The sequence below is a fragment of the Undibacterium sp. Ji22W genome (assembly GCF_049340305.1).
In the GTDB taxonomy this organism is placed as follows: domain Bacteria; phylum Pseudomonadota; class Gammaproteobacteria; order Burkholderiales; family Burkholderiaceae_D; genus Undibacterium.
This window is the reverse complement of the sequence record NZ_JBMPOU010000001.1, coordinates 1,210,962-1,326,304: the sequence shown is the minus strand read 5'-3', so window position 1 is coordinate 1,326,304 and position 115,343 is coordinate 1,210,962. Positions and strand designations below refer to the sequence as shown.

Here is a 115,343-nt window from a genome sequence, read left to right as displayed (position 1 = left end):
GCATTTGATGACAATCTGGAAGTTCTGAACAAATCAGATAGCGATGCTGGCGATTGGGGTCGTGCCGCCACACAAGATCTAATTCGCTCTAAAATCAAAATTAAGTCTTTAAATTTTATGCGCGGCCGTACTTTCGTGAACAAATTCTTAATCATTGATGAGGCGCAGAATCTCACGCCAAAACAGGTGAAAACTTTGGTCACGCGAGCGGGTCCCGGCACCAAAATTATTTGCCTTGGCAATATTGCGCAGATCGATACGCCATATTTAACCGAGGGATCAAGCGGTTTGACTTATGTAGTGGATCGATTTAAAGGTTGGGCGCATAGCGGGCATGTAACGCTTGCACGAGGAGAACGCTCTCGCCTTGCGGATCATGCCAGCGAGATACTTTGACTTTGGATCTTCAATGCAGATAGTTTAATTGGGATTAAACAACAAAAAAGCGCGAATCAAACTAGATTTGCGCTTTTTTTTTTGCAAAAGAGTTTGTGTGTGGAAATATTCTTTACAATTGGCTGGCTGAAAAGGAAGATATCCTACGTATATTGTTTTGTTTGCAGTCTTATCGTGCCACGCTCAAAATGCAAGTCATGTTTATAAACTGAAAACGCCGTTCCGCATCGCACAAATTAGACATAGCATGAATAATACGAGTTCAGATGACACACTTTTTTTCGTCGAGGATGATACAGACTCTATCCTGGCAGAGGTTGTTGGCGATCAGAATTCTTGGAATATACTTATTATCGATGATGATCCTGACGTGCATTCGGCAACAATGTTTGCGTTGCAAGGATTGAAAATCCAACACCGCAACCTCCATTTCTTGCATGCCTATACAACGGCTGAAGCACGGCAGATCCTGATTCATCAAGACGATATAGCGGTGATCTTGCTCGATGTTGTCATGGAAAAAGACGATACAGGCTTACAGTTAGTTTCCTATATCCGTGAAACCTTAGGGCTTTGTGACGTGCGTATCATTCTTCGTACTGGCCAAGCCGGTTATGCGCCCGAAATGGATGCCATTCGTGATTTTGATATCAACGACTACAAGAGTAAAACCGAACTGACGCAGGCAAAACTTTTTACCGCGGTTACGTCGGCAATTCGCTCATATGATCAAATAAAAGTCATTTCATCGAGCAAAGTTGGACTTGAACTCATCATCGGTGCAAGTGGTTTATTGATGACCACGAGCAATCTGAATGAGTTTGCCAAATTATTGCTTGATTATATTTTTGAACTACTGGGAAACGCACCAAATGCTTTTATTTGTACGGCCAACTTTACGACTATTCCAAATTCAAGCAATATTGATTTCGCACCGGGATTACGAGTCATTGCCAGTACCGGGCATTACGCAGATTGGTTAGAAAAGCCTTTCGCTTTGGTTGCGCATAAGTTGGAACAACAATTGGTCCAAAAGGCGCAATTTGAGCAACGCCATCTTTTTGATGACGAACAGACTGTTTTTTATCTGAGTAATCTCGCAGGTGCAACTCTCGCCATTTATTTGGATATTGGTTTAATTAACGAACCAAATAAGATACGAGTATTAAAATTATTTTGCAGCAATGCATCCGTTTGTTTGGACAACGTGATGCTGAATTCAAAAATGCATAATCTTGCGTTTTATGACCCTTTGACTGGCCTCGCGAACCGTCTGCAGTTACTTCAAAATTTACAGCAAACGATTCACTCCCGGCAGCGTAGTGAAAGTGTTTTGGCATTGATTGATATCGACCATTTTGCTGAAACAAATGATGCATTAGGTCACCAATTTGGGGATTTTCTGTTGCGTGCCGTTGGGATGCGCTTGAGCAATCATTTTGGTGATAATTGTAAAATAGCAAGAATTGGAAACGATATTTTCGCCCTATTAGGTCACGAAGTCATCGTGACCCCAAATCTGATTCTGAACTTATTTTCCCAAGCTTTTATTGTTGAGCAACAACAGGTACAACTATCAGCAACATTAGGATTGGTTAAATTTGCTGATTACGAACTCAGTAGCGCTGATGCACTGAAGGATGCGAACATTGCCTTGAAGCGAGCAAAGACGCATCATCGCTCCAGCTATAGTTATTTCACCCGCGAAATGGGTGTGGAAATCCGTGAACGTGTTCGTATGATGCATGCATTGCGTTGTGCTTTTGAAGGTAACCGTTTGTTTGTAGTATTTCAGCCACAAATCGATATGCGAACTGGTAAGCCCATTGGAACTGAGGCTTTGATTCGATGGCAAACTGAAGATGGAAATTTGATACCGCCTGATATCTTTATCCCCATCGCAGAATATTCTGGCTTGATTATTGGTATTGGTGATTGGGTGTTACGAACAGCATGTTTTGAGCTGAATCAGATACACGCTCTGGGGTTTCATGATTTTCGTATGTCGGTGAATGTGTCTCAAGCCCAATTTAGTCACCCCTTATTCTTACAGAGCGTTGCAGACGCGTTGACCGTATCTAGCGCTCCAGCCGCTTGCCTTGAACTTGAAATTACCGAATCGATGGCAATGACCGATCCTGAATTTTTGATTTCTAGCTTGGCAAAAATTCGTGCCATGGGGGTAAAAATATCCATTGATGATTTTGGAACGGGATTTTCATCATTAAGTCATCTGCAAAAACTCCATGTCGATAAATTAAAAATCGATCGCGCTTTTGTCAATGAAATTACGACTAGTACAAATGATGGCAGTATTGCGAATATGATTGTTCAGCTAAGTCAAAGCTTACAACTAGAAGTCATTGCAGAAGGAGTAGAGCGTCAAGAACAGGCAGATAATTTAATGTCGTTTGGATGCTTTCAAGCACAAGGCTATTTGTATTCTAAGCCGCTCAATAAGCTGGATCTACACGCCTGGCTTCAGACCTATCGATAGTCTATGCCAATGCCAGCAAAGTCTAATCTTCTAGCCCTTGAAAACACACACACAGCATATTTTCGATAATCGAATCTGTGTCCATTTTGCTAAAGCGTTGCAAATACTCGACTGCCGGGTCACAGCTGCGAGCATAATAGCTAAACAAAATTACATCCGAACTAAGTTTCCTACTTAAGTCCCCGTCCTTCTGTGCTGCAATCACTAGTTTTTCTAATTGAGAATTTAGCTTTATTACTCGCCCTACATACTTAAGATTACGCATCAGCATTTCACGTACGGCATTGCTAGTTGAAGGTAAGAAAGGCAGCCCACCATCTAAGCGCACACGCAATGCCCATTCTAGCAAGGCAGATAACTTTTCTTTGGCGCTGTAGCTTTCTGGGAATGCAGCTAATTGATCACTAGCGCCGTCGAGCAGTCGTATCATCGCCGCGCCAACAAGTTCTTCTTTGGATCTAAAGTGCTTATACAAACTGGGTTTGGAAATGCCAATCAGGTTTGCTACATCATCCATTGTCATTAAATCAAAACCCTTGGTGGCAAGGATGCTTGTGGTGGCGTCAAGAATGGCATCTTCGCGCAAGCGAAATGCTTGATCTTTAAATTTTAGTTTACTAAATATACTCATAAGTATTAATATCTACCAATCGGTAGCGTTTTTATCGGATTAGTATTAATCTTAGCACTGAAGTAGTTCACTCACAATATTTTCTGCAATATTGGAGAGAATTGACCCAACGATTTCAATTCACCTTTTCACTTAGTGGGGACATTTATTGGTCCCCTGAGTGGACTCATAAGATAGGACCGGCATGACCCAAAGATCTCAAAAAATAGCAATTATCGGTGCAGGCATTTCTGGCTTGGCCAGTGCCTATTTTTTGCAGAAACATCACCAGGTGAGCTTGTTTGAAGCGAATAACTATCTGGGTGGTCATACCAATACTGTTGATATTCAGATAGAGCAAAAAAAACTCAGTGTTGATACTGGCTTCTTAGTCTTTAATGAAAAAACGTATCCCAATTTGATTGCTCTTTTCGCTGAACTTGGCGTGGATAGCTACGCAACAGATATGTCGTTCGGTGTCTCGCTCAATGATGGCCAATTGGAATGGGCTGGAACTAATCTAGACACTGTCTTTGCACAGCGAAAAAATATGCTGTCGCCGGGATTTCTGCGCATGTTGTCAGAAATTTTGCGCTTCAATCGCGATGCAGAATCGAATCTACGTTTGTGTATGCAGTCCGGTATTAGCCTTGGTCAACTATTGAAAACACAAAAATACAATGCCAGATTTGCCAACCATTACCTGATTCCCATGGCGGCTGCAATCTGGTCAAGTTCCCCTAAAGATATCTTAGAATTCCCTGCGAGTACCTTTTTACGTTTTTGTCTCAATCACGCACTACTGCAAGTAAACGACAGACCGCAATGGCGCACAGTCAAAAATGGCGCACGCAGCTATGTGCAAAAAATCGCAGCAACACTAAAAGATATACGTCTAAATAGTCCAGTAAGTGCTGTCAGCAGAACTGCGACCGGGGTTCAAATCGAGAGCCCATGTGGTGTAGAACAATTTGATGCTGTCATTTTCGCGACTCATGCACCAGACACTTTACGCATGTTGAAAGATCCCACTGCAGAAGAAGCAGCGCTCTTATCTAAAGTTCGCTATCAAGCGAACACAGCCTATTTACACACCGATATCAGCTTGTTGCCGCGCTCCAAGAAGGTCTGGAGCGCTTGGAACTATCTGGGTGCCAATAGCAATGCTCAAGATGACGCGCATGCTGTCTGTGTAAGTTATCTATTAAATCAATTACAAAGGCTCGATACCGAGACACCAGTGATCGTCACACTCAATCCTTGGCGCGCACCTGCCGCAGATAAGGTGCTAGGACGCTTTAAATACGATCATCCTGTATTTGATCAGCCGGCGATCGAGAGTCAACGCACTTTGGTGTCTTTGCAGGGCAAACGGTCGACTTGGTTTGCTGGTGCCTGGTCAGGATATGGCTTTCATGAGGATGGCTTGAAATCGGCTTTGCGTGTCGTGAGCGACTTCCAACTTTGCCCCGAGTGGGCGATCTTAGATCAAGGCTAAAGCACATGCAATCGAGCATCTTGCAGGCGTTTGTAATGCATCACAGGCTTCGTCCGCGCAAGCATAAATTTGTGTATCCGGTTTTTATGCTGCGTCTAGATATTGCGGAACTGTGCGCGCCTTCGTCACCGTTATCTAGTGCTATGTTAGGAATCAATCGGTGGCGACCTTTGTCTATCTATTTTAAAGATTACGGTCCGCGTGATGGAACAAATTTAGAGGTTTGGATACGTGGATTATTGCGATCGCAGAACGTCGGCGATAAACCGATAGACGACATTGAACGCATTGAGTTACTCAGCTTTCCTCGTGTGTTTGGCTACGCATTTAATCCCATCAGTCTCTGGTATTGCTACGACGGTGATTCCGAATTGAAGGTGATTGTGGCAGAGGTGAATAACACTTTTGGTGAGCACCACTTTTATTTATTGAAGCCCACCGATGGTGAAGCAATTACATCTAAAACACGTCTGATCTGCGAGAAAAAAATGCACGTATCGCCGTTCTGTGAAATTAAAGGACATTACCAATTTAAATTCACAGAAACCAGTAAGAAATCGGTCGCGCATATCGACTACCACGACGACGATGGTTTGCTCTTGCAAACAGCAATTGCGGGCAAACGTCATGCATTCAATATTGCTGCTTTGTTGAAATGTCTATGTAAACAACCGTTTCTGACATTGGGAGTTTTCGCGCGGATTCATTGGCATGCACTACTGCTGTGGCTAAAGCGAGTGCCATTTTATCGTCAAAGTCACATCACCTCGAAACAAATCAGCACCAATATACCCATTGAACAGGAGCGGCTAAAGTGAGTTTTATTCCAAACACATCCAACGCGATGAGCGCTGAAAGCAATGCCAGTAACGCAGCGCCTATGCCTGCGTCAGCCAGTTTGTTTGTACGCATGCTTTCAAAGATTAAGCACGGGAATCTCCATCTTGTAACGCCTTCTGGAGAGGTTTTGAAATTTGGTGATCAACAACTCGCGCAATCTGTCATTCTGCAGATCCATGACTGGCAAGCATGCCGAAAAATTTTGCAAGGTGGGGATATTGGTTTTGCCGAGAGCTTAGAAGCAGGTTGGATTAGCACCAGCGACTTAACTGCCCTTTTACGCCTCGCAATTCAAAATGACAGTGCTTTAGATAAGGCGATTTTTGGTGGCAAATTGATGGGGCTCTGGTACAAACTAAAGCATGTTTTACGCCCAAATACACGCAAAGGAAGTCGCAAGAATATTCATGCGCACTATGACATTGGCAATGCTTTCTACCAGTTGTGGTTGGATCCGAGCTGGACTTATTCAAGTGCAGTTTTTTATGGTGATTATCAGATCAGCCTGCAAGAGGCGCAGTACAGAAAATACCAACGCATTATTGATGTACTTGGATTGAAAGGCGGTGATCGCGTTCTAGAAATTGGCTGTGGCTGGGGTGGCTTCGCCGAACACGCATCTGCACTTGGCATTCATGTTCATGGAGTGACGATCTCCCCTTCTCAATTAGAAATCGCACAGCAGAGGATTAAGCAAACTAAGCGTGAACATTTGGTGCAGTTAGAGCTGTGCGATTATCGCGATCTCACAGGATCTTACGATGCCATTGTGTCGATAGAAATGTTTGAGGCCGTGGGTGAGGAATATTGGCCTGTCTATTTTGAGACTGTGAATCAGCGTTTGAAAGCTGGCGGCAAAGCACTGATACAGACGATTACCATTGATGACGCTCGGTTTGAACGCTATCGCAGCGGAACTGATTTTATTCAGCAATACATCTTCCCTGGTGGGATGTTGCCCAGTCCACCCCGTTTTGTCCAACTGGCGCAGAAGCATGGTTTGATGACCCGCGACGAATATGCTTTCGGAAAAGATTACGCAGAAACCTTACGGCGTTGGAACCACGATTTTGAAAACAACATCGATGGTGTTCAAAGCATGGGTTTTGGAACGGCTTTTCAACGAATCTGGCAATTGTATTTCTCTTACTGCGAAGCAGGATTCGATGAAGGTCGCACAGACGTGTATCAATTCTTGCTGCAGAAAGGTTCTTGATGCGCCCTCATCCACTTCCGTTACGCCTCTGGTGCCTACTGTGGCTCGCGCTCTCGATGCTGTTTAGTAATGGCGTTTATGCTGAGACTTGGCGTCAACACTTACCGCAGGCAAAAATGCTAGGCGGTGGTGAATTTCGTTGGTGGGGGTTTTCTATTTACACGGCAAAACTCTGGCAACAAACGCCCAATAAAGATGGTGGCCTGGATCAAGCTGCCACTTACGCTTTAGAGATCACTTACAGCAAATCGATCAGCCGCGAGCGTTTTGTTGATTCTAGTATTGAAGAAATAATACGACTGCATGGAAATAAATATAACGCTGAGAAGTTAGACACGTGGCGTCAGTACATGGAAAAAGCCTTCATTGATGTCAAGTCTGGTGATCAACTAATTGGTGTTTTTTTACCTGGATTAGGCTGTCGATTTTATAGCCAGCAAAAGCTCTTAGCTGAAATTCCTGACGAAGCCTTCGCTAGTGCATTTTTCTCTATTTGGTTGGATCCGCGCACGAAGGATACTAATTTACGCCAGCAATTGCTCGGACCAAAAAGATCTTCGATGGCATCTGCTGGCCCATCAACGTGAGAACCGCATCCTTAATTTTCTATGGTTTGTTGGGTCTTCCATTGGCGATGGCGGCATTGCCCGTGTATGTGCAGATTCCTAATTACTATACGGCCCAGCTTGGCTTGCCATTGGCGAGTACTGGTTTGGTGCTCTTTTTTGCACGCCTATTCGATACCGTACAAGATCCGTTTATTGGACAGCTGATCGACAAATTCGGATGTAATAACCGCGCATGGTTGTCTATATCTGCATTCTTACTGTGTTGCTCATTTGCCGGACTTTGGTTGCCGCCAGACATTGTCCGCAGTTCGACTAGCTATTTGCTGATTTGGTTAGGTGTGATGCTCAGTCTAGCGTACACGGCGCACAGCATGCTCAACATCGCGTACCTCTCGTGGGGTTCAACTCTTGAAAATCAGAGCAAGCAATACGACGCAACTTTACATCAACTGCTCGGGGCTTCCGCGTGGCGCGAAGGGTTCGGCTTGTTTGGTGTCATCCTTGCCAGCATTGTACCGAGTTGGATTATCTTACATGAAAAGACAACCGCTTCATCGCAATTGATTCAGTATACGGTGCTATTTTCAGTGTTGATTGGTATCGGCGTTTGCGCATTGATGTTTGGTGCAATCAAGCCTTTGCGAGTCACAACCCATGCCGTTCTAGCTCTACGTCTATTGCTCCGTAATGCGCAGTTTAATCAGTTATTGCGCATCTATTTTTTCAATTCTTTATCAGTTGCGATTCCCGCTAGTCTAATTCTGTTTTTTATTAACGACCGAATACAAGCGCCAGAAAAAACGGCGATTTTTCTTGCCTCTTATTTTGTTGCGGGGGCGTGTGGGTTGCCACTCTGGATTAAGCTAGCGAAGCATCAAGGAGCGCATAAATCTTGGCAGCTCGGGATGTTAATCTCTGTACTCAGTTTTGTGGGTGCCAGTGTGCTCGAAGCCGGAAATGTGGATGCTTTTTTACTAGTCTGCATTGCATCAGGTTTTGCACTTGGTGCTGATCTCGCCCTACCACCGGTATTGTTAACACTCGTAGTTGAAGACAAACAAAGCATGGGTGCCTATTTTGGGTTGTGGTCCTTGATTGGTAAATTCACTCTCGCATTGGCGGGACTTAGTCTAAGCCTATTAGCGCTGCTTCATTATCAACCGAATCAACTAAATCAAGCTGGTGGCTTGAGAGCTTTAACTTTTACTTATGCTGTACTTCCTTGTGCTTTTAAATTGATTGCTCTCTCCCTACTCAGAAATTTCTCCAAGAGGTTTTCATCATGATGAAAAGAATATTATTGGCACTCAATTTGGTGCTTTGTACAGCGCTATTAAGTTCATGTGCAATTACCGATGTTAATTATTATAAGGATGTAAAGCCAGCGCTCGATTTAGAAAAATTCTTTCTCGGTACAACGGATGCCTGGGGTATGTTTCAACAACGTAGCGGCGCGGTTATTAAGCGCTTTCATGTCGTGATTGAAACCAAAAAAATAGGCGATGAATTAATGCTCGACGAACGCTTTGTTTATGACGATGGTAGCAAGCAACAGCGTGTCTGGCATTTGCGAAAAAATGCGGATGGTCGTTGGTCGGGCAAGGCGGATGATGTCAAAGGCGAGGCAATTGGCGAAGCTGCTGGAAATGCCTTCAAATGGCAATATAGTCTGTTGCTACCAGTCGATGGTGACACCTATGTGATGCAAATGGACGACTGGATGTATTTGATCGACGAAAACACCATGGTGAATCGTGCCAAGATGCGTAAGTTCGGATTTGAAGTGGGTGAAGTGACTTTATTCTTCCGTCGGAGAACATGATGAATCTCCCCTTCTTCCGCCCGCTCAATCGACCGATAACAAATTGGAGAGATCAAACGATTTGGATTATTGGCGCATCAAGTGGTATAGGTGCTGCGCTAGCACAAGCCTTATTGCAACAAGGAGCGCAAGTTATTTTATCGGCGCGTCGTCTGGAGCAATTACAACAAGTCGCTGCGGATCATCCTCACGCGGACATCGTTCCGTTTGATGTCACCGATCAAAACGCATGGCACCATGCGAGTCAACAGCTACAAACACGCCACCCAAGTATTGATTTGGTGATTTTTTGCGCGGCGAAATATCAACCTGAACGTAGTTGGGAAGTGGATGCAAACGATGCCGCCGCCACTCTCAAGATTAATGTGGAAAGTGTCTATCACGGCTTACAAGCCGTCCTTCCGCAAATGCTCAAGCGCGGTAGTGGTGGACTCGCAATATTGGCTAGCGTTGCCGGTTATGTCGGTTTGCCCAACGCCAGCGTGTATGGGCCAAGCAAAGCCGCGTTGATCAATTTGAGTGAATTACTTTACAGTGATTTGCATCAGAAAAATATTAATGTTTATTTGGTCAATCCTGGCTTTGTACGCACCGAACTCACGGATAAAAACGACTTTGAGATGCCCGCGTTGCAAACGCCAGAACAAGCAGCCGAAGCCATTCTGCAGGGCATTACACACGGTGATTTCGAAATCCACTTTCCGAAACGATTTACTTTAGGGGTAAAGTTATTGCAAATGATGCCTTATCGATGGCGCTTCGCTTTAATTCGCCGCTTCGTAGTCGCATAAGCGACTTTTTATAAGTCATTAAGTTACTTTATAAATCATTAAGTTGCATGAGGATTCACTTAAGATGCCCACACAACAAGTTCAAGATATCATGGATTGGTACGCTACACTCAGTCCCGCCTCGCTCAGCAGCATTGCACGTTTCTACACGGATGAAGCGAAATTCAGAGATCCGTTTAACGAAGTTAGCGGAGTCGCGGCGATCCGCACTATTTTTGAACACATGTTCGTGACGACACAAGAGCCCCGCTTCATCTTTGATGAAGTGATAGAACAAGATCAAAAAGCGTTCCTCACTTGGGAATTTCATTTTGGCTTGCGTGGTAAAAATTATGTCGTCAAAGGTGGTTCTATGCTGACTTTTAACGCTCAAGGATTGATCACCGACCACCGTGATTATTGGGACGCGGCTGAAGAGTTGTGGGAAAAATTACCGATGATTGGTGGTTTCATTGGATGGTTGCGGCGACGGTTTAAAGTATCGACCTAGAGATACATAATGAGCATCCATATCAGCGCCCTGAAAATTTCAATCAGGGCGTTTTTTATTGTTCTATTTTCCGGTTTAGCTCAATTGCTACTTCCAATCCCCTCGCAATTCCTTCACTTGTTGCTGCAAGCGCTCCGGTGAAATTTTATCTGGATCTTGTGGTTCACCGACGACTAATTCCAAACGAGAAAACGGTCCACGGCGGAATGAGCGATGAAAGGGGTTTCCTTTATCACGGGACAGCAGGCTACCCCACAGTCCACGTAATGCCATAGGGATCACCGGTACTGGAGTACGTTCGACGATTTTCATTACCCCACCTTTAAATTCGTTGATCTCCCCATCGCGAGTCAATTTCCCTTCAGGGAAAATACAAACTAAATCCCCTTCATGCAGTGCCTGTGCAATATCGACGAAAGACTTCTCCATCAACCAAGGATTATCTTTAGCGGATGCAATCGGAATCGCCTTTGCAGTACGGAAAATCCAAGACAAAAAAGGGATTTTAAAAATTCCGTGATCCATCACAAAACGAATTGGACGCGGACTATACGCCATAATAACAATCGCATCCATGTAGCTGACATGATTACATACCAATACAGCAGCGCCCTCTTCCGGAATTTTGTCGACATTGATTCCTTTCACGCGATGCACCGTGTGTATCAATATCCACGCCACAAAACGCATCAAGAATTCTGGCACTACACTGAAAATATAGATCGCAACAAGCGCATTCAAAATCGCTGTTGCCATAAAAATTTGTGGAATCGTAAATCCTTGCTTCAACATCAGCATCGCTGCCAAAGCCGCTACGACCATGAATAAGGCATTCATGATATTCATGCCGGCAATTGTGCGCGATAGATGTTTAGGATCACAACGGGTTTGGATCAGGGCGAACAACGGCACGATATACAGGCCACCAAAAATACCGATCATAAAAATATCAAACAAGATTTTGTAACTGCCGACCTGATCGATAAAAGTCATTGCGGTCACTGCTGCTGTGTTGGTGTACATTAAACTCGACAAATACAAATCAAAACCGAAGATCGACAAACCGATTGCGCCGAATGGAACCAAGCCAATTTCTACTTTGTGTCCCGACAATCGTTCGCACAGCAAAGAACCTGCGCCGATACCAAAAGAAAAAATCGTCAATAAAAAGACGAAGACACTATGATCACCGTGCAGATAGTCTTTGGCGTAGAGTGGAAATTGTGCGAGCAAGATCGCGCCATAAAACCAGAACCAAGAGTTAGCTAATAAAGACAAAAATACTGGGCGATTTTTTTTACTAAAACTAAGATTACGTACAGTTTCGGTAGCGGGATTCCAATTGATTTTTAATTCGGGTACGGGCGCAGGTGAGACAGGAATACGTAAACTAAACACCCAACCTAACACCGCGATTAAAATACATCCGCCAGCGACCAGTTGAACGCCCCAGGGCTTGTGCACGACCAACATCGCACCCAATATTTCTCCTAAAAGAATACCGACGAAGGTGCCCATTTCAATCACACCATTTCCACCCACCAATTCATCCGCATGTAAATGTTGTGGCAGATATGCGTATTTCACCGGACCGAATAAAGTGGAGTGGATCCCCATCCCCGCAACTGCAGCGACCAATACCCAGATGTTATGTGTCATCCAACCAAAAGCAGCGATTACCATGATGCCGATTTCAAGTAACTTCACGTAGCGTGCTACTTTTCCTTTCTCAAACTTGTCAGCAAGCTGTCCGGATGTTGCGGAGAATAAGACGAAGGGCAAAATGAATAAACCTGGAATCAGATTGTTCAACAAACCAACATTCATCGTGGTCCAAGTTAAGGCATCGTAAGTCAGTACCGTGAGCAAAGCAGTTTTGAAAACATTGTCATTAAATGCCCCAAAAAATTGCGTCCAGAAAAATGGCGCAAAGCGGCGTTCTTTTAATAGGGTGAACTGGCTGTGTTGGCTCATGTCAGGAAAGGCTCGCGAGAGCGACAATTAACAAAAAAGCCAATTCTAAAGTAATTGGCTTTGGAATTGGCTTATTTTTTGAACGGAGAATATTCAGCAACAAAATGAATATTCCTTGGAAGATAGTTACAGCGTTTTATTCATGTGCACGTGCTCAATGCCCGCTTCCATAAACAGATCACCTTCGCGATGAAAGCCTTCGCGCTGATAAAACGGTTCAGCCGAAATTTGCGCATTCAGCTGTACGGCTTGCATACCACGACTCTTCGCCTGTGCCATCAATTGACGCAGGATCTCTGCGCCGACACCACAGTTGCGCGCTGTACTTAAGACTGCCATGCGGCCTATGTGCCCGTCTGGCAGCAAGCGCCCCGTGCCTATTGCTTTACCCTGTGCGTCGTACGCCACTGCATGGAGGCACTGAACATCCATCGCATCCCATTCGAGTGCAGCGGGAATTTTTTGTTCTTCAACGAATACAGCGGTACGTACAGCTTGCGCATCAGCCTGCAATTCTGACCATTCACCGAGTTTTACTTGTAAATTCGTGTTCATTTTTTTCTTTCTGATGTCATTCAATATTTATTCAGGAATCAGTCGCACTAATTGTTTACCGAGGTTTTTGCCTTTGAGCAGACCGATAAACGCATCAGGTGCCGCGGCTAAATTTGACGCAATACTTTCTCTGAATTTTAATTTTCCTTGGGCGACTAGCACGCCCAATTCCTTCAGGCCCTGCGGCCACAAATCCAAATGTTCGGAAATGATAAAGCCGCGTAAAGTCACACGCATACTGAGTAAAATCCGCGCATTGTGGATCGCCATGTCACCACCGTCATAGCCCGCGATCATGCCACACAAGGCAATGCGTGCAAACGGATTCACGCGTGACAGGCATGCATCAAAGCTAGTGCCACCGACGTTCTCGAAGATCGCATCGATGCCATTCGGGGTCGCCGCTGCGAGCCGCTCTGCCAAGTTTCCCGCTTTATAGTCGATACATGCATCAAAACCCAATTCATCTACGACATATGCACATTTCTCAGCGCCGCCAGCGATACCAACTGCACGGCAGCCGCGCAATTTCGCAAGTTGCCCAACGACACTACCAACCGCTCCACTTGCAGCAGAGACGACGATAGTCTCGCCCTCTTTCGCTTGCATGATTTGAGTCAAGCCAAACCAAGCAGTCATTCCTGGAATACCCACCGCGCCGAGGTAAGCAGATAGAGGAATATGTGTTGTATCTAGTTTGCGCAATAAGCTCCCATCCGACACACCCATCTCCGCCCAGCCCATCATACCGATGACCTTGTCGCCGATCTGAAATTGTGGATTCTTGCTGGCGACAATTTCCCCCACGGTGCCGCCTATCATGGTTTCGTCCAAAGTTTGCGGCGCAGCGTAGTTTTTCACATCATCCATGCGTACACGCATGTAAGGATCGAGTGAGAGAAAATGATTGCGGATGAGAACTTGGCCTTCAGTAATCGTTGGTACTGGCACAGTCTCTAAGCGAAAGTTTAAGGGACTCACTTCGCCTTGTGGGCGTGAGGCTAGAACGATGCGTTGAAAATGATCGGACATATTAAATTTCTCCTTTGATTTACGCCCTTCTCACGCAATTGGGAAAAGGGTTGGGTATAAGGTCGATTCAGATCGAATAAAAATATTAGTTCAGCTATTGTCGGGCGGATGCAACTCGCGATGACGATAAGTTGTTCACGGATGTACTACGTTCTGGCGGCGCGGGTTGCACCCGCCCTACGAAACAACAAAATAAATTCAGATTTAATCACTACCACCCATCTTCACCAAACCAGCTTTTGATTTCAGACTACGCAAATACTTATACGTCCCCATCGCCTTTGCCACTAATTTGTCGCCACTCCAGATTTCTCCATCGCAAAAACACATGGTGGTCGATTGATGAAAAGCGACACTGCGTGCTTCAAGACGCCCGCCCACAATGCCGCCAGGCTGCAGGAAGGTAGTTTTCATCTCTACGGTGACTACGCCTTTTTGATCGTCATGTAAAGAACGTCCAGCCATTGCCATCACGACGTCAAGCAAAGTCATTAAGACCCCGCCATGCGTGATTTGCCAGCTGTTCATGTGGTGGTGGTGCAGATCCAAAGACAAATTCGCTTTGCCCTCTTTCATCTGACCTGAAACGATACCGATATAATCGAGGAAGGGGTTTTCAATTTGAGAAATTTCACTAGAATTTTTGGTCGAAGCAGACATCTTTTTAATCATCAAAATAAATTAGCAAACGCAAAAACGCGTTTATAAAACTTCAAACAGTCCAGCAGCACCCTGCCCTCCGCCGATGCACATGGTGACAACGACATATTTCACGCCTCGGCGTTTGCCCTCCAACAGCGCATGTCCCGTTAATCGGGCGCCAGAAACACCGTAAGGATGTCCGACTGCAATCGCACCACCATTCACGTTTAGACGATCCATCGGGATGCCTAACTTATCGGCGCAAAACAAAACCTGTACTGCGAAAGCTTCGTTGAGTTCCCATAGTCCGATATCTTCTACACGTAAGCCAGCGCGCTTGAGTAATTTGGGAATCGCAAACACGGGACCGATGCCCATCTCATCAGGTTCACAACCTGCGACGGCAAAGCCACGAAACACGCCCAATGGTCGCAATCCTTTGCGCTCGGCGACTTGGGCATTCATGACGATGGTCATTGCGGCACCATCTGAAAACTGACTGGCATTACCTGCAGTAATGACACCATCGGGCAAAGCTGTTTTGATTTGAGATACCGCTTCCAATGTTGTCCCAGCCCGTATGCCTTCATCCGCTGAAATCGTCACCTCGCGCAAATGATGTTCACCCGTTTCCTTATCGGTCACGCGCATGGTCGTCGTCACGGGAATGATTTCCGCATCAAATAAACCGGCAGCTGAGGCGGCGCTCGCACGTTGCTGACTGCGCACACCATATTCGTCCTGCCGTTCGCGTGAAATCTGGTAGCGCTTAGCAACAATCTCAGCAGTTTCTAGCATAGGAATATACACTTGTGGCTTATGTTGCTGTAGCCACGGGTCGCTAAGCATGTGCTTATTCATCTCGTTTTGCACACAAGAGATAGATTCGACGCCTCCAGCTGCAACAATATCTAGTTCGCCAGACATCACGCGTTGCGCCGCCAAAGCGATGGATTGCAATCCCGACGAACAATAACGATTGATCGTAACACCAGGAACTGTCACCGGGCAGCCCGCACGTAAGGCAATTTGGCGAGCGATATTACGACCATTCGCGCCTTCTGGAAATGCGCAGCCAACCATCACGTCTTCGATTTCGGCGGGATCTAGCTGAGCTCTGCTCATTACCGCTGCGAGTGTTGGCCCGGCCATGCTCGCTCCGTGCGTCATATTAAACGCACCTTTCCATGACTTTGCTAATCCGGTACGCGCTGTCGCGACGATCACTGCGTCTGTCATTTTGTCTCCGTTTTTTGAATTGATTAGTATTCTGCTGTGAGTCTTACTTGCACGTCTGTGACCGTTAGGCGTGCTGTTGAACCTTGCATCAAACTCGCTTTATCATCGCAGTGACCGAATGGAAGTCCCGTAATAATCGGTGTCCCGATAGTCGCGCGTAAAAATTTCAACATCGCTGCAAAATCATAACCATTGTCTTGCGGAGCTAAACGATAAGCAGAAAAATTTCCTAATACGATAGCCTTTTGTTTCACTAGCACGCCAGCCATGTGAAGTTGCAATAACATACGTTCGACACGATAAGGATGCTCTGCGATATCTTCAGCAAACAAGATGCCGCCTTCGATGTGGGGGAAGTACTCAGTACCGAGCAGATGACAAATCATGGCCAGATTCCCGCCCCACAACGTGCCTTCAAGGTCAAGTTCAACGCTTTGATCCGTTTCAAATTCGAGATGAGTTTTGCGCTCGCGTACAGCCTGCTCAAATTGGTCCTGGGTAAATGGACGCAATTCATCCCGGGTGAAGTCGTTACACAGCATAGGGCCACACAAACTCGCGGCACTCGTTTTCGCTAACATCGCCAATTGCAAAGCATTGAAGTCACTATAACCAATCAGCCATTTACCGCTGCTTGCAATCTTCTGCAAATTGATATCTGGCAATATGCGTGACATGCCATAACTACCGCGTAAAGCCATCACGATATCAACTTCAGGATGGTCAATGGCGGCGTGAAGCTGGGTTAAGCGCTCTTGATCAGTCGCACCAAATCGTTCGAAACGATCCGTATGTTGGTAGTAATTGATGACCTTGAAGCCAGCGTTTCTGAGCGCCTGCAAGCCGGCTTCAAGATCGGTATCATCTAAAGCAGCACCGCTGGGAGCAACGACGGCGATGCAAGGATGTTCGGGAAGTGTTTTGGGAAAAGAAATGGGCATCGCTAATGACTCATATTCTGTAATCAGCGATTGATATTGCGTATCACTCGCCGGGGTTGCCTGATTGGATACGCGATTCTACCGCGGCACGGCGGCGCTCAGCAAAAAAAACCTTAAGCAGCTGCACGCATTCATCGGCTAAGACGCCCGAGATCACTTCGGCATGATGATTTAATTTTTCTTCTTTGAATAAATCGACGATAGAGCCACATGCGCCAGTCTTGAAATCATGGGCTCCGAAAATAATGCGGGTGAAGCGTGCATGCATGAGTGCGCCAGAGCACATCACGCAAGGTTCGAGTGTGACATATAGTTCACAGCCAGGAAGACGATAATTGCCGAGCACTGCGGCTGCCGCGCGCATGGCTACGACTTCGGCGTGTGCGGTAGGATCGTGTGTGCCTATCGGTTGATTAAAACCACGTGCAATGACTTGACCGTCTTTGACCACGACAGCACCTACTGGAACTTCACCCGTTTGCCATGCGAGATGAGCTTGTGCGATGGCTTCGCGCATGAAAAACTCATCTGGATTTGTAGATATCACTGCCGAGCCGGACACAATCGACATGCCTTACTTAACCGTCAATCTCCGCCCAGCAATTAGGCGTTTCATATAAAGTGATTTTGGTCAAAGACAAATGACGACCATAACGATCGTGATACACATCTTTCAACATATCAAACGCAATCTTCGCCAGATTTTCGACCGTCGGCACGCGATCGATCACCACTGTTTTGTGCCCCGGCATGCTTTCTAAGAATTGACGCACGACAGTATCTTTTTCATAGACGATAAATGCGTGATCCCAGAGATCGACTAAATGTTTGTTGGCGAGTGCTTTGATATCGCCAAAATCCATGATCATGCCATTATCAGATTCACCGTCTTTTTCGACGACATCACCAGTCAAGGTAATCAGCAAGGTATAGCGATGCCCATGCAAATTGCGGCATTGGCTATTGTGATCGGGAATCCGATGTCCGGTATCGAATTCAACTTTTCTGGTAATAGTTAACATGTATTGCCTGTGAACATAAGGTCGGACAGAATGTCAAAATAACGCCCTGCCGATAACTAATAAAATTAATTTAAGGAATTTGCAGCAATTTATGTGTCTGCAAGCTCAATTTCCATTTCGGATGCGCTTTGCAATAATCGATGGCTTTATGCAGATTATCTTGCAATAAGAGACCATCCATCGCTTGAAGATAATGGTGGACAAAATCCAATGCTTCATAGGCCTTTAAGTCTTGTCCCAATTGCGGAATCACGACCTTCAACTCATCACCTTTGCGCACCACGAGTTGTGAACCCATTTTAGGACTGACGCAAATCCAATCCACACCATTCGGCACTTCTATCGTCCCATTGGTTTCAATCGCAATTTCAAAACCTACGTCATGCATCGCATCGATTAAAGCTTCGTCTAGTTGCAGCAAAGGTTCGCCGCCAGTGAAGACCACAAACTTACTCGCCTCGTGCGTCTCAGGCCATAAAGTATTGATGCGCGCAGCAACTGCCTGAGGTGTCTTAAACTTGCCTCCGCCTTCACCATCAGTACCAACGAAATCTGTATCGCAAAATTGGCAAACCGCCGTGCTACGATCTTCCTCGCGCCCTGTCCACAAATTGCAACCAGCAAAGCGACAAAACACAGCAGGTCGCCCAGCATGCGTGCCCTCGCCCTGCAAAGTGTAAAAAATTTCTTTAATACTGTAGCTCAAAATCTTGATCCTATTGGAGAAATTGGCGTGCCGAAAAACCGTTTAAGCGAGATGCAGTGCTAGGCGCGAAACGCAGCAATATGTCGATATTGCGAGGCTTCGCAACGACGCAATGCGCTCGCTTATGCGGTTTAGCGGTGCGACAAATTTATTCCCACTCGATTGTCGCGGGCGGTTTTCCGGAAATATCGTACACCACACGATTAATTCCACGCACTTCATTAATAATGCGATTAGACACTTTACCCAACAACTCGTGCGGCAAGTGCGCCCAGTGCGCAGTCATGAAATCTTGCGTTTGAACCGCGCGCAAGGCGACAACATATTCATAAGTACGTCCATCGCCCATCACACCAACCGATTTAACTGGCAAAAATACTGCAAACGCCTGACTAGTGGCGTCATACCAAGTTTGTGGTTTTTCAGCATTTGGATCAACGTAAGTATTGCGTAATTCTTCAATGAAAATGGCATCGGCACGGCGCAATAAATCGGCGAAATCTTTTCTCACTTCACCCAAGATACGCACACCCAAACCTGGCCCTGGGAAAGGATGACGATACACCATGTTATGTGGCAAACCTAAAGCCACACCAAGCTTGCGCACCTCATCTTTAAACAATTCACGCAATGGCTCTAATAATTTCAGATTCAGCGTATCAGGCAAACCACCAACATTGTGATGACTCTTAATTGTGTGTGAACCTTTTTTGCCCTTACCAGCACTTTCGATCACGTCGGGATAAATCGTGCCTTGTGCCAGCCACTTTGCATTCCCGAGTTTACTAGATTCAACTTGGAAAACTTCCACAAATTCACGACCGATAATTTTACGTTTGGCTTCTGGATCAGTGACGCCTGACAAATGTCCCATGAACTGTGCGGTAGCATCAACGTGGATGACTTTGACCCCTAGATTCTCAGCAAACATTTCCATGACCATCTTGCCTTCATCTAGGCGCAACAGACCATGATCAACAAACACGCAGGTCAATTTATCGCCAATCGCACGATGGATCAATGCCGCAGCAACGCTGCTATCAACGCCGCCAGACAAACCGAGAATAACCTCATCGTCGCCAACTTGCTCACGAATCGAAGCAACCGCCTCGGAAATATAATCTGGCATATTCCAGTCAGATTTACAGCCGCAAATATCATGCACAAAGCGACCAATAATCGCTTCGCCTTGAATCGTATGAGTCACCTCAGGATGGAATTGCACCGCATAGAAACGTCGGTCTTCATCGGCCATTGCCGCGACTGGACAATTGTCGGTCGATGCCATTAATTTGAAGCCTGCAGGCATTTCATTAACTTTATCACCGTGACTCATCCAGACCTTGAGCATGCCATGGCCTTCAGGTGTCACGAAATCGTTGATACCTTCTAATAACTTAGTGTGACTACGAGCGCGCACTTCGGCGTAACCAAATTCACGCACCTTGCCATTTTCTACTTTGCCACCAAGCTGTTCCGCCATCGTTTGCATACCATAGCAAATACCTAGCACTGGTACGCCGGCGTCATACACAGCGAGAGGTGCGCGTGGCGTGTCGCCCTCAGTCACGCTACTTGGCCCTCCCGATAAAATAATTCCGGCAGCACCATAGTTGCGGATGAATTCATCGCTCACATCATAAGGAAACACTTCGGAAAATACTCCCGCATCACGAACACGACGGGCGATTAATTGAGTGACTTGAGAGCCAAAATCAAGGATAAGAATTTTTGAGTGCATAATTCAAAGGAAATCATCAAAGGGAAATATCAAGCTGTTCTGCTTCTGCCTGAACGATACTATTGCTATCTAATCTTTTAGCGGCAAGCAAAGCTTTCTCCGCATTTTTGACTAGTGTTTCTGGGCTTACATTGGGAAAAATACTAGTTGAGGAAATTCCCATACTAATTTCAATTTCCAGATCTTCATCTTCGACCAATTCCGGCCGAGAAACTACGGCTAAACGGATCCGCTCCGCGACGGCTGCCGCGACTAAATTTGAGGCACCGGGTAAGACTATCAGGAAAGCATCGCTTTCAAAGCGTCCGAGTGCATCGAATGGACGTATGCATGAACGCATGCGACTAGCAATCTTCAGGAGAAAGGCATCACCTACGCTAGTGCCAAACTTATCTTTCAAATTTTGGTATTGATTGATACTAATGTAGAGCAAAGACAGTGGTTTCTCTGCCTTTTGACAACGCTCAAGTTCCAAACCCAAAGATCGTGTTATCGCAGCACTATTCCACATACCCAATACCGGATCTAACAAAGCATCGCGTTTCAAATTCCGGACTTGCTTTACCAGCTCAGCATATTGCACTTTTAAAGCGCTCATCAATAATTCGCGCTCGACCATAACAGCTAAATCCGCGAACAATAAGCGTGATTCGTCGTCAAATTCATGTTCGACGTAGTCGATTAAATAGATGCAGCCAACACAGTGATCTTTGGTATCAAAAATCGGATGTTGCGCACAAAATACTAATTGTGGTTGCCCCTTTACAGAGGGGTGATTCGCGTATTCTTCCTCAAAATTGAGGTTATTGAAAACGCGAATTTCATCACAAAATCCCAGGATTTCGCAAAATGCCGCCTCAATCGCTGCCATCGATTCACCACGATCGAAGCGTTCACGCAAGTTACCAAAGCTGACGATGCAATTCGCTACACCAAACAAGTGAATGCCGAGACGTTCAAATCTTGCAAGTTTTGCTTCGAACCGTTCGAAATTAGCTCGAGAGGAATTCGAGCTATCTGAAAATAAATCCAATCGACTAGCACTTTCCACTAGTGTCGCCATTGCTTGCTCCGTATCTAAAACACTTCGTCAAACATCTCTAAGTTAGGCGATGCTTATTCTGCGCGGTAGTTTGGAGCTTCTTTCGTGATTTGGACATCATGCACATGTGACTCGCGCATTCCCGCAGACGTAATTTCCACGAATTCGGCTTTGTCATGCAAATCTTGTATCGAAGCGCATCCGCAGTAACCCATGGAAGAGCGCACGCCGCCAACCATTTGATATAGGATTGCCAACACGCTCCCCTTATAAGGAACACGCCCCTCGATACCTTCCGGAACCAACTTGTCCGCATTATTCGCGGCGTCTTGGAAGTAACGATCAGCAGAGCCATCGGCCATCGCCCCCAAACTACCCATACCGCGATAGGATTTATAGCTACGGCCTTGGAATAAGATAACCTCGCCTGGAGCTTCTTCTGTGCCCGCGAACATACTGCCCATCATAACAGTCGATGCACCAGCAGCCAAAGCTTTGGATACATCGCCAGAAAAACGAATCCCACCGTCTGCGATACATGGCACACCGGTACCACGCAAAGCTTCCGCCACATTCGCGATCGCCGTAATTTGCGGAACACCTACGCCAGCGACGATACGCGTCGTGCAAATAGAGCCTGGGCCAATTCCAACCTTTACCGCATCCGCACCATGCTCTACTAAAGCTAACGCAGCTGCCGCTGTAGCGATGTTGCCGCCAATGACTTCGATGTGGGGATAGTTTGTTTTCACCCAGCGCACGCGATCTAATACACCTTTGGAATGGCCATGGGCGGTATCGACAACGATAACATCAACGCCTGCTTTCGCAAGCAAATCGATACGTTCATCGTTATCAGCACCCACACCAACAGCAGCACCTACGCGCAATTTACCTAAATTATCTTTAGATGCGAACGGATGTTCAGTAGATTTTTGAATGTCTTTTACAGTAATCAGGCCACGTAGTTCAAATGCTTCATCGACTACCAATACGCGTTCTAAACGATGTTTATTCATCAAACGCTTGGCTTCGCTTAAGTCAGCCCCCTCTGTGACATAGACAAGTTTTTCGCGCGGTGTCATTTTGGCGCGTACTTCGGCGTCTAACTCTTGCTCAAAGCGCAAATCACGGTTAGTAATAATACCAACGACAGTTTTTCCTTCAACGACTGGAAAGCCGCTGATACCATGCAATTGGGCTAAAGCGATGACATCACGAATGGTCGTGGTAGGTGCAATCGTAATCGGGTCACGCAATACACCTGATTCAAAGCGCTTGACTTTGGCAACTTCACGCGCTTGCTCTTTTGGCGTCAGATTTTTGTGAATAATACCGATACCACCCTCTTGGGCCATAGCAATAGCAAGACGTGCTTCAGTCACGGTATCCATTGCAGCAGATACCAAAGGTATATTGAGTTTGATGTTACGAGTCAAATTCGTCGCAAGACAAGTGTCTTTTGGGAGAATGTTTGAGAAAGCTGGGACGAGCAACACATCATCGAAAGTGAGTGCTTTTTGAAGAAGACGCATAGTATTTCCTATAGGCGCAAAAGTAAATTATACAGAAAACTTGCCGATCCGTCTCGTTCCGTGTAAAACTCCCTTTAAATTATGAAGAAAGTTGCAGTAACTGAATAGAAATCGAGTGAATCATGTACAAACATCACAAATTAAATCGTAAATTATTGCTCACTAGTTTGATTGCAGCGCTATTGTCGAGCAACGTCGCACTTGCCCAGTACATTTGGTTGAATGAAAAAGGTGTTAAGCAATATTCTGATACACCACCGCCTAGATCTGTTCCCCGCGATAAAATCATTAAAACACCCTTTGGGAATCCTCGTGGTCAAGACAAAAATGCTGCGCAATCGAACGATGCGAACAAGAGCACTGAAGGAAAGCTAGAAAAACCGGTGACTACGGCGAGCAAAAATGAAGACTTCAACAAACGAAAAATAGCGCGCGAAGAAGCTGACAAAAAAGCCGATTCAGAACGCCAGAATGCTGAAAATAAAACAAAAAACTGTGAGCGAGCGAAGTCGTATAAACAATCATTGGATGAAGGCTTGCTGATTATGACCAGGGATAAAAATGGGGAGCGCTCGCCAATTGATGAAGCGCAGCGCTCCAAAGAAATGGCCGATGTTAAAAAGATTTTATCTGAGTGCAATTAATAGAACGTGTAAGACTAATTTTTTATTTTTAGGCCTACATTTTCCCTGACTTGTGCTCGCGTTTCGCTCGATGGCGCCGAGCACTCATCGGATCCGCGATGAGTGCTCGGCATAACTCTATGCGATCACCATCTTGCAATAAGTGTGTGCCACTTTTCTTTTTGCCAAAAATCGCCCACACACTTCCCATATTCAAAAGGAATTGAACTTCTGATAGTTGTGTTGATGCCAAATACTGAAGAGCATCTTCAATTGTGGATTGATGATTCACTTGCAATTTAAATAAAGTTGGTGCGATGTTGGGCAATGTGTAACAGAACTCTACAATAATTTTTGTTTGCGCCTGACTATTGTCCATAAACCACCTCTGCACGTTCGCAAAATGCATCGACAAAGCTATTCGTAATTTTGCTAAATACTGGCCCGATTAAATGCTCAAGTAATTTACTGGAAAATTCATAACGTAAATCAAATTCGATTTTGCAAGCATCACTACGCAACGCAGTAAAAGTCCAATGCCCATGTAATTGCTTAAAGGGACCATCGACCAAGTGCATTTCCATAGTGTGCGGCGGAGAATTCACATTTTCCGTTGTGAAACTTTGCTTAATTCCATGATAATTGATAGATAATGTCGCCTTTAAGTGGTGATCAGTTCTCTCAGCGACACTAACGCCACCGCACCAAGGCAAAAAAAGAGGATAGTCTTCAACTTTTTCTACAAGTGCAAACATTTGTTCTGCGCTATAGGATACAAGTACGTTTTTTTTGACGACTGCCATTATCTCAAGTCATTTGGTATGATCACAGACCGAATTTTAACTGAAACAAGGCTCTTCACGGAGATTAAGCGCAAAATTGCCCTTCTTCATGAATGAAGTTCTTACTGACTAAATAAAAAAGCATGAGCATCGCAGATAATAAAAAAGCATTTCACGATTTTTTCATTGAAGAACAATACGAAGCAGGGATCGTGCTGCAAGGTTGGGAAGTTAAAGCAATACGCGCGGGCCGCGTGCAACTAAAGGAAGCCTACGTCATTATCAAGAATGGCGAGATCTACTTATTTGGCGCGCATATTGGCGCACTACCGACAGCATCGACACATATTCACCCAGATTCGGTTCGTACGCGAAAATTATTACTGAATGCCGATGAAATTAAGAAATTAATCGGTAAGGTGGAACGCTCTGGCTACACCATGGTTCCACTCAACATGCATTATTTGAACGGGCGAGTGAAATGTCAGATTGGCTTAGCAAAAGGTAAGAAACAACACGACAAACGTGAGACTGAAAAAGAACGTGATTGGCAGCGTGAACAGCAAAAAATCATGAAACAGCATCGTAGATAACTTCTTTAGTGACGCCACGTTCGAGGATTTAGGTTATGGATTTATTGATAAAGAAAAAGACAAGTTGACACTTACCAAAGAAGTACTCAGGATAAGTGAACTTAGTTTTTCTCTTGCCGACGCAAGTAGATATCTTGCCTGGCTTCCCGAATTTGACGTCGTAACGCGATTCTTTCCTCCGGACTTAATCGATTAAACTTGGCGTTTGCTTTTTCTTCTTTGTTACTAACAGGCATCGACGAAGACGAATCCTTACGTGACGCAGCCTCCTGCTCATTTCCCGCTCCGGTCTGGTTGTCGGCTTGACGTTCTAGCCGACGATTCATGCGAAATTCCTGAAATTGAAATCGACGTTTATCTAAATTTTGACGTGCATCAGAATTTTGCTGATGTTGCGCAAAGGCATCAACACTTATACCAAGTATTGATGAAAATGCCAGTAGGCAAAATGCGCACTTCAAGTGATTCACAACTATCCTTCCACATGGTTCAAGATGAACACTTTAATTATTGAAAATTTCAACGAATGACAAGCTGCAAAAAAATCACAACTCTAGGCAAAATTTAATTTGTAGCGTATTCATAGTGTAAATGACTACTAATCTATTTGATAGGAATATTCTGTAAGCACTGTAACAGTTTGTAATCTTCAATAACAGTAAAAGAACGCACATCAATTTGGCAGTAAGATGAGACTTTTTTCAATGGCGGATAGCGGGAGAAACGATGATTGAAACTAAGGCCAAGATTTTAGTATTGGATGATGACTTACGTTTACGTGATCTGTTGCGTCGCTACTTAAGTGAGCAGGGTTTTCAGGTCGTCGTGGCAGAAAACGCACAAGCGATGAATAAATTGTGGATCCGTGAACGTTACGATTTGTTAGTACTTGATTTGATGTTGCCTGGTGAAGATGGTTTATCTATTTGTCGTCGACTACGCGGTGGTGGCGATCTAACGCCGATTATTATGTTGACCGCAAAAGGCGAAGAAGTCGATAGGATTATTGGCTTGGAAATGGGGGCAGATGATTACCTTCCGAAACCATTCAATCCACGTGAGTTGGTGGCAAGAATCCATGCAGTTTTAAGAAGACGTATTCCTGAAGAAGCACCGGGCGCACCTGCAGAGCATGGTCAGGTCTTTCAATTTGGCGAATTTACCTTGGATTTATCTACGCGACACTTGAAGAAAAAAGGAGAGCACATCAACTTGACCACTGGTGAATTCTCAGTCCTTAAAGTATTCGCGCGCCATGCCCGCCACCCGCTCTCACGTGAGAAACTCATGGAGTTGGCGCGAGGACGTGAATATGAAGTGTTTGATCGCAGTTTAGATGTGCAAATTTCTCGCCTGCGGAAATTAATCGAAGTGGATCCGACTAATCCACAATACATACAAACCGTTTGGGGATTGGGTTATGTATTCATTCCCGATGGACAAACTAACTAGGCATTGATTCATTCAACGGACACTGCACCAACCAAATTTCAAACGAGACAATTCAGCTATTTTTGAGTATTGATGGGACTAATGTATAACTATTTACGACGTTTGGCATGGATCCAAAGCGGCCTATTTTGGCGTACTTTTTTCCTTTTGGCGTTATTGGTTACTGCGAGTATGACGATATGGTTCGTCAGTATTAAATTATTAGATCGAAAGCCGCGTGCACAGCAGCTTTCGAATCAAATTGTCTCCATTGTTACTATTACTAGTGCGGCTTTGACGCATTCTGCTGAAGAGCGTCGTAAAGAATTACTGATTGACTTGGCGCGCAATGAAGGTATTCGAATTTATCTCTTAGAAGAGACGGATCAAATCGACGCATTAACGGAAAATCCTATGCTGACTGAACTAAGGCGATTGGTTCAATTAAAACTAGGGAAAGAAACACGATTTGCTAAGAGCGTGAATGGCGAAGAAGGCTTTTGGGTTAGCTTCAAAATTGACGATGATTTTTTTTGGTTACGTCTTGAACAAGACCGATTACAGACCGAAATCGGTTGGCAAATAGCAAGTTGGGCTGCCACTAGTTTGGTGTTGGCATTGATCGCCGCCGCCTTAATTTCAAGGCGTATTAATGCTCCGTTGTCAGACTTAAGCGCTGCTGCTCGCCAATTGGCAAGGGGAAATCATCCTGAGCCTCTACAGGAAACAGGGCCAAGAGAAATTCGTGAAACGAATAGTAGTTTTAATCAAATGGTAAATGATCTTGCTCGTATAGAATCAGATCGCACCGTCATTCTCGCTGGTATTTCACATGACTTAAGAACGCCGCTAACTCGCCTGCAATTAGAATTGGAGATGGCACATCTGGATCAGCATACCAAGGAATCAATGCAAACTGATCTACATCAAATGGATAGCATTATTCAACAATTTCTTGATTACGCGAAACCGCTACATGAATCCACTTTCAGTAGCTTTAACCTGAGCATATTGATGGAACATTTACTGTTCGACCTCGGGCGCGATCAAAGCACTGTCATCGAAGCGCAGATCACACCCAACGTTTATGTCACAGGAATAGAGATTGAGATTAAACGTATGTTGAGTAATATCATCCAAAACGCCTTGCGTTATGGACGCAATCAAGAAACGCAACAACTAAGCTTACAAATTGAATGCTTCTCCCTTACGTCCGATGTTCAATCAGGGGCATCAATACGATTCCGCGACTTTGGTCCGGGGATTACTGAATCTGAAATTCCACGACTATTACGTCCATTCACACGCGGTGATGTAGCACGTAGCCAGGCAAATGGTTCGGGGCTAGGTTTGGCGATTGTCGACCGTATTGTGAAGCGTCATGGTGGCAGTATTCATATTCACAATCACGAGTCTGGTGGCTTAGAAATTCATATCGAACTCAGATAACTTCATCATTTGTTCGCACATAAAAGAAGCCGCAAAATGCCTGATTTAAAGGCTTGCGGCTTGTTTTTTTTGGTTTAAAAATACTGAGAAATGACCAGATAAATCTTGGTGTCAAATGCTAGTTTCCTAGCCTCGGTCCTATTCCATGCACTGTCAATTTTTGCTTTCCAATTGATAAGTCATGCGCATGACATCTTTTGTATTGGTGACTTGTTGGACTGCAGCTACTTTGTGAGGAGTCGCTTTTTTTGCGGCTATGCCAGCGCTAGAAATATTGCTTGCTTGCGCTTGCAACATGCCCCAGCTTGCGGCACCAACCATGCCTATACTCATCAACACACTAAATAAAACAGGTGATCGCAACGAACGGTTTTTCTTAGTGATCGCCAATGAATCAAGCGCGACCGGTACTGGTGAGGCTTGCAAAACCTCTTTAGCACGATCACACCATAATTGGTGATGACCTTGCTCTAGCGTCAAACGATCTAACAATTGTTTAGTCAATTCTTCTGCTGCACGTTTTTCCGCTTCGATCTGCTGTTGTAAAGCGATAGAATTTTCCTTTTGAATTTCTTTATGCATTTTCACTTCGTGTTGCAATTTTGCTGTGAGCGCCGCTGATTTTTCCAACAAGGCTTGTTCTTCAGCGCACTTAGCATTAGCCAAAGCCAAGGCATTTTGTTCTTGCTGTAAACGTTCTTGCATCAAAGTTTGTGCTTGCTGTTCTCGTGCCAATCGTTCTGCATTCATTTGGCGTAAAGTCTGTGCCTCAACAATTTGTTCTGCCAATAAAGCAGCAATATGTTTTTCTACTTCTACATTGCCGTTTTCCATTTGAGCTAACTGCTCTTGCTGCATACGGTTTTGTTGATTTGTAATGGATTGCACTTCATCTTGATCGGCTTTTGCATTAAGCGCAAATGTTAATGCTAACTCTGTTTCAAATTTTTGCTGTTCAATCAATGCCGCCTGACGTTCTGCTTCTAAACGCGCTTGAGCTTGCATCAAAGCTTGATGTTCTATTTGAGCCCGGCGTTGGGATTCGACTAAAATGAGAGTCTCTGCCTCTAGCTTCATTTCAATATCCAGCAAAGTGGATTGATGTAAGGCTGCCAATTCTTGCTCGACTAATACTTGTTCTTGTGCCTTAGTTACCGCAGCAGTTTCGAATTCCAGACGAGACATCTGTTCCTGCTGTAAGCTCAATAATTGGTTAGCATTCACTTGTGCTGTTGCGGTCAATTCATATTCTAGTTGGGTTTGCTGCTCAGCTAAAACACGGGCCTCGTTTTCTGCGGCCAAACGATTTTGAATCGCGATTCTAGCTTCCTGTTCAGCCATCACGCGGCGTTCACATTCTTGCAAGTAGGCCTGCTCTACCGCAATGCGTTTTTGCGTTTCATCGGCAAGGTATTTTTCGGCGATCGTTTTTTGTTCCAGTATTTGCAATTCCTGGGTCTCGAACTTGACCCTGTTATCTTCAAACTGCTGCAATTCTTGTGCTTGTGCTAAACGTGCTTCAACTAGATTGAGTGCAGTTTTCTGTGCCGCAGTGTGTTCACGTGAACTGAGTAATAAAGCGTTTTCTGTAGCAAATTTAGCTTGCGTAATTTGGCTTGCCAGTTCTTCATCCTCTGCACGTTGACGTTCAGTTTCTGCCAGCATCGACTCAATACGCAATCTTTCATTCAGTGCGAACATAGCACGTTGTTCATCTTCAATTTTTTGTTGAATCTCCGCATTAAGTTGCGTTTCGATGCGTGCGGTTTCTTCCGCGATCGTAATCGAGTTGATCAGAGATTGATTTTTTTGCTCTAAAGACGAGCTTGCTTGCAGACGTGCACAAGCTTCTTTCTCGGCTAGTGCCAAATAATTCGCTTCTTCAAGCATGAGTTTTTCAAGTTCTATACGAGCTTGTTCGTCTTGTTTTTGGCGTTGTATTGCCAGGCGCATTTTCTCTTCCTCAGTCGCCTGTAATTTGGCCGCTTCGTCGATCGCATTTTTCTCTGCGGTTTGCGAGAAAGCTAATGCACTCAACGCTTCTTTTTCCTTCGCTATGCGTTCTTCATGCAATCGATGTAAATTTAATTCTTGCTCCACGCGTTCTTGCATGAAACTTGCGAAGAGATTTTGTGCATCGGCATTTGCGGCAAGTGCTTCATGTAAAGCTAGCTCTTTACTCAAGGCAAATTCAGCATCTCGCTTTGCTTGTTTTGTTGATGCTTCGTTGATGGCGGCATTACGCAATGCTTCTTGCTGAAGAATTTGTTGCTCACTCAGAGTTTGCAGTGCCATTTGTTCCAATGCCAATTTTTCATTGGTCGTTGACAGTAATACCTGGTCAGCGGCACAACGTTCTTGCGCTACTTTTTCTAACTGTGCAATGCGTTGTTTCTTTTGAATCAGCACTTGACGTGCATGATCTTGTAAATCAGCATAGGCACTCGCTTTTGCATGTAATTCTTGTTCTTCATGCAGTTTTTCTTGTTCTAAGCGTTTCGCTTCGCATTCAATCCGGGCACGCTCCTCAGCTAATTGCGCATTTTGTTTTTCCAATAGCAATTTTTCTTTCGTATCCGCTGCACTCACCCTTTCTTTCTCTAGGCGTTGTTGCTGCAATTGTGCTTCTTGCTGAGCTGCTTCTTTTTGTTGTTGTTCTAGTACGGTAATTTCTTCTAATGTTTTCAAGGCTGTCTGCTGCGCTTGCAACTTTGTTTTTTCAATTTCTGTCAGTTCGTATGCGCGTTTAGTACGTAACTCTGTGGCTTCCTTAATTTGATGCTCAAGATGAATTTTTTCTTGATTTTGTGCGAGTAGCTGTTCTTCGGCATGCGCTTTTTCTTCCGCAATCTGACGCATTTTTTGCTCAGATTCGAGGCGTTCTTGATTTAAACGAATTTCATTTTGTTCGGCCGCCGCTTTTGCTGAAATTTCTGCGATCAATACTTTCTCAATGGCTTTTTTCTCTTCAATCAACGCCAATTTGTGCAATTCTTCTTGCTCGCGTTGGCGCATTAATTTAGTTAATTCGACCGCCTCAGTTGCTTTGGACTTGGCTACTGTCGCGGTTTGTCGTTGTAACTCAGCATGCTCAGTCATTTTCTGTAAACGCAGTTGCTCAGCTTGCAGCAATTGCTGACGCGCAAGCTTAGATTCCTTTTCTTTTTCCTGGCGTGCGAACAACATCTGCGCATGTTCACGGTCTGCTTTTGCACGCGCTAATACTTGCTCAGCGGCTTGACGTTCTGCTTCTAATTTTTCTTGATTCGCTAACGCTGCATTGCGTTCAGCTTCTAAACGCAATTGTTCAGCTTTAGTCATTTCGATGACCTGACGCGCCTTCAATAGTGTCAGTGCGGCGGTCTTGCATTGCAACTCTGCCTGCACTTGCGCTTGTTCTATGGCTCGACGTTCGGCCTCAGTACTTGCTTCTAAGGCTTGTTGCTGTTGACGTTCCAACGCTTCTTTTTGCGCTGCTAATGCGATAGCTTCTTCTTCGGCCTTTAAGCGTGCCACGGCAGCTTGCTCTGCATCTTTCTCGCTAGCGAGTTTTTCTTGTGACGCTAACAGGAGCTTTTCCGCTGATTCAGCTCGGCGTTTTTCCAGCATTAATTTCTCTTGAATCAATTCAAGTGCTTGGCATTCAGCGTCTACACGCGCTTGCTGGGTTTCCAACAATGCTTGTGTGTCTTGGTTCTTTTGAATCGCCATCATCGCCAATTGCTGACCCAATTTGACATTTTCAACAGTGTTTTCCAGCGCAATTTTTTCAGCCACAACTTTCGTTTCTTGCGCAATACGAATTGCCTGTTGGGCTTGATGTTGCATGGTCAACACTTCCACCTGAGTCTCTTCAACTTTCGCGATTGTCTCTGCCTCTTCAGTCGCTTTTTTCTCAACTAAAACTTTGGCTTGAATAGCGTTTGCCGCACGTTGTTCTGCTTCAGCGCGCAGTTTTTCTGCTTTGGCTAATTCAATGACACTTTTCGCCTTGGAGTTCGCTGCTTGGTTGGCGCGCTTGAGATATTCGGTTTGCATCGCGATCGCGGCGAGCGCTTTCTGCTCTGCGTCGGCTTTTTCTTTTGCTAACTGTACTGCTTCGCGTTCCAATGTCGATTTTTCTTTTGCATATTTTTCAGCGCGCTCTTCTTCTTCGCGGCGCTGTCTGGCCATTTGGGTGGCTTCCAATTCTGCTTGGCGACGACGTTTTGCCTCTTCGTTAGCTTGCTCTTCCGCTTCTAATCGTGCACGTGCGTTGGCATCCGCATATTGTTCGGTTTCAACCCGCATGAGGGCTTTTGATTGCAGTTCTTTTTCTGCCTCAATCCGTGATTCGGTCGCATAGCGAATTTTTTCTTCTGCTTCACTGCGGGCTAATGCAGCTTCTGCCGCTATTTTTTCGGCTTGCTCGCGACGGTTTGCTGCTGCCAACAAGGCTTCTTCGGCTTGTAAACGGAGTTGAATCGCGTCTGCAGCTCGCTTTTCTGAATCAACGCGGGCTTGCGCAATTGCTTCGTACTCGCGCTCTAAGACGGCACGTCCGCGCGCTTCCTCACGGGCTCTGATTTCTAGTGGAGTACGGCTTAAAGAAACTTCCAAGGCAATCGCTTCAGCCTGATCTCGTTCACGATTAATTTGTTGCGATTCGTTGCGGACCCTGGCCAGACATTCAGCATTTAAACGAGCCTCGCGGTCTTGGCGTTCACGTTCCCTCGCTTGCTCAGCGATGCGAGCATCGACTCTGGCACGCTCTATGGCCTCTTGTTTCGCAGCATAAGATGCTGCGGCACGCTCAGCCGCCCATTGTTTAGCATTTTCTGACTCAACGGCGAGTTGTTCCGCATCTACTCTCGCTTTGAAATTAAGTTGAGTATCAATTTTGATTTGTTCAATCACCAAGTTTTTCGCGTCTTGTTCATTCTTGAAACGCAATCCAGCCTGAAATTTCGCTTCTTGCTTGAGCAAGTTGTGTTCTTCTGTATTTGCAATTTCCTGAATTTCGGCAAGTGCTAGTTCCTCAACCACTTCTAGTGAAGGCTTCGTAGATTTGGTTTCATCTTCTATCTGCGCCTCGGCGGCTTCAACTTTGGCGATGGCTGCACGGATTCCCTTAATATCGATTCGTGCGTGAGACGCAAGGCTGTCATCATTGACCAAATCGAACGTCTCATTGTGATGGTCGTCAATTGCCATTGCGCCCATAGAGAGTCGGTTAAGTATCATTTGATTGTCATTCATTGCACACCTCATCGTTGAGTAATTCCAAATTCTCGACACGAGTCTCGCTAGGAGCCGCACACTGAGATTTCTATACCTTGAATTATCAAGGAATGAATTCAAAACGAAGTCAGAAGCAGAACAGGAAAAAGCCCGCAATTCGGTGCTTTATCGAAAATAGTCGGTGTGCGCCAAATTTTTTGACTAGGACTATATGAGCACAATATGAGTTTATAAAGAGAAGATCTAAGTGGAGCCCGCGTAAGTACGGAAATTAAAAGTAAAATTGTCGACTTTACTGCCGAATTATGCACGCCAGATATGATTATCAATAACGACTATTCGATTGAATCAAAATTACCCAAAGTTAAAACAACGATTTTCGCTACCATGTCCGCATTAGCGCAAAGCCATCAAGCCATCAATCTCGGGCAAGGTTTCCCAGATTTTCATTGTGATAGCGCACTTATTGAACATGTGTATCAAGCAATGCATGCCGGACACAATCAATATCCGCCGATGACTGGCGTCCCCGTATTAAGGCAAGCGATCGCAGAAAAAGTGTCCGGTTTATACCATGCGACTTATGATGCCGATGCCGAAATTACCGTGACTGCCGGTGCCACACAGGCGATTATGACGAGCATTCTTGCTTGCGTTCACCCAGGCGATGAGGTGATTGTGATTGAACCGGCCTACGATAGCTATATACCAACGATAGAATTAGCCTGTGGAATTCCAGTGTTGGTTGGTATGAAATTCAAAAACGCACAATTTTCTATCGATTGGGATTTGCTAGCGTCTAAGATTAATGCAAAAACACGTTTAATATTAATTAATTCTCCTCACAATCCAACTGGCATGACATTAACGCCGAAAGATTTTGAGATTTTGGCGAATTTGGTTAGAAATACCAAAATATTACTCATCTCCGACGAGGTCTATGAGCATATGGTGTTTGATGGTCAATTACATTTGTCGATCGCGTCCTATCCGGAATTGGCTTGCCGTAGCTTCATTATTTCCAGCTTTGGAAAAACTTACCATGTGACCGGATGGAAAATTGGTTATGTCTTGGCACCTAAAGCTTTGACTGCGGAATTTCGAAAAGTACATCAATTCAATGTATTTACAGTTAATACACCGATGCAGCTAGGCATTGCCAACTACATGCAAGATCCTAGCCACCACTTAAATTTGCCGGATTTTTACCAACAAAAGCGTGATTATTTTCGACGCAAATTGGCGAGCTCCCGATTTGAACTCTTACCTGTCAGTGGAACCTACTTTCAATGCGTCGACTATTCCGCCATTTCAGACGAAACTGAAATCCAATTCGCCACTTGGTTGACACAAGAGATAGGCGTAGCGACAATTCCTGTATCTGCGTTTTATCGCGAACAAACCCAAAATAAGCTCGTGCGTTTCTGTTTTGCAAAACAAGAAAAGACTTTAGATGCTGCCTTGGAGCGGCTTTTGACAGTTTAGGGTTTGTCTACCGGTTCTTGAGATTTAGCGACACGTGATCGTCGAAGGAAAGATTTGGCTTCTATACTTATTTGACGCAGTATTTCTTGTAATTGACGCTTTTTGAGGCGCACGTCTAGCAAACAGGAATTGGTAAAAAAATCGTCGTGACATGCGACTTCTCTAGCCTGCAAACGACTTTGAACTTGAACCTGCACAAGTTCCAATTTATTCAGTGCTAATTCTGCTAGTGCCGTTGTTGCGATGGATCCTCGCGCAAATTCTTTGTCCAATTCAGCAACGATCACTTCGATCGACACCTTATTTGTGTCGCTATCTGCGTTTGTCTGCGATTGGACGGCTGTCGCTGAAGAGCTAACGATCAGGAACAAAGATGCAAATGCTAATTTGCTCCCTTTCCGCCATACTTCGCTACACTTTTGCTGGGCGATTTTCATAATTTTATTAATATGCTTGTGTATGATCGAGCATCGAGACTATTTCTCTTTGCTCTGCATTCATATATTCTTGTGATTGCATTTCGATAATACGTGAGACAGTTCGATGAAATTCATTCGATAAAGTGCCTTGCATATAGAGTAATTCCGGAGGCACTTCGGCCGACATAATTAGCTTCACTTTATTATCATAAAAAACATCAATTAGCCAAGTAAAACGGCGTGCTTCAGAAGACATACCTGCCGACATCTGCGGTATTGATGACAGAATCACCGTGTGAAAACGGCTGGCGATTTCGAGGTAATCATTTTGTGAGCGCGGCCCACCGCATAAAGTGGCGAAATCAAACCAGATGGTAGTTCCCGCTCGACGCAAGGATTTTAATCGACGCCCTTCTATGTCAACGTGATTATCTTCATCTTTCGTCTCTGCCAATCGACTAAAAGCGTCACGCAATAACTGATCCGTTTGGGCGCCAAGAGGCGTCAAATAGGCGTCCACTTGTTCGAGTGCGCGCTTTCGGTAGTCGTTGCCGGAGTCGACATTCAAGACGTCTAGTTTCTCTTTGATCAACGCTATTGTCGGCAGCATACGATCACGATGCAGGCCATCGGGATATAAGGTATCAGGCTGATAGTTAGAAGTCATGACGAAAGACACACCATTGTCGAATAGCGCTTTCATCAAGTTATACAACAGCATGGCATCTGCCACATCAGACACATGAAACTCGTCAAAGCAAATCAAACGATATTTCTTGGCGATACGCGCTGCGACTTCATTGAGAGGGTCGGCTACACCTTTGAGCTCGTCTAATTCTCGATGAACTGCGCGCATAAACTCATGGAAGTGTAAGCGGGTCTTACGAACGACCGGCACGACAGAGTAAAAGCTATCCATCAAAAACGATTTGCCACGCCCTACCCCGCCCCACATGTACACGCCTCGGGGGACTTCTGGTCGACTGATCAAGCGCACCAAGCGATTTGAACGTTTTGATTTATATGCTACCCAATCGTCATACGCTTGTTGTAGTCTATCTACCGCACGTTTTTGTGCGGCATCGACTTGAAAGCCACGCTTGTCGATTGCTTCTTGATAAAACTCGTGAACGTTCATGCTTGGGCTATCGTGATGAGAATATAGTGGTAAATTTTTGGCGGCGAACCGATTACTCAATTGAAATGTACCAAAAACTTAAAAGCGGAATAGACACTTGCATATCTACCCCGCTTCTTGCATAGGACTATGAACTTACAGATCAGAAGTTCAAAGAACGTTTATCCACTGCGAGTGCCGCTTCTTTCGTCGCTTCCGATAATGACGGATGCGCGTGACAGATACGTGCGATATCTTCGGCAGACGCACGGAATTCCATTGCCACAACTGCTTCAGAAATCAACTCGGAAGCCATTGGACCCACGATGTGTACGCCCAAAATTTCATCAGTCGTCGCATCGGCTAAGAATTTCACCATACCTGATGTATCACCTAACGCGCGCGCACGGCCATTCGCCATGAAAGGGAAAGTGCCAGCTTTGTATGCTACGCCATCGGCCTTCAGTTGTTGCTCAGTACGTCCAACCCAAGCGATTTCTGGTGAGGTATAAATGACCCAAGGAATCGTATTGAAATTAACATGACCATGTTGACCAGCGATACGTTCTGCGACAGCAACGCCCTCTTCTTCTGCTTTGTGTGCCAACATAGGACCGCGTACCACGTCACCAACCGCCCATACGTTAGGCAAGTTCGTTTTGCAATCACCATCAACCGCAATGAAGCCACGTTCGTCTAACGCCAAGCCGACTGCTTCAGCATTCAATCCATTGGTGTTTGGAGTACGACCGATGGAAATAATCAGTTTATCGAAAACGGCTTTGTGTTCTGCGCCTTTGTCGTCTGTGTAATTGACTGTAACATCATTTGCGCCTTTGACGATTTCGCCGATTTTCACGCCGAGGTTAATGGACAAGCCTTGTTTCACAAAGAGTTTATAGGCTTCTTTAGCGATTTGTTCATCGACTGCACCGAGGAAAGTTGGCAATGCTTCCAATACGGTAACTTCAGCACCGCACCGACGCCATACGCTGCCCATTTCCAAGCCAATCACACCAGCCCCGATCACGCCGAGTTTCTTCGGTACTGAGCCTACTTTCAATGCGCCGTCGTTTGACAGAATTAACTCTTCGTCAAAAGCTGCCCCTGGCAATGCACGCGCATTCGAACCAGTGGCTACAACGATGTGTTTGCCTGTAATGGTTTCTTCTTCCTTGCCAGCGACTTTGATTTCGTAACCGCCATCTGCCGCTTTGACAAAAGAGCCGTGACCGTGGAAGAAACTGACTTTATTCTTTTTAAACAGATAAACGATGCCATCGTTATTTTGCTTAACGATGGTATCTTTGCGTTTGAGCATTTTCGCAACATCCAATTCCAAACCACTGACATTGATACCGTGATCTGCAAATGCATGACCAGCGTGTTCGTAGTGTTCAGAAGATTGCAACAACGCTTTGGATGGAATACAACCTACGTTGGTGCAAGTGCCACCAAGTGCAGGACCGCCCTTTTCGTTGGTCCATGCATCTATACATGCAGTGGAAAATCCCAATTGTGCCGCACGAATTGCGGCGATATAACCGCCAGGACCGCCGCCGATCACGACGACATCAAATTGTTTGCTCATAGTCTTACCTTGCCAGGTTTGCTGAAATAAAAATAAATGAAAAATGAGCGCGGCAACGAATCGTGATGACTCTTGCCGGCGCTCAAAAATTTTGCTGAATTATGCTTCCTCTGGAATAAAAATCCAGGCCAACAAATACGCGATAACACCGAAACCAAAACATGCGACAAACAGGAAAAACATCAGGCGCCAGATCCAGGTTTCCATCCCTGTAAATTTGCCCAAGCCACCACATACGCCACCTAGCCACTGATCGGTTTTGGAACGACGCAATTGATTCAAATGCGCAAATGGATTTTCTCCGTTGGCACCTACTTGTGAGGCGTTAGCATTAAATGAAGCAAGTAACTTCTCTTTAGCCTGAGCGAATTCTGCATCAGTCAGTGCGCCTGACTGATGCAATTCGTGCAGACGTTTAATTTCGTCAGCAATATTCATATTTTGGTGTGATAGTAATTATTGAAATTACAGATCCAACAACAAACGAGCCGGATCTTCCAGTGCTTCTTTCATTGCGACCAAACCTAGAACTGCTTCACGACCGTCGATGATACGGTGATCGTAAGACATCGCCAGATAGTTCATAGGACGAATCACGATTTGACCATTTTCAACCACGGCGCGGTCTTTGGTCGCATGCACGCCCAAAATAGCAGATTGTGGTGGATTGATGATCGGCGTCGACAACATAGAGCCGAAAGTACCGCCATTGGAGATAGAGAAAGTACCACCAGTCAAGTCATCCAAAGTCAACTTACCGTCTTTAGCTTTGGCACCGAATTCGCCGATTTTCTTTTCGATTTCAGCGATAGACATTTGATCTGCATTACGCAAGATCGGCACAACTAAACCGCGTGGTGAACCGACTGCAATGCCAATGTCGAAATAGCCGTGGTACACGATGTCATTGCCATCAACGGAAGCATTGATAATCGGGTATTTTTTCAATGCAGCAACTGCAGCTTTGACGAAGAAAGACATGAAGCCTAATTTTACGCCGTGTTCTTTTTCGAATTTGTCTTTGTACTTGTTACGCAAGTCCATCACGGGCGCCATGTTGACTTCATTGAATGTCGTCAAAATCGCGTTAGTGGACTGGGATTGCACCAGTCGTTCAGCGATACGTGCACGCAAACGGCTCATAGGAACACGTTCTTCTGGACGGTCACCGAGATTTGCTACTGCTGGCGCGGACACTTGTTGCATTGCCGGTTTTGCTGCAACAGGTGCAACCAATGGTGCAACAGCTGGTACGCCTTTGTTAGCGACTGCTGCTAATGCATCACCTTTAGTAACGCGACCATCTTTGCCTGTGCCGTCAATTGCACCAGCGGTCAAATTGTTTTCCGCTAAAATTTTTGCAGCAGCTGGCATCGCGATACCTGCTGCTGAACTGCTAGTTGCAGCTGCGACTGTTGCAGCAACCGCAGCGGTAACTGCCGGAGCACTAGCGACTGCACCTGCGGACGCTTCAGTATCCAACATTGCGATGACTTGACCTGCAACCACTGTGCTGCCATCACCGCTAATAATTTGCGTGATAACACCTGCTGCTGGTGCTGGCAATTCCAACACCACTTTATCTGTTTCTACGTCCACCAGATTTTCATCGCGAGTGACTGCTTCGCCCACTTTTTTATGCCAAGTCAGCAAGGTCGCTTCTGCGACAGATTCAGATAACTGAGGAACTTTTACTTCGATAATTGCCATGTTTTTTCTCCGTGTAGGATGTCTATTTGGTGCCGCACTTTCGTTTTTATTAGCGGCACCACCTAAGATTATTTAGTCAGAATGTAGCCTTTAAGTTTCGAAAAGGCTGCATCAAGCAATGCTTTCTGTTGTGCATAATGCTTGTCGTAGTAACCGACAGCAGGCGATGCACTTGCAGGGCGACCTGCATAAGCGAGCTTCTGACCTTCATCCAAACTTTCAAAGATATTGTGTTGAATCTGGAACCATGGACCTTGATTTTGTGGCTCATCTTGCGCCCAAACCAATTCCACCATATTTGGGAACTTCTTCAGTTCAGCGATGAAGCTCTTATGTGGGAAAGGATAGAGTTGCTCAACGCGAATAATCGCCGTATCAGACTGACCGCGTTCTTTGCGAGCATTGACCAGATCATAGTAAACCTTGCCGGAGCAAGCGACTACGCGTTTCACTTTCTTCGCATCGATAGATTCATCAACTTCACCGATCACAGTATGGAAGCTACCCTTCGCCAATTCAGACAACGGTGAGCCAGCATCTTTATTACGCAACAAAGATTTTGGCGTCATGATAACCAAAGGTTTGCGGAACTGACGGATCATTTGGCGGCGCAACAAATGGAAAATCTGTGACGCTGTGGTTGGCTGTACTACTTGCATATTGTTATCTGCACACAATTGCAAGAAACGCTCAGGACGAGCGGAAGAATGCTCTGGCCCCTGACCTTCGTAACCATGCGGCAGCATCATGACCAGACCACAAGCACGACCCCATTTCACTTCGCCTGAGCTAATGAATTGATCGATAACAACCTGAGCACCATTGGCGAAATCGCCGAATTGTGCTTCCCAGATCGTCAAAGTATTTGGTTCTGCGCTGGAGTAACCATATTCAAAAGCCAAAACCGCTTCTTCTGATAGGACAGAGTCAATCACAGTGAAGGGTGCTTGTTTGTCTGAGATATTTTGCAAAGGAATATAAGTGCCGGCATCCCAACGTTCACGTTTTTGATCATGCAATACCGCATGGCGGTGTACAAAAGTACCGCGACCAGCATCTTGACCGGTCAAACGGATTGCGTAACCAGAAGATACTAAGGAAGCGAAAGCTAAATGTTCGCCCATACCCCAGTCCAAATTCATTTCACCGCGACCCATCGCTGCGCGGTCACCCAAGACTTTTTCCACTAAGCTATGTGGTTTGAAATCCGCCGGGATGTGTGTAATGCGTTCGGCAAGGCGTTTCAACTCTGTGGTTGGCACGGCAGTATCTGCCGCGTCGGTCCATTTCTTATTGAGGAATGGAATCCAGTCCACTGCAAATTTATTTTTGAAATTCGAAATCACCGGATCAACAGTGAGCTTACCTGCATCCATTGCATCGCGGAAGGCTTTCACCATTTCATCACCGGCTTCGGCGGCGATCGTGCCTTGAGCCGCCAATTTATCCGCGTACATCTTACGTGTGCCTGGATGCTGCGCGATTTTTTTGTACATCAATGGTTGCGTCAATGCTGGCGTATCTTGTTCGTTATGACCCAATTTACGGTAGCAGATAATATCGACGACAACGTCTTTCTTGAAAATCATACGATAATCAAGCGCAATTTGCGTCGCCAACACAACTGCTTCAGGATCGTCCGCATTGACATGCAAAACGGGCGCTTCGATCATCTTAACCACGTCTGAGCAATACAAAGTTGAACGTGCGTCACGTGGATCAGACGTTGTAAAACCGATCTGATTATTGATGACGATATGTACTGTGCCGCCTGTACCATAGCCACGGGTTTGTGCTAGATTCAAGGTTTCCATTACGACACCTTGACCTGCGAATGCCGCATCACCGTGAACCAAAATTGGCAACACTTGCGCGCCATCTTTATCACCGCGACGCTCCATACGTGCTTTAACAGAACCTTCTACTACTGGATTAACGATTTCCAGATGGGATGGATTAAATGCTAAAGATAAATGTACTGGACCACCTGGGGTTGAAACATCAGAGGAGAAACCTTGGTGGTACTTAACGTCACCCGCTGGCAAATCATCACCGTGTTTACCTTCAAATTCAGCAAACAAATCTTGTGGCATTTTACCCAAGGTATTGACCAACACGTTCAAACGACCGCGATGCGCCATACCGATAACGATTTCTTCCACGCCCCGTTCACCCGCGCGTTGAATAGTTTCATCAATCGAAGCGATGAAGCTTTCACCACCTTCGAGAGAGAAACGTTTTTGACCAACATAGCGTGTATGTAGATAACGTTCCAAGCCTTCTGCCGCCGTCAGACGATCGAGAATGTGTTTTTTCTTCTCAGCAGTAAAATTTGGTGTAGAGCGAATAGATTCAAGTTTTTCTTGCATCCAGCGTTTTTCTGCTGGATCACCGATATACATAAACTCTGCACCGATAGAACGGCAATACGTATCGCGCAAAGAATTGAGCAAGTCGCGTAAAGACGCAGTCTCTGCTCCGAAATAGGTGTTGCTAATATTAAACTGAGTGTCCATATCAGCGTCTGTAAAACCATAAAAACTTGGTTCTAACTCTGGCAATGGTGGACGCTCTTGGCGCTGTAATGGATCTAGATTTGCCCAACGGCTACCTAAAAAGCGGTAAGCAGCGATTAACTGTTGAGCAGCAACGCGCTTGCGTCCCATTTCAGCATCACCAGCAGCACTTACAGTTCGGATTGGGCCTTGTTTTGCGCGTTCGGCAAACGAAGCGATGACTGGCGCATGTGCGACGTCAGGCTTGGCGGAACCATCAACAGCAGGAACGTGTTGCATGGCGTCGAAATACGCACGCCAATTATCTGGCACTGAGCCAGGATTGTTTAGATACGCTTCATATAGTTCTTCAACATACGGCGCATTGCCGCCGAACAGATACGAGTTAGCGTTATATTGTTGCATCATATTGCTCACCTTTCTTCGCGCTTCGCGAGATTAGCGGGTTAATCTAACCTTCCGCGACACGGCCTGACCGGTTAGCGGATTGCACATCAAGTTGTGGGGAAGGACTCATTCGAAATTCTATTTTCAACCCAGACTTTGAGACAGTAGGAAAACAAATACCACTTCAAATTAACAGGAGGAATATTGACTTTCAACATCAGGTGCGAGAATAACATATTTTGCCAATAAAAAAGCGAGTAATTTTTACTCGCTTTTTTAAGATATATTTAATCTCTTAAATATTTAGCACTATCACAGTCTAATCGCTTGGTATTAGCGCTTATCCATATCAGGCACATCACGCTGTGGTGAGCCTACAAACAATTGACGTGGGCGGCCAATTTTTTGTTCTGGGTCAGAAATCATTTCTTTCCATTGGGCGACCCAGCCTACTGTACGTGCCAATGCGAAGATGCCTGTGAACAGTGCAGTTGGAATACCCAATGCACGTTGCACGATACCAGAGTAGAAATCGACGTTTGGATACAATTTACGAGATACGAAGTATTCGTCTTCCAGTGCAATTTTTTCCAAAGCCATTGCCAATTTGAACAATGGATCATCTTGCAAGCCAAGTTCATTCAAGACTTCATAACAAGTTTCGCGCATCAATTTTGCACGTGGATCGTAGTTTTTATAAACACGATGACCAAAACCCATCAACTTCACGCCAGAGTTTTTGTCTTTTACTTGTTCGATGAAATGAGCAATATTATCTACTGAGCCGATTTCTTCCAGCATACTCAATGCTGCTTCATTTGCACCACCATGAGCAGGACCCCACAAGCAAGCAATACCTGCAGCGATACAGGCGAATGGATTAGCACCGGAAGAGCCCGCCAAACGTACTGTCGATGTCGAGGCATTTTGCTCGTGATCTGCATGCAAAATCAAAATACGATCCAAAGCACGCACTAGTACTTCATTGACTTTGTATGGCTCACAGGGATTCGAAAACATCATGTACATGAAGTTCGCGCTGTATGACAAATCATTGCGCGGGTATACGAATGGCTGACCGATAGAATATTTATAAGCCATCGCTACCAAAGTAGGCATCTTCGCGATCAAGCGAATTGCCGACACTTCGCGATGATGTGCATCGTTAATATCCAAAGAATCATGGTAAAAGGACGCCAAAGCACCCACAGTACCAACCAACACGGACATCGGATGCGCATCACGGCGGAAACCGCGGAAGAAAAATTGCATCTGCTCGTGCACCATGGTGTGCTTAGTCACCGTATCCACGAACTTTTGCTTTTGTTCTGCGTTCGGCAATTCACCATTCAACAACAAGTAGCAAGATTCGAGGAAATCTCCACCATTTTGCGCCAGTTGTTCAATCGGGTAACCGCGATACAACAACTCACCTTTATCACCATCGATATAGGTAATGGAAGAGTTACATGCCGCAGTCGACATGAAACCTGGATCATAAGTGAATTTACCAGTCGCGCCATACAACTTACGAATGTCAATCACGTCAGGGCCGATAGAACCCTTGTAGATTGGCATCTCGATGGATGGGGAGCCATCGGAAAATGATAGCGTTGCTTTTGTTTCAGAGTTAGTCATGGCTCTTCCTTCGTTGCAGGTGAGTCGTTAGTGAAAAAAATGCGCAAAAAAATGCGATCAAAAAAGTACAAAATCTTATGCTAATCGTAAGCGCGCCAATAGCGCTTTGACTTGGGGTAAATCGAGTTGATCTATAGGCTCAGTTTTCCCCATCAACAAATCCATTAGTTCATTATCGGAAATATCCATCAATCGACTAAATGCATCAACTTCCTCATCCGACAGTGTTTCTTCATGCGCGTCTAAAAAGCGCGTGAGTATCAAATCATTTTCCAATAAGCCGCGGCGCGCACGCCAGCGTAGCCTCGCTCGATTTACTGGATCACTTTGATGCAAGCCAGACATAACACCTGACATGATTTTTCCATTTCTTTAAAGTCCGGAATTCCAGACACAAGTCAGAACCCCGGCACAAAAACCTAGCTTACTTAATCAGACGATTTAGACAGCACGTCTAACCATCAGCTCTTTAATCTTACCAATTGCTCGCGTAGGATTGAGGCCTTTAGGACAAACGTCGACGCAGTTCATAATCGTGTGGCAGCGGAATAAACGATATGGATCTTCCAAGTTATCCAAGCGCGCACCTGTTGCTTCATCGCGGGAGTCCGCGATGAAACGGTAAGCTTGTAATAAACCAGCTGGACCGACGAATTTATCTGGATTCCACCAAAATGATGGGCAGGAAGTTGAGCAGCATGCGCACAAAATACATTCGTACAAGCCGTCCAACTCCTCACGCTCGGTTGGTGATTGCAGACGTTCTTTTTCAGGCGGAATACTGTCATTGATCAAGTAAGGTTTGATCGAATTGTATTGCTTGAAGAATTGCGTCATATCGACGATCAGATCGCGAATCACTGGCAAACCAGGCAATGGGCGCAAAATAATAGGCTCAGACAACTCATTTAAGTTGGTAGTGCAAGCCAAACCATTCTTACCGTTGATATTCATCGCGTCAGAGCCGCACACACCTTCACGGCATGAACGGCGCAGGGCCAAAGAATCATCTACGTCCGCTTTGATACGTTGCAATGCATCAAGCAACATCTTGTCTGTATCTTGCAATTCAACCGTCAGGTCTTGCATATAAGGCTTCGCATCCTTGTCCGGATCGTAGCGATAGATTTGAAATTTTAATGTACGTGCCATAGTAGTATCTCTTTAGAATGTACGTGCTTTTGGTTGGAAAGTTTCCACCGTGAGCGGCTTAGTCACAACTGGTTTGTAATCTAAGCGATTACCCTCTGAATACCACAAAGTGTGTTTCATCCAGTTTTCATCATCACGTTTTTCGTAATCACGATGTGCATGAGCACCACGTGATTCTTTACGTGCATTTGCTGACGTGATAGTCGCCTTCGCTGTTTCGATCAGGTTATCCAACTCCAAAGCTTCGACACGCGCCGTGTTGAATACTTTAGACTTATCTTTGAAAGAAACGTGCTTACGACGTTCATCCAACTCCATAATTTTCTCAACACCAGTTTGCAGCAATTCATCAGTACGGAACACACCACAGTATTGCTGCATGGTGCCACGGATCGCATTGGCCACATCTTGAACGCGCTCTGTGCCTGTGCTGTTTTCAAGTTTAGACAAACGAGACAAAGCCAAATCAGCAGCATCTTTCGGCAAATCTTTATTGCTGCGTGATTTTAAATTACTTGCGACAACGTGATTGCCTGCAGCGCGACCGAATACGATCAGATCCAACAGCGAGTTAGTGCCCAAACGATTCGCACCATGTACAGATACACAAGCACATTCACCGATCGCATACAAACCATTCACCACTTCATTCACACCATTCTTAGTTGTGACAACTTGGCCGTGAATATTCGTAGGGATACCGCCCATTTGATAGTGAATCGTAGGCACAACTGGAATTGGCTCTTTAGTTGCATCGACGTTGGCAAACTTGTGACCAATTTCAAGAATCGACGGCAAACGTTTTTGAATCGTCTCTGCGCCGATGTGACGCAAATCCAGCATCACGTGATCTTTGTTTGGACCACAACCGCGACCTTCTTTGATTTCCTGATCCATAGAGCGGGAAACAAAGTCACGTGGTGCCAAATCTTTTAGAGTAGGTGCATAACGCTCCATGAAACGCTCACCTTGGCTATTCACCAAAATACCGCCTTCACCACGAACACCTTCAGTAATCAAAACACCTGCACCAGCCACACCAGTTGGATGGAACTGCCAGAATTCCATATCTTGCAAAGGCAAGCCAGCACGTGCCGCCATACCCATACCGTCACCAGTATTGATAAATGCATTGGTTGAAGCCGCGAAAATACGACCCGCACCGCCCGTTGCAAACATGGTTGTTTTGGCTTCCAACATCATGACTTCGCCAGTTTCCATTTCCAATGCAACCACGCCCAAGACATCACCGGAGGCATCACGAATCAAATCAATCGCCATCCACTCCACGAAGAAATGCGTACGAGCACGAACATTGCGTTGATAGAGCGTATGCAACAAAGCATGACCAGTACGATCCGCCGCTGCGCAGGCACGTTGCACTGGCTTTTCACCAAAATTAGCAGTGTGACCACCGAATGGACGCTGATAAATAGTGCCGTCAGCATTACGATCGAACGGCATACCGAAATGTTCTAATTCGTACACAACTTTTGGCGCTTCACGACACATAAATTCGATCGCATCTTGATCACCAAGATAATCGCCACCCTTTACGGTGTCGAACATGTGCCAGAACCAATTATCTTCAGACATATTGCCGAGTGACGCGCCAATACCACCTTGCGCAGCGACTGTGTGAGAACGCGTTGGAAAAACTTTCGACAGAACTGCCACATTAAGACCAGCTTCTGCCAATTGTAAAGATGCGCGCATACCGGATCCGCCGGCACCGACGATTACCGCATCAAAGCGACGGGAAGGGATTGCAGACTTGATTGCAGCCACGATTACACTCTCCACAAAATCTGTGCGGCGTAGCCAGCACAAGCGATCAACCACACGATAGTGGCGACCTGAAACAACAAACGCAATACAACTGAATGCGTCACATAATCCATCCAAACATCACGCATACCTACCCATACGTGGTAGAGCAAAGCGATAATGACCGCAAACGTCAACAGCTTGAACCATTGCATCGCGAAAATACCACTCCAAGCGACATAGCTAGACTCACTCGAAGTCAAAAACAAAACCAATAGTACGACGGTGTAAATCGCCATTAAAATGGCTGTAACGCGTTGCGCCAACCAATCGCGCATGCCATATCCTGCGCCAACAACCAGGCGTTTTGACCCAATATTATTATTCGCCATTTTTAGAATACTCCAAACAATTTCAATGCAACGAGAGTCGTCAAGCCCAAGCTCACGAACAACACAGCGACCGCTGATTGACGACCACTGTCTTTATCTAAACCAATATGAAAATCCATCAACAAGTGACGCACACCAGCGGAAAAATGGTGCAAATACGCCCATACCAAAGCCAACACAACGAGTTTGACTGGAATCGATGCAAAGAAAATATGCAACATGGCGAATGACACTTCCGAGCGAAGGCTTTGATCAAGCAAGTACAAGGCGAATGGCAACAACAAACACATCAACATGCCACTAATACGATGCAAAATCGACACAAATCCTGCGAGCGGTAGTCGGTAACCACCAAACACAGCATCAGAAAGGCGCATCACACCAAAACGCTTCTTATTTTTAACAACTTCAGACATATATAAACTCCCCCAAAATGACTCAGCACTACAACTTTATAATTTTCGCCTATTTTGATGCATTGCACCAACTGATTTGACGGTTTTCTGAGAATTATTATTCAATTTGATCAAGATTTAAGCAAATAATCTGGTTCAAGCTTGCTTGACAATGCGGTTCAACTCAATTCGTTTCTATAATGATGCGCATTCGTTAAGTACAAACCACGTCGCAACTCGACCGCCTTATCGCCATAAGTAAATGAAATTCGCTCCACACTCAACAACGGAATCCCAATTTCGACGCACAATAAATCTGCTGTATTTTCGGTTGCGCATACAGCACGAATTTCTTCTTGCGCGCGTATCATGTGCGTGCCGAATTCCGATTCAAACAGGGCGTACATCGGACCTTTATACTCATTTAAACGCTCGATAGTTAAGCCCTTAAAGATAGATCCAGGTAACCATAGCTCTTCTAAAATTGTTGGTACGCCACCGAACGATTGTACACGCTTTAAAAAAACGACAGATTCACCCGCTTTCATTTCTAGTAGACGAGCAACCTCTGCTGGTGCACGCAGACGCTTAACCTCAATGATTTTATTTTCTGGATAAGCGCGCTCACCACTATCTGGCACGAGGCGCAAGAAGCGAAACTGCGAGCGAGCTTCGTGATGAGTTGCAACAAATGTCCCCTTCCCTTGTCTGCGCACTACTAAGTTTTCGGCGGATAGTTCATCAATTGCTTTTCGCACCGTACCCTGGCTAACCTTAAAGCGCGCAGCGAGCTCGATCTCGCTGGGAATTAACTCACCGGGCTTCCATTCGCCTGATTGGAGACTTTGTGTAATCAAGCCTTTGATCTGTTGATATAGTGGACTGAAGGTCGGTGCCGCAGAAAAATACGAATCCGCATCGGAAGTTGGCGAACTTTTCGACTCATTTGGTTGCATATTTGATGTTACCGTTGGATTCATAGGCCGCAATTTCACCACAAAAACGATGACAAAGTCTAGCAAAAAGTAAAAAACTTATCATGTCTTATATAAGACATAAGATATCCATTGACACAAACTATAGGGCGCAATAAACTTCCACGCATTATGATGATGTAGCGCAATCTTGATGACAATATTTGACATTCTTTTGGCGAAACAGGCGGCAAAATAACAAATTCAATCGCTTGCAAGTGTTATTCGGCGTTATCATTTCAGCCGCTCATTTCATTTGCATCTGAATTTGACAGTTTTGATGAGATAGACGATCTATAGGACGTTTCAATCTAATTGCTGGATTAAAGCATTACAATATTATTTTTACACCACTGCGGAGAAATACCATGTCTAAATCCCCTATGCGCGTTGCTGTTACTGGCGCAGCTGGCCAAATCGGCTATTCCCTCTTATTCAGAATCGCTAACGGCGACATGCTGGGCAAAGATCAGCCTGTGATTTTGCAATTATTGGAAATCCCTGATGAGAAAGCACAAAAAGCGCTCAAAGGCGTGATGATGGAAATCGATGATTGCGCATTCCCATTATTGACTGGCATGACAGCGCACAGTGATCCGATGACAGCATTTAAAGATATCGACGTGGCTTTGTTAGTTGGTGCGCGTCCACGTGGCCCAGGAATGGAACGTAAAGATTTGCTTGAAGCGAATGCACAAATTTTCACGGTACAAGGTAAAGCATTAGATGCAGTGGCATCACGCAATGTCAAAGTATTGGTCGTTGGCAATCCCGCTAACACTAATGCTTACATCGCAATGAAATCAGCTCCAAGCTTGCCATCTAAAAACTTTACAGCCATGTTGCGCTTAGATCACAACCGCGCCTTGTCACAAGTTGCCGCAAAAACTGGCAAAGCAGTTGCTGATATTGAAAAATTATGTGTTTGGGGCAATCACTCCCCAACAATGTATGCTGATTACCGTTTCGCAACAGTAGCTGGCGCATCTGTCAAAGACATGATCAATGATCAAGAGTGGAACAAAGACGTGTTCTTGCCGACAGTTGGCAAGCGCGGCGCGGCGATCATCGAAGCACGTGGTTTATCATCAGCAGCTTCCGCAGCAAATGCAGCGATTGATCACGTACGTGACTGGGTACTCGGCACCAACGGCAAATGGACAACCATGGGCATTCCATCTGACGGCTCTTATGGTATCCCAGAAGGAACGATGTTTGGCTTCCCTGTTACAACAGAAAACGGCGAATACACGATTGTTCAAGGTTTGGAAATCGATGAGTTCTCTCGTGAACGTATAAACGTCACTCTCAAAGAATTGCAAGAAGAGCGTGATGGCGTGAAACACTTGGTTGGTTAATTGACCTGAAACTGGGCTTGTCGATCGGGCAAGCCCTTTGGTCTACGCATATTTTTTATTTGGTTTAAGTTTGAGTTTAGGTAGCAAATTTTGCTAGCCGATTTACCGTACGACGATTCACTACAAGATCTTTCAATGACATCAACGCCGATGCATCCATCTCAGGCATTATTTCAAGATCAGGCAGCGCCAATTTTCTTACCAGTATGCGATCACTATGCTGGCTCAGAAAAATTGATGCTCAAGTCCTTAAGTCTGCAAAACGAGCTTGGCCCAATGTTTGATATTACCTTTGACTGCGAAGACGGCGCCGCGGTCGGTGATGAATTGGCGCACACACAAATGTTGACGCAGATTGTTGCATCAGACATCAATCAATTCAATCGTATCGGGGTACGCGTTCATCATTTTGATCACCCAGCGTTTAAGCAAGACATTCACCACCTTCTGAATTCTCATGAAGTTTGTGAAAAACTAGCCTACATTGTGCTACCCAAAGTGAATACGGTCGATGAAGTCAACACAGCCATTGATGCTATCAACCAGTTATCACAAATTCACATTCGCAAACTCATTCCTATTCATCTGCTAATTGAAACTCAGACCTCGCTAGCAAATGTGTCGGCCTTGGCGGCAATTCCTCAAGTTGAATGCCTGTCGTTCGGAATCATGGATTTCGTATCGTCACATTGGGGTGCAATTCCAGCGAGTGCAATGCGTTCCCCAGCCCAATTTTCACATCCATTAGTGATGCGCGCCAAACTGGAAATTGCAGCGGCTTGTCATTTGTATGGCAAGGTTCCATCGCACAATGTAACAACCGATTTTAAAGATCCATCGGTAACGCTCAGCGATGCGACCAGAGCAGGACAAGAATTTGGGTTCACTAGAATGTGGAGCATACATCCTAGCCAGATCAAGCCAATCATTAAATCAATGGCGCCGCGTAGTGCCGAGATTAACGAGGCAGTTGTGATTTTGAGTACAGCACAACAAAACCATTGGGGACCGATAGAGTTACATGGTCGCCTTCATGATAGGGCGAGTTATCGCTATTACTGGACAGTCTTAAAGAAAGCAAGTATGAGTGGCGTCAACTTGCCCGAAGGTGCACAATACTTGGTCTAAGCTAATTAGCCTAGGTAAGTACGACACGAGAAATGAAGCGTAATTTTGACGCAAATTTGAAATAATGAGGGGCATCATGAAATCATCAGTATCATCACCACGGCTATTAACAAAGTTACTTATTATTTTATGTGCGACTGGCTTGTCCATATCTGCCATTGCGGCAGAAGGCACCAGTAGCCCTATCAGTAAAAAATCGACTAAAACAAAAACAACAAAAATTGCCAAGGCAGATAGTAAACATTCAGATCTCGACACAAGCGAGCCAGAACCAAATATCGATCAAAGTGCTGACACTGAATACAAATGCGAGCTCGGCAATTCTCTTGTGATGTATGCCCATCCGGAAGATAATCAAAGCTTGGCCATGCGCTGGAGAAATCGCCTTTACAAATTAACCCGCGTTGAAACATCAACCGGAGCGCATCGTTTTGAAAACCAAAAGGTCGGTTTGGTGTGGATCAATATTCCATCCAAGGGCATGCTTCTTGATTCACGCCGCGGAAATCAATTAGCGAACGAATGCAAGAGCACAAAAATTGCCTCGTCAGGAATCACTGAAATTCAAGTCAAATAAGTACAAATATGCGCCAACAAATCTGAGATTCAATGGTGCAGAAGCATGTTAAGAATTTGTAAGATTAGTTTTAAATCCGTATCACCTCACTTCATTGTTCATCATCGAATATAAGGAACAGCCATGAGCCAAGCCAATTATCAAGACGCGTTTAAAACGCTGAAAGATTTCAAAATCACTGACACCAAGAAAGGTAAATTCTTTTCTTTGCCAGCACTGGAAAAAAATCTGGGCGTAAAAGTATCTCGCCTGCCGATTTCTATCCGTATCGTGTTGGAATCCGTTTTGCGTAACTGCGACGGCAAAAAAGTGACTGAAGAACACGTCAAGCAATTGGCAAACTGGGGCGCAACTGCAGCTCGTACGGATGAAATTCCATTCGTCGTTTCTCGCGTCGTTTTGCAAGATTTTACTGGTGTGCCTTTATTGGCTGACTTAGCTGCGATGCGTAACGTTGCAGCAAAGCAAGGTAAAAATCCAAAGAATATCGAACCATTGGTCCCAGTTGATCTGGTCGTCGATCACTCCGTACAAATCGATCATTTCCGTGAAAAGAAAGCGCTTGATTTGAATATGAAACTGGAATTTCAACGCAATAACGAGCGTTACCAGTTCATGAAATGGGGTATGCAAGCCTTTGATACTTTTGGCGTTGTACCTCCAGGTTTTGGTATCGTGCATCAAGTCAATCTTGAGTACTTGGCGCGTGGCGTACATAAAGCAACTGATAAAAAGAAAAATGATGTGTACTACCCAGATACTTTGGTGGGCACAGATTCTCACACAACCATGATCAACGGTATCGGCGTTGTTGGTTGGGGCGTGGGCGGTATTGAAGCTGAAGCTGGCATGCTCGGTCAACCAGTTTACTTCCTGACACCTGACGTTGTTGGCGTAAATTTGACGGGCGCATTGCGCGAAGGTTGTACCGCAACGGATCTGGTTTTGACGATCACAGAAATGCTGCGCAAAGCAAAAGTTGTTGGCAAGTTTGTTGAATTCTTTGGTGAAGGTACGCGCACTTTATCCCTGACTGACCGTGCAACGATCGCTAACATGGCACCGGAATACGGCGCGACGATGGGCTTCTTTCCAGTCGATGAAGCAACGATCGACTATTTCAAAGGCACCGGCCGTACTAAAGCAGAAATCGACGCATTTGAAGGCTATTTCAAAGCACAGAAGATGTTCGGTATCCCGAAAAAAGGCGACATCGATTACACGACAGAATTGTCCTTAGATTTGTCAACGGTTGCACCATCTTTGGCAGGTCCAAAACGCCCACAAGATCGTATTGAAATCGGTAACGTCAAATCTACTTTCGCCGACTTGTTCAGTAAGCCAACTTCAGAAAGCGGTTTCAACAAAAAAGCAGAAGATCTTACAGCGGTGTACACCAATACAGATGGCGTCAAAGTGAAAAACGGCGACATCTTGATCGCTGCGATTACTTCTTGCACTAACACATCAAATCCTAGCGTCTTGCTAGCAGCTGGCTTGTTAGCGAAGAAAGCGGTTGAAGCTGGTTTGAAAGTTTCTCCACACATTAAGACTTCATTAGCGCCAGGATCTCGCGTGGTAACGAAATACTTGGAAGCAGCTGGTTTGTTGCCATATTTGGAAAAACTCGGTTTTGGCGTAACTGCTTACGGCTGTACAACATGTATCGGTAACGCAGGTGATTTGACACCGGCAATGAACGAAGCCATCGTTGCAAACGACATCGTTGCCGCCGCTATTTTGTCTGGCAACCGCAACTTTGAAGCGCGTATTCATCCGAACATTCGCTCTAACTTCTTAGCGTCTCCTCCGTTGGTCGTTGCTTATGCGATCGCTGGCAACATGACTAAAGATTTGATGACAGAACCTGTTGGTCGCGTCAAAGGTAAAGACATCTTCTTGGGTGACATCTGGCCAACCAGCGCAGAAATCAACAAGTTGATGAAGTTCGCAATGAATTCCAAAACATTCAAAGAGAACTACGCTGACGTCAAAGGCGCACCAGGTAAATTGTGGGAAGACATCAAAGGCGTGGCAGAAGGTCAAGTCTACGACTGGCCTGCATCGACTTACATCGCAGAACCACCGTTCTTCGCTGACTTCACGATGGAACCAAAAGCTGCTGCAACAGGCATCACTGGCGCACGTGCTTTGGGCGTATTCGGTGACTCGATCACAACCGATCACATCTCACCTGCTGGCTCGATCAAAGAATCTAGCCCTGCTGGTAAATGGTTGAAAGAAAACGGCGTCTTGAAAGCTGATTTCAACTCCTACGGTTCACGCCGTGGTAACCACGAAATCATGATGCGCGGCACATTCGCTAACGTGCGTATCAAAAATTTGATGATCCCAGCGAAGGAAGACGGTTCTCGCGTTGAAGGCGGCGAAACTTTATTCCAACCAACTGGCGAGCCAATGGCAATCTACGATGCAGCGATGAAATATGTTGCTGAAGGTACGCCAACGATGATTTTCGGTGGCGAAGAATACGGCACAGGCTCTTCCCGTGACTGGGCGGCAAAAGGCACGCAGTTATTGGGCGTAAAAGCCGTTATCGCTAAGTCTTTTGAACGTATCCATCGCTCTAATTTGGTTGGTATGGGCGTATTGCCTTTGCAATTCATCGGCGCAGACGGCGTTGATTCATTGGGCATCACTGGCAATGAATCTTTCGATTTGAAAGGTATCGAGAACGATATCAAACCACAGCAAGAAGTGACTTTAGTCATCAATCGTGCAGATGGTAGCTCTCAAGACGTCAAAGTTCTGTTGCGTATTGATACACCAATCGAAGTTGACTACTACAAACACGGCGGCATCTTGCCATTCGTGTTGCGTCAGTTGTTAGCTGCGTAATTTAGGATAGCAAAAGTAGAAATAAGGGATGAAGCTTTTGGGTTTTATCCCTTTTTTTGTTGCATTGAGAATGGGTGTCAAGAACAAAATTTGTAGGGCCGGTGAATCCCGCGCCGACAGATCTTTGATAAACCACAAAAGCTAGCTCAAATACGATGTTAGTATTTAAGCGAATGTGTCGTGGATTTCAAGATAGCCATATGACTTCTCTTCTCGCTTTACCAGGTTTAGATACGGTGCTCGAACATGTCACAGCCAAAACTAGTCTCAAATTTTATAGTTCTAGACTCGAATCAAACAGCAACAGAAATTCCCGTCACAGATCAAATCTACGAGGAGCTCGATGCGAATTTTGGACAATGTAAAGCGTGCTTACTGGTCTCGGAATATACATTTTCTACCGATTGGGTGTCATGGGAAATGCACCCAAACGGTGATGAAACTCTTTACCTAATTTCGGGACAGGCGACTCTGCTTTTGTACTCAAAAGGCGTAGAAAGCCGGATTGAGTTTAACTCGCCAGGTAGTTTTGCGATTATTCCCAAAGGCACCTGGCACACAGCCTTGGTCGAAACCAACTGTACGATTTTATTTATTACGCCCGGCGAAGGCACAATAAACGGATCGGATCCGCGTCCCGCAGACGATTACATGACTAGATCCTAGCGGTCGCGATTGCAACAAAGTTTTGATGTTTAGATTTTATCGTTTTTTAACTTAGTAAAAGAGGAGTCTTTATGTGGAAAGCACTAGTAGGTTTTTTAGTTTTTGCGGCCATCGCTTTATTCTTTATTTTCAAAGCAGGTGACAAAATGGATATGCAGGGTGAAGCTGGAGCCCATGCAGGTGCGGCTTCTGAGCACGTCTCTGCGCCTGCAGCGTCTGCTGCGGCGAGTACGCCTGCACCTGTAGTAGAGTCTGCTGCCTCGGTAGCATCAACGCCGACTGTCGACGCTACTGCCGCCGCGGCTTCGGGTGCTAGCAAGTAATACGACCAAGCTATTTTGGCATTCGAGAAAAACCAGCCTTCTGCAAAGAAGCCTGGTTTTTTATGTTTTGGGATCACAGCAATACGGTTACCTACAAGATCTTTTTCGCGAGCATAGCAATGGGCGATTTGGTAATCAATCTAAGTTGGCAGAACACACATCACATCGCATTTAAAACTCCCCTAACAACCATCCGGATAGGCATGCAAAGTACTCACGAATCCAAGCGTTATAGCGCATATAAAGCGGCGTTATTGCACCAGCACTTCTCACCTCTTTCCATCCGACTCTAGTAGCGATCAACTCCGAACGCAGTGTATGGAAGTCGCTAGTAACTATCATCATTCGTGTTTGCTGATCCATTTTTAGCGTTTGCAGTTTTTTTGCCGTGAAGAGTAAGTTTTCGTAAGTACTGGTACTCTCATCTTCAACAATAATGCGTGGTTCGGGCAAACCAAGCCGTATCAAATAATCCTTCATCACCTGCGCCTCAGAAACTGTTTGACGAAAATCGATTCCGCCACTAACAACAATCGTCGCACCTGGAAAGACCAACGCTAGCTTATGTCCCAAACGCAAACGTTCGACAAGTGCCGGAGAAGGCTGTGCGTTTGGCGTGCTCGACCCAAGAATGACAATCAGCTCTGGGCGAAAAGCGGTATCTACTTGGTCATGAGAACGCAGAAGTACAGCAAAATACACCAGTAAAGTGAGTAACCAAAAGACAAATCCAAGTTCGGCTAATCGCCACAAACGTACACGCAGTGGACTTTTTCCGAGCCAGATCTCGAAAGGTTCTGCAAGCCAAGGCGATAGCATCATCAAAAAGGCAATTAGTGCGGGAACAATCACACCCAAATGTGTGACTTTCAACAGCACCAAAATAAATACAGTGCGTTAGCAATAGCCCACCTACCGCCAACAATATCCACCGTCTTTTTGAATTCAGAACCGACATCAAATCCTCAACCCAATATCAGAGACAATTAAATTTCACTATTTTGCAAAATTCAACAAATCATCTCCAGCCAAACGATATTTAACCCATTCCGCCTGCGCCTTAGCACCGACAGAATCATAAAAATCAATTGCAGGTTGATTCCAATCTAAGACGCTCCATTCGAAACGACCGCAGTCCTCTTCCACCGCAATTTGCGCCAGATGACGCAGCAAAAATTTACCAGCACCTAGGCCTCGATGTCTTGGCGATACGTAAAGATCTTCTAAATAGAGGCCTTTTTTACCCTGCCAAGTTGAGTAATTATAGAAATAAACAGCAAAGCCGATTGCTTCACCATTGAGTTCACAAATCAACGCTTTGGCGGGTGAATTGGCTGAAAAAATACTACTTTCAATTTCCTCAATGCTAGCCTTAACTTCATGCTCGGCTTTTTCATACACGGCAAGTTCAACAATAAATCCGTGAATAATGGCTGCATCCGCAGGGACAGCTTTTCGAATAACAAGTGACAAAGTAAACCTCGACTAATTTTAAAAATTTAAAGTGCATTCAAAGATTGCTCTATGTCGGCAATCAAATCATCTACATCTTCTAAACCAATATTGAAACGCACTAGTATGCCCTTGTCGCCCCAGGTTTGGCGCATGCTTTCTATGCGATACGGAACGCACAGACTATGCGAACCACCCCAACTAAAACCAATTTTAAAAAGTTTCAATTGGTTCACGAATTTGTCGGTTTGCGCTTCTGTAAATTTCTCATCAAACAGCACGGAAAATAAGCCGCCCGCGCCTGTAAAATCACGTTTCCAAACATCGTGCCCCGGGCAATCTTCCCACGCCGGATGTAATACCTTAGCGATTTCTGGACGGCTCTTTAACCACGTCGCCACTTTGCGTGCTGCTATGTCATGCGCTTCAAAACGTAGCTTGATGCTTTGCAAGCCACGCAATACCAAATATACGTCATCCATGCCTACGCCCAAACCTAGGCGCATGTGTGCCATTAACAAGCGATTATTTAGCTCAATATCTTTGGTGATGACCGCACCCATCAACACATCTGAGCCACCGCTTTGATATTTCGTCAATGCCTGCATAGAAATATCGACACCGTGTTCGAAGGGTTTAAAGGCAAGCCCTGCAGACCAAGTATTATCCAAAGCAACCAAGACACCTTTGCTATGCGCTGCTACACAAATTGCGGGCACATCGGCAACTTCCATTGATACCGAACCAGGTGCTTCAGTCCAAATTAATTTAGTGTTCGGCAAAATTAGGTCGGCGATTCCACCACCGATCATAGGATCATAAAAGCGCACGCTGATACCGAAGCTATGTTTTAACCACGCGCCCAATTCCTTATTGGGCCCGTAGGCATTATCTGGCACTAAGACATCATCACCAGTTTCGAGAAAAGCCATATTCACTAAGGTGATGGCGGCTAAGCCACTTGGTGTCAATACACAATGATTACCTCCTTCGATTTGCGCGATCTCGGCTTCCAATTGGAAGCTAGTTGGTGTGCCATGTAAGCCATAAGTGTAAGTCGACTTATTTAACCAACTGCGCGCGCGCATCGCATCGACATCTTTAAACAAAACAGTCGATGCATGATGGATCGCGGTAGGAAATGCAGAAAATCCATCGGGCGCTTTATATTTGGGATGAACAATCGCGGTACTTGAACCAGGCTGTCTATTTGTCATAATCTTGTCGTTAATAAATTCAAATGTAAATAAAAAATCAGTTCACAAAGAGAGACGCCGCAGATAAAAAATAGGGGCGAAAAATCGCCCCTCACCTTCATACAATATCTGGCTTAGATTGCTTCGCCCCACAAATCATGTGCATCTGCAGCAGTGATTTTCACTTCAACAAATTCACCCACTTTTAACTTGCGATGCGGCTCGAATGGCGGTTTAACGTATACCACACCATCAATCTCTGGCGCATCTGCAGAGCTGCGACCAACACCGCCGCTACGATCAAGGCTATCGATTAATACACGCATCATCTTTCCAACTTTTGCTTGCAGACGTTTTTTAGAAATCGTCTCTTGCAACTCCATCACACGACGACGGCGGTCTTCACGTACCTCATTTGGCAATTGGTTAGCGAGTTCATTGGCTGTTGCACCATCCACTGGAGAGTAAGCAAAGCAACCCAAACGATCAATTTCAGCTTCCTTCAAGAAGTCTAAGAGGTATTCAAATTCTTCCTCTGTCTCCCCCGGAAAACCGGCAATGAAGGTAGAACGTATCGTAATTTCCGGGCACATTTCGCGCCATGCTCTAATCCGCTCGATATTTTTTTCACCACTCGCTGGACGCTTCATGCGTTTCAGTACATCAGGATGCGCATGCTGCAAAGGTACATCGAGGTAAGGAAGAACATGTCCATTATTCATAAATGGAATGATTTGGTCCACGTGCGGGTAAGGATAAACGTAATGCAGACGTACCCATGCATCATAGCGCTTTGCGAGTTCACCAAGCGCTTCTACCAATTGCGTCATGTGAGTCTTGACTGGTTTGCCATCCCAGAAACCGGTACGGAATTTCACATCCACACCGTAGGCACTGGTGTCTTGAGAAATGACCAACAATTCTTTAACGCCTGCTTTGAATAAATTCTCCGCTTCGACCATGACTTCACCAATCGGGCGAGACACTAAATCGCCACGCATTGACGGAATAATGCAGAAGCTGCAACGATGATTGCAGCCCTCGGAAATTTTTAAGTAGGCAAAATGTTTTGGCGTAAGTTTTACGCCCTGTGGCGGCACCAAGTCAATGAATGGCTCATGCGGCTTTGGTAAATGCAGATGCACTGCACTCATGACTTCAGTCAAGGCATGTGGCCCGGTGACCGCCAAGACTTTGGGATGTATGCTCTTAATCAAATCATTGCCATTGGCATCTTTTTTCGCACCCAAGCAGCCGGTAACGATCACTTTACCATTTTCACTAAGCGCCTCAGCGATGGCATCTAAGGACTCTTGTACGGCCGCATCAATAAATCCGCAGGTATTCACCACGACTAAATCGGCGCCATCATAGGACTTAGCCGTTTCGTAACCTTCGGCGCGTAATTGCGTGAGGATTTGCTCGGAGTCGACTAAAGCCTTCGGGCACCCGAGGGAGACAAAACCAACTTTTGGTGCGACTTGAGTCGATGTAGGGATCAGAGTTTCGTTAGACATAATAAAAAAAGGATACAAAGCAATTCGCTATTGTACCCTTTTCTCTGATGCTTACGACAGCCTTAGCTGGTTTAAATAGGGCGCAAGCGATTGAATTTATTACTTTTTCTTATCATCCGGTACAAATGGAAAACCAAACATATTCTTCGATTGGCTCTGCATTTGCTCTTGCATTTGTACAAATAAATTTTTACTCTGATCAATATAGTTCCCCATCATGCCTTGCATCATAGGGCCTTGCACGTTCATAAATTGTGTCCACATTTCGGGACTAAATGGCTTGCCTTCAACACCACCACTCGCACCTTCAGTCAGTTTATTTTGAATATCAATAAATGCTTGAATATTTTTTTCAAGATATGAACCCATCATGCCTTGCATTGCATGACCGTAATAACGAATAATTTGCGCCAAAGCAACACTCGAGAACATCGGTGCACCACCAGCTTCAGCTTCTAAAATGATTTGCAGCAAAATACTACGTGTCAAATCTTCACCTGTTTTGGCATCTACTACAGCAAAGTCGTCATTCTCCATAACGAATTGCTTGACATCAACCAAGGTGATATAGCTACTCGTTTGGGTGTCATATAAGCGACGATTTGGATACTTTTTAATCAAATGCTTGCTTATTTTTTTTGTGCTATTCATTGCATTCTCATTCAAAAACTGCATTAAAAATAAAACTAAAACACTTACAAATCATCGCTTCTGCTGTAAGCATTTCGATCGAATTTTGCACTTAATATTTTGCTGCTTTCAGTATTAACACAGCATTTTACTTAGTGCAAAATTCTTAGGAATAGTTCATTCGAATACAATCGAACTATTAGCCCATATGCAGACCACCATTGATAGAGAAGTCAGAACCTGTAGCATAACCGCCTTCATCTGATGCAATCCACGCGACGATAGAAGCAATTTCTTCAGGTTCAGCTAAGCGCTTGACTGGAATTCCCGACACAATTTTTTCTAATACGTCAGGGCGAATTGCACGAACCATATCCGTACCAACATAGCCAGGAGAAACTGTATTTACCGTGACACCTTTGGTTGCGACTTCTTGTGCCAAAGCCATACTAAAACCATGAATGCCAGCTTTTGCGGTTGAATAGTTAGTTTGACCGAACTGACCTTTTTGACCATTCACAGAAGAGATATTGATAATACGACCCCAACCACGATCAACCATACTTTCGATTACTTGTTTAGTGACGTTGAATAAAGAGTTCAAATTGGTATCAATCACGGCATCCCAATCAGCCTTGCTCATTTTGCGAAATTGTCCATCACGGGTAATGCCTGCATTGTTGACTAACACGTCAACTTCGCCAATTTCGGTACGGACCTTCTCAAACGCTGCGCGGGTTGATTCCCAATCTGAAACGTTGCCTTCCGATGCATGCACTTCGTAGCCGTCTGCACGCATATCGGCGAGCCATTTATCTTTACGCGGGGAATTTGGACCGCATCCGGCTACCACGATGTAGCCATCTTTACATAAACGTTTACAGATTGGAGTTCCAATACCACCCATACCACCAGTTACATAAGCAATTCGCTTTGACATACTTAATCTCCAGAGTTTCAATAAAAGGCACTGCTAAACTTGATTATCCTAGGTACAAAACAAGAACTTAATCAGCACGCACTTTGACATATCGTCCGGGTGCTGACTCTATCTCACTATAACCCAGCGACCCAGCTTTTGTGGGAGCTTTTACCATTTTCCCAGCATGTTCTGACAAAAATGTTGCCCATTCTGGCCACCAACTTCCTGGATGTTCTTTTGCTGCATCTAACCACGCCTGGGAATCATTGCCTAATTTATCATTGATCCAGTAACTCCGTTTGTTTTTTGAAGCCGGATTGATCACTCCAGCGATATGCCCAGAGGCACCTAAGACAAAGCGATTTCGACTTTTCTTCTTGGGATTGAGGATTCCACTTGAAGCAAATGCTGCTTGCCAAGGAACGATATGATCTTCTTTTGATCCGTAAATAAACACTGGAGCATCAATTTTGGATAAATCAACTTTATTTCCTGCAACCATTAGTTTGCCAGCTTCTTTTAAACTGTTTTCGAGATAAGTGTTGCGCAAATACCAGCAAAACATCGGACCAGGCAAATTTGTACTGTCAGAATTCCAATATAAAAGATCAAATGCTGGCGGCTTTTGACCTTTTAGGTAGTTTGACTGAACGTAATTCCATACTAAGTCGTTTGGTCGTAAGCTGGAAAAAGTGCTGGCTAGATCACGGCCCGGCATCAATCCACCATGACCCAAAGTTTGTTCGCGCAAACTGACTTGCAGTTCATCCACGAAAACATCCAATATACCCGTGTTAGCAAAATCAAGTAAAGTTGTTAAAAGCGTCAAACTACTCGCGGGATTAACGCCACGATCTGCTAAGACAGCTAATGCTGTCGAAACGATCGTGCCACCGACACAGAAGCCAAAGACATTTAACTTATCTTGCTTACTAATTTCTTGCACAACTTCGATTGCTTTAATTGCGCCATGTTCGATGTAATCATCCCAAGTAACATCCGACATGCTTTGATCTGGATTCGCCCAAGACACCAAGAATACAGTATGTCCCTGTTCTATCGCGTAACGAACCAGCGAGTTTTCTGGCTGCAGATCGAGGATGTAGAACTTATTAATGCACGGCGGCACCATCAGTAATGGACGCTGATGTACCATTTTATTTAGCGGTTTATATTGAATCAACTGAAACAAGCGATTTTCAAAGACGACTGTACCTTCGGTTGTTGCGACGTTTTTACCGACTTCAAATGCAGATTCGTCGGTCAGTGAGATTCTTCCCTTTTGCATATCTTCAAGCATTTGGGTAATGCCCGTCATCAAACTTTCGCCACCCGTTTCTAATAGTTTGGCTTGCGCTTCTGGATTGGTCGCTAAGAAATTTGCGGGGGACATGGCATCGACCATTTGCTGAACCGCGAAGCGAATTTTTTGTTTTTTCTTTTCTGGCGCCTGCACTGACTCAGCCAATAAGTTCAAAAATCGTGCATTCAGGAGATAGACCGCGACGTTGTATGCATGGGTTGTTTGTTTATGCCAGTCAGTAGATGAAAAGCGTCGGTCATTAAATTGTGGCAATTTTGAAGCAATAAAATCTTTCCACAAATTACCTAATTCAGAGAAATATTCGGACTGTAATCTGCTTAAGACCGCAGGATCAATTTCGGCGCCAAATTCCTTCAGCATGCTCAACATTGACGAGTCCTGCGCGAAGGGATTATTGAGACCAACACTACCTGCCTTCATCCACTCTTGTAATGGATTTTGCTGCATTAATTGTTGTAACCAATTTGCGTACATCGTCTGAGGGTTGTCACTCATTATGCAATTTTCCTAGTTTTAGAGTATTGTCACAAATGCTGATCTAAATTTTGGCAATAATAAATCTAGCATTGCTAACCAAATATTGATTACTAACTTAACATCTTAATTCGAAATTCTATGGCCTTCTTGTATCTTATCGCAATCGCGTGGATTTATGTCGTACTCTTGATGTCTTTAGCAGAATCCTCACTACTTGCAGGCATCATGACCTTTGTTTTTTACTGCATTATTCCACTTGGGCTCGTGTTGTACATCCTTAGTTCACCAGCACGGAAACGTCAGATCAAAAAGACCGAGCGAGAACGTTTAGATCAACTAAGGCGAGAAGCAGGATCTACTCAATCCAAATCCAACTAGCCATTCGTCCAGTTAAACCATCACGCCGATACGAATAGAACAGTTCCAGTTCGGTAAAGGTGCAATATTCACCGCCTGAAATACGGTTTATGGCTAAGCTATGCAAGACTGTGCGTGCTAAACCATAAATATCAGCCAAATATTTTCCATCCCGCACTTGCGATTTGAAATTTTGTCGCTGTTGCGGCATTTTCTGAGTAAATGCATCAAAAACATCGATACCGACCTCGAAAGCGTTTGCACCTATCGCTGGCCCCAACCAAGCCGTGATTTCGCGCCCCCCCTTGCGACGCATTTCCTGCACGGTAGCTTCAATCACACCACCAGCCATGCCTCGCCAACCTGCATGCACAGCAGCCACGCATCGACCATCCGTTGATGCAAGTAAAATCGGTAAGCAGTCCGCAGTCAATACCACGCACGAGACATTAGGTTGGTTGGTAAAGCTTGCGTCAGCCTCTACTATTGATCCTTCTCGTATGTCCGTCGCATCAACAGCCAGAGTGCCATGAATTTGTGATAAGAATGTGACATCGCGAGGAAAAAAATCCGACAAACAACTTCGGTTCATACGCACCGAGTTGATATTATCGCCAACATGGTCGGCAAGATTTAATCCACTGGTGCCGTCAGCGTCGCCAAAAGGCGCCAAACTCACGCCTCCGATTCGGGTACTGGAATAAGCGCGTACATTTGCTGGACAATCTGGCCAGTCGGGCTCTATTAACACTAAGCCCGTATCGTCATCACGGACTAAACTCATGGTTGTGCCATACCTGCGCGCTCAAGTAAATCCTTAAAATCTGCCTCCAAAGGAATATTCCATTCAACCGGCAAGTTACTAACTGGATGGATCAAGCCCAATTTACGTGCTTGCAACGCCTGACGAGGGAAAAACCGTGCCAAATGTTGCTTGCCGTAGAGTGTGTCACCGACCAGAGGAAATCCTAGCGATAGCATGTGTACACGAATCTGATGGGTGCGACCGGTTTCTAATTGACAACCAACCAAACTCACAGGAAAGCGTTCTAGCATACCGGTAGAAATTCTTTGAAAATGCGTAATAGCTGGCTTAGCCAAAATACTGTGAGAGACAGACATTTTTAAACGATCGCGCGAGTGTCTTGCCATTGCGGCGTCGATTGTGCCCGAAGCATTTGGCGTACCCCACACCATCGCAGCATATTCGCGCTTGACGGTTCTTGCTTGTAATTGGCGCACTAATTCCGTTTGCGCAGTTAGGGTTTTGGCGACAACCATCAAACCAGAGGTATCTTTGTCTAGTCGATGCACAATTCCCGCCCGCGGCACCGCCGCCAATGAAGGACGATGGAACAATAGGCCATTCAACAAGGTTCCCGACCAGTTTCCTGCTGCTGGATGAACGACCAAACCAGCGGGCTTGTTCAAAACAAGAATAGCCTCATCTTCATAAATGATGTTGAGTGGAATATCTTCTGCCGTGAATGCGTTTTCCTCGGCGGCAGCTTGCGGAAAAATAGTGATATGCTCATCACCGAGCATGGTTGTTTTGATTTTTGATGGCTTACCGTCGACTAAGACGTGCCCCTCCTCTATCCACTGCTGAATCCTGCCACGGGAATATTGCGGGACCAATTTGGACAGCACTTTATCCAAACGTTCACCACAAATACTGTCTGGCAGGGTCAATTCGATAGGTTCTACTGGTTCCGCGAACTTTATCTGAGTGTCATGATCGATTTCATCAAGATCCAGCTCACTATCGGTTAAAATCATTTCGTCATTTGGTGTCACATTAATTACCATCGGCTATAATCCGTCAATTATTCTCATGCACTCGCGAAGCTCATGCACATTAAATATATAAAATTGTTAGGTCTGGCACTATCCATATCACTTGCTGGTTGCGGCATTTTCGGCGACAAAATCGAAGAAAGTAAAAATTGGTCGGCGGAAAAATTATACGCTGAAGCAAAAGATGAATTGGCGGCAGGATCATATGATCGTTCAGTCCAACTGTTTGAAAAACTTGAATCGCGTTTCCCATTTGGTGCTTATGCTCAACAAGCGCAACTTGAAATTGCTTATGTTTATTACAAACAAGGCGATCAAGCACAAGCGTTAGCTGCAGTTGATCGCTTTATAAAATTACATCCAAATCATGCCAATGTTGATTACATGTATTACTTACGTGGCTTGATCAATTTTAATGATGATATGGGCTTTTTCAGTTTTATCGCAAATCAAGACATTACTGAACGTGACCCAAAAGCGACACGAGATTCTTTTGATGCGTTCAAGGAGCTGGCAACGCGATTCCCAAGTAGCAAGTATACGCCAGATGCGATTGCGCGCATGAAGTATTTAGTGAATTCTCTGGCACAATATGATCTTCACGTAGCAAAATATTATTTACGTCGAAATGCGTTTGTTGCAGCTGCCAATCGTGCTCAATCCGCTATCAAAGAATATCCTGATGCACCGGCTGTTGAAGAAGCTTTGGTTGTACTGGTAAAGGCATACGATGGAATGGGTATGATTGAACTGCGCGATGATGCAAGACGAGTTTTTACTAGCAATTTCCCTAAAAGCACCTTATTGGAAACCTACGGAAGCAAGAAATCTTGGTGGAAACTCTGGGGCTAATTCCCTGCTTTCAAGCGACAAGGGGATGCGCAGGTTAGATCTTCGCGAATGTTCCCTTGGGTGAATTGTGGTTAGCCCAAAAAGCCTCAAACTCACGTAGTTTGAGGCTTTCGTATTTTATACAGCCATTTTGCGTCGAAATATCCAATGGCAGGCATCGGATTCCTCTTCAACATAAACGTAACCGTCATCGTTGAATTTTTTTAGATCCGCAGCTTTTTTGATTTGGTTTGTGGCGCAATAACGCACCATACTGCCTCTCGCCTTCTTTGCAAAAAACGACACAACTTTGAACTTGCCAGCGGAATAATCTTGGAATACAGGCTGAATGACTGGCACAGGTAATGATTTCAACTTAATTGCTTTGGCATATTCTTCCGAGGCTAAATTCACCAAAAACTTTGACTTTGTTTGTTCGAGCTCGCGAATGACTGATGCAGTAAGCTTTTCCGACCAATAAGCGTACAAATTATTGCCGGCTGCTGTTTTTAGCCCAGTTCCCATCTCTAATCGATAAGCATTAATCATATCCAGAGGGCGCAATAAACCATACAATCCGGATAGGATGCGCAGATTTTTTTGCAGATAGTTGATTTCTTTTTTTGACATCAACCTCGCCTGTAAGCCACTGTAAACATCACCATCAAACATAAATACGGCTTGTCGTTCAATCTTTTCCTTACTTGCATTTGTCAATTGAGCAAACCGCTCTACGTTTAATAGAGCTAATTCAGGAGAAATCTTCATCATTCTTTGCAAATCTGATGAAGACAGTTGCGAAGCAATTCCCGCGAGATAATCAACCTCCTGCGAAAATTGAATCTGAGTAGAACTTTTAACGACAGCGGGCGTGGTGAAATCCAAGCTTTTTGCAGGAGACAGCAGTATCAACATAAAATGGAATAAAAATTGATTAAAAAAATTAAGACACTATGGATGTCCGGTCAAATCGCAACGAACACATGAAGAAAGGATGCCCAATATTCGTTAATGCAACATTAACGCTTTGAGGTTCACAATATGCCTACAAAAATAGTTTTGGATACGAACGTTTGTTTAGATCTATTCGCTTTTAGAGATCCCCGCTGGCAAGTTATTTTAAAGGCTTTATGCGACAAAGAATTAATCGCTATCACTAGAGAAGATTGTCGAAATGAGTGGCTCGCGGTACTGCACTATCCACATCTACCAGTCGACGATAGTAATCGCGCGCAGATTGTATCAACTTTTGACGAGTTCATTTCAGTGGAAAATCAACCAGAGAAATCCATTAAGCTTCCGACATGCAGCGATAAAGATGATCAAAAATTTTTGGAAATATCTCGTGACGCTGGCGCAGATATATTGATCACAAAAGATAAGGCATTATTGAAATTGGCAAGAAAAATGCAGAACTTGAACCTATTTATTATTGAAACGCCCGAAAAATTTACCGCACGCCTAGTTGCAAAAGCGCAAGCTTTGTAACTAAATTCATTAAATGCACAATAAAGTGATGACAAATTTTGTTGCTCAGGGTTATCCTTACAACATGCAAGGGCGGTTTCTACAGGTAAATATTTCAATAAAATTACATTTATATAAGTAATGAATTTTCCCATAGAATACACACCAATATTTTGTTATCAATAACAACAGCATTTAAATTAGGTTCGTACCCAACGACCGGCAATTAGGAGAGAAAAAGATTATGACAGATTCCGCAGATGATCTAGATGCATTGTTTGAAGAGATGTCCAATCAAAGAGATGTAGGTGCAGCTTCGGTTGCTGCAACGGCAATTTCAGAGCCTACTGTAGAAAATTCTCACAATAAAATGTCGTTGAGCAAAGACGGAGAACAAGCTTCGAAACCGATGTTTGATCGGCTTGGAAATCTAGTCCGTATGATGCACGATTCGATGCGCGAACTTGGTTATGACCGCTCACTTTCCGATGTGGCATCGCAAATTTCCGATGCTCAAGGACGATTAGAGTATGTAGCGACATTAACAGAACAAGCTGCAAACAAGGTGCTTAACGCAACCGATGTTGGAATCCCCGAACAAGATGTTTTAGCAAAAAATGCCAAAGACATTGATCAGCGTTGGTCAACGCTGTTTAGTGGAAAAATGAGTGTTGACGAATTCAAACTATTGGCATCTGATTCAAAATCGTTTGCGAATAAGGTATTAGCTTCGACCGATGCTGAGAAGGCACGCCTGTTAGATATTATGATGGCACAGGATTTTCAGGATTTAACTGGGCAACTCATCAAAAAAGTTTTAGTAATTACGCAATCAGTCGAACAAGAATTAGCACAAATATTGCTCGACAATGCACCACTCGAACTGAAAGAAAAGGCCATTGAATTGATGGAAGGACCGTCCGTTCCAAATGCTGCATTAGAGCAGGACGATGTAGATAACCTACTTGATAGTCTGGGTTTCTAAATGGATGACATGCTCAAAGAATTTGTCGTTGAGGCCTTAGATTTAGCGGTTAATGTAGAAGAGCATTTGCTCTCACTACAAAAAAACCCTGAGGATATGAATACCCTCAACGCTGTGTTTAGATCCTTTCACACCATTAAAGGTGGCGCAGGTTTCATGAATTTGACAGCAATGGTTTCAGCCTGCCATTTGACTGAGAATTTATTTGACGCATTACGCACGGGGAAGTCCCCAGTCACTCCTATTGCTATAGAAGCGGCGCTTGAAGCGAGTGGCTTCGTTTCTGATCAATTGACTGCGCTGTCAAATGGCACGAATCCTGATCAATTATCGACGATGCCTGCGGCACTTGAGCAATTGCTGAACGACGCAATAGATGGAAAATCGACCTCAAACAAACCGGCGCCGAAGACGGCGGCCTCACATCAACCAGTTGCCACGACTACGGAACCAGTAGCACCCGTCGTTGAAGGCGAGGTGCCTTGGGATGCCTATTACCGCGCTGTAGTGCCAGCTGGAACATTGCCTGATGTGGTTCCACTTAATCCTGTTGTCAAACAAGAGCAGGAAGCGGTCAAGACTTCTTTGGCAAGCAATGAAATCAAGCAAAACGCGCCAGTCAAGGAAGAAAGTATTCGTATCGACGCGGTTAAGCTGGACGTATTGTTAGAAGTCGCAGGGGAGTCTGTGCAAGCAGCCAACCAAGCAGCAGTTTTATTGGAAAAGCTATCGCAATTTCCATTCGATGGTGACGCTGCTCCGCTAATGTCTGCACTGACAGAAACTTTGAATCGTGCATCACGCTATTCAACAGAACTTCAACGCGCGACGTTAGCAACACGCATGCAGCCGGTTGGTCGTCTGTTCCAAAAATTTCCGCGTTTAATTCGTGAATTAGCAAAAGACTTAGGCAAGGAAGTCGACCTTGAAATCTCCGGCGCAGAGACTGAAGTTGATCGCGTTGTTGTTGATAGCTTGTATGACCCCTTAGTTCACATGCTCCGCAATTCTTTAGATCATGGTATTGAATCAGCAGACGAACGTGCTGCTACGACAAAACCAGCACGCGCAAAAATTTTGTTAAAAGCATGGCAAGAAGCTAGCAGTGTCATGATTGAAGTGACAGATGATGGCAAAGGTATGGATGCCAATCGTCTGCGTGAAAAGGCAATTTCCAAAGGCCTGATTAATGCACATGAAGCACGCACTGATGATGAAGCATTCCAATTAGTCTTCTTACCTGGCTTCTCGACCAAAGAAGTCGCGTCAAGTGTATCTGGTCGTGGTGTAGGGATGGACGTTGTAAAGACCGCCGTTGAACGGCATCGTGGCGCTATCCGCATCAATTCACAGTTGGGCAAAGGCACGACTTTCATTATTCGCCTACCTATCGAATTATCGATCGTTCCAACCATGTTAGTGCGTACCGCTGGTGCTTCATTAGCATTGCCGATGTCAACTGTGCAGCGTGTTGTGGAGTTGCCAGAAACTTTTGAAAGTGTTGGTGGACAACCAGTGTTACGTGACTTAGGTAGGCCATTACCAATCCGCTCACTTGGTCAGGTATTAGGTTATGAAAAGAGCACAGAGCGCGTCGGCATCGTGATTGCCGCACCTAATCCTTATATCATTTCTGTAGACTCTGTTGATGGTACTTCTGACTTGGTGATCAAACCATTAACCTGCATATCGACGCCAGGTATTACCGGAACTGCGCGTTCTGCAGAAGGTGAATTGGTATTGGTGATTAGTTTGTCATTCTTACTCGATGGCTGCAAAGTCGTTGAGCGACACGGCACATAATACGTCACGATATGCAGTCGTCAAACGGCGGCGGACTTTGCAGTCTGCCGCCGTTTCAACATGAATCCCGGTTCTCTGTCAAAATAGTGATCCAATATCTGTCGCGGCATCGCACCTCCCCATGAGCCAATCTGATTCACAAGTTCAAAACACCCTTAATTTTCAAAATTGCTTTGCTAAATTAGGATCACCATTCTTCACAACATTACATCCAAGCCCAATAAAATCGCCATACTTAGTTGCAGCTAGCCCTGCTATGTTACGTGCCTTCAACATCAGTGATGAACAAATTAAAGAGCCGGAATTTGTCGAAATATTTAGTGGCAATCGGGTTCATTCAAGTAGCTGTCCGTTAGCAGCCGTATACTCAGGCCATCAGTTTGGAATTTGGGCAGGTCAATTAGGTGACGGTCGTGCCATTTTGCTCGGCGATCTCGCTCTACGCCAGACAAATGAACGACATGAAATTCAACTTAAGGGAGCTGGCATGACGCCCTACTCTCGCATGGGCGATGGGCGCGCTGTATTGCGCTCGTCAGTGCGTGAGTTCTTGTGTTCAGAAGCGATGGCTGGACTCGGCATCCCCACTTCACGTGCACTTTGCATTACTGGTTCAGATCAATATACGATGCGTGAAATGCCCGAGAAAACGGCAGTTGTTACACGAACGGCGCCAAGCTTTATTCGTTTCGGATCATTTGAGCATTGGTATTACCATGAAAAACCCGCGCAATTGCAGCAATTGGCTGACTTCGTAATTCAGCACTATTATCCACAACTACAGAATACTGAACATTCTTATCAGTCTCTATTGAAACACGTCGTCATCAAAACCGCCCAATTAGTTGCGCATTGGCAATCTGTGGGATTTATGCACGGCGTTTTGAATACAGACAATATGTCAATTCTTGGTCTGACATTGGATTATGGACCATTTGGATTCATGGATGGATTTGACCCAACCCATATTTGCAATCATAGTGATAGTCAGGGACGTTATTCGTATCAGATGCAGCCACGAATCGGACAATGGAATTGTCATGCACTAGCGCAAGCTCTATTGCCTTTAATTGGTGATGTAGAATCTACACAAGAAGCTTTATCGCATTATGTTGAACATTATGAGGTTCACTACCATAAGCTGATGCGGCAAAAATTCGGTTTACTCGACCAGATCCCCGATGATGATGAATTATTCGCTGAGTACTTAGATTTAATGGCTAGTACGCGAACGGATTTCACCCTCGCTTTTAGAAATTTGAGTCAGATTAAGCATCAACCCAGCACCAACGACAATGCTCTACGAGATTTATTTCTTGACAGAGCTGGCTTGGATATCTGGTTGGAGCGTTATCGTTTGCGTTTACAGCAGGAAAATTCAAATGATGTAGAACGTCAGCTGCGGATGAATCAAGTCAATCCAAAGTATATTTTGCGAAACTATCTGGCACAACAGGCCATCGAAAAGGCTGAGCAAAAAGACTTTAGCGAAATTGAGAAACTTTTGAAAATATTAGTAAATCCTTTCGCTGATCAACCTGAATTCGACCAATATGCTCAATTGCCACCAGATTGGGCAGGTCAACTATCGGTTAGCTGCTCTTCTTAAACCCCGTAGAACTTTTTCGTATTTCACTGCATACTTCGACCATCAACTATGAACAAAATCAAAAAAACAGATGCCGAATGGCGTCATCAACTAAGCGACATGGAATATCAGGTAACGCGGCATGCCGCCACTGAACGAGCATTCACTGGCCAATTTTGGGATCACCACGAGATTGGCATTTACACTTGTGTTTGTTGCGATACGCCCTTATTCGAATCGGATGCTAAGTTTGATTCGGGCTGCGGTTGGCCCAGCTACTTTAAAACATTGAATCCTGAAAACGTGAGAGAAATTGCAGATCACTCACATGGCATGACGCGTATTGAAATAGTGTGTAATATCTGCGACGCTCATTTAGGTCATGTATTTCCCGACGGGCCAGCACCAACCCGCTTGCGATACTGCATTAATTCGGCTTCACTCAAATTTAAGGCAAAAAACTAACACCATGATGAAATTTTTGTTTGATGTATTCCCCGTCATTTTTTTCTTTATTACCTACAAATGGGGTGAAAGAAATGCCGAAACTTCGCAACAAATAGCCAACCAAGTACTTTCACAATTCACTGCAGGCAATGGAATAAGCTTAGAACAAGCGCCAATTCTTTTGGCGACAGCACTTGCAATCGTCGCATCGGTGGTTCAAATCGGCTATCTCTTAATCTCCAAGAAAAAAGTTGATGCGATGCTGTGGATATCATTTTTCATCATTACCGTATTCGGTAGCGCAACCATCTATTTTCAAAATGACGCCTTCATCAAATGGAAACCAACCATTATTTATTGGTGTTATGGCATTTCATTCTTGATCAGTGATTTATTCTTTAAGAAAAATCTGTTAAAAGTGGCTATGGGCGGGCAAATCATCATGCCAGATGATATTTGGCGTAAGCTTAATTTGATATGGGCGGTTTATTTCATCAGCATGGGGATCCTCAATATTTATGTGGCGTTTAATTTTCCGCAAAGCACTTGGGTTAGCTTTAAGTTGTACTCCATTGGTGCTTTACCGGCATTTCTAATTTTGCAAAGTTTTTTCCTCGCAAAGCATATTCAGGACCCACAATGAGCGACCGTATTCAACGAATCCAACAAAGACTGCACGCAGCTTTAAAACCAGACTTCTGTGAGTTGAAAGATGATTCTGCTGCACATAGAGGCCACGCTGGCGCTGCAGGTGGTGCAGGACATTTTACTGTTACAATTATGAGCGATAAATTTGAAGGCTTAAATCGTATTTCCCGCCACCGACTAGTGTATGATGCCGTTGGCGATTTAATGCATACGGAAATACATGCACTTGTTATCCATGCGTTAAGTCCTTCTGAATCACCAAAATAACATTTTATTAACCGTTTTTGTTGTACTTACTTTGTATTTTAGGAACAGATAATGACTTTTAAACCCGCTCATTTGCTGGTTGTACTTCTAGTAACCGCATTCCCTGCGATGGCGCAGACTTTGGCAACGGTCAATGGAAAAGCAATCCCTGCTTCAAAAGCAGAACCATTTGTAAAGCAAGCTTTGGCACAAGGTCAAAAAGACACGCCACAATTGCGCGCTATGATTAAGGACCGTTTGGTTGGTACAGAAGTATTGTTGCAGGAAGCAGAGAAAGCTGGCTTCTCTAAGAGCGAAGATGTGAAATTGCAAATCGAAATGGCTCGTCAGCAAATTTTGATTCAATCATTGATGCGTGCACATGTTGAAAAAAATCCAGTATCCGAAGCCGATATCAAAGCAGCTTACGACAAATGGAAAGCACAAAACGGTGATAATGAATTCCATCCTTTCCATATCTTGGTAGAAAAAGAAGATGATGCCAAAGCCATCATTTCCAAATTAAAAGGTGGCGCTAAGTTCGAAGAATTAGCGAAGCAATCTAAAGATACTGGCTCTGCCGGCAAAGGCGGCGATCTGGATTGGGTTTCCCAAGCTAATGTTCCACCAGCGTTTGCAACTGCGTTGACGTCTTTGAAAAAAGGTCAATTCACGGAAACCCCAGTCAAAACAGAAGTTGGATTCCACATTATCAAACTGGATGACGTACGCCCTTTGAAACTGCCTACCCTGGAAGAAGTTAAGCAGCAGATCGGTGAAAGTCTGGTACAGGAAAAAGTTCAGGCTTACCAACAGTCTTTGATCAAAAAAGCAGCGATTAAGTAATTTTAAGTCACTCGCTTTACCCATAAAAAAAGACGCTTACGAGCGTCTTTTTTTATGATGCGTGAAATCCTTAGACGCCCATTTTCTCCAACATACTCCCTAGCTCACGTAAGGCAGGCTCCAGCTTCGGATGTTTGCTGGCAAATTTGGCGTAAATAGCGCGCGATCGATCACTCAAGGCGACATACAAAGGATCATCTGGGCTTTCTTCCTTAGCTAAGACAGTTTCAATATCCTGATGCAGATTGTGTAGCAAAGTTTTCATCTCAGCATCAACCTGCTCGGTGCTGTGTAAGCCATCTTGTAATTGTTTGAGCAAACCTTTTAACATATCGCGTTTCATACTTTTCTCCTTAATTCTTACAATCACAATTTTACGGTTACCACGACTACCCTAGTTTCCGCATTACGATCCAATTCAGTGTAGCACTAAGCTTTGAAAAGTAAGGCTACCGCTTCCGCAGCAATACCTTCTTCTCGTCCTAAGTAACCTAATTTCTCATTGGTCTTTGCTTTGATATTGACTTGCATCGATGTCACCTGCAAATCCTCGGCAATATATTGAACCATGTTGGGAATATGCGGTGCCATCTTGGGTTGTTGGGCAATGATGGTAGCATCCAGATTCCCCAAAACATAGCCAGTCGCATGGACACGGGCAATCGCTTCCCTCAGTAAAATACGAGAATCTGCACCGGCAAATTTAGCATCTGTATCTGGAAACAATTTACCAATATCTCCAAGCGCAGCAGCGCCGAGAAGTGCATCGGTAATTGCATGCAATAAAACATCCGCGTCAGAGTGCCCTAACAAACCAGTTTTATGGGGAATATCGACGCCTCCAATGATTAATTTGCGCCCTTCAACCAAGGCATGACAATCGTAACCTTGGCCGATTCGAAATGGCAAAGGCAACGTAACGGACTGTTTTTTTTCATTTGTGCTCATAATTCTTTAAAAAATAACTTCAAAAATTCCAAATCTTCAGGCACTGTCAGTTTAAGATTGCGCATTGCACCTTCAACTAATTTAGGCCTATATCCTATTGTTTCAATAGCACTGGCTTCGTCAGTCACCACGATTGCCATTTCCAGCGCACGCGACAATAACCCCAAACTAAACATCTGTGGTGTCTGCGCGAGCCACAAATTTGTTCTATCGATCGTTTCTACCTGCCCCGCAATAATTCGCTTTACGGTATCCACCACCGGCAATGCCAACAAACCACCGTTCACATCGTCCCCGACCGCCTCGATCAACTTACTTACCAACGCGGGAGTCAAACCTGGGCGTGCCGCGTCATGCACCAGAATATGATCGTGGTCTTGATAATGACTGAAATTGCGTATCACATCTAAGCCATTTTGTACGGTATCACGACGCGTAGCACCGCCACAATTAAGCACCGTCAGCTTTTTGTGCTCAGCTAAAGCTTCGTCAATAAAAGCATCTTCAACACTGACCACCACAAAAATCTGATCAATTTGTGGACAATTCAGAAAACAATCAACGGTTCTTTGAAGAACGCTTCTTCCTACCAATTCTAAATATTGCTTAGGCACATTGGCCGCCATACGAGCACCGACCCCAGCTGCAGGAATCAAGGCAATATATTTTGGCTTTACACCATTTGGATTTCCCCCTTGTAACTTGTGGGGCAAATCGGATAAGTGGGAAGATTGTTGGGTCATTTCAAGGATATAAATAGCTAGGCTTGCGCATCGTTTATAATTGATCTTCATTTTAACCGCCAATTCTTGCTCCTGGGCTTTTTCCAGACTGTTTAGCAAGAATTTGCAGAACTCCTTGCTTTACATCTAATGTCTTTCGATTTCATCAAAGCGCTACCCAAAGCTGGTCACCGATTCGTGTTGCCGTCGACCCATGGCTCGGCCGACGCCTATGCCATCGCGCAAGCTGCTGCAGCATTAAAAGCCGAGCAAAGATTCTTGACCATCTTCGTCGCTAGTCCGGCTGACGCACAACGATTGCTCAGTGAATTGCCATGGTTCGCACCTGATTTGCGCTGTCATTTGTTACCAGATTGGGAAACATTGCCGTATGACGCATTTTCGCCGCATCAGGATTTGGTATCAGAGCGTCTGGCGACCCTATATGAAATAAATAGTGGCAACTGCGACGTCTTAATCGTTCCCGCGACTACAGCCTTAGTGCGTATGGCACCACCGTCTTTCTTAGCGGCTTACACCTTCTTCTTTAAAGTCGGTGAAACCCTTAACGAAGCCAAACTCAAAACGCAATTGACGCTGGCGGGCTACACCCATGTCTCACAAGTCATGTCACCGGGTGAGTATTCGGTGCGCGGTGGTTTGATTGATTTATTCCCAATGGGTTCGGTCCTTCCTTATCGCCTTGACCTGTTTGGCGATAGCATAGAAACCATACGTACCTTCGACGCAGATACACAACGCTCGTTGTATCCGGTCAAAGAAGTCCGACTGCTACCAGGCCGTGAATTCCCTATGGATGAGGCAGGTCGCAGCGCATTCCGTAATCGTTGGCGCGAACAATTTGAAGGCGATCCTTCACGTTCCACCGTCTACAAAGATATAGGTAACGGCATCGCTTCGGCTGGTATTGAATATTACCTCCCTCTATTTTTTGAGTCGACAGCGACACTTTTCGATTATCTACCGCAAAACACACATTACGTTTTGATCGGTGATATCGAGGAAGCAATACAACGCTTTTGGACCGACACGCGCTCACGCTATCAGTTTTTAAAATCCGACAGAGAACGCCCTGTACTGCCGCCAGAAACGATCTTTTTACGTGATGAAGATTTTTTTGCGACGCTGAAATCTGAATCCCGTTGGATCGTACAAAATGGTGGTGCGGCATCTGAAGTTTCCAGTTTTTTGCCGGATATCGCAGTCAATCGTCGAGCCGATGATCCTCTGACGAATTTGCGTTCGTATTTATTACAAACCGATAAACGCGTTTTCATCTGCGCAGAAACAGCCGGCCGTCGCGAAACTTTGCAGCAGTATTTTCGTGATTTTGATCTAGAAATCAGCATCACTGAAGACTACACCGACTTCATCACCAGCAGCCCCAAACTAGTCTTGGGTGTCGCGCCTTTACACGCTGGTTTTCAAGCGCAAGACATCGCATTCATCACGGAAACCGAGTTGTACGCTGGCTCTGGCAAACGCATAGGTCGCAAGAAGCAAGAAGCAGTAACGCAAGTTGAGCACATGGTGCGCGACTTATCAGAATTAAAAATTGGTGATCCTGTCGTCCACAGCAATCATGGTATCGGCCGCTACATGGGTCTCATCAACATGGATCTGGGCGAAGGCGAAACCGAATTTCTGCATTTGGAATACGCGAAAGACACTAAGCTATACGTACCGGTATCACAGCTGCACGTGATTTCACGTTATTCCGGCGCATCACCAGACGACGCGCCTTTGCATGCGTTAGGCTCGGGTCAGTGGGAAAAAGCTAAACGCAAAGCCGCTCAACAAATCCGCGATACGGCCGCAGAATTACTCAATCTGTACGCTCGCCGCGCTTTGCGTCAGGGTCATGCATTTGAATATTCTGCGCACGACTACGCGGCGTTCGCTGATAGCTTTGGCTTTGATGAAACGCCTGATCAGGCAGCGGCAATCACGGCAGTGATTGGTGACATGACCTCCGGCAAACCGATGGATAGATTGATTTGCGGCGATGTTGGCTTTGGCAAAACTGAAGTCGCTTTGCGAGCCGCCTTCGTTGCGGTCATGGGTGGCAAGCAAGTCGCCATTCTCGCACCAACTACACTACTTGCCGAACAACACGCGCAAACTTTCACCGATCGCTTCGCCAATTGGCCAGTGAAGATTGCGGAGTTATCACGTTTCAGGAGCGGCAAAGAAATTGCGCAAGCCATAAAAGGCATGGGCGACGGCACTGTCGATATAGTGATCGGTACGCACAAACTTTTATCCGATGACGTGAAATTCTCGCGCCTCGGTTTGGTTATTATCGACGAAGAACATCGTTTCGGTGTGCGTCAAAAAGAAACGCTGAAAGCCTTGCGAGCGGAGGTTGATGTATTGACTTTAACCGCGACGCCGATTCCACGTACATTGGGCATGGCGCTAGAAGGATTGCGCGACTTCTCGATCATCGCGACTGCGCCACAAAAACGTTTAGCGATTAAAACATTCGTGCGCAGTGAAGGCGATTCCGTGATCCGTGAAGCGTGCTTACGTGAACTCAAACGCGGCGGTCAAGTTTATTTCTTGCACAATGAAGTCGAGACGATCGAGAACCGCAAAGCCATGCTGGAAGCCTTGCTGCCAGAAGCCCGCATCGCGGTCGGTCATGGCCAGATGAATGAACGCGACTTAGAAAAAGTCATGCGTGATTTCGTTGCACAACGCTATAACATTTTGCTGTGCACGACGATTATTGAAACTGGTATTGACGTCCCAACTGCCAACACCATCATCATGCATAGAGCCGATAAATTCGGTTTAGCGCAATTGCATCAATTACGTGGTCGCGTTGGACGTTCGCATCATCAAGCCTATGCATACTTACTGGTACATGATGTGCAGGGTTTAACTAAGCAAGCGAATCGCCGTTTGGAAGCGATCCAGCAAATGGAAGAGCTCGGCAGCGGATTCTACTTGGCGATGCACGATCTAGAAATCCGTGGCGCGGGTGAAGTCCTTGGTGACAATCAATCGGGTGAAATGCATGAGATTGGCTTCCAGATGTATTCCGATATGTTAAGCGAAGCCGTACGCAGCCTGAAAAATGGCAAAGAACCAGATCTAGCAGCCCCACTTTCCAGCACAACCGAAATTAATTTACACATCCCTGCTCTCTTACCCAGCGATTTCTGTGGTGATGTTCACGAGCGCCTATCGATCTATAAGCGTTTGGCAAATTGCAACAAGCTTGATGCCATTGATGATTTACAAGAAGAGATGATAGATCGCTTCGGCAAATTACCAGAGCCGGTCAAATCACTCTTAGAAACACACCGATTGCGCGTTGCCGCCAAGCCGCTGGGCATCATCAAAATTGATGCGCATAGTGAGGCCGCAACCCTGCAATTTGAACCGCAACCACCAATTGATGCGATGCGCATTATCGAATTGGTTCAGAAAAACAAACACATCAAACTGAACGGACAAGATAAGTTACGTATCAGCGCCAACATGCCCGATCTGGCAGCACGTGTTGCCCAGATTAAGAGCACGATGAAAGCGCTACACTAATCATCCGAAATTACATTTAACATGCAGAACATGAATTTAATCATACAAAGCTTAAATGCTGTTTTAACACAACAAGCGGCAACGATACAAAGCATCGCGCAAATGTCACGCGCGGAAAAAATCGTACCGATTAATACCAATGCAATTCGTCTGGAAAACGTACAATGCGACGCTAAGATCCTGCAAGAAATTCAAGAGCAATGCTTAGTCGCGAAGCTTGACGTTTATCATGGATCACAACATCAACTCAGTGACTTCAAGCTGGTCGCGATGGACATGGATTCGACTTTAATCACCATAGAATGCATAGACGAAATCGCCGATATGCAGGGCCTAAAACCGCAAGTCGCAGAAATCACTGAAGCGGCAATGCGCGGTGAAATTGAGTTTCAAGAAAGCTTAATTCGTCGCGTTGGCTTACTGAAGGGATTAGACGCATCCGCCCTGCAAAAAGTCTATGATCAACGTCTACAATTATCACTTGGCGCGGAGAACATGCTTAAGCAAGTTCAACAAGCTGGTATGAAAACCTTATTAGTATCAGGTGGATTTACCTTCTTCACAGACCGAATGAAGTCACGCTTAAATCTCGACTACACACACGCCAACGTGCTCGAAGTCGTCGATGATAAATTGACTGGTAAAGTCATCGGCACCATCGTTGATGCTGATGAAAAAAAACGCACGGTTGAAAAAATTTGCGCAGAGCTTAGCATTAGCACGCAACAGGCGATCGTGATGGGTGATGGTGCAAATGATTTGAAAATGATGGGGATTGCCGGATTGTCGGTGGCGTTCCGCGCCAAGCCTGTGGTGCGAGCACAAGCCAATGTCGCTTTGAATTTTGTGGGACTGGATGGCGTTTTAAATTTGCTTTACTCCTCATAACTTTAAAAGTCTAAACTTAGAGATAGAAACAAATACAAAAATTAGCGCGAGATTTTGCCGTTTAGTTGACACTGAATGGCAATTTTTTTGTGCTCAAGTTGGCTTCGCCGGAGCCGCACTTCTAGCGACACATCACAACTATGTCTTTTTGTCAGAGCTGAAATGAGTAGACAAGTGATCGTGGCAAAGCAAAGCAAGAAATAACACATATGCCTAAAAAATTAAAGCCTCTATTTTCACCTTAATGTTTTAAAAGCTTAATTGGCAAAGAAATGTTAATACGCAATCCACCTTCACTCCGGTTGGTTGCCGAGATTGAGCCCCCACACATCGTTACTACTCGTCGTGCAATAGCCAATCCTAATCCATGACCATCTGCATTTATCATGCTGTCGTCACATCGGAAGAAGGGTTCGAAGATTGCTTGCAGATCTTGCTCCGAAACGCCGGGTCCATCGTCTAACACGGAAAAAAACCACTGCTGCTGGATTTCATCAACGCGTGATTCAAGTAGGACGTTAGTATTTACCGCTGTAAATCTAACTGCGTTGCGCAAGACATTTTCAATTGCACTGTAAATGAGTTCGGGCTGCCCATTGAGCAGAACTTTGCAATTGCCTACTATTTCAACCTTGCAATTTTTGGTTTCGGCTTCGAATTGCGCATTTTCTATAATCTCCATAAGCATCTCGTCGATATCAATATCAACATTCAACGATGTCTTAACACCAGCTTCGAGCCTGGACAAGGTTAAAAGTTCTCCCACCAACTTGTCCATTCTCACGCTTTCACGCTCTATGCGTTCCATTGAAGACTCTAACTTATCAGGCTGCTGATGTGCGAGACCAATTGCTACCTGCATTCGCGCCAGCGGAGAACGTAATTCATGAGAAACATCGTGTAGCAATCGTCTTTGTCCTTCCATTAAAGCCCGTAACTGCGCAGCCATATTGTCAAAGTCGCGTCCCAGATTTGCTAACTCATCACGTCGAGTGCCCATCCTAGGCGCAACTTTTGTGTCGAAATCTCCTTTCGCTATCGCGCCAAAGGCCGCACGGAGATTGCGTATCGGCTTTGAAAAATACCAAGCAAGAAGAGCGGCAAAGATCAAGCTAGCGATCACTGCTGCTAACTGAGGAAGTACAAGCATCAAAGGATAATCTTGCAGCGACGGTGGTCCATCCGCTCTAAACAAAGGACCTTTGTCCAAGGAATGCATCGACGTTTTATCGTGAGCCAATTTTTTTGAAGCTACAAATAATATGTAAGAGTGTCCCCCAGCTATCTTCAATTCACGAGCCGCGTGTTCTGTGCTGTTTTGACCGAGGATGCCGTTGAGCTCACCAATCATTTTTACATTAACTTCACGCCCTAATAACTCACGACCTTGCTCATCGACTGCGTAAATTTGATGAAGCCCCTTCTCACTTCTAATCAGGTTTTGCAATGCAGCTATCCCGCCATATTTAAGCGTAGAAGCCGCTGCGCTAACCATGAAAATTGCCGGAGGCGCTCTGTCGATTACAGTACCAGTTTGATCTTGATTGCGTTCTTTCAACCAAAATGTACTTCCAATTGAAACCGCCGCTAGCAACTGTGCCAGCAAAATAAAGAAGAAAAATTTCCAAAATAAGCGCCCCAACACTCACTCCCGAATATATTGATAACCGAGTCGATAGACAGTTTGTATACACGAGCGGCCGTCTGATAGCACCCCCAGTTTCTGTCGCAGACTACTTAAGTGAACATCAATATTGCGATCAAAGCGCGCCAAAGGTCGGCCAAGACCTATTTCTGAAAGTGCATTTTTACTGACTGGGTGACCGACATTTCGTGCCAGCATTTCTAATAGATTAAATTCAGTGCTAGTGAGTTCAAGTTCTTTACCTGCCCAATCTGCACGACGTTGTTCCGGGTACATTGAAAGCGCGCCAACGGAGATAGGTTTCAACGTCTCGTCAGAATTTGTCGCACCAACTAATTGTTGCGTGCGACGTAAGATGGCACGAATGCGCGCGGTAAGTTCGCGTGGTGTGCATGGCTTGGGAACATAGTCATCCGCGCCAAGTTCAAGTCCGACAATCCTGTCCGCATCATCGCCTTTTGCGGTGAGCATTAATATAGGCATATTACTTTTAGCGCGAATTTGTCTAAGTGATTCGATGCCAGACAGGCGAGGCATCATGACATCGAGCACGGCAATCTCATACTTACCAGACAAAGCTTCAATCACACCGGCGGCACCATCCTCAACTACGACGACGTCAAAAGCCTCGCGTTCAAGATACTCCTTGAGCATGTCCATGAGCTCCACATCGTCATCGATCAACAAAACTTTCGCCATAAGATGATACTTTTTAATTTGCCGAGCTACTTACTAAAAACGGAATGACAAATTTAAGCAGAAGCCCCTATCAAGGCTTGAGATTAAGGATGCCTGGAATATTCAAAACTGCGAAAGATCGGAATAGATTTATTTCGACATTCCTGAAAAATCAAAATAGCGAAGGCGCTCTTCTAAAGAGTCATTCAAAAAATCAACATGTAATGATATTAAAATTGCGCCCATTTACAAGACTATGTCGCCAATTTTTACCTAAATTTACTAAGGCACGACCTATCTGCACAGCTATTGCATATCAATTATTTAACCCGAACTGCAAACCGGTCTGAATCATGAGCTTCTTACAAAATTGCGGTCATCAAACCGTACAAGTCGCCTTCATACCATGAACGTCGAGTCAACGATGCCTGGTTACGCGAGCTTTTACCCTGTCTTATGCCGAAGTATCAATATTTTTACCTAGCGCATCCTTTGCTGGCTTATTTTCAGGTGATTCACTCTTCAAGGAATAAAGTAAGGCTTCTACGGCTGATACTGTTCCGTCCTGATTTGTATCTGCGGCTTCGTAGGTTTTGGAAGTCGCACTCGACCCTGCCTGCTTGGCACCATCCATACCACCATTTTTGCCTGGACCTTCAGCAGAACCAGATCCTTGTGGGCTCCCTGCTCCGCCAGGGGGGCCACCAGCAGGGGGCTTGAGGCTACCACTCTTGATTGCCGACTCGATATCGGATTTTGTGATGCTACCTGTCTTATTTGTATCGATGGAATCGTAAATCTTCGTGGCATCGGCAGAAGATATACCTTTTGCCGTTAAAGTTGAGATAAACGTCTCTTTGGTAACACTCCCAGAATTATTGGGATCTAGATCACTCATCATTTTCGATGCGATCTTAGTTGCCATCCTTGATGGTTCAAAACCTTGTATATTTCCGTTTCCGCTCGCGGTAATTGACATAGACATATTGACCTCCTTAAGTTGATCTGCTTCCCCATGACGCTGGGTTCATAGTATTGTTATCGGCAGACAGTTCGGACACTGAATTCCATTTTATGTAAAACCGTGTAAAGAATAAACGACTTATCCAGTAGACTTTCCGTTGGTGAAGTAGATTGACGGCATGGCGAAATTGAATTTCAAGGTATTCGATGGGTCGAGATGGTTTGCTGAAAGGCTTAGAAGCATCTTCACCGACAGAATGAAATCACGTCTCAATCTCGATAACACCCGTGCCAACGTACTCGAAATTGTTGACGACCAACTGACTGGCAAAGTCGTTGACACCATCGTAAATGCCGATTAAAAGAAACGGATGATTGAAAAAGTATGTGCCGAGCTCGATATCAGCCCGCAACAAACTATCGTCATGGGCGACGGTGCGAATGATTTGAAAATGATAGGCATCGCTAGACTATCGCTTGCTTTCCGCGCCAAACCGGTGGTGCGTACGCAAGCTAATGTCGCTTTGAATTTTGTTGGATTGGATGGTGTATTAAATATTTTGACGGGCTAGCTAGTAAAATTTGTAGGGTGGGTACAACCAGCGCCGCCAGAATTCTCAAAATGTCGCAATGCCTATTTGACGCGTGAGCAAATACTTGAACGATGAATCGTTAAGAATGATCTACGGCGCGGGTTGTACCCGCCCTACGGAATTTAATAAATATGTATATTTAGAACTCTATCCATATCAAAACAAAACCATTACTCGCCATTTAACGATGTCAAGAATCGCGGCTGCATACGCAAAGAATTTGCGATCATATGAAACTCTTGCTCATTTTTTTCATAGTCTTCCTCAAAGCACCAAGTCGTCAAATAGAGAACTTTTTTACCTATACGGATTTGTGTCGATAAATAATGCAAAGGCGCTGCATTCTTATCTCGTCCACGAATTTCTACTTGAAACCCTTCAAAATTTTGAAAAGTCGTTTCATTAATTCTGGTTATATCTGAGTAGGCTAATTCGTCACGCAAACGCACGTACATAGAATCTCGACTATCGGACCAAATCAAGAATGGATTTGCGTCATAGACACTGATGAAAAGCGCCGCCTGCCCCTCACGATTTTTCGCAAAGACTTGATACAGAGGAGATGGCGAGGCACCTGCTTCCCATTTACTGTTGGCATCAAACTCAAAATCATAATGCGCGCTGCGCAACTTCGACTGAAATACCTCTTTCGGAATTTTGTGTTCCCCATCGGTGCGCTCTGCCCTACCACCAGACTGTAAAGTAAGCACGTCTCGCACAGCTCTTCGCTTTTCGCTAGTTTCTTGCATGCGATAGACATATTTATCATCGACTGGCGGATCGTATTCATCAAATTTTTTGGCATAGCCTGTTTTCAAACATTCTGTCTTTGCGTCTAAGGCCCAGCCTTCTGGCACGAACTGTTTATCAGAAGAAGACGCCTTGGCTATACCAAAAATCCAAGGTCCACATTCCATGTCCACTACTTGTGTCTTAACACTTGTACAAGCAGTCAAGAAAGTCATAGCTACAATGAACATACCGATCCGGTTTACTATTTTTTTCAAGGACAATCCAATCCTAAGTTTGTTTTATTGTTACCGGATACCCTAAGTGAAGAGCACCCGGTGAATTCAAAAGGGCTTAATCCAATTTCCAAACATAGTCAACTTGTATTTTGCTTGCTTGAGGCTTACCGTTAAGTGTTCCCGGTTTACCTGTACATTTACCTGAAAGAAGTTGGTTCTTCACGGCATCATCCAACAAGGGAAAACCGCTGGATTTTTCAACATTAACTTGTTCAATACGCCCTTTAGCTGATAAAAGGACAGAAAGTCGAGACATACCTTGAGCTTCATTGCGCAATGCTTCGCGAGGATATTCTGGCATGCATCCTGCCTTCATAAAGTTAACCCGGGCATCCTTTGTCACATCTTTGCTATTTTGCCCTTTGTTTTTTGAAGATTTTGACTCCGGTACGACTTGTGAAGTCTGATCGCCGGACACATTCGATTCAAGCAGCGACTCGTTCGAATCTGTCTCGGACATTGATCCAATTGGTGTTGCCACAATACGATTTTGTGTAGTTGATTGGTTTTGTTGGGTCAAGGTTGAAATTGACGCATTCGCAGCTAAGCCGACGCAAGCCGCTGCAATACCGACTGCTGTGACCGCGGATCTCCAATTAATGCTTTGTACTTCTGGACGTATTAAACGTTTGATTCTGGACATAAGATTTCCTCCATGTGCCGCTTGGGCGAGTTGAGGGGTGGTGAATTGGAGTAGTTCCAATTCTTGTAAAGCAAGTGCCAGACGCCGCGGTTCGCCGAGCATGCTTGCGGCTAAATCATCCGCAATATTTTCTCTTTCATTACGGATTTTCTTTGAAATCCACCAGACTGCCGGGTGGAAGAACAAAAACATTTCAATGACATTCTGAATAAAATTCACCAGGTAATCGTAACGCGATATATGCGCCAATTCGTGCGCCAATAGTGCTTCTAAGTGCGCTGGTGCCATTCCCGTAATCAAGGATGCGGGTACCAAAATCATTGGCCGCAGCCAGCCTATGGTGATCGGGCTTTGTAAGTCTTGAACGACTCTAAGCATCACGCGATTTGGCAATGCAAAGCCTTGCGCTAAGCGATTGACTTGTTGTTGCCAATGGGCGCTGACCGTACTGCGCTGTCCGTGACTATAACCGCGCAACCACCACAAACCTAAGCTTAAGCGCAGACCTAAAAGGCCCACGACAAGCGCCCAACACAGAACAATATTGTGGATATTTATCTGGAGCCAACTGCCCATATCGTGTAGCCTTGAATCTCGGACGAGCGTCCATTGTTGGGCGCCGACACTCGCAAATCCATCAACCAATTCTGCTCTCAAGTGCAACGCTTGACCGACTTGCCAAACCGGAATTAAGAGACAGAAAATCAAACCGAGACAGCCAATGAGATAACGTGTTTGTGCTCGCGCGTTTCGGCAAAAAAGTAACAGAGCTGCAATAATCACCGCGATTAAAGTTCCTTGCCATACAAAATGAATTAAAGCCCAGCCTATCGCGTTGATTGTAGAAATCACGGCGTTGTTGAGATCAATGCTCATTTTCATCTCCATGCAAAAACTTCTGAATTTCTTCACGTTCCTCTTTGCTTACATGCGAACGTAAAGCTGCCAGGACCAAGGCTTTAGCCGAGCCAGAAAAGGCTTTGTGAATCAAATCTTTAACAAGATTTGTCTGCAAGGTATCTTGCTCTACCACTACGGAATAAACATGGGCTCTTTGGCTCTCATTTCGATGCAATTGGCCTTTGGTATGCATCACTTGCAGCATACGTAAAACGGATGCATAAGCGAGATCTGGGCGTTCTTTTATCGCCGCTTCATGTACTTGCTTCGCCGTAGCTGGACCAAGTACCCACAACAATCGCATTAACTCCATCTCCGCTGCAGTTGGCTTTGGTGGGCTAGATTTTTCACTCGTTTTTTCACTGATTGGCAAAGGTTTCTTATTCATGTCGATAAGGATTGAAGTAGATTGATTGGTCTAGATTAAAAGATCTAGATCAATATGTCTAGATCTTTTTCATTGTATTTTGAATTGTTGTTTTTGAATACAAAGTGGTTTTCCTGAAATTAAACGATCTCAATAGGCGTTTGTAGATTGCGGTAATCAGCAAAACTCGGGGCGGTCTTTTGAAGGAAACCTTATCTATGTATTCGGTGGCTCAGGATATAATCAATCTGTATTCGGATCAGATACTGAATACTCGTCAGTACAACGCCAAGACAAAGTTCGGGACCAACGTCAACACAAAATCAATGCAAAACAATCGCAATACGAATTCATCTATTCAGCTACTTATCCTGGGAGTTTTTTAATGATCGATGTCTATTCATGGCCTACACCGAACGGTCATAAGGTCCACATCATGTTGGAAGAATGTGGCTTTAGCTATCGTGCGATTCCCATCGATATTGGTGCAGGAGCGCAATTCACGCCGGACTTTTTAGCCATATCACCCAACAATAAAATTCCTGCGATTGTGGATGCGGATGGCCCGAATGGAAAACCAATAGCATTATTTGAGTCTGGCGCGATACTGGTTTACCTTGCCAGTAAAGCTGGACAATTTTTAGGGAAAACTGACCGCGAAAAATTTGAGACATTACAGTGGTTAATGTTTCAAGTTGGAGGATTTGGCCCCATGTTGGGCCAGGCGCATCATTTCAGAATTTATGCGCCGGAGAAGATTGACTATGCATATGATCGTTATACAAACGAAGCCAATCGCCTCTATCGAGTGTTGGAAAAACAATTAGTACATCAAGCCTACTTGACGGGAGAGAATTATACGATAGCCGACATAGCCTGCTTTCCATGGGCGCGTTCTGCTGCAAATCAGGGAGTCAATTGGGAAGATTATCCACACACCAAACTTTGGTTTGACAAAATTCATGCACGACCTGCTGTGCAAAGAGCACTAAGCGTGTTAGCTGACCACAAAAAGCCGTTGACCGATCCCAAAGCAAAAGATATTTTGTTTGGTAAGACGCAATATGCAAAAAAATAGAGATACACTAGAGTTAGGTAAGTTCATGTATTTATTCGGTTTCTGAACTTAACTTTTGTCATTGCGCCAGCACAAAATATCTCTCAAGAAAATGATCACAATATGCGACGCGCACCTAAAAAGAAAATACAAAAATTAGCTGGTGATGCATTGCGCATTGCCAACCTGTCTCTGGCCGTATCCCAAGCTGGTAGCCGCCTCGAAGATCATGACTGGCAGTCTTTACTGGATGCCATGATTGCCAAAAATTTGGAAGGTAGGCACCAAAGTATTCTGGATGCAGCAGCAGAACATGTCTTTACGAATCAACCAGATGCCTACGAAGTCTTAATAGAAGCCATTGAATCGATCGCCACTTCAGGGCAAATCAAAGACGGCGAGAGCGACTACGATATCATTTTGGTGGCCGCACCGATATTGGCATGGAGCCGTTTTGATATTGCCTCAGGCAACATCCCTGCCCCGATATTAAAAACTTTGACCACGAGTTGGCGTGAGTCTCTGCTATGTAAAGGTGTGCAAGTATGTCTATTGCCGACGCTGTATTCCATTGATCAATTGCCACAAGATCATTGCACTATCAATGAACTACTGCATCATACGGCGCAAAATTTCCTACAAAACAAAGCCATCGTAGCACCTAAAGAATTACCGAAGACCGTGCCATTCTTAGCAGATAGCCGCTACTTGCTAGGTGTGGTTTTGGCACCGAGTAACGCCCCCGTGTTTCAGTGGCAAATGACTCCGTCACCTTTTGATATTGCGAAGGCTAAAGAAGCCACTCTATTACTTTGGAAGCAAAGAGCCCATGCAGATATCGCACATCTGTTGCCCGGGTGTGGATTTGAATTTCTTTTGCCAGAGTCGTACTACTCTGCGTGCCGTGAGGCCGATATTTTGGTGCGTCCGATTTCTATCCGCGCCACCGTATTTTATTTGTGCCAAACCTTGAATGTCGATGCCAGCGACTTGAGTGCTATTTTGGGTCGATTTGGTCCTGAAACACATCCTGGGCAAGTCGATGAAATCCGGGTTGGATTCACTCTCAAGAAAGCACCAGAAGTCATTTATGGCGTGATCTGGCCCCTGTATCAGCAAGAAGATGAACTCAATGCCTTGGTCGGACCGTCGATTTCCACGATGGATGAACGCGAAGGTGAAATTCCTACCTTATTGAAGGAAAGCGGTATCAGCCAAATTCAAATTTTGGAAGATATCTTTGGAATGGAATTCTGTGAGGATTGCCAAGCGCCGCTGTATGCCGATGCGGAAGGTGACTTAGTGCATCCAGAGATGCCTGACGATGCCCCGCCGGAAGGATCTGTGCACTTACATTAATGTGCTTTGCGTGGCTTTTTTAAAGCACTAAGTCAAACGGGGAGATAATTGTTAGTCACAATTTTTCCCCGTTTCTATTGCCACACTGAGAATTACAACATGCGTGCCAGCAAAGCCTTATCGTATTTCGCGTCTAGAGGGATGCGCACTTTGTGACCAGCACCTCCAATGACATCGACTGACTCATTACGCTTATTGCGGATCTCACCTAATGTCACGATTTCATTTCCAATTGGATGAATAATTTCGATTTGATCGCCGACTGAGAAACGATTCTTCACTTCCACTTCTGCCCAACCATCTGCCACCGATAGAACATTGCCCACATACTGACTGCGGTGAGCCTTTGACACGCCTTCCATGTAGTTTTGATGCTCTTGGGTGTGATGACGTTGGTAAAATCCATCGGTATAGCCACGATTCGCTAAACCATTTAACTCACCCAACAACTGTTCATTAAATGGACGTCCCGCCACGGCATCATCAATTGCACGGCGATACGTTTGTGCAGTACGTGCGACGTAGTACAACGACTTAGTACGACCTTCGACTTTGAGTGAGTCAACACCAATTTTCGCCAGACGTTCGACGTGCTCTATCGCACGCAGGTCTTTAGAATTCATGATATAGGTGCCGTGCTCGTCTTCCAGTATTGGCATGAAACTACCTGGGCGCCCTGCTTCTTCCACCAGATATGGACGATCCGCCAAAGGATGGCGCGGCATATCGCCCATTGCGGAGAATGACTGATTCGCATCTTCTAAAGCTTTATTGAAATCGAACTTGATGGTTTCAACTTGAATACGTTGCAAGTCGCCAGTTTCATTCTCAGTCGCATTCTCAACCTTGTAATCCCAACGGCAAGAATTCGTGCAAGTACCTTGATTAGGATCGCGGTGATTGAAGTAGCCCGACAATAGGCAACGACCAGAATAGGCAATACACAAAGCACCGTGCACGAATACTTCCAATTCCATTTCTGGGCAACGCTGTTTGATTTCTTCAATCTCATCTAAAGATAATTCACGTGACAAAATCACGCGAGTTAATCCCATTTTTTGCCAGAATTTAACGTCAGCCCAATTCACCGCATTCGCTTGCACCGATAAATGCACATTCACTTCCGGCCATTTTTCACGCACCATCATGATCAAGCCTGGATCCGCCATAATCAGCGCGTCTGGCTTCATGGCGATCACTGGTTCCATATCATTCAAATAGGTTTTGAGTTTGGAATTATGGGGGAAAATATTGCTAGCGACAAAAAAGGATTTGCCACGCGCATGTGCGCCCTCGATGCCTTGTTGCAAAATATCTAAAGTGGAGAATTCATTGTTACGCGCACGCAAGCTATAGCGAGGCTGACCGGCATATACAGCATCTGCACCGAAATCGAATGCCGTATGCATTTTTTCTAAAGAGCCGGCTGGCAATAATAATTCTGGTGCCTTGAACTTAGTAGAACTCGAGGCAGAAGTGGGATTTGTCATAGCAACACCATTTAAAAAATACTACGCTCCCTGTAGAAAGAGCGCTTAAAGTTAACTAATTTTACGAAATTCTTACACAAATCAATCAGTACATTCTGTGCAAAAACAAACTACGCTCATTCTTATTGGAATTTCGACAAGCGCTCTTGCCGGAAGGCCATCACTTCATTGAATATCAAGGCACCTAAAACAACCGTACCACCGAGCAAAGTCGCTCTAGCAGGCTCTTCGCCGATTGCGAGCCATACCCAAAACGGACCGAGTACAACTTCGAGCAAAGACAATAAAGAAATCTCGGGCGCACTTAAACCTTTCGCTGCATGCACCATAATCATGCAGGGTAGACCGAGCTGAAATACGCCCAGAGCCGCCAAAATTAATATGTCATGCAAAGATGCAGTCAAAGGTAAAGCGAACGGAAGCATTAATGTGGCTGACAAAATACCGCCAAGCAGAACAGCCGGAATCAAATCCACATGCTGGCCGCCTTTCTTCAGGATAATCACATTTGCCGCGACGGCGAATGGTACGCATAAAGCTAACATGACTCCAATCAAACCACGTGAATCGAGCTTTGAAAAACCGTCAACGAACATCCACAGCATACCGGCGAAAGCGACAACGATCGCCAACCAAGTACGACGCGGGATTTTCTCTGCCAGAAAAATCCAAGCAAAAATCGCCGTCAATAGGGGTGCGAAACTTTCAACGATTAAGGCATTGGCGACGGTGGTCATAGTAAGTGCCAACATAAAGCATGTGAACATCGCTGCCCACATGAAACCGGATGCCAAACCATAGCGCCCGAGGTCGATTAGTTTCGTTCCAAGTTGAGATTTATGCTGCCAAGCCAATACTAAACCGACAAAGATAGCTGCAAACAAACTACGCCAAAAACTGACTTCAAACCCCCGCGCGGATTCCAGTTGGCGCGACAATACGCCCGCAGTACTCCACATCGTCGGTGCAATAATCATTAATGCTAAAGCAGTTTTGTGGCTCGGTTGCTGCATGAATTTACTCCGGAAATATAAAACAGAAACCCGCTTGACGAAGAATCAAGCGGGCTTCTTTTGATACCTTGTAATTCTCAGCAAGGATGCAAAGAATTATCGAATCGCGTATCTTTTTTTACGAACAAAACGACTAATCTACTAGTCAATTAAGCTTCGCGAGATGCTTTTTTACGTTCGTGTTCTTTCAAGAAGCGCTTACGCAAACGAATACTCTTAGGCGTCACTTCAACCAATTCGTCATCCTCAATGAATTCAACCGCGTATTCCAAACTCATTTGAATCGGTGGTACCAAACGTACTGCTTCGTCTGTACCAGAAGAGCGAACGTTGGTTAGTTGTTTGCCTTTGATTGGGTTAACAACCAAATCATTATCACGTGAGTGGATACCAATAATCATGCCTTCATACACTGGGTCATTATGAACCACGAACATACGACCGCGGTCTTGCAATTTCCAGATCGCATACGCCACAGCTGCGCCATCATCTTGTGAAATCAACACACCATTGCGACGACCAGCCATTTCACCTTTAGTATTATCTACTGGTGCATATTCATCAAACACGTGACTCATCAAACCAGTACCGCGTGTCAATGTCATGAATTCGCCTTGGAAGCCGATCAAGCCACGTGCTGGAATACGGTATTCCAAACGCACACGACCTTTGCCGTCCGGTTCCATGTTTTGCAAATCACCGCGACGACGACCGAGTTCTTCCATCACGCCGCCTTGGTTGTTCTCTTCAACGTCAACGGTCAAGTTTTCATACGGCTCATGGCGCACACCATCAACCATTTTGAACACAACGCGTGGACGTGAAACCGCCAATTCGAAACCTTCACGACGCATGTTCTCAATCAAGATCGTCAAATGCAATTCGCCGCGACCAGAAACTTCGTACGTAGAATCATCACCTTCAGCTTGTACAACGCGCAAAGCCATGTTGGATTTTAATTCGCGATCTAAACGATCACGAATTTGACGTGTCGTCACGAATTTACCTTCGCGACCTGCTAATGGCGAGTTATTGACCATGAAGTTCATCGTCAATGTTGGTTCGTCGATCTTCAACATTGGCAAGCCTTCCGGAGTATCCGGTGCGCAAATGGTGGAGCCGATACTGATTTCTTCGATACCGTTAATCAAAACGATGTCACCTGCCAATGCTTCATCAGCCAGAACGCGATCCAAGCCTTTAAACGTCAATACTTGATTGATACGCGCACGGGTTGGTTTATCTTCTGGACCATTCAACCATACAACGTCTTGACCTGCACGAACGCGACCACGCAAGATACGGCCAACACCAATCTTACCAACGTAAGAAGAGTATTCCAAAGACGTGATTTGCAGTTGCAATGGACCATTTGGGTCATCTTCACGCGCAGGAACGTGTTTCAAGATGGCGTCGAACAATGGTTCCATATTACCGTCACGCACTGTGTCTTCTAAACCAGCATAACCTTTGAAACCAGACGCGTAAACGATAGGGAAATCCAACTGTTCATCGGTTGCACCGAGTTTGTCGAACAATTCAAATGTGGCGTTAACCGCTTTTTGTGGATCGGCATTTTCACGATCTACTTTATTGACGACCACGATCGGTTTCAAACCTAAAGCCAAAGCTTTACGTGTGACGAAACGCGTTTGTGGCATTGGGCCTTCTTGCGCATCAACCAGCAACAACACGCTGTCAACCATCGACAATACACGTTCAACTTCACCGCCAAAATCCGCATGGCCTGGGGTATCAACGATGTTGATATGTGTGCCTTTGTATTCCACTGCACAGTTTTTGGAAAGAATCGTGATACCGCGCTCTTTCTCAATATCGTTGGAATCCATAACGCGATTATCAACCTGTTGATTATCACGGAAAGTGCCAGATTGGCGCAGTAATTGATCCACTAGCGTAGTTTTGCCGTGGTCAACGTGGGCGATAATGGCGATGTTGCGAATAGCGCGTGTATTGTTGGTCATAATTGTATTTATGTGGGAGGTGATTCGAATAACCGACGATTATAGCATGTTGCAATGCAAAACTTACGTCATGATTACAAACAATGCAGATATTTTCGTCATTATTTCAAAGACTTACTACGCATTGATGACAAAAAGCGGGAATCCGCCCTATTTCCAAGCCGGCTTTCGCAGCATGATTCTTTGCTTGAATATTCACGAAATGCGATGAGATTGATTTTAGAAAAATTGTTTATTCCCTCTTGAAATATCGATTTTCTGCCACACCTGATGCTCACTCTAAAACATTCATCGACACCGCTTTTGAGCGGTTTCAACTCCTTCAATTCTTAAATAAAGAGGAAAGCATGTCAGAAAAACAAACCCTTGGATTTCAAGCAGAAGTTTCACAATTACTCCAATTGATGATCCATTCTTTGTATTCAAACAAAGAAATTTTTCTAAGAGAGCTCATTTCCAATGCCTCGGATGCGTCTGATAAATTACGTTTTGAAGCAATTAACGATGCAAGCCTGTTCGAAAATGATTCGGAATTACAGATCAAAGTCAGTTTCGATAAAGCAGCGCGCACACTTACGATCAGCGATAACGGCATCGGCATGACGCGCGATGATGCAGTCAATCATTTAGGCACAATCGCCAAATCGGGGACCAAAGAATTTTTCTCTAAACTCTCTGGTGATCAACAAAAAGATGCGGCCATGATTGGTCAATTTGGCGTCGGTTTCTACTCAGGCTTTATTGTTGCAGACAAGATGACTGTAGAATCCCGTCGTGCTGGCACAGCCCCTAGTGAAGGCGTACGCTGGGAATCTGCCGGAGCTGGAGACTTCAGCGTAGAACAAATCACGAAAGAAGATCGCGGCACGTCTATCACTTTACACTTGCGCGAAGGTGAAGATGATTTCCTCTCCTCTTGGAAGTTAAAATCCATTATCCGCACATATTCTGATCACATCTCTTTACCGATCTTAATGCAAAAAGAAGAATGGGACGATGAGAAAAAAGAACAAGTTCTGAAAGATGAACTCGAAACCGTCAATCAAGCCAGTGCATTATGGGCGCGCAGCAAATCTGACATCACGCCGGAGCAATACACCGAGTTCTACAAGCATATTTCACACGACTACACGGCGCCATTGACGCACACGCACAATCGTGTCGAAGGCCGTAGCGAATACACGCAATTGCTGTACATCCCTAGCCGCGCGCCATTTGATATGTGGGATCGCAACAAACGTGGTGGCATCAAGCTCTACGTAAAACGCGTCTTCATCATGGACGACGCAGAACAGTTAATGCCCGTCTATTTGCGTTTTGTTAAAGGGATTATCGATTCCAACGATTTACCTTTGAATGTCTCTCGTGAAATTTTGCAGGAATCACGCGACATCAAAGCGATCCGCGAAGGCTCGACTAAACGCGTACTTGGCATGCTGGAAGATTTGGCGAACGCGGAAGGCGATGAAGCAGAGAGCAAGAAAGAGAAATTTGCCAGCTTCTGGAAAGAATTCGGTCAAGTCTTGAAAGAAGGTATCGGTGAAGATGCTGCAAATAAAGATCGTATCGCTGCCCTGCTCCGCTTTGCTTCTACGCATAACGACACTGACGCGCAAACTGTTTCATTGGCTGACTATATCGCCCGCGCTAAAGAAGGCCAGGACAAGATTTACTACGTCACAGCAGATAGCTTTGCTGCAGCGAAAAATAGTCCACACTTGGAAATTTTCCGCAAAAAAGGCGTGGAAGTCTTGTTGCTCACCGATCGCGTGGATGAATGGATGTTATCGTTCCTGACAGCTTTCGAAGGCAAAGATTTAGTGTCAGTCGCCAAAGGCGATTTGGATTTAGGTAAGTTGGAAGACGAAGCCGAGAAGAAACAGCACGAAGAAACAGAAACGCAATTTAAAGACTTAGTCGAAAAGATGAAGGTTGCTTTAATCGATAAAGCGAAAGATGTTCGCATCACTTTCCGCTTAACGGATTCTCCAGCATGTTTAGTCGCTGACGAAAATGAGCTTTCCGGCAATCTGGTGCGTATGTTGAAAGCGGCAGGTCAGGCAGCGCCGGAAGCAAAACCGATTTTGGAAGTAAATCCAGATCATCCGCTGGTACAACGATTGAAATACGAAGAAGCCAAGTTCAACGACTGGTCACATATTCTGTTTGATCAAGCAGTTTTGGCTGAAGGTGGCGCTCTCGATGATCCTAGCAATTTTGTAAAACGCCTGAATGAAATGTTGCTGAACGTTAGTAACTAATTCCGCAAGGCGGTGTGAATCGCCTTCGACAACAAAAAACCGGAAGATGTCTTCCGGTTTTTTTGTGTAAGGTACAATAGATTTAATGCGTGACACGTGTAGTGCGGCGATCCGACAATAATCGAACGCGATCACCTGATCGGAAAGTTTCATCAGCATCTTGCGTAATCGCTTTCAATTCACCATTGTCTAAGCGAACAGTAATTTCCAGACCTCGACGTGTATTGGCATTAGATTCCACATTATTACCAATGATACCACCCACGACAGCACCAACGATACCAGTTGCAGTAGAGCCACGGCCACCACCCATACTAGCGCCGGCCAATCCACCCAGAGCCGCTCCAGTCATTGTACCAACGCCGCTACGACCTCCATCTATCGTCACCTCACGCACCGATTCAACCACACCCATGCGAACGGACATTTCATTCTGTGTTTGATATGGGCGATAAACACTACCCGAAGTATGCGTCGACACGCAGGCACTTAACGATGCCACAGAGACCAGCGCCGCAGTAATTACAATTATTTTCTTCAAGATAAACTCCTTATTGAAAGCAGAAGAAGACCAAACAATATTTGATCGAACCATTACCTGTGACTATACAACGATGGAATTAACAATCAGTTGACATTTTACAGATTATTACGATTACACAATTTAATGGCATATACTGCAACATAGGGTTTACAATCAAGCTTTGCAAGATCGAAACAGCAATCCTGCTTCTTACTCACCTGTTTTATATGTTAATTAAACGAAAATCTATCGAGGCTGAATCCAATTATCGATCCGGCCCCGTCGCAGCAAAAAAAGTGGAAAAAGTCCGCAAGCCAAAATTTGCGCCAGTGACTTTATCAGAATACGACGGCGTTCGTTATCTCCACTTTGGAACCGAATGGGTACAAGGTGCGATGCGCCTGCGCAAACCTGATTGGTTAGAGTTAGAGTATGCACAACAGATGATGGCCTGGATGTTATTTAAGGACCAACCTCAACACATTTTACAACTAGGTTTAGGGACTGGCGCCTTGACGAAGTTTTGTTATCGCCAATTTCCTGAAGCCCATGTGACGGCGGTTGACTTGAATCCAGCCGTCATCATGATCTGCGAAAGCATGTTTAAGTTGCCGGTCAATGATGAGCGTTTAAACGTGATTGAAATGGATGCGATGGACTATGTCGTGAATCACGATCATCACAACCAATTTGATGCGGTGCAAGTGGATTTATACGATGCGACTGCGCGTGGCCCGGTACTCGACAGTACGGAATTTTATCAGGCCTGTTTTGAATGTCTGAAGGAGGATGGAATTTTAACCGTCAATTTATTTGGCGACCATCCAAGTTTCGCCAAAAATATTAAGGTACTGCGCTATGTTTTCGGGACCGTACTATGCCTGCCAGAAGTCCATGATGGCAATGTCGTAGCGGTGGCGTTCAAACCTCGCCTCAAACTTGAATTGGATAAATTGTACGCTCGTGCCGAAGCAATCCGACTAAATACAAAATTGCCAGCAAAAAGTTGGGTCGACGGATTAGCATTAACGCAAAAATAATTGCGTCGTATACATTCAATACTTCCATTCACCATGCATACAAGTGAAACCACGAACATGAATAGCGGAACAATCAAAAGTTTAAGCATGCAGCAAATTTTCACGTGGTTGATGGAAGATGGTATCGTAAAAAAAGACGACGCCAAAACCGCATTTAATCACGCGCGTGGCATCTTAAAAAATGGCGCGGACAACATGCACCCTTTCACGGCGATTGCACAAGCGAAGTTGTATTCTGCACTGCGTCCGCAACAGTTATTGACGCTCGACTGGTTGACAGAATGGGCAGCACGAAAAGCCGGACTCCCTTTTTTTCGTATTGATCCACTGAAGATAGATTTTACTAAAGTGTCTGACGTCATGTCGTCGACCTATGCCACCCGCTTCCACATTCTTCCGGTTGATGCAACGAACGATACTGTGACGATCGCGACCACAGATCCTTACAACAACGCAGCCTGGTTAGACGAAATTTCACGAATTACAAAAAAAGAAGTGAAATTGGTTTTAGCGAACCCACTCGACGTTGCGCAATATACTGCACAATTTTTCTCGTTGGCGAAATCCATCAAAGATGCTCGAAAATCAAACGGGAATGACGTTGCTCTTCGAAATAATTTTGAACAATTAGTCGAACTGGGCAAATCAAACAAACAAGTTGATGCCAATGATCAACACATTATTAACATTGTCGACTGGTTGTGGCAGTTTGCATTTGAACAGCGTGCCTCGGATATCCACCTAGAACCGAAACGCGATATGGCTACAATACGATTTCGTATCGATGGTGTATTGCACCAGGTTTATCAGGTTCCCGCCATTGTTATGATTGCCATGACCGCGCGTATTAAGTTATTGGGTCGTATGGATGTGATTGAAAAACGTCGACCGCAAGATGGACGGGTTAAAACGCGTACGGCGGATGGGCAAGAAGTCGAGTTGCGTTTATCTACACTTCCAACCGCCTTTGGCGAAAAAATGGTCATGCGTATTTTCGATCCAGAAGTGGTTGTGAAGACATTGCCAGAATTAGGTTTCCCAACCAACGATGCACTACGTTGGGACGAGTTAACCAAAAAACCGCACGGAATCATTTTAGTCACAGGTCCAACCGGCTCAGGAAAAACGACCACGCTGTACACCACATTAAAAGCGCTTGCGACGCCAGATGTGAATGTTTGTACGGTAGAAGATCCGATTGAAATGGTCGAAGGCTCTTTCAATCAGATGCAAGTGCAATCAAATATTGATTTGTCTTTTGCAGATGGGATCCGCGCGTTGATGCGACAAGATCCTGACATTATTATGGTCGGTGAAATCCGCGATTTGGCCACCGCAGAAATGGCAATTCAAGCCGCTTTGACTGGTCATCTTGTGCTGTCAACTTTGCATACTAATGATGCCCCGTCTGCGATTATGCGTCTGTTGCAATTAGGCGTTCCCTATTATTTATTAGAAGCGACCATCGTCGGCATTCTTGCACAACGGTTGGTACGAACATTGTGTCCGCATTGCAAGGCAAGTGATGGAGAAATTACGGATCCGGTCTGGTCGGCGATGGTGGAAGAATGGCCCTTAGAGAAACCCACCACGGTTTACCGCCCTGTCGGCTGTCTCGAATGCCGTCAAACCGGTTACAAGGGTCGTACAGGATTGTACGAGTTACTCACGGTCACACAGACATTTAGTAAGCTAATACAACAGGATTCTGACATTCACGCCTTACGTGAACAAGCGATTACCGACGAAATGAAACCCTTAAGAATTGCTGGTGCAAACAAAATTATTGATGGCGTGACGACCGTAGATGAAGTTCTGAAAGTAACCTCATCCTTGTTTTAAAGAATATTCTTCAAAAGATTAACAAAGAAATATCTTGCAAAATAAAGAAGTGTTGTACATTTCAATGCGATATTTTTAATGTGCGCATCGCCCGATGAGAATATGAATATTTCACGCAAACATTCTTTATGTTAAATTGACCGATGCGGTCGTGTGATGACACGATATTAAAGCTAAGGTCAGTATGGATTTATACGCATTAGATGAAGAAATCAGAACTCTCAAGACGAATTTGGACTCGGCTAACAATCCAGCTCGCCTGCAGCAGTTAATCGAACTCGCTTGGCACTTGCGACAACGCGACTGCCATCAATCACTCGAACTCATCAACGAAGCCAGAGTTTTACTTGACGGGATCTCGGAAAAATCAAAAGACTATAATCGATTTTTAGCGCGTATTTGTCTCATCAGAGCGGAAATTCATTGGTTATTTGGTGAAATCGATCTCGCCAAAAGGGATTCAACAATTGCTTTTACACTTTTGGAAGAACAACAAGATATTCAAGGTTTAGGCGATGTGTATTTTTTGTTTAGTTCGATTCACCGTGATTTGGGAGAAATACAGCAGCGAGATCAATGCTTGAAAACTGCTATCGATCAATATCAACAGGCTGGCGAGATCTTAAACTATCAAATCAGCTTGGCACGCACCCTTCACAATAGCGCAATTCGTGCTCCACAAAGTACAGAAACAGAATTATTCCAGCATTTTGCAAGCAACAAAGATTATCCGGTTGCGGTCACTGCGTGGCTCGCTAGTGCTCGCGCAATTATTGCCAACAAAATTGGAGATTTGGGTGAGTCTTGCCGTTTGCATATTCAATCACATCGCGCCGCTCTCGAATCAGGTCAAATTCGTTTGGCAATTTTGGCAGCGACTAACGCGGGGGATTCTTTTGCAACTTTGGGCGACTTAGATGCAGCCTTAGAATGGGACGAAATCGCTTTAGCTATCGCTCGCAACAATCAATGGCCAGGTTCTTTGGCGATCGCATTGCTACAAACAGGAAACGCTTTAAGATTATTGGGTCGCCACGAAGATGCCCGAGAAACTCTAGTTGAATCGTTAAATATACAAAGCAAAATTCCAGGGTCACGAACATTTGCTCATACTTTGGCTTATCTTGGTGACCTATCGTTAGATTTAGGCGCACCAAGTGATGCACTCAATTTTTTTCAAACGGCAGCTGAAAAAATTGAAGCACATGATGAACCAGTTTTTTTATCTGATTGTTGGCGAGGTCAGGCCATTGCATTTTGCCGACTGGATCAATTACAAGATGCAGAAGAAAAAATTCAGCAGGCTCTCTGCATTGCCCGTGAACATCACAATATCGATGAGCAAATTAAGTGCTTAAGAGTTTATGCGGAGCTTGCCAAAAAGTATCCAGCAATCGATGGCTCCTCTTTAAGCATTGACAATAACACACCAAATCTTAGTCTTCACTATCAGTTAGAAGCACTTGCGCTCTGTCAATCCATCAAGGGTATTAGCATCCCAGCGGATCTGCTAGACAGTATCGCAGATGACTTCGCGTTGATTGATGACTATCAATCGGCCTTTCAATTTTCACGGCTCGCTGCAAAGGCGAAAGAAAATCGCCGCCTAAGTGAAGCGCACAATCGCGCAACAGCCATGCAAGTACGCTACGATAATGAAAGACATCGAGCGGATGCTGAATACCACAGGCTGATAGCCATCACCGAGGCCGAACGTGCCACAAGTCTACAAGAGGCGAGCAATACTTTGGAAACCCTTGGCCTGATTGGCCGAGAACTCACTGCAAATCTTGATGTTGAATCCGTATTTGAAGCACTCCATCGCCATGTCGACGATCTACTTGATGCAAGCAGTTTTGGTATTTCTTTGTTAGCACCAGACAGCACAACGCTACGCTTTGTGTTTGGGGTGGAAAACGGTGCGTCCATACCGTATTTTGAAACTGCGCTTGATCACCCAATTTCGTCATTCGCTCGTTGCGCTCGTGAACGTCAAGAAATCGTGCTAGAGCGTGAACCGGGTGCGACTGGTCGCTTTATAGTGCCCGGTACCATGGAAACACTCAGTTTGCTTTACACCCCACTGATGATAGGAGATCGTCTGTTAGGAGTAATGTCGATACAGTCTATCCGCGCCCATGTTTATGGTGAACGCGAGCGTTCGATTTTACGCACACTTGCCTCATATGGCGCGATCGCGCTCGACAATGCTTCTGCATATAAGCAACTTCAAGTTACTTTGACAGCCTTGAGGGAAACTCAAAATCAGTTAGAAGAGGTCAGTATTACTGATCCATTAACTGGATTAAGAAATCGTCGATTCCTTCTACAAAATATTGAACGAGATGTTGCTTGCGCTTTGCGGGCATATGAGGATCAACTCGCTCAACCGAGCGCCGATTTTCATCAACTTAGTGATGATGATTTGGTGTTTTTTATGGTCGATCTGGATCATTTTAAATCGGTAAATGACACATACGGCCATGCCTGTGGTGATTTGGTATTGATGCAAATGCGCGATCGATTACAGAGTGTATTTAGAGAGTCGGACTATTTGGTTCGCTGGGGCGGTGAAGAATTTTTGGTCGTAGCTCGTAGTTGTAATCGCAAAGATGCACCGACAGTCGCTGAACGCATTCGACATGTGGTTTCTAACATGCCGTTCAAATTATTAGATGATCTGGAAATATTTAGAACATGCTCTGTTGGCTATGCCAGCTATCCATTTTTGCCCAAGCAACCACATTTGGTCACTTGGGCGCAGGTCGTTAATTTTGCAGATCAAGGTTTATACATGGTGAAGAAATCAGGGCGCAATGCTTGTATAGGCATTACGCATACAGAACATCCTCAAGTAGACGATTTCTATAATCGTGTGATGCGCCATCCACAGCAAGCAGCACAATCTCAACTGATACAAATAATTTCTTACAACACCAATGATTTGGATGAGGCAATTCGCGCGAGTTAATGCCACCCAAATTCACAGTTTAATTAGATCTGTGAAATTGCCTGCGCCTTTCATATCTTCAATTCCAAGCGCAAATTGAACACGGTGTATGTCTTGGCGCGATTGCTCTGCAAATAATTGATGCCATTAATCGACAAGCTGCTACCACTTAAAAAGTCATTCGATTGCAGATTACTTGCCGATAGTCGCAATTTCATAGTAGGTAAAAATTTCCACAAAGCGTACATATCGAGCTGTCGCTTAATGCCCGTACTCGTAGTTTGCGTATCGCTGGTTTGATTAATATAAGCTGGCGTCCAATTGATATTGCCACCAAACGTTAAAGGGGCATTACTCACACGATAATCAAGCCCCAAGTTAGCGGTTTGACTCGGTTGTTGGTCGAGTCGATTATTGGGACCTTTGACATCATCAACACTCGACCAGAATCGGCTGTAGTTGGTTCGTATATCAATCGCTGGCCCCTCTGGGAAAAATTCTTGTGCTTGAAATTTGGCTTCCAGCTCGATGCCTTTGGCAATCGCATGACCAATATTGACTGGGGAATTTACCCACCGTAATCCATCCCCTACCTTCACTTGCTCAGTTCGACGACGGATCAGATTATCGATATTTTTAACGAAGAGATTTGCACTCATAATCCCAGCACTTTTTAGATAATGTTCGTAGGCGATATCTATGCCGCGGGACAATTCTGGCTGCAAATTTGGATTACCAGTGCGGTCAGGACGAGTCGGGCCATTCAAAGGAGAAATCGCGGGAACAGCTATCACATCATTCAATGCGGGCGCACGATAACTGCTCGTCAAACTCATACGTATCTGGTCTTTACCCAAATCAGGGATACGGTACACGCCATGCACAATTGGACTAAAAACACTGGTCGAATTATCGACAACATAATTCGATTTACTGCTGTGCGTTTTAATTCCTTCCCAGCGTAGGCCCGCATATGCCGACCACTGCGCACTAATATCGATCTCATTCTGCACATATACCGCAAGGCGACGAGTTGATGCCTCTAAATTATCACCGGAATCCGTAAATTGCGGTTTGCCATTATCCAGAGAGACACGCTTCTGTTCACGTTGGCTCCCTTCAAAATCCCAACCCGCCGCTAGGTTCTGCCTATCGCCTATCGGTGTCGTATATTTTCCGCCTTGGCCAAAAGAGGTATCGCGCGTATTGTTCACATCGCTGATCACATTGAGTTGTTCACCATTCTTGGCGTATTGGGTGCGTAAACTATCGCTATCAGAGCGACCTATTCCACCACCAATTTTCAAAGTCAGTTTTGCGGTATCTTCAAAGCGATGTTGAAAATTTGAGTTTAAGCGAAAAAAAGTAGAGTCCGCGTTGCTGTTCGAATTTGCCAGTGCTACTGGTGGCAAATGCGTTACTGGATCCGGCGTTTCTGGAGACTGTGTCAACATTGACGTGTTTCTCGCATGACTGCGGGAATTCATCAAGAATGGCTGCAAAGTCAGATTGTCACCGCTTTCAAATTTGTAACTGAATCGCGGAGTCAAATGAATGCCAGTAGATTGGCGATTCGTCTGGTCAATCTGATCTTGTATCAGTTGGATTTGACCGGCATCGGTTTGTTCAACTCGTTCAGAAGTTGAATAATCATGCTGGCCATTATGAAAAATCGAACCACTCAAGGCATAGTTCAATTCGCCAAGCTGCCCTGGATAGGTGATCGATAAATTGGGGGCGACTCTCCCCTGTTCGATTCCTAAAGCGAACTTTAAATCAATGTCTTTTGGATGATACTCTTCTCGCAAGATAATATTGATGGTGCCCGCGATCGCCTGAGTACTAAATTCTGCCACAGGTCCACGCATCACTTCTATTCGTTCTACCTGATCGGGAGATAATGATTCCATCGAAAAGCCGCGGGGTGGTCGCTCACCATTCACTAAAATTTGTGTGTAACCGCCGCCCATCCCACGCATACGAATGTCACCGCCGCGTCCTGGGCGGCCTCCGGTAGTGACGCCGGGTAAACGCTTTAGGATTTCACCCACAGTGAAGTCGCCGTCACGATCTAGCTCTTCACGCCCAACGATAATTTTTCCGGCAATAGAATTGCGGCGCAAATCAATATCAGATTGTTTGGTGCCATTCACCGTCACCTTTTGTAACTGAGTAGATGCTTTAGTATCTGTCGTATCCGATTTAATCGGTGCAGATTTTGACTGTGCAGGATTTTTCTGGGCATTGGAATTGCGGCGCCTATTTTCCTCACTAAGCTTGGATTTTTCTTCCGTCGATTTTGTCGTCTCTTCAGTTTTGCTTTTTTCTTGCGCTTCCTGTCCAAGTGCAAAGCCATTTAGTGCAAATGCACTACTGATTGCAAGTGCCAATACGCGCAAGGGAAAAGAAATCATTGTCATTATTTGGGCCGAAAGAAATGATGGAAAAGTTTCCATCATTATATTTTCATTCAAGGTCTGAAAAACTATTTGATCTGCTTTGTTTTGTATGGAATTGAAACAAGCACATGGGTTCTGTTACGTTTCGATACGTATGTCTCATGCGTTTTATCCCGGCACAGGATATTACATCTACTTTGCAGCCTGATCCCGACCAAAACGCCACAATGCCAAGAAACCAAACAAACTAGTAAATCCCAATAACGCCGCCATCACAGGGAGAGCTGCATCGATTCCTAGTCCGCGCCAAGTCATTGCATCAAAGCCATCCACTGCCCAACGTGTAGGAATAAAAATCGTCAAATCTTGCAACCACTGAGGGAAGAAAAATGAAGGCATCCAAGCGCCGCCCAGCATGACCATAATGAGAGTTGCGAAGGTGGCGATCCCGCGCGCAGCCTCAGGTGTTTTTCCAAATGCAGCGATCAACAGCCCAAAGCTGGCAGTCATCAAAGAAAAGCAAATCGCAATTCCCAATAAACCTAAAACGCTTCCCAATATTTGCACATGAAATGCCAACATCGCGACAACACAGATCACACAACTCACAAATAAAGCGATCAAGGCACAAGATAGTCCACGCGCAACAATTAAGGTATTCATACTTATGGGCGCCGCTAGCAGCCGATTCCAAATACCTAATTTACGCGACAACAAAACAGAAATACCCGCATCTATAGCTAAGAACAAAATAAACTGCACGGTCATTCCTGCGAAAGAATGCGCATAGCCGTTATAGCCACTCGCAACCCCAGTTTTAGCTGACAGCGCTTCGTCTTTGGTATTGAACGGCATCGTCAAACCGCTAGGTTTCGTGGAGACATCTGATTGATTTGACGTGGTTGGTGGATTTTGATCTTGTTGATGTTGTTGGAATTTTTTTAGACTAGTCAAAAATGTTTTAAGTTCTTGTTGTTCAGGACCCTGCTCCAACTTACTTTCTACTTGTGCGATACTTTGATCAAGTGTTGTCCCACCCGACTTGCCACTGAACATTTCATCACTAACGCTCTGCATCACATGCTGGGTCAAGATTCCCTTGACCATCGCCAGCATCGTACTTTGAGATGGATCGAAATAGATAGGCAAATCTGGCTTTCCTTGTGCATTAAAAAACGCCGCGCCGGCCGCTTCACCAAAACCAGCGGGCAATACCAATGCAACTGCAAGTTTGCCTTTGCGAACTTGTTCTTGCGCTTGCTCTAGATTGAGTTCTTTGATCAGCAAAGTGTGATCGTTCTTCAAGCCCGTCAAAATTTTCTGACTAATGAGATGTTGATCTTGAAGTACAACACCGAGTTCTATTTTTGATGCTTCTTGCTTTCCACTGCCACCGGTAAGGTAGCCAAAAAATGCGGCTAATAAGATGGGCATCAATAAGGTCAATATCAGTGCGCGTTTATCGTGCAAAAACAAAATAATGTCTTTACGAATCAGGGCAACTAAAGGAATCATGGTCGATCTCCGTCTTTCAAAATATTTCTACAATTTTATTTGTCTGTCGTCTGTGAAAAACTAGTCGCGCAGACTACGTCCTGTCAGAGTCAAAAACACATCTTCTAATGTCGTTTTCGCGGTTGCAAAATGACTGACCTGGCAATTCTGTTGTTGTATAAAATTTAGGATGGGTAATGCTTGATCCGATGCCGACAATAGTATTTCCAGTGATTTGCCTTCATCCTTAGTCAGCACCTTTTGCACACCGGCTTGATGTATCAAGTGACGCAAGCATGCTTCATCCATAGAGGAGACCAAATTCACAGTTAAAGCCGCCTGAGCTGGCATTCGCTGCACCAACTCCGCTGGGGACTCATTTGCGATAATTTTTCCGTGGTCAATAATCACAATATGGTCAGCCAATCGTTCTACTTCTTCCATGTAATGACTGGTGTAAATTAACGTCCGGCCTTGCGCTTTCAATATTTCCAAAGCGTCAAAGATAGCGTTACGGCTTTGCGGATCAATACCGACAGTAGGTTCATCCAGTATCAATAGCTGTGGGTCATGCAATAAAGCAGCAGCAATATTTAAGCGTCGCTTCATGCCGCCTGAAAAACTTGACGGTTTATCTTTCGCTCTATCTTGCAAGCTCACAAGTTCTAACACCGCATCACAACGTTGTTGTAAATGACCGCCAGACAGCCCATATAAAGCGCCAAATAATTTCAGATTCTCACGCGCCGACAGATCTTCAAATAGCGCCAAATCTTGCGAAACTAAACCCAGTAGTTTTTTTACGTGATGCTGCCCGGCAGCCATAGGCTGGCCTGCAATTAAAATGTGTCCACTATCGGCTTGCAATAAACCGCAGATCATATTCACTGTCGTCGATTTGCCTGCACCATTCGGCCCTAGCAGACCTATCGTTTGCCCAGTTTGAGCCGAGAAAGAAATATTGTCGACTACCGTTGTTTGACCAAATCTCTTACTAACTTCACGAACTTCCAATAGCAGCTTCGTCATAATTACGCCCCGTCTCTCATTAAGCACTCTCTAAGCACTATCACAATGTGCATCTTCAATTTTGGTATCGACATCAACAAAAGATGTGGTCGACCATGAATGTATTTTCGACTAAGTCTAAGATCGTGCAAAGAACAGTTTGCCACTTCTTTATCATGACAATTGTCATGTCCAACATGAAACTTTCAAATGAACGACAAAAAAAACGCCGGTAGTTTTCACTACCGGCGTCTCTAAGAAAATAGTCGAATGGCTTAATCAGTGCTATGCGACAAATTAAGATTGAGCTGAGAACGTACCATATCTTCTTTGTCTGAACGCGATCCATTACGAGCGGCTTCTAAGCGATCCAAATAATCGGGCGTAACATCGCCCGTGATATAGAAGCCATCGAAGCAAGACGCTTCAATACTTTTTAATACTGGATTCGCGTCAGAGATCGCACGCTTCATGTCAGCGACATCTTGATAGACCAAAGCATCGGCGGTGATTTCGCGGCAGATTTCGTCTTGTGAACGACCATAAGCAATCAATTCACTGCGGGTAGGCATATCAATCCCGTACACGTTCGGAAACTGTACTGGAGGCGCAGCAGAAGCGAAAATCACTTTGCGCGCACCAGACTCACGTGCCATTTGCACGATTTCACGGCTAGTCGTTCCACGTACGATAGAGTCATCTACCAACAACACGTTTTTGCCTTTGAATTCAGACGCAATTGCATTCAATTTCTGACGTACCGATTTCTTACGAATTGCCTGACCTGGCATCATAAACGTTCGGCCGATATAGCGATTCTTAATGAAGCCTTCGCGATAATCCAGATTCAAGCAATCTGCTAATTCCATTGCAGATGGGCGCGATGAATCAGGAATAGGCATCACAACATCAATATCGCCTTGTCCAAACTGACTACGAATTTTCTCCGCCAGATACTTGCCCATATTCAAACGTGTTTGATAAACGGAAGTGCCATCAATCGTCGAATCCGGACGCGCTAAATATACATATTCAAATGCACAGGGATTTAAGCTCGGATTTTCCGCACACTGTTCGCTGTAAAGTTTGCCGTCGAGATCAATAAAGATCGCTTCGCCTGGGGCGACATCGCGTTCAAATTTGAAGCCTGTGCCTTCCAAAGCGACAGACTCACTCGCCAACATATATTCAATACCAGAATCGGTATGTGCAGAACCTAAACACAAAGGACGAATACCGAATGGATCGCGGAAAGCCAATAATCCATGTCCCGCAATTTGCGCTACGACGGCATAAGAGCCGCGCACCCGACGGTGTAACATCGACACCGCGCGGAATAAAGATACTGGATCTAATGAATAGCCGCTGACTACTTCTTGAATTTGATGCGCCAAAATATTTAACAATACTTCGGAATCTGAATCCGTATTCAAATGACGATAGTCATTCTTAAATAATTCAACTTTTAACTCCGCCGCATTTGTCAAATTGCCGTTGTGCGCGAGCACGATACCAAACGGTGCATTTACATAGAACGGTTGCGCCTCTTCTTCGCTGGTCGATCCAGCTGTCGGATAACGCACTTGACCAATGCCGATATTGCCAGGCAAAGAACGCATATTACGAGTACGAAACACGTCACGAACCAAACCATTTGCTTTATGCATTGCAAATTTATTGCCGTGACTAGTTGCGATACCAGCCGCGTCTTGTCCGCGATGCTGTAATAACAGCAAGGCATCATAGATCAATTGATTAACGGGATTTTTTGAGACTACGCCAACGATGCCACACATGGTGGACTCCTAAAAAAACGAAAATAAGAACAAACCAAAATCAAACCAAAATCAGACAAAGCAAAACAGGCTACAACTTCACATGTTGCGTCACAGACCCAGGTAAAAACGGCATTACCGTACGCACTGCACTAACTGCGACTGGACCCAACAAAGCATCTTTCCAAAAAGCTTGCTGCGGAATCGCTGTCATGCCACATACTAAAACCATAGTCATCACGATGACACAACCACGTGCCAATCCAAATAGACCGCCTAAACCGCGATCCGCCAGACTTAAGCCACTCGCCTTAATCATGGCATCAACCGCACGCATCAGAAGCGCCATTAACAGGCGGACACCGATAAATAAGGCCAAGAAGGCGACAATCATGCGAGTTAATTGACCAGGGATCATCTCGGGCAGCCAATTCGCCACGGTGGCACCAAATGCATTTGCAACTACCAAAGCAACGATCCAACTAATTAAAGACAAAATCTCTTTAATCAACCCACGCAAGGTGCTGATGACCACTGAACAAATAATGATAAATAAAACGATGTAATCAAATAAGGTCACAAATTATCCCTGCCAAAAATCAAGTCGGCTCATGTCGGCACCAATGAACCATTTAAACCAATTTTCACTAACTTGGCGCGCATCTTTTCTGCTTCGGCTTTACTGCTAAATGGACCAACGCGTATCCGGCTGACTTCACCCGTTTTAGTGATAATTTTTTGTGTGTATGACTGGATATTTGCCGCTTTCAATTTTGTCTGCAATTCACGTACTTTGCTCGCTGAATTTAAGGCCGCAACTTGTACGACAAAACTTCCAGCGGCACCATCTGTCTTATTTAATTTTGCAACGGCCTTAACGGGCTCAGGTAAGCTACGCCCTTCGAGCAAAGCCAGAGCGCGGGCTGCATCATCTATCGTTTCATTTTTTTTGGTTTCAGTCTTAGGTTCGACTTTCACTTCAGGTTTTTTTGCTGGCTCCGATACCACTTTGTTAGTCGTAACGGCCTGCGTGGTTGCGGCATTTTTACTGCCGATGCCCAGGTCAGATTTTCTATCTGAATTTTTCTCTTGAGTTTTTTCTGGAATAGTCACAGGCACTTTAATACCTGTATCAACTTTTGCGATTGCACGCTCATCTTTTACAGATTTATCGGCATGAGCCGCAATAGATGCCGATACTGGTGTAGTGATGATCTCTTCTGATTTGTCGATGCCTTGATTAAGGCCTGCATCTTGTGTTTGATTCGCTGTTGCGGTTTGATTGTTCAAAGCGACTTTCTCAGCAGCTGAAGCCTGAATTGTGCCCTGTATTACGTCTTGTAGTGCGCCCGGGGCGGCATCTTTGGCTGGAATTTCAATCGCAATTTTTGACGTACCTTGTTTAGGCTCAGAATCGAACACCATGGGCAAGCCTATGACAGCAGCCAATACTAAGGCTACCGCCCCAATCAGGCGACGGCGCGCACGTTTTTTTTCTGGGAGAGCGAGGTCATCTGAACTATTTTTTCTGCTATTGCCGCTAGCATTTGTTCGCTTCCCAGTTTTGGCTGCTTTATTACGTCCCGGTGATTCGGCTGCGGCTAAGCTCTCTTCTTCTGAGCGCGAGCGAAACTCACCACTGACGGAATCATCAGTGAAATCAGTATCCACTTTTTTCTTATTATTTTGCTTAAATAGCGAGTCTAGGCTCATAGCAAATAGGTTTTTCTTTGGTAGGTCGCTTAAGATTGAGCGTTTCTTCTAGCACGCATGACACCTGCAACTGTCAAAAACGAACCGAAGACCACTATTCTATCATTTTCCCCTGCATTGCTCATCGCGAAAGCATAAGCATCTTCTGGATTACCGAATTTTTGCAAACTGCGTTCTTTATCTTCAAGCACGCCAGCAGTCTGCAGCTCCTGTGCCAACTGCTCAGAAGTTGCGGCGCGGGGCAAAGGCAGATCGCAGACACACCAGTGATCAATCTTATATTTCATCTGAGCAATAACACCCGCAATATCTTTATCCAGCATAGAGCCAAATACGCCATAGGTATACGCATGAAAGCCCATATTGTCGAGATTTTGTGCCAAGGTTGCGGCTGCATGCGGGTTATGAGCCACATCCAGTACGACTGTCGGACGTCCGGGCAATACTTGGAATCGCCCTGGCAAATCGACCATCACTAATCCAGTACGTACCTCTTGTGCGCCTACAGGCAATTCGTGGCGCAATGCTTCAAGTGCCGCTAACACGGCAGATGCATTCAGCAGTTGATTCGCGCCGCGTAAGCTAGGATAGGCTAGCGAATTGCGCCTTTGATCACGACCACCAAAGTTCCACTGTTGTTTGTCGCCGTTATAATTAAAATCCCGACCAAACAAACGTAAATCCGCACCAATGGATTCTGCGTGATCAATTAAACTTTGTGGTGGTTGTGGATCACTACAAATTGCCACCTTGTCGGTACGGAAGATTCCAGCTTTTTCAAAACCTATCTTTTCGCGTGTATCACCGAGGTAGTCAACGTGATCAATATCCACACTCGTCACGATCGAAACATCGGCATCAATCACATTCACCGCATCTAAGCGGCCGCCCAAACCAACCTCCAGAATGACGACATCCAGCGCTGCATCAGCCAACAACTTACAAATTGCCAATGTAGTAAATTCAAAATAGGTGAGCGAAATATTGCCACGCGCAGCTTCTACCTGATCAAAGACATGTACAAAAACCTCATCATTCACGGGAATGCCATTGATGCGAGCACGTTCATTGAAATCCAAGAAATGTGGCTTGCTATACAGGCCGACGCGATATCCAGCTTGCATCAAGATCGATTCCAACATCGCGCAAGTCGATCCTTTACCGTTGGTACCAGCCACCATAATCACTGGACATTGGTACTGAATACCGAGTTGATTCTTGACACTAGCAACTCTATCCAGACCCATATCAATTTCTTTTGAATGGCGTGTTTCCAACACGGACAACCATTCAATCAAATTTCTCGGTTTCACTAAGGCGTTAGAAGTACTCATGATTGTTGTGCGCGAATAATCGAGGGGTAGATAAAAATGAAAAGAGCCTGAAGATTTTTGCCAATTCAGCAAATATCTTCAGGCTCTTGGAATGACCTTGGAATTAAGAAACAGCTTCCACTGGTTGATTTTGCAAGAGTGCCATTAATCGGGCTAACTCTTCACGCATCTTGCGCCGATCAACAATCATATCCACTGCGCCTTTTTGTACTAAAAATTCAGCGCGTTGAAATCCTTCTGGAAGCTTCTCACGCACTGTATTTTCAATTACGCGAGGACCGGCAAAACCAATCAATGCTTTTGGCTCGGCAACCACGACGTCGCCCATGAATGCAAAAGAAGCTGACACGCCGCCCATAGTTGGGTCTGTTAAGACAGAAATGAAAGGGAGCTTTTTTTCAGACAACTTGGTCAGCATCGCAGTGGTTTTCGCCATTTGCATTAAGGACAATAAGCCTTCTTGCATACGTGCACCACCTGTCGCCGTAAAGCAAATAAACGGCACCTTTTGCTCCAACGCCGCTTGCACGCCACGTACAAATCGCTCGCCAACAACTGAGCCCATCGAACCGCCCATAAAGCCAAATTCAAAGCAGGCTACAATCGCTGGCACCGACATAATCGATCCACCCATCACCACCAACGCATCTGTTTCATTCGTGCTATCCATCGCGTCTTTCAAACGCTCTGGATATTTTTTACTATCTTTAAACTTTAAAGTATCGACTGGTAAAACTTCCTGACCGATTTCATAGCGACCGCCCGTATCGAGCAAGGCATCGAGACGTTCACGCGCGCTGATACGCAAGTGATGATTACACTTGGAACACACATGGACATTTGCTTCTAAATCGGAACGGTATAAAACGGCTTCGCAAGATGGGCATTTGACCCATAAGCCTTCAGGCATGGAACGGCGGTTAGCCGTTTCGGAACGTTGAATACGTGGGGGAAGTAATTTCTCTAACCAACTCATAGCTCTCTCCTCATATCTATTTGATCAATTTGCATTCATCAAACGGGGCGCACTCTTCTAGGAATGCTGCAATTGGCGCGTATTCTATTCTATTTCCGCGCCAATTGCGACTCAGATGGCTAATTGACAATCATCAAATGCTTAGTTTTCAAAGACCGTATGTTAATTTGATTAATTTAATTATCAAGAGCACTACGAATTCCAGTGATAAAACTTTGCACTGCTGCCACTGCTTGTTCTCTTGGCGTATTTTCAAGCTCTTGAATAATGCGGGAGCCGATCACTACCGCGTCGGACACCGACGCAATCGCCTTGGCCGTCGCGCCATCACGAATACCGAAGCCAACACCGACAGGCACATTCACGTACCTCTTGATGCGAGGAATCATTGCTGCCACCGCATCCAAGTCCAACGCACCAGAGCCAGTTACACCTTTGAGAGAAACATAATATACATATCCAGTCGCGATTTTACCGACTTGCGCAATGCGTTCGTCAGTCGAGGTTGGTGCCAATAAGAAAATCGTATCCATGCCATTTTTGTGCATATTTTCTGCGAAATACTCACATTCTTCTGGCGGATAATCGACGACTAAGACGCCATCCACACCAGCTTCTGACGCTGCTTGTATGAATTGCTCCTGCCCCATGCGCTCAATGGGATTGGCATAGCCCATCAACACAACTGGCGTAACTTGATTCGTACTGCGGAACTGCTTGACCATCTCTAATACATCACGCAGACCAACACCTTTGAGCAAAGCACGCTCAGAAGCACGTTGTATCACAGGACCATCTGCCATAGGATCAGAAAACGGTACACCTAGTTCGATAATATCGGCACCACCTTCGACCAAGGCGTGCATTAAAGGTAAAGTTAATTCAGGATCAGGATCGCCAGCAGTGATAAATGGGATCAGACCTTTTTTATTGCTTGCTGCTAAAGCAGCCATACATGCTTGAATTCGGGACATAATTTTTACGCTCAATTTACGCTAAGAATGTTGGAACTAGAGAAAGGCGCTGATCGCACATTAGGAAGAAAATTCTGTGCTCTCAGCGTCTCTATGGCTAATTTGATTATGTTCAATAGAACTTCAGCCCAGCACGCTCGGCGACGGTATGCATATCCTTGTCGCCACGCCCAGACAAATTCGCCAACACGATCTTATCCTTAGGCATGGTCGCAGCTAATTTCGCCGCATACGCTAGAGCATGACTCGATTCCAAAGCAGGAATAATGCCCTCAATACGACAACAATCATGGAAAGCCTTAAGCGCTTCTTCATCGGTAATGGTCGCGTATTGCGCGCGGCCAGAGTCTTTTAACCATGCGTGTTCAGGACCTACACCTGGGTAATCGAGACCCGCCGAAACCGAATGCGTTTCGATGACCTGACCATTTTCATCCTGTATCAGATAAGTACGGTTACCATGCAAGACACCAGGCGATCCTGCCGTTAAAGACGCGGAATGCTTACCCGTTTCCAAACCCTCACCTGCCGCCTCAACACCGATCAACTGTACATCTTTTAAGTCGATATAAGGATAAAAAATCCCCATCGCATTCGAGCCACCACCGACACACGCGGTGACGACGTCGGGTTGACGCCCAGCCACCTCGGGCATCTGCCATAAACACTCTTCCCCAATCACTGATTGAAAATCGCGTACCATCATAGGATAAGGATGAGGCCCAGCGACCGTGCCAATGATGTAGAAAGTATTATCAACATTTGCGACCCAATCACGCATCGCTTCGTTCAAAGCATCTTTTAAGGTCTTTGAACCTGATTCAACTGGCACCACAGTCGCACCGAGCAATTTCATGCGATACACATTTTGCGCCTGACGTTTGACGTCTTCTGAGCCCATGTACACCACGCATTCCAAACCAAACCGAGCGCAAATCGTAGCCGTCGCAACACCATGTTGA

102 protein-coding genes and 1 pseudogene (2 of these 103 cut by a window edge) are annotated in these 115,343 nt (G+C 45.0%); 40 read left to right on the top strand and 63 right to left on the bottom strand.

Going from position 1 to position 115,343, the window contains the following annotated elements; all coding sequences use genetic code 11:
- Positions 1-396, top strand: partial view of a PhoH family protein gene (locus tag ACO0KW_RS05675; protein ID WP_423051466.1) — the end only. The gene continues 1,299 nt to the left of window position 1, outside the view; 396 of the gene's 1,695 nt are visible here — the last part of the coding sequence; the start codon falls outside the window, past its left edge; it ends in the stop codon at positions 394-396.
- A gap of 247 nt (positions 397-643) precedes the next feature.
- On the top strand, positions 644-2,893 hold the full coding sequence (locus tag ACO0KW_RS05670; protein ID WP_423051464.1) for a two-component system response regulator: 2,250 nt from the start codon (positions 644-646) through the stop codon (positions 2,891-2,893).
- 22 nt (positions 2,894-2,915) lie between these two features.
- Here ACO0KW_RS05670 and ACO0KW_RS05665 read toward each other — a convergent pair whose 3' ends face one another.
- On the bottom strand, positions 2,916-3,524 hold the full coding sequence (locus ACO0KW_RS05665; protein WP_423051462.1) for a TetR/AcrR family transcriptional regulator: 609 nt from the start codon (positions 3,522-3,524) through the stop codon (positions 2,916-2,918).
- Between the two features lie 184 nt (positions 3,525-3,708).
- Between ACO0KW_RS05665 and ACO0KW_RS05660 the strand changes: the two genes are divergently transcribed.
- From ACO0KW_RS05660 to ACO0KW_RS05625, 8 genes are all read left to right on the top strand, one after another.
- Positions 3,709-5,001 (top strand): NAD(P)/FAD-dependent oxidoreductase, encoded by a 1,293-nt coding sequence (locus ACO0KW_RS05660; protein WP_423051460.1) that lies wholly within the window; start codon positions 3,709-3,711, stop codon positions 4,999-5,001.
- A 5-nt stretch (positions 5,002-5,006) separates the two neighbouring features.
- Positions 5,007-5,819 (top strand): DUF1365 domain-containing protein, encoded by an 813-nt coding sequence (locus ACO0KW_RS05655; protein ID WP_423051458.1) that lies wholly within the window; start codon positions 5,007-5,009, stop codon positions 5,817-5,819.
- 26 nt (positions 5,820-5,845) lie between these two features.
- On the top strand, positions 5,846-7,057 hold the full coding sequence (locus ACO0KW_RS05650; RefSeq protein WP_423051991.1) for a class I SAM-dependent methyltransferase: 1,212 nt from the start codon (positions 5,846-5,848) through the stop codon (positions 7,055-7,057).
- Positions 7,057-7,644 carry a chalcone isomerase family protein gene (locus ACO0KW_RS05645; protein ID WP_423051989.1) on the top strand — a complete coding sequence of 196 codons (588 nt, stop codon included), beginning with the start codon at positions 7,057-7,059 and terminating at the stop codon, positions 7,642-7,644. Before ACO0KW_RS05650 ends, ACO0KW_RS05645 begins: the two co-directional genes overlap by 1 nt.
- Positions 7,641-8,912, top strand: a complete 1,272-nt coding sequence (locus ACO0KW_RS05640; RefSeq protein WP_423051456.1) for an MFS transporter — start codon at positions 7,641-7,643, stop codon at positions 8,910-8,912. Before ACO0KW_RS05645 ends, ACO0KW_RS05640 begins: the two co-directional genes overlap by 4 nt.
- Positions 8,909-9,448, top strand: a complete 540-nt coding sequence (locus tag ACO0KW_RS05635) for a DUF3833 domain-containing protein (RefSeq protein WP_423051454.1) — start codon at positions 8,909-8,911, stop codon at positions 9,446-9,448. The genes ACO0KW_RS05640 and ACO0KW_RS05635 overlap by 4 nt, the downstream gene beginning before the upstream one ends.
- Positions 9,445-10,239: an SDR family NAD(P)-dependent oxidoreductase gene (locus tag ACO0KW_RS05630; protein ID WP_423051452.1), complete on the top strand. Its 795-nt coding sequence runs from the start codon at positions 9,445-9,447 to the stop codon at positions 10,237-10,239. The genes ACO0KW_RS05635 and ACO0KW_RS05630 overlap by 4 nt, the downstream gene beginning before the upstream one ends.
- Positions 10,240-10,303: 64 nt before the next feature.
- Entirely contained in the window at positions 10,304-10,729 is a 426-nt protein-coding gene (locus ACO0KW_RS05625; protein WP_423051450.1) for a nuclear transport factor 2 family protein, read from the top strand.
- Between the two features lie 87 nt (positions 10,730-10,816).
- On the opposite strand, the gene ACO0KW_RS05620 is transcribed toward ACO0KW_RS05625, so the two are convergent.
- The 12 genes from ACO0KW_RS05620 to guaB all read right to left on the bottom strand — a co-directional run bounded on the left by ACO0KW_RS05620 (position 10,817) and on the right by guaB (position 23,158).
- Positions 10,817-12,703: an MFS transporter gene (locus tag ACO0KW_RS05620; protein WP_423051448.1), complete on the bottom strand. Its 1,887-nt coding sequence runs from the start codon at positions 12,701-12,703 to the stop codon at positions 10,817-10,819.
- 126 nt (positions 12,704-12,829) lie between these two features.
- Positions 12,830-13,258 (bottom strand): GNAT family N-acetyltransferase, encoded by a 429-nt coding sequence (locus ACO0KW_RS05615; RefSeq protein WP_423051446.1) that lies wholly within the window; start codon positions 13,256-13,258, stop codon positions 12,830-12,832.
- 27 nt (positions 13,259-13,285) lie between these two features.
- A complete protein-coding gene (locus ACO0KW_RS05610) occupies positions 13,286-14,290 on the bottom strand; it encodes an NADP-dependent oxidoreductase (protein ID WP_423051444.1) in 1,005 nt (334 codons plus the stop codon).
- Positions 14,291-14,494: 204 nt separating this feature from the next.
- The gene (locus ACO0KW_RS05605; RefSeq protein WP_423051442.1) at positions 14,495-14,950 is read right to left on the bottom strand and encodes a PaaI family thioesterase; all 456 of its coding nucleotides are present in this window, start codon (positions 14,948-14,950) and stop codon (positions 14,495-14,497) included.
- A gap of 42 nt (positions 14,951-14,992) precedes the next feature.
- Positions 14,993-16,171, bottom strand: a complete 1,179-nt coding sequence (locus ACO0KW_RS05600) for an acetyl-CoA C-acyltransferase (RefSeq protein WP_423051440.1) — start codon at positions 16,169-16,171, stop codon at positions 14,993-14,995.
- A 23-nt stretch (positions 16,172-16,194) separates the two neighbouring features.
- Positions 16,195-17,112 carry an LD-carboxypeptidase gene (locus ACO0KW_RS05595; RefSeq protein WP_423051438.1) on the bottom strand — a complete coding sequence of 306 codons (918 nt, stop codon included), beginning with the start codon at positions 17,110-17,112 and terminating at the stop codon, positions 16,195-16,197.
- Positions 17,113-17,155: 43 nt separating this feature from the next.
- Positions 17,156-17,683 (bottom strand): tRNA adenosine(34) deaminase TadA, encoded by a 528-nt coding sequence (tadA, locus tag ACO0KW_RS05590; RefSeq protein ID WP_423051436.1) that lies wholly within the window; start codon positions 17,681-17,683, stop codon positions 17,156-17,158.
- Between the two features lie 7 nt (positions 17,684-17,690).
- The gene (queD, locus tag ACO0KW_RS05585) at positions 17,691-18,134 is read right to left on the bottom strand and encodes a 6-carboxytetrahydropterin synthase QueD (RefSeq protein ID WP_186920813.1); all 444 of its coding nucleotides are present in this window, start codon (positions 18,132-18,134) and stop codon (positions 17,691-17,693) included.
- A gap of 70 nt (positions 18,135-18,204) precedes the next feature.
- Positions 18,205-18,840: a 7-carboxy-7-deazaguanine synthase gene (gene queE, locus ACO0KW_RS05580; RefSeq protein ID WP_423051433.1), complete on the bottom strand. Its 636-nt coding sequence runs from the start codon at positions 18,838-18,840 to the stop codon at positions 18,205-18,207.
- Between the two features lie 148 nt (positions 18,841-18,988).
- Positions 18,989-20,581 (bottom strand): glutamine-hydrolyzing GMP synthase, encoded by a 1,593-nt coding sequence (guaA, locus tag ACO0KW_RS05575; protein WP_423051431.1) that lies wholly within the window; start codon positions 20,579-20,581, stop codon positions 18,989-18,991.
- Between the two features lie 16 nt (positions 20,582-20,597).
- Entirely contained in the window at positions 20,598-21,644 is a 1,047-nt protein-coding gene (locus ACO0KW_RS05570) for a diguanylate cyclase domain-containing protein (protein WP_423051429.1), read from the bottom strand.
- A 53-nt stretch (positions 21,645-21,697) separates the two neighbouring features.
- On the bottom strand, positions 21,698-23,158 hold the full coding sequence (gene guaB, locus ACO0KW_RS05565) for an IMP dehydrogenase (protein ID WP_423051427.1): 1,461 nt from the start codon (positions 23,156-23,158) through the stop codon (positions 21,698-21,700).
- A 182-nt stretch (positions 23,159-23,340) separates the two neighbouring features.
- Between guaB and ACO0KW_RS05560 the strand changes: the two genes are divergently transcribed.
- Positions 23,341-23,802: a DUF4124 domain-containing protein gene (locus tag ACO0KW_RS05560; RefSeq protein ID WP_423051425.1), complete on the top strand. Its 462-nt coding sequence runs from the start codon at positions 23,341-23,343 to the stop codon at positions 23,800-23,802.
- Positions 23,803-23,836: 34 nt separating this feature from the next.
- Here the strand turns inward: ACO0KW_RS05560 and ACO0KW_RS05555 are convergent, their stop codons facing one another.
- Together ACO0KW_RS05555 and ACO0KW_RS05550 are read right to left on the bottom strand one after the other, a co-directional pair.
- Complete coding sequence (locus tag ACO0KW_RS05555) at positions 23,837-24,160, bottom strand: RnfH family protein (RefSeq protein ID WP_423051423.1); 324 nt, start codon at positions 24,158-24,160, stop codon at positions 23,837-23,839.
- On the bottom strand, positions 24,150-24,584 hold the full coding sequence (locus tag ACO0KW_RS05550) for a type II toxin-antitoxin system RatA family toxin (RefSeq protein ID WP_423051421.1): 435 nt from the start codon (positions 24,582-24,584) through the stop codon (positions 24,150-24,152). The genes ACO0KW_RS05555 and ACO0KW_RS05550 overlap by 11 nt, the downstream gene beginning before the upstream one ends.
- Positions 24,585-24,706: 122 nt before the next feature.
- Here ACO0KW_RS05550 and smpB point away from each other — a divergent pair, with 122 nt between their 5' ends.
- Positions 24,707-25,156 carry an SsrA-binding protein SmpB gene (gene smpB, locus ACO0KW_RS05545; protein ID WP_423051419.1) on the top strand — a complete coding sequence of 150 codons (450 nt, stop codon included), beginning with the start codon at positions 24,707-24,709 and terminating at the stop codon, positions 25,154-25,156.
- A gap of 101 nt (positions 25,157-25,257) precedes the next feature.
- Here smpB and ACO0KW_RS05540 read toward each other — a convergent pair whose 3' ends face one another.
- Positions 25,258-25,482, bottom strand: a complete 225-nt coding sequence (locus ACO0KW_RS05540) for a hypothetical protein (RefSeq protein WP_423051417.1) — start codon at positions 25,480-25,482, stop codon at positions 25,258-25,260.
- A 400-nt stretch (positions 25,483-25,882) separates the two neighbouring features.
- Between ACO0KW_RS05540 and ompR the strand changes: the two genes are divergently transcribed.
- Together ompR and ACO0KW_RS05530 are read left to right on the top strand one after the other, a co-directional pair.
- Positions 25,883-26,608, top strand: coding sequence for a two-component system response regulator OmpR (ompR, locus tag ACO0KW_RS05535; RefSeq protein WP_423051415.1), 726 nt, complete (start codon positions 25,883-25,885; stop codon positions 26,606-26,608).
- A 72-nt stretch (positions 26,609-26,680) separates the two neighbouring features.
- The gene (locus ACO0KW_RS05530; protein WP_423051413.1) at positions 26,681-28,036 is read left to right on the top strand and encodes an ATP-binding protein; all 1,356 of its coding nucleotides are present in this window, start codon (positions 26,681-26,683) and stop codon (positions 28,034-28,036) included.
- Positions 28,037-28,189: 153 nt separating this feature from the next.
- Here the strand turns inward: ACO0KW_RS05530 and ACO0KW_RS05525 are convergent, their stop codons facing one another.
- Positions 28,190-33,274: a hypothetical protein gene (locus ACO0KW_RS05525; protein WP_423051411.1), complete on the bottom strand. Its 5,085-nt coding sequence runs from the start codon at positions 33,272-33,274 to the stop codon at positions 28,190-28,192.
- Positions 33,275-33,574: 300 nt separating this feature from the next.
- On the opposite strand from ACO0KW_RS05525, the gene ACO0KW_RS05520 reads away from it, so the two are divergent.
- Complete coding sequence (locus ACO0KW_RS05520; RefSeq protein ID WP_423051409.1) at positions 33,575-34,741, top strand: pyridoxal phosphate-dependent aminotransferase; 1,167 nt, start codon at positions 33,575-33,577, stop codon at positions 34,739-34,741.
- Here ACO0KW_RS05520 and ACO0KW_RS05515 read toward each other — a convergent pair.
- The 13 genes from ACO0KW_RS05515 to ACO0KW_RS05455 all read right to left on the bottom strand — a co-directional run bounded on the left by ACO0KW_RS05515 (position 34,738) and on the right by ACO0KW_RS05455 (position 48,781).
- Positions 34,738-35,178, bottom strand: coding sequence for a hypothetical protein (locus ACO0KW_RS05515; RefSeq protein ID WP_423051407.1), 441 nt, complete (start codon positions 35,176-35,178; stop codon positions 34,738-34,740). The two genes, ACO0KW_RS05520 and ACO0KW_RS05515, sit on opposite strands and share 4 nt — an antisense overlap.
- 7 nt (positions 35,179-35,185) lie before the next feature.
- Positions 35,186-36,298, bottom strand: coding sequence for a cell division protein ZapE (gene zapE, locus ACO0KW_RS05510; protein WP_423051405.1), 1,113 nt, complete (start codon positions 36,296-36,298; stop codon positions 35,186-35,188).
- Positions 36,299-36,440: 142 nt separating this feature from the next.
- Positions 36,441-37,868, bottom strand: a complete 1,428-nt coding sequence (gene lpdA / locus ACO0KW_RS05505; RefSeq protein WP_423051403.1) for a dihydrolipoyl dehydrogenase — start codon at positions 37,866-37,868, stop codon at positions 36,441-36,443.
- 99 nt (positions 37,869-37,967) lie between these two features.
- Positions 37,968-38,306: a PspC domain-containing protein gene (locus ACO0KW_RS05500; RefSeq protein ID WP_423051401.1), complete on the bottom strand. Its 339-nt coding sequence runs from the start codon at positions 38,304-38,306 to the stop codon at positions 37,968-37,970.
- Positions 38,307-38,333: 27 nt separating this feature from the next.
- Positions 38,334-39,578, bottom strand: a complete 1,245-nt coding sequence (gene odhB, locus ACO0KW_RS05495; protein ID WP_423051399.1) for a 2-oxoglutarate dehydrogenase complex dihydrolipoyllysine-residue succinyltransferase — start codon at positions 39,576-39,578, stop codon at positions 38,334-38,336.
- A 68-nt stretch (positions 39,579-39,646) separates the two neighbouring features.
- Positions 39,647-42,502, bottom strand: coding sequence for a 2-oxoglutarate dehydrogenase E1 component (locus ACO0KW_RS05490; protein WP_423051397.1), 2,856 nt, complete (start codon positions 42,500-42,502; stop codon positions 39,647-39,649).
- 312 nt (positions 42,503-42,814) lie between these two features.
- Positions 42,815-44,119, bottom strand: a complete 1,305-nt coding sequence (gltA, locus tag ACO0KW_RS05485; protein WP_423051395.1) for a citrate synthase — start codon at positions 44,117-44,119, stop codon at positions 42,815-42,817.
- 75 nt (positions 44,120-44,194) lie between these two features.
- Positions 44,195-44,464, bottom strand: a complete 270-nt coding sequence (locus tag ACO0KW_RS05480; protein ID WP_423051987.1) for a succinate dehydrogenase assembly factor 2 — start codon at positions 44,462-44,464, stop codon at positions 44,195-44,197.
- Between the two features lie 96 nt (positions 44,465-44,560).
- Positions 44,561-45,271 (bottom strand): succinate dehydrogenase iron-sulfur subunit, encoded by a 711-nt coding sequence (locus ACO0KW_RS05475; RefSeq protein WP_186920853.1) that lies wholly within the window; start codon positions 45,269-45,271, stop codon positions 44,561-44,563.
- Between the two features lie 12 nt (positions 45,272-45,283).
- Positions 45,284-47,059 (bottom strand): succinate dehydrogenase flavoprotein subunit, encoded by a 1,776-nt coding sequence (gene sdhA, locus ACO0KW_RS05470; RefSeq protein ID WP_423051392.1) that lies wholly within the window; start codon positions 47,057-47,059, stop codon positions 45,284-45,286.
- Positions 47,060-47,061: 2 nt separating this feature from the next.
- A complete protein-coding gene (gene sdhD, locus ACO0KW_RS05465; RefSeq protein ID WP_423051390.1) occupies positions 47,062-47,430 on the bottom strand; it encodes a succinate dehydrogenase, hydrophobic membrane anchor protein in 369 nt (122 codons plus the stop codon).
- A gap of 2 nt (positions 47,431-47,432) precedes the next feature.
- Positions 47,433-47,846 carry a succinate dehydrogenase, cytochrome b556 subunit gene (gene sdhC / locus ACO0KW_RS05460; protein WP_423051388.1) on the bottom strand — a complete coding sequence of 138 codons (414 nt, stop codon included), beginning with the start codon at positions 47,844-47,846 and terminating at the stop codon, positions 47,433-47,435.
- Positions 47,847-48,004: 158 nt separating this feature from the next.
- Positions 48,005-48,781 carry a GntR family transcriptional regulator gene (locus ACO0KW_RS05455; RefSeq protein WP_423051985.1) on the bottom strand — a complete coding sequence of 259 codons (777 nt, stop codon included), beginning with the start codon at positions 48,779-48,781 and terminating at the stop codon, positions 48,005-48,007.
- Positions 48,782-49,167: 386 nt separating this feature from the next.
- Between ACO0KW_RS05455 and ACO0KW_RS05450 the strand changes: the two genes are divergently transcribed.
- The 6 genes from ACO0KW_RS05450 (at position 49,168) to ACO0KW_RS05425 (ending at position 55,710) form a co-directional block, all read left to right on the top strand.
- Complete coding sequence (locus ACO0KW_RS05450; RefSeq protein ID WP_423051386.1) at positions 49,168-50,157, top strand: malate dehydrogenase; 990 nt, start codon at positions 49,168-49,170, stop codon at positions 50,155-50,157.
- 135 nt (positions 50,158-50,292) lie between these two features.
- On the top strand, positions 50,293-51,285 hold the full coding sequence (locus ACO0KW_RS05445; protein WP_423051384.1) for an HpcH/HpaI aldolase/citrate lyase family protein: 993 nt from the start codon (positions 50,293-50,295) through the stop codon (positions 51,283-51,285).
- Positions 51,286-51,361: 76 nt separating this feature from the next.
- Positions 51,362-51,862, top strand: a complete 501-nt coding sequence (locus tag ACO0KW_RS05440; RefSeq protein WP_423051382.1) for a hypothetical protein — start codon at positions 51,362-51,364, stop codon at positions 51,860-51,862.
- 123 nt (positions 51,863-51,985) lie between these two features.
- Positions 51,986-54,721 carry an aconitate hydratase AcnA gene (gene acnA / locus ACO0KW_RS05435; RefSeq protein ID WP_423051380.1) on the top strand — a complete coding sequence of 912 codons (2,736 nt, stop codon included), beginning with the start codon at positions 51,986-51,988 and terminating at the stop codon, positions 54,719-54,721.
- Positions 54,722-54,967: 246 nt separating this feature from the next.
- The gene (locus tag ACO0KW_RS05430; RefSeq protein WP_423051378.1) at positions 54,968-55,387 is read left to right on the top strand and encodes a cupin domain-containing protein; all 420 of its coding nucleotides are present in this window, start codon (positions 54,968-54,970) and stop codon (positions 55,385-55,387) included.
- Between the two features lie 71 nt (positions 55,388-55,458).
- On the top strand, positions 55,459-55,710 hold the full coding sequence (locus ACO0KW_RS05425) for a hypothetical protein (protein WP_423051376.1): 252 nt from the start codon (positions 55,459-55,461) through the stop codon (positions 55,708-55,710).
- A gap of 171 nt (positions 55,711-55,881) precedes the next feature.
- Here ACO0KW_RS05425 and ACO0KW_RS05420 read toward each other — a convergent pair whose 3' ends face one another.
- The 7 genes from ACO0KW_RS05420 to phaC form a co-directional block, all read right to left on the bottom strand.
- Positions 55,882-56,583 carry a YdcF family protein gene (locus ACO0KW_RS05420; RefSeq protein WP_423051374.1) on the bottom strand — a complete coding sequence of 234 codons (702 nt, stop codon included), beginning with the start codon at positions 56,581-56,583 and terminating at the stop codon, positions 55,882-55,884.
- A gap of 123 nt (positions 56,584-56,706) precedes the next feature.
- Complete coding sequence (locus ACO0KW_RS05415) at positions 56,707-57,183, bottom strand: GNAT family N-acetyltransferase (RefSeq protein WP_423051372.1); 477 nt, start codon at positions 57,181-57,183, stop codon at positions 56,707-56,709.
- Positions 57,184-57,209: 26 nt separating this feature from the next.
- Positions 57,210-58,379, bottom strand: coding sequence for a cystathionine beta-lyase (locus ACO0KW_RS05410; protein WP_423051370.1), 1,170 nt, complete (start codon positions 58,377-58,379; stop codon positions 57,210-57,212).
- 113 nt (positions 58,380-58,492) lie between these two features.
- On the bottom strand, positions 58,493-59,875 hold the full coding sequence (gene rimO / locus ACO0KW_RS05405) for a 30S ribosomal protein S12 methylthiotransferase RimO (protein ID WP_423051368.1): 1,383 nt from the start codon (positions 59,873-59,875) through the stop codon (positions 58,493-58,495).
- Positions 59,876-59,974: 99 nt separating this feature from the next.
- Complete coding sequence (gene phaR / locus ACO0KW_RS05400; protein WP_423051366.1) at positions 59,975-60,526, bottom strand: polyhydroxyalkanoate synthesis repressor PhaR; 552 nt, start codon at positions 60,524-60,526, stop codon at positions 59,975-59,977.
- Positions 60,527-60,704: 178 nt separating this feature from the next.
- On the bottom strand, positions 60,705-61,445 hold the full coding sequence (locus ACO0KW_RS05395) for a 3-ketoacyl-ACP reductase (protein ID WP_423051364.1): 741 nt from the start codon (positions 61,443-61,445) through the stop codon (positions 60,705-60,707).
- Positions 61,446-61,512: 67 nt separating this feature from the next.
- Positions 61,513-63,246: a class I poly(R)-hydroxyalkanoic acid synthase gene (gene phaC / locus ACO0KW_RS05390; RefSeq protein WP_423051362.1), complete on the bottom strand. Its 1,734-nt coding sequence runs from the start codon at positions 63,244-63,246 to the stop codon at positions 61,513-61,515.
- A 129-nt stretch (positions 63,247-63,375) separates the two neighbouring features.
- Between phaC and ACO0KW_RS05385 the strand changes: the two genes are divergently transcribed.
- Complete coding sequence (locus tag ACO0KW_RS05385) at positions 63,376-63,606, top strand: hypothetical protein (RefSeq protein WP_423051983.1); 231 nt, start codon at positions 63,376-63,378, stop codon at positions 63,604-63,606.
- On the opposite strand, the gene pgeF is transcribed toward ACO0KW_RS05385, so the two are convergent.
- Both pgeF and ACO0KW_RS05375 read right to left on the bottom strand, forming a co-directional pair.
- A complete protein-coding gene (gene pgeF / locus ACO0KW_RS05380) occupies positions 63,584-64,369 on the bottom strand; it encodes a peptidoglycan editing factor PgeF (protein WP_423051360.1) in 786 nt (261 codons plus the stop codon). The two genes, ACO0KW_RS05385 and pgeF, sit on opposite strands and share 23 nt — an antisense overlap.
- On the bottom strand, positions 64,366-65,394 hold the full coding sequence (locus tag ACO0KW_RS05375; RefSeq protein ID WP_423051358.1) for an RluA family pseudouridine synthase: 1,029 nt from the start codon (positions 65,392-65,394) through the stop codon (positions 64,366-64,368). The genes pgeF and ACO0KW_RS05375 overlap by 4 nt, the downstream gene beginning before the upstream one ends.
- A gap of 42 nt (positions 65,395-65,436) precedes the next feature.
- Here ACO0KW_RS05375 and ACO0KW_RS05370 point away from each other — a divergent pair, with 42 nt between their 5' ends.
- Positions 65,437-66,234, top strand: a complete 798-nt coding sequence (locus ACO0KW_RS05370) for an outer membrane protein assembly factor BamD (RefSeq protein WP_423051356.1) — start codon at positions 65,437-65,439, stop codon at positions 66,232-66,234.
- 117 nt (positions 66,235-66,351) lie between these two features.
- Here ACO0KW_RS05370 and yaaA read toward each other — a convergent pair whose 3' ends face one another.
- Positions 66,352-67,128, bottom strand: a complete 777-nt coding sequence (gene yaaA, locus ACO0KW_RS05365; protein WP_423051354.1) for a peroxide stress protein YaaA — start codon at positions 67,126-67,128, stop codon at positions 66,352-66,354.
- A 126-nt stretch (positions 67,129-67,254) separates the two neighbouring features.
- Here yaaA and ACO0KW_RS05360 point away from each other — a divergent pair, with 126 nt between their 5' ends.
- The 8 genes from ACO0KW_RS05360 to ACO0KW_RS05325 all read left to right on the top strand — a co-directional run bounded on the left by ACO0KW_RS05360 (position 67,255) and on the right by ACO0KW_RS05325 (position 74,243).
- Positions 67,255-67,701, top strand: a complete 447-nt coding sequence (locus tag ACO0KW_RS05360; RefSeq protein ID WP_423051352.1) for a putative toxin-antitoxin system toxin component, PIN family — start codon at positions 67,255-67,257, stop codon at positions 67,699-67,701.
- Positions 67,702-67,924: 223 nt separating this feature from the next.
- On the top strand, positions 67,925-68,665 hold the full coding sequence (locus tag ACO0KW_RS05355) for a protein phosphatase CheZ (RefSeq protein ID WP_423051350.1): 741 nt from the start codon (positions 67,925-67,927) through the stop codon (positions 68,663-68,665).
- Complete coding sequence (locus ACO0KW_RS05350; protein WP_423051348.1) at positions 68,666-70,468, top strand: chemotaxis protein CheA; 1,803 nt, start codon at positions 68,666-68,668, stop codon at positions 70,466-70,468.
- A 121-nt stretch (positions 70,469-70,589) separates the two neighbouring features.
- Positions 70,590-72,077, top strand: a complete 1,488-nt coding sequence (locus ACO0KW_RS05345; protein WP_423051346.1) for a protein adenylyltransferase SelO — start codon at positions 70,590-70,592, stop codon at positions 72,075-72,077.
- 48 nt (positions 72,078-72,125) lie between these two features.
- Complete coding sequence (gene msrB / locus ACO0KW_RS05340) at positions 72,126-72,521, top strand: peptide-methionine (R)-S-oxide reductase MsrB (protein WP_423051344.1); 396 nt, start codon at positions 72,126-72,128, stop codon at positions 72,519-72,521.
- A gap of 4 nt (positions 72,522-72,525) precedes the next feature.
- Entirely contained in the window at positions 72,526-73,146 is a 621-nt protein-coding gene (locus ACO0KW_RS05335; protein ID WP_423051342.1) for a septation protein A, read from the top strand.
- Complete coding sequence (locus ACO0KW_RS05330) at positions 73,143-73,418, top strand: BolA family protein (RefSeq protein ID WP_423051340.1); 276 nt, start codon at positions 73,143-73,145, stop codon at positions 73,416-73,418. Before ACO0KW_RS05335 ends, ACO0KW_RS05330 begins: the two co-directional genes overlap by 4 nt.
- 51 nt (positions 73,419-73,469) lie before the next feature.
- Positions 73,470-74,243, top strand: a complete 774-nt coding sequence (locus tag ACO0KW_RS05325; RefSeq protein ID WP_423051338.1) for a peptidyl-prolyl cis-trans isomerase — start codon at positions 73,470-73,472, stop codon at positions 74,241-74,243.
- Positions 74,244-74,313: 70 nt separating this feature from the next.
- Here ACO0KW_RS05325 and ACO0KW_RS05320 read toward each other — a convergent pair whose 3' ends face one another.
- From ACO0KW_RS05320 to ispD, 3 genes are all read right to left on the bottom strand, one after another.
- Positions 74,314-74,586, bottom strand: coding sequence for a DUF4404 family protein (locus ACO0KW_RS05320; RefSeq protein ID WP_423051336.1), 273 nt, complete (start codon positions 74,584-74,586; stop codon positions 74,314-74,316).
- Between the two features lie 86 nt (positions 74,587-74,672).
- Complete coding sequence (gene ispF, locus ACO0KW_RS05315; RefSeq protein WP_423051334.1) at positions 74,673-75,191, bottom strand: 2-C-methyl-D-erythritol 2,4-cyclodiphosphate synthase; 519 nt, start codon at positions 75,189-75,191, stop codon at positions 74,673-74,675.
- On the bottom strand, positions 75,188-75,934 hold the full coding sequence (ispD, locus tag ACO0KW_RS05310; protein WP_423051332.1) for a 2-C-methyl-D-erythritol 4-phosphate cytidylyltransferase: 747 nt from the start codon (positions 75,932-75,934) through the stop codon (positions 75,188-75,190). Before ispD ends, ispF begins: the two co-directional genes overlap by 4 nt.
- A gap of 129 nt (positions 75,935-76,063) precedes the next feature.
- Between ispD and mfd the strand changes: the two genes are divergently transcribed.
- Both mfd and serB read left to right on the top strand, forming a co-directional pair.
- On the top strand, positions 76,064-79,483 hold the full coding sequence (mfd, locus tag ACO0KW_RS05305) for a transcription-repair coupling factor (protein WP_423051330.1): 3,420 nt from the start codon (positions 76,064-76,066) through the stop codon (positions 79,481-79,483).
- Positions 79,484-79,513: 30 nt separating this feature from the next.
- Positions 79,514-80,371: a phosphoserine phosphatase SerB gene (gene serB / locus ACO0KW_RS05300; RefSeq protein WP_423051328.1), complete on the top strand. Its 858-nt coding sequence runs from the start codon at positions 79,514-79,516 to the stop codon at positions 80,369-80,371.
- A gap of 241 nt (positions 80,372-80,612) precedes the next feature.
- Here serB and ACO0KW_RS05295 read toward each other — a convergent pair whose 3' ends face one another.
- From ACO0KW_RS05295 to ACO0KW_RS05285, 3 genes are all read right to left on the bottom strand, one after another.
- Entirely contained in the window at positions 80,613-82,013 is a 1,401-nt protein-coding gene (locus tag ACO0KW_RS05295; RefSeq protein WP_423051326.1) for an ATP-binding protein, read from the bottom strand.
- A gap of 3 nt (positions 82,014-82,016) precedes the next feature.
- Positions 82,017-82,715 carry a response regulator gene (locus tag ACO0KW_RS05290; RefSeq protein ID WP_423051324.1) on the bottom strand — a complete coding sequence of 233 codons (699 nt, stop codon included), beginning with the start codon at positions 82,713-82,715 and terminating at the stop codon, positions 82,017-82,019.
- Positions 82,716-83,148: 433 nt separating this feature from the next.
- A complete protein-coding gene (locus tag ACO0KW_RS05285; protein WP_423051322.1) occupies positions 83,149-83,679 on the bottom strand; it encodes an EF-hand domain-containing protein in 531 nt (176 codons plus the stop codon).
- Between the two features lie 217 nt (positions 83,680-83,896).
- On the opposite strand from ACO0KW_RS05285, the pseudogene ACO0KW_RS05280 reads away from it, so the two are divergent.
- A pseudogene (locus ACO0KW_RS05280) lies at positions 83,897-84,229 on the top strand (HAD hydrolase family protein); the annotation flags it as partial.
- A gap of 191 nt (positions 84,230-84,420) precedes the next feature.
- Here ACO0KW_RS05280 and ACO0KW_RS05275 read toward each other — a convergent pair.
- The 3 genes from ACO0KW_RS05275 to ACO0KW_RS05265 form a co-directional block, all read right to left on the bottom strand.
- Entirely contained in the window at positions 84,421-85,257 is an 837-nt protein-coding gene (locus tag ACO0KW_RS05275; RefSeq protein ID WP_423051320.1) for a hypothetical protein, read from the bottom strand.
- Positions 85,258-85,333: 76 nt separating this feature from the next.
- Positions 85,334-86,797, bottom strand: a complete 1,464-nt coding sequence (locus ACO0KW_RS05270; protein ID WP_423051318.1) for a TonB family protein — start codon at positions 86,795-86,797, stop codon at positions 85,334-85,336.
- Positions 86,787-87,209 (bottom strand): BlaI/MecI/CopY family transcriptional regulator, encoded by a 423-nt coding sequence (locus ACO0KW_RS05265; protein ID WP_423051316.1) that lies wholly within the window; start codon positions 87,207-87,209, stop codon positions 86,787-86,789. Before ACO0KW_RS05265 ends, ACO0KW_RS05270 begins: the two co-directional genes overlap by 11 nt.
- Positions 87,210-87,573: 364 nt before the next feature.
- Between ACO0KW_RS05265 and ACO0KW_RS05260 the strand changes: the two genes are divergently transcribed.
- Complete coding sequence (locus tag ACO0KW_RS05260; protein ID WP_423051314.1) at positions 87,574-88,266, top strand: glutathione binding-like protein; 693 nt, start codon at positions 87,574-87,576, stop codon at positions 88,264-88,266.
- Positions 88,267-88,368: 102 nt separating this feature from the next.
- Positions 88,369-89,604 (top strand): DUF2863 family protein, encoded by a 1,236-nt coding sequence (locus tag ACO0KW_RS05255; RefSeq protein ID WP_423051312.1) that lies wholly within the window; start codon positions 88,369-88,371, stop codon positions 89,602-89,604.
- Positions 89,605-89,696: 92 nt separating this feature from the next.
- Here ACO0KW_RS05255 and yegQ read toward each other — a convergent pair whose 3' ends face one another.
- The 3 genes from yegQ to typA form a co-directional block, all read right to left on the bottom strand.
- Positions 89,697-91,094, bottom strand: a complete 1,398-nt coding sequence (gene yegQ / locus ACO0KW_RS05250) for a tRNA 5-hydroxyuridine modification protein YegQ (protein WP_423051310.1) — start codon at positions 91,092-91,094, stop codon at positions 89,697-89,699.
- A gap of 122 nt (positions 91,095-91,216) precedes the next feature.
- Positions 91,217-92,107: a DMT family transporter gene (locus tag ACO0KW_RS05245; RefSeq protein WP_423051308.1), complete on the bottom strand. Its 891-nt coding sequence runs from the start codon at positions 92,105-92,107 to the stop codon at positions 91,217-91,219.
- Between the two features lie 149 nt (positions 92,108-92,256).
- The gene (gene typA, locus ACO0KW_RS05240) at positions 92,257-94,092 is read right to left on the bottom strand and encodes a translational GTPase TypA (protein ID WP_423051306.1); all 1,836 of its coding nucleotides are present in this window, start codon (positions 94,090-94,092) and stop codon (positions 92,257-92,259) included.
- Between the two features lie 347 nt (positions 94,093-94,439).
- Here typA and htpG point away from each other — a divergent pair, with 347 nt between their 5' ends.
- Positions 94,440-96,353, top strand: a complete 1,914-nt coding sequence (gene htpG / locus ACO0KW_RS05235) for a molecular chaperone HtpG (protein WP_423051304.1) — start codon at positions 94,440-94,442, stop codon at positions 96,351-96,353.
- Between the two features lie 82 nt (positions 96,354-96,435).
- Here the strand turns inward: htpG and ACO0KW_RS05230 are convergent, their stop codons facing one another.
- On the bottom strand, positions 96,436-96,894 hold the full coding sequence (locus ACO0KW_RS05230) for a glycine zipper 2TM domain-containing protein (RefSeq protein WP_423051302.1): 459 nt from the start codon (positions 96,892-96,894) through the stop codon (positions 96,436-96,438).
- A gap of 209 nt (positions 96,895-97,103) precedes the next feature.
- Here ACO0KW_RS05230 and ACO0KW_RS05225 point away from each other — a divergent pair, with 209 nt between their 5' ends.
- The 3 genes from ACO0KW_RS05225 (at position 97,104) to ACO0KW_RS05215 (ending at position 102,729) form a co-directional block, all read left to right on the top strand.
- Positions 97,104-97,916: a methyltransferase domain-containing protein gene (locus tag ACO0KW_RS05225; RefSeq protein WP_423051300.1), complete on the top strand. Its 813-nt coding sequence runs from the start codon at positions 97,104-97,106 to the stop codon at positions 97,914-97,916.
- Between the two features lie 57 nt (positions 97,917-97,973).
- Positions 97,974-99,758: a GspE/PulE family protein gene (locus tag ACO0KW_RS05220; RefSeq protein ID WP_423051298.1), complete on the top strand. Its 1,785-nt coding sequence runs from the start codon at positions 97,974-97,976 to the stop codon at positions 99,756-99,758.
- Positions 99,759-99,942: 184 nt separating this feature from the next.
- On the top strand, positions 99,943-102,729 hold the full coding sequence (locus tag ACO0KW_RS05215; protein WP_423051296.1) for a diguanylate cyclase: 2,787 nt from the start codon (positions 99,943-99,945) through the stop codon (positions 102,727-102,729).
- 50 nt (positions 102,730-102,779) lie between these two features.
- Here ACO0KW_RS05215 and ACO0KW_RS05210 read toward each other — a convergent pair whose 3' ends face one another.
- From ACO0KW_RS05210 to trpB, 10 genes are all read right to left on the bottom strand, one after another.
- Positions 102,780-105,128, bottom strand: a complete 2,349-nt coding sequence (locus ACO0KW_RS05210) for a TonB-dependent receptor plug domain-containing protein (protein ID WP_423051294.1) — start codon at positions 105,126-105,128, stop codon at positions 102,780-102,782.
- Positions 105,129-105,299: 171 nt separating this feature from the next.
- Positions 105,300-106,622, bottom strand: a complete 1,323-nt coding sequence (locus ACO0KW_RS05205) for an ABC transporter permease (protein WP_423051292.1) — start codon at positions 106,620-106,622, stop codon at positions 105,300-105,302.
- A 60-nt stretch (positions 106,623-106,682) separates the two neighbouring features.
- On the bottom strand, positions 106,683-107,630 hold the full coding sequence (locus ACO0KW_RS05200) for an ABC transporter ATP-binding protein (RefSeq protein ID WP_423051290.1): 948 nt from the start codon (positions 107,628-107,630) through the stop codon (positions 106,683-106,685).
- A gap of 254 nt (positions 107,631-107,884) precedes the next feature.
- Complete coding sequence (purF, locus tag ACO0KW_RS05195) at positions 107,885-109,405, bottom strand: amidophosphoribosyltransferase (RefSeq protein ID WP_423051288.1); 1,521 nt, start codon at positions 109,403-109,405, stop codon at positions 107,885-107,887.
- A 70-nt stretch (positions 109,406-109,475) separates the two neighbouring features.
- Complete coding sequence (locus ACO0KW_RS05190) at positions 109,476-109,964, bottom strand: CvpA family protein (RefSeq protein WP_423051286.1); 489 nt, start codon at positions 109,962-109,964, stop codon at positions 109,476-109,478.
- A gap of 29 nt (positions 109,965-109,993) precedes the next feature.
- Positions 109,994-111,097: an SPOR domain-containing protein gene (locus ACO0KW_RS05185; RefSeq protein WP_423051284.1), complete on the bottom strand. Its 1,104-nt coding sequence runs from the start codon at positions 111,095-111,097 to the stop codon at positions 109,994-109,996.
- A gap of 29 nt (positions 111,098-111,126) precedes the next feature.
- Entirely contained in the window at positions 111,127-112,431 is a 1,305-nt protein-coding gene (folC, locus tag ACO0KW_RS05180) for a bifunctional tetrahydrofolate synthase/dihydrofolate synthase (RefSeq protein WP_423051282.1), read from the bottom strand.
- A gap of 103 nt (positions 112,432-112,534) precedes the next feature.
- Complete coding sequence (gene accD / locus ACO0KW_RS05175) at positions 112,535-113,407, bottom strand: acetyl-CoA carboxylase, carboxyltransferase subunit beta (protein ID WP_423051280.1); 873 nt, start codon at positions 113,405-113,407, stop codon at positions 112,535-112,537.
- 176 nt (positions 113,408-113,583) lie between these two features.
- Positions 113,584-114,381: a tryptophan synthase subunit alpha gene (trpA, locus tag ACO0KW_RS05170; protein WP_423051278.1), complete on the bottom strand. Its 798-nt coding sequence runs from the start codon at positions 114,379-114,381 to the stop codon at positions 113,584-113,586.
- 112 nt (positions 114,382-114,493) lie between these two features.
- Positions 114,494-115,343 carry the 3' portion of a tryptophan synthase subunit beta gene (gene trpB, locus ACO0KW_RS05165; RefSeq protein ID WP_423051276.1) on the bottom strand. It continues 431 nt past the right edge of the window, so the window shows 850 of its 1,281 coding nt (coding positions 432-1,281); its start codon lies off the right edge, out of view — the gene reads right to left on this strand; it ends in the stop codon at positions 114,494-114,496.

What these genes read in the sequence shown, in the direction of transcription:
- ACO0KW_RS05670 (WP_423051464.1), top strand. Translation starts at nt 644, where the DNA reads ATGAATAATACGAGTTCAGATGACACACTTTTTTTCGTCGAGGATGAT.
- ACO0KW_RS05665 (WP_423051462.1), bottom strand. Translation starts at nt 3,524, where the DNA reads ATGAGTATATTTAGTAAACTAAAATTTAAAGATCAAGCATTTCGCTTG.
- ACO0KW_RS05660 (WP_423051460.1), top strand. Translation starts at nt 3,709, where the DNA reads ATGACCCAAAGATCTCAAAAAATAGCAATTATCGGTGCAGGCATTTCT.
- ACO0KW_RS05655 (WP_423051458.1), top strand. Translation starts at nt 5,007, where the DNA reads ATGCAATCGAGCATCTTGCAGGCGTTTGTAATGCATCACAGGCTTCGT.
- ACO0KW_RS05650 (WP_423051991.1), top strand. Translation starts at nt 5,846, where the DNA reads ATGAGCGCTGAAAGCAATGCCAGTAACGCAGCGCCTATGCCTGCGTCA.
- ACO0KW_RS05645 (WP_423051989.1), top strand. Translation starts at nt 7,057, where the DNA reads ATGCGCCCTCATCCACTTCCGTTACGCCTCTGGTGCCTACTGTGGCTC.
- ACO0KW_RS05635 (WP_423051454.1), top strand. Translation starts at nt 8,909, where the DNA reads ATGATGAAAAGAATATTATTGGCACTCAATTTGGTGCTTTGTACAGCG.
- ACO0KW_RS05630 (WP_423051452.1), top strand. Translation starts at nt 9,445, where the DNA reads ATGATGAATCTCCCCTTCTTCCGCCCGCTCAATCGACCGATAACAAAT.
- ACO0KW_RS05625 (WP_423051450.1), top strand. Translation starts at nt 10,304, where the DNA reads ATGCCCACACAACAAGTTCAAGATATCATGGATTGGTACGCTACACTC.
- ACO0KW_RS05620 (WP_423051448.1), bottom strand. Translation starts at nt 12,703, where the DNA reads ATGAGCCAACACAGCCAGTTCACCCTATTAAAAGAACGCCGCTTTGCG.
- ACO0KW_RS05615 (WP_423051446.1), bottom strand. Translation starts at nt 13,258, where the DNA reads ATGAACACGAATTTACAAGTAAAACTCGGTGAATGGTCAGAATTGCAG.
- ACO0KW_RS05610 (WP_423051444.1), bottom strand. Translation starts at nt 14,290, where the DNA reads ATGTCCGATCATTTTCAACGCATCGTTCTAGCCTCACGCCCACAAGGC.
- ACO0KW_RS05605 (WP_423051442.1), bottom strand. Translation starts at nt 14,950, where the DNA reads ATGTCTGCTTCGACCAAAAATTCTAGTGAAATTTCTCAAATTGAAAAC.
- ACO0KW_RS05600 (WP_423051440.1), bottom strand. Translation starts at nt 16,171, where the DNA reads ATGACAGACGCAGTGATCGTCGCGACAGCGCGTACCGGATTAGCAAAG.
- ACO0KW_RS05595 (WP_423051438.1), bottom strand. Translation starts at nt 17,112, where the DNA reads ATGCCCATTTCTTTTCCCAAAACACTTCCCGAACATCCTTGCATCGCC.
- tadA (WP_423051436.1), bottom strand. Translation starts at nt 17,683, where the DNA reads ATGTCGATTGTGTCCGGCTCGGCAGTGATATCTACAAATCCAGATGAG.
- queD (WP_186920813.1), bottom strand. Translation starts at nt 18,134, where the DNA reads ATGTTAACTATTACCAGAAAAGTTGAATTCGATACCGGACATCGGATT.
- guaA (WP_423051431.1), bottom strand. Translation starts at nt 20,581, where the DNA reads ATGCACTCAAAAATTCTTATCCTTGATTTTGGCTCTCAAGTCACTCAA.
- ACO0KW_RS05570 (WP_423051429.1), bottom strand. Translation starts at nt 21,644, where the DNA reads ATGGCGACACTAGTGGAAAGTGCTAGTCGATTGGATTTATTTTCAGAT.
- guaB (WP_423051427.1), bottom strand. Translation starts at nt 23,158, where the DNA reads ATGCGTCTTCTTCAAAAAGCACTCACTTTCGATGATGTGTTGCTCGTC.
- ACO0KW_RS05555 (WP_423051423.1), bottom strand. Translation starts at nt 24,160, where the DNA reads ATGGACAATAGTCAGGCGCAAACAAAAATTATTGTAGAGTTCTGTTAC.
- ACO0KW_RS05550 (WP_423051421.1), bottom strand. Translation starts at nt 24,584, where the DNA reads ATGGCAGTCGTCAAAAAAAACGTACTTGTATCCTATAGCGCAGAACAA.
- smpB (WP_423051419.1), top strand. Translation starts at nt 24,707, where the DNA reads ATGAGCATCGCAGATAATAAAAAAGCATTTCACGATTTTTTCATTGAA.
- ACO0KW_RS05540 (WP_423051417.1), bottom strand. Translation starts at nt 25,482, where the DNA reads ATGAATCGTCGGCTAGAACGTCAAGCCGACAACCAGACCGGAGCGGGA.
- ompR (WP_423051415.1), top strand. Translation starts at nt 25,883, where the DNA reads ATGATTGAAACTAAGGCCAAGATTTTAGTATTGGATGATGACTTACGT.
- ACO0KW_RS05530 (WP_423051413.1), top strand. Translation starts at nt 26,681, where the DNA reads ATGGGACTAATGTATAACTATTTACGACGTTTGGCATGGATCCAAAGC.
- ACO0KW_RS05525 (WP_423051411.1), bottom strand. Translation starts at nt 33,274, where the DNA reads ATGAATGACAATCAAATGATACTTAACCGACTCTCTATGGGCGCAATG.
- ACO0KW_RS05520 (WP_423051409.1), top strand. Translation starts at nt 33,575, where the DNA reads ATGATTATCAATAACGACTATTCGATTGAATCAAAATTACCCAAAGTT.
- ACO0KW_RS05515 (WP_423051407.1), bottom strand. Translation starts at nt 35,178, where the DNA reads ATGAAAATCGCCCAGCAAAAGTGTAGCGAAGTATGGCGGAAAGGGAGC.
- zapE (WP_423051405.1), bottom strand. Translation starts at nt 36,298, where the DNA reads ATGAACGTTCACGAGTTTTATCAAGAAGCAATCGACAAGCGTGGCTTT.
- lpdA (WP_423051403.1), bottom strand. Translation starts at nt 37,868, where the DNA reads ATGAGCAAACAATTTGATGTCGTCGTGATCGGCGGCGGTCCTGGCGGT.
- ACO0KW_RS05500 (WP_423051401.1), bottom strand. Translation starts at nt 38,306, where the DNA reads ATGAATATTGCTGACGAAATTAAACGTCTGCACGAATTGCATCAGTCA.
- odhB (WP_423051399.1), bottom strand. Translation starts at nt 39,578, where the DNA reads ATGGCAATTATCGAAGTAAAAGTTCCTCAGTTATCTGAATCTGTCGCA.
- ACO0KW_RS05490 (WP_423051397.1), bottom strand. Translation starts at nt 42,502, where the DNA reads ATGATGCAACAATATAACGCTAACTCGTATCTGTTCGGCGGCAATGCG.
- gltA (WP_423051395.1), bottom strand. Translation starts at nt 44,119, where the DNA reads ATGACTAACTCTGAAACAAAAGCAACGCTATCATTTTCCGATGGCTCC.
- ACO0KW_RS05480 (WP_423051987.1), bottom strand. Translation starts at nt 44,464, where the DNA reads ATGTCTGGCTTGCATCAAAGTGATCCAGTAAATCGAGCGAGGCTACGC.
- ACO0KW_RS05475 (WP_186920853.1), bottom strand. Translation starts at nt 45,271, where the DNA reads ATGGCACGTACATTAAAATTTCAAATCTATCGCTACGATCCGGACAAG.
- sdhD (WP_423051390.1), bottom strand. Translation starts at nt 47,430, where the DNA reads ATGGCGAATAATAATATTGGGTCAAAACGCCTGGTTGTTGGCGCAGGA.
- sdhC (WP_423051388.1), bottom strand. Translation starts at nt 47,846, where the DNA reads ATGTCTGAAGTTGTTAAAAATAAGAAGCGTTTTGGTGTGATGCGCCTT.
- ACO0KW_RS05455 (WP_423051985.1), bottom strand. Translation starts at nt 48,781, where the DNA reads ATGCAACCAAATGAGTCGAAAAGTTCGCCAACTTCCGATGCGGATTCG.
- ACO0KW_RS05450 (WP_423051386.1), top strand. Translation starts at nt 49,168, where the DNA reads ATGTCTAAATCCCCTATGCGCGTTGCTGTTACTGGCGCAGCTGGCCAA.
- ACO0KW_RS05445 (WP_423051384.1), top strand. Translation starts at nt 50,293, where the DNA reads ATGACATCAACGCCGATGCATCCATCTCAGGCATTATTTCAAGATCAG.
- ACO0KW_RS05440 (WP_423051382.1), top strand. Translation starts at nt 51,362, where the DNA reads ATGAAATCATCAGTATCATCACCACGGCTATTAACAAAGTTACTTATT.
- acnA (WP_423051380.1), top strand. Translation starts at nt 51,986, where the DNA reads ATGAGCCAAGCCAATTATCAAGACGCGTTTAAAACGCTGAAAGATTTC.
- ACO0KW_RS05430 (WP_423051378.1), top strand. Translation starts at nt 54,968, where the DNA reads ATGTCACAGCCAAAACTAGTCTCAAATTTTATAGTTCTAGACTCGAAT.
- ACO0KW_RS05425 (WP_423051376.1), top strand. Translation starts at nt 55,459, where the DNA reads ATGTGGAAAGCACTAGTAGGTTTTTTAGTTTTTGCGGCCATCGCTTTA.
- ACO0KW_RS05410 (WP_423051370.1), bottom strand. Translation starts at nt 58,379, where the DNA reads ATGACAAATAGACAGCCTGGTTCAAGTACCGCGATTGTTCATCCCAAA.
- rimO (WP_423051368.1), bottom strand. Translation starts at nt 59,875, where the DNA reads ATGTCTAACGAAACTCTGATCCCTACATCGACTCAAGTCGCACCAAAA.
- phaR (WP_423051366.1), bottom strand. Translation starts at nt 60,526, where the DNA reads ATGAATAGCACAAAAAAAATAAGCAAGCATTTGATTAAAAAGTATCCA.
- ACO0KW_RS05395 (WP_423051364.1), bottom strand. Translation starts at nt 61,445, where the DNA reads ATGTCAAAGCGAATTGCTTATGTAACTGGTGGTATGGGTGGTATTGGA.
- phaC (WP_423051362.1), bottom strand. Translation starts at nt 63,246, where the DNA reads ATGAGTGACAACCCTCAGACGATGTACGCAAATTGGTTACAACAATTA.
- pgeF (WP_423051360.1), bottom strand. Translation starts at nt 64,369, where the DNA reads ATGAGTTTAGTCCGTGATGACGATACGGGCTTAGTGTTAATAGAGCCC.
- ACO0KW_RS05375 (WP_423051358.1), bottom strand. Translation starts at nt 65,394, where the DNA reads ATGGTAATTAATGTGACACCAAATGACGAAATGATTTTAACCGATAGT.
- ACO0KW_RS05370 (WP_423051356.1), top strand. Translation starts at nt 65,437, where the DNA reads ATGCACATTAAATATATAAAATTGTTAGGTCTGGCACTATCCATATCA.
- yaaA (WP_423051354.1), bottom strand. Translation starts at nt 67,128, where the DNA reads ATGTTGATACTGCTGTCTCCTGCAAAAAGCTTGGATTTCACCACGCCC.
- ACO0KW_RS05360 (WP_423051352.1), top strand. Translation starts at nt 67,255, where the DNA reads ATGCCTACAAAAATAGTTTTGGATACGAACGTTTGTTTAGATCTATTC.
- ACO0KW_RS05355 (WP_423051350.1), top strand. Translation starts at nt 67,925, where the DNA reads ATGACAGATTCCGCAGATGATCTAGATGCATTGTTTGAAGAGATGTCC.
- ACO0KW_RS05350 (WP_423051348.1), top strand. Translation starts at nt 68,666, where the DNA reads ATGGATGACATGCTCAAAGAATTTGTCGTTGAGGCCTTAGATTTAGCG.
- ACO0KW_RS05345 (WP_423051346.1), top strand. Translation starts at nt 70,590, where the DNA reads ATGAGCCAATCTGATTCACAAGTTCAAAACACCCTTAATTTTCAAAAT.
- msrB (WP_423051344.1), top strand. Translation starts at nt 72,126, where the DNA reads ATGAACAAAATCAAAAAAACAGATGCCGAATGGCGTCATCAACTAAGC.
- ACO0KW_RS05335 (WP_423051342.1), top strand. Translation starts at nt 72,526, where the DNA reads ATGATGAAATTTTTGTTTGATGTATTCCCCGTCATTTTTTTCTTTATT.
- ACO0KW_RS05330 (WP_423051340.1), top strand. Translation starts at nt 73,143, where the DNA reads ATGAGCGACCGTATTCAACGAATCCAACAAAGACTGCACGCAGCTTTA.
- ACO0KW_RS05325 (WP_423051338.1), top strand. Translation starts at nt 73,470, where the DNA reads ATGACTTTTAAACCCGCTCATTTGCTGGTTGTACTTCTAGTAACCGCA.
- ACO0KW_RS05320 (WP_423051336.1), bottom strand. Translation starts at nt 74,586, where the DNA reads ATGAAACGCGATATGTTAAAAGGTTTGCTCAAACAATTACAAGATGGC.
- ispF (WP_423051334.1), bottom strand. Translation starts at nt 75,191, where the DNA reads ATGAGCACAAATGAAAAAAAACAGTCCGTTACGTTGCCTTTGCCATTT.
- ispD (WP_423051332.1), bottom strand. Translation starts at nt 75,934, where the DNA reads ATGACCCAACAATCTTCCCACTTATCCGATTTGCCCCACAAGTTACAA.
- mfd (WP_423051330.1), top strand. Translation starts at nt 76,064, where the DNA reads ATGTCTTTCGATTTCATCAAAGCGCTACCCAAAGCTGGTCACCGATTC.
- serB (WP_423051328.1), top strand. Translation starts at nt 79,514, where the DNA reads ATGAATTTAATCATACAAAGCTTAAATGCTGTTTTAACACAACAAGCG.
- ACO0KW_RS05290 (WP_423051324.1), bottom strand. Translation starts at nt 82,715, where the DNA reads ATGGCGAAAGTTTTGTTGATCGATGACGATGTGGAGCTCATGGACATG.
- ACO0KW_RS05285 (WP_423051322.1), bottom strand. Translation starts at nt 83,679, where the DNA reads ATGTCTATGTCAATTACCGCGAGCGGAAACGGAAATATACAAGGTTTT.
- ACO0KW_RS05270 (WP_423051318.1), bottom strand. Translation starts at nt 86,797, where the DNA reads ATGAGCATTGATCTCAACAACGCCGTGATTTCTACAATCAACGCGATA.
- ACO0KW_RS05265 (WP_423051316.1), bottom strand. Translation starts at nt 87,209, where the DNA reads ATGAATAAGAAACCTTTGCCAATCAGTGAAAAAACGAGTGAAAAATCT.
- ACO0KW_RS05260 (WP_423051314.1), top strand. Translation starts at nt 87,574, where the DNA reads ATGATCGATGTCTATTCATGGCCTACACCGAACGGTCATAAGGTCCAC.
- ACO0KW_RS05255 (WP_423051312.1), top strand. Translation starts at nt 88,369, where the DNA reads ATGCGACGCGCACCTAAAAAGAAAATACAAAAATTAGCTGGTGATGCA.
- yegQ (WP_423051310.1), bottom strand. Translation starts at nt 91,094, where the DNA reads ATGACAAATCCCACTTCTGCCTCGAGTTCTACTAAGTTCAAGGCACCA.
- ACO0KW_RS05245 (WP_423051308.1), bottom strand. Translation starts at nt 92,107, where the DNA reads ATGCAGCAACCGAGCCACAAAACTGCTTTAGCATTAATGATTATTGCA.
- typA (WP_423051306.1), bottom strand. Translation starts at nt 94,092, where the DNA reads ATGACCAACAATACACGCGCTATTCGCAACATCGCCATTATCGCCCAC.
- htpG (WP_423051304.1), top strand. Translation starts at nt 94,440, where the DNA reads ATGTCAGAAAAACAAACCCTTGGATTTCAAGCAGAAGTTTCACAATTA.
- ACO0KW_RS05225 (WP_423051300.1), top strand. Translation starts at nt 97,104, where the DNA reads ATGTTAATTAAACGAAAATCTATCGAGGCTGAATCCAATTATCGATCC.
- ACO0KW_RS05220 (WP_423051298.1), top strand. Translation starts at nt 97,974, where the DNA reads ATGAATAGCGGAACAATCAAAAGTTTAAGCATGCAGCAAATTTTCACG.
- ACO0KW_RS05215 (WP_423051296.1), top strand. Translation starts at nt 99,943, where the DNA reads ATGGATTTATACGCATTAGATGAAGAAATCAGAACTCTCAAGACGAAT.
- ACO0KW_RS05210 (WP_423051294.1), bottom strand. Translation starts at nt 105,128, where the DNA reads ATGACAATGATTTCTTTTCCCTTGCGCGTATTGGCACTTGCAATCAGT.
- ACO0KW_RS05205 (WP_423051292.1), bottom strand. Translation starts at nt 106,622, where the DNA reads ATGATTCCTTTAGTTGCCCTGATTCGTAAAGACATTATTTTGTTTTTG.
- ACO0KW_RS05200 (WP_423051290.1), bottom strand. Translation starts at nt 107,630, where the DNA reads ATGACGAAGCTGCTATTGGAAGTTCGTGAAGTTAGTAAGAGATTTGGT.
- purF (WP_423051288.1), bottom strand. Translation starts at nt 109,405, where the DNA reads ATGTGTGGCATCGTTGGCGTAGTCTCAAAAAATCCCGTTAATCAATTG.
- ACO0KW_RS05185 (WP_423051284.1), bottom strand. Translation starts at nt 111,097, where the DNA reads ATGAGCCTAGACTCGCTATTTAAGCAAAATAATAAGAAAAAAGTGGAT.
- folC (WP_423051282.1), bottom strand. Translation starts at nt 112,431, where the DNA reads ATGAGTACTTCTAACGCCTTAGTGAAACCGAGAAATTTGATTGAATGG.
- accD (WP_423051280.1), bottom strand. Translation starts at nt 113,407, where the DNA reads ATGAGTTGGTTAGAGAAATTACTTCCCCCACGTATTCAACGTTCCGAA.
- trpA (WP_423051278.1), bottom strand. Translation starts at nt 114,381, where the DNA reads ATGTCCCGAATTCAAGCATGTATGGCTGCTTTAGCAGCAAGCAATAAA.